General features: G+C 66.0%; 110 protein-coding genes, 1 tRNA gene and 1 riboswitch (2 of these 112 cut by a window edge). Of the genes, 52 read left to right on the top strand and 59 right to left on the bottom strand.

Annotation, left to right across the window (positions count from 1 at the left end; all coding sequences use genetic code 11):
- Positions 1-1,546, bottom strand: partial view of a hypothetical protein gene (locus tag EOJ32_RS02585; protein WP_127897592.1) — the 5' portion only. Its footprint begins 164 nt before the window's first position; the window shows 1,546 of its 1,710 coding nt (coding positions 1-1,546); its start codon is at positions 1,544-1,546; its stop codon lies beyond the left edge, outside the window.
- A 147-nt stretch (positions 1,547-1,693) separates the two neighbouring features.
- Positions 1,694-1,783, top strand: a riboswitch (glycine riboswitch).
- A 158-nt stretch (positions 1,784-1,941) separates the two neighbouring features.
- On the opposite strand from EOJ32_RS02585, the gene gcvT reads away from it, so the two are divergent.
- From gcvT to EOJ32_RS02555, 7 genes are all read left to right on the top strand, one after another.
- Positions 1,942-3,057: a glycine cleavage system aminomethyltransferase GcvT gene (gene gcvT, locus EOJ32_RS02580; RefSeq protein WP_127897591.1), complete on the top strand. Its 1,116-nt coding sequence runs from the start codon at positions 1,942-1,944 to the stop codon at positions 3,055-3,057.
- Between the two features lie 11 nt (positions 3,058-3,068).
- The gene (gcvH, locus tag EOJ32_RS02575; RefSeq protein WP_127897590.1) at positions 3,069-3,428 is read left to right on the top strand and encodes a glycine cleavage system protein GcvH; all 360 of its coding nucleotides are present in this window, start codon (positions 3,069-3,071) and stop codon (positions 3,426-3,428) included.
- A gap of 97 nt (positions 3,429-3,525) precedes the next feature.
- The gene (gcvP, locus tag EOJ32_RS02570) at positions 3,526-6,360 is read left to right on the top strand and encodes an aminomethyl-transferring glycine dehydrogenase (protein ID WP_127897589.1); all 2,835 of its coding nucleotides are present in this window, start codon (positions 3,526-3,528) and stop codon (positions 6,358-6,360) included.
- Positions 6,361-6,493: 133 nt separating this feature from the next.
- Positions 6,494-6,853, top strand: a complete 360-nt coding sequence (locus EOJ32_RS02565; RefSeq protein WP_046000590.1) for a hypothetical protein — start codon at positions 6,494-6,496, stop codon at positions 6,851-6,853.
- Between the two features lie 5 nt (positions 6,854-6,858).
- The gene (locus EOJ32_RS02560) at positions 6,859-8,232 is read left to right on the top strand and encodes a PQQ-binding-like beta-propeller repeat protein (RefSeq protein ID WP_240542480.1); all 1,374 of its coding nucleotides are present in this window, start codon (positions 6,859-6,861) and stop codon (positions 8,230-8,232) included.
- Positions 8,211-8,735, top strand: coding sequence for a PQQ-binding-like beta-propeller repeat protein (locus EOJ32_RS20315; RefSeq protein WP_240542479.1), 525 nt, complete (start codon positions 8,211-8,213; stop codon positions 8,733-8,735). The genes EOJ32_RS02560 and EOJ32_RS20315 overlap by 22 nt, the downstream gene beginning before the upstream one ends.
- Positions 8,736-8,795: 60 nt before the next feature.
- Positions 8,796-8,871 (top strand) — tRNA-Ala (locus EOJ32_RS02555).
- A 16-nt stretch (positions 8,872-8,887) separates the two neighbouring features.
- Here EOJ32_RS02555 and EOJ32_RS02550 read toward each other — a convergent pair.
- The 12 genes from EOJ32_RS02550 to EOJ32_RS02495 form a co-directional block, all read right to left on the bottom strand.
- Positions 8,888-10,117 carry a calcium-binding protein gene (locus tag EOJ32_RS02550; RefSeq protein WP_045982323.1) on the bottom strand — a complete coding sequence of 410 codons (1,230 nt, stop codon included), beginning with the start codon at positions 10,115-10,117 and terminating at the stop codon, positions 8,888-8,890.
- Positions 10,118-10,265: 148 nt separating this feature from the next.
- Positions 10,266-11,183 (bottom strand): N-acetyl-gamma-glutamyl-phosphate reductase, encoded by a 918-nt coding sequence (argC, locus tag EOJ32_RS02545; RefSeq protein WP_127897588.1) that lies wholly within the window; start codon positions 11,181-11,183, stop codon positions 10,266-10,268.
- Positions 11,184-11,252: 69 nt separating this feature from the next.
- A complete protein-coding gene (locus tag EOJ32_RS02540; protein ID WP_045982321.1) occupies positions 11,253-11,582 on the bottom strand; it encodes a DUF779 domain-containing protein in 330 nt (109 codons plus the stop codon).
- Positions 11,579-12,634, bottom strand: coding sequence for a DNA topoisomerase IB (locus EOJ32_RS02535; protein WP_127897587.1), 1,056 nt, complete (start codon positions 12,632-12,634; stop codon positions 11,579-11,581). The genes EOJ32_RS02540 and EOJ32_RS02535 overlap by 4 nt, the downstream gene beginning before the upstream one ends.
- Before the next feature lie 82 nt (positions 12,635-12,716).
- On the bottom strand, positions 12,717-14,243 hold the full coding sequence (adh, locus tag EOJ32_RS02530) for an aldehyde dehydrogenase (protein WP_046000587.1): 1,527 nt from the start codon (positions 14,241-14,243) through the stop codon (positions 12,717-12,719).
- 117 nt (positions 14,244-14,360) lie between these two features.
- The gene (locus EOJ32_RS02525) at positions 14,361-15,332 is read right to left on the bottom strand and encodes a GAF domain-containing protein (RefSeq protein ID WP_240542478.1); all 972 of its coding nucleotides are present in this window, start codon (positions 15,330-15,332) and stop codon (positions 14,361-14,363) included.
- A 76-nt stretch (positions 15,333-15,408) separates the two neighbouring features.
- The gene (locus EOJ32_RS02520) at positions 15,409-16,632 is read right to left on the bottom strand and encodes an ABC transporter ATP-binding protein (protein WP_127897586.1); all 1,224 of its coding nucleotides are present in this window, start codon (positions 16,630-16,632) and stop codon (positions 15,409-15,411) included.
- Positions 16,633-16,648: 16 nt separating this feature from the next.
- A complete protein-coding gene (locus tag EOJ32_RS02515; protein ID WP_127897585.1) occupies positions 16,649-18,190 on the bottom strand; it encodes an alpha-amylase family glycosyl hydrolase in 1,542 nt (513 codons plus the stop codon).
- Positions 18,187-19,320 carry a carbohydrate ABC transporter permease gene (locus tag EOJ32_RS02510; RefSeq protein ID WP_127897584.1) on the bottom strand — a complete coding sequence of 378 codons (1,134 nt, stop codon included), beginning with the start codon at positions 19,318-19,320 and terminating at the stop codon, positions 18,187-18,189. The genes EOJ32_RS02515 and EOJ32_RS02510 overlap by 4 nt, the downstream gene beginning before the upstream one ends.
- Positions 19,320-20,315: a carbohydrate ABC transporter permease gene (locus EOJ32_RS02505; protein WP_046000585.1), complete on the bottom strand. Its 996-nt coding sequence runs from the start codon at positions 20,313-20,315 to the stop codon at positions 19,320-19,322. Before EOJ32_RS02505 ends, EOJ32_RS02510 begins: the two co-directional genes overlap by 1 nt.
- Positions 20,316-20,376: 61 nt before the next feature.
- Positions 20,377-21,732: an ABC transporter substrate-binding protein gene (locus EOJ32_RS02500; RefSeq protein WP_127897583.1), complete on the bottom strand. Its 1,356-nt coding sequence runs from the start codon at positions 21,730-21,732 to the stop codon at positions 20,377-20,379.
- Positions 21,733-21,819: 87 nt separating this feature from the next.
- On the bottom strand, positions 21,820-22,878 hold the full coding sequence (locus EOJ32_RS02495; RefSeq protein ID WP_127897582.1) for a quinoprotein relay system zinc metallohydrolase 2: 1,059 nt from the start codon (positions 22,876-22,878) through the stop codon (positions 21,820-21,822).
- Between the two features lie 147 nt (positions 22,879-23,025).
- Here EOJ32_RS02495 and pqqA point away from each other — a divergent pair, with 147 nt between their 5' ends.
- From pqqA to EOJ32_RS02440, 11 genes are all read left to right on the top strand, one after another.
- On the top strand, positions 23,026-23,118 hold the full coding sequence (gene pqqA, locus EOJ32_RS02490) for a pyrroloquinoline quinone precursor peptide PqqA (RefSeq protein WP_042250260.1): 93 nt from the start codon (positions 23,026-23,028) through the stop codon (positions 23,116-23,118).
- A gap of 78 nt (positions 23,119-23,196) precedes the next feature.
- Positions 23,197-24,078 (top strand): pyrroloquinoline quinone biosynthesis protein PqqB, encoded by an 882-nt coding sequence (gene pqqB / locus EOJ32_RS02485; protein ID WP_127897581.1) that lies wholly within the window; start codon positions 23,197-23,199, stop codon positions 24,076-24,078.
- The gene (gene pqqC, locus EOJ32_RS02480) at positions 24,075-24,827 is read left to right on the top strand and encodes a pyrroloquinoline-quinone synthase PqqC (protein ID WP_045982314.1); all 753 of its coding nucleotides are present in this window, start codon (positions 24,075-24,077) and stop codon (positions 24,825-24,827) included. The genes pqqB and pqqC overlap by 4 nt, the downstream gene beginning before the upstream one ends.
- Complete coding sequence (pqqD, locus tag EOJ32_RS02475) at positions 24,824-25,117, top strand: pyrroloquinoline quinone biosynthesis peptide chaperone PqqD (protein ID WP_046000581.1); 294 nt, start codon at positions 24,824-24,826, stop codon at positions 25,115-25,117. The genes pqqC and pqqD overlap by 4 nt, the downstream gene beginning before the upstream one ends.
- On the top strand, positions 25,114-26,250 hold the full coding sequence (gene pqqE, locus EOJ32_RS02470) for a pyrroloquinoline quinone biosynthesis protein PqqE (protein WP_127897580.1): 1,137 nt from the start codon (positions 25,114-25,116) through the stop codon (positions 26,248-26,250). Before pqqD ends, pqqE begins: the two co-directional genes overlap by 4 nt.
- Before the next feature lie 4 nt (positions 26,251-26,254).
- Entirely contained in the window at positions 26,255-27,049 is a 795-nt protein-coding gene (locus EOJ32_RS02465; RefSeq protein ID WP_127897579.1) for a quinoprotein dehydrogenase-associated SoxYZ-like carrier, read from the top strand.
- A gap of 120 nt (positions 27,050-27,169) precedes the next feature.
- Positions 27,170-27,877 (top strand): response regulator transcription factor, encoded by a 708-nt coding sequence (locus tag EOJ32_RS02460; RefSeq protein WP_045982310.1) that lies wholly within the window; start codon positions 27,170-27,172, stop codon positions 27,875-27,877.
- A complete protein-coding gene (locus EOJ32_RS02455) occupies positions 27,877-29,028 on the top strand; it encodes an FIST N-terminal domain-containing protein (RefSeq protein ID WP_127897578.1) in 1,152 nt (383 codons plus the stop codon). Before EOJ32_RS02460 ends, EOJ32_RS02455 begins: the two co-directional genes overlap by 1 nt.
- Positions 29,015-30,337: a hybrid sensor histidine kinase/response regulator gene (locus tag EOJ32_RS02450; RefSeq protein WP_127897577.1), complete on the top strand. Its 1,323-nt coding sequence runs from the start codon at positions 29,015-29,017 to the stop codon at positions 30,335-30,337. The genes EOJ32_RS02455 and EOJ32_RS02450 overlap by 14 nt, the downstream gene beginning before the upstream one ends.
- A gap of 85 nt (positions 30,338-30,422) precedes the next feature.
- Entirely contained in the window at positions 30,423-31,028 is a 606-nt protein-coding gene (locus EOJ32_RS02445) for a hypothetical protein (protein WP_046000577.1), read from the top strand.
- Positions 31,025-31,366: a hypothetical protein gene (locus EOJ32_RS02440; RefSeq protein WP_127897576.1), complete on the top strand. Its 342-nt coding sequence runs from the start codon at positions 31,025-31,027 to the stop codon at positions 31,364-31,366. The genes EOJ32_RS02445 and EOJ32_RS02440 overlap by 4 nt, the downstream gene beginning before the upstream one ends.
- 10 nt (positions 31,367-31,376) lie before the next feature.
- On the opposite strand, the gene ubiB is transcribed toward EOJ32_RS02440, so the two are convergent.
- Both ubiB and ubiE read right to left on the bottom strand, forming a co-directional pair.
- Positions 31,377-32,909: a 2-polyprenylphenol 6-hydroxylase gene (gene ubiB, locus EOJ32_RS02435; protein WP_127897575.1), complete on the bottom strand. Its 1,533-nt coding sequence runs from the start codon at positions 32,907-32,909 to the stop codon at positions 31,377-31,379.
- Between the two features lie 4 nt (positions 32,910-32,913).
- Positions 32,914-33,660, bottom strand: a complete 747-nt coding sequence (gene ubiE / locus EOJ32_RS02430; protein WP_127897574.1) for a bifunctional demethylmenaquinone methyltransferase/2-methoxy-6-polyprenyl-1,4-benzoquinol methylase UbiE — start codon at positions 33,658-33,660, stop codon at positions 32,914-32,916.
- 75 nt (positions 33,661-33,735) lie between these two features.
- Here ubiE and mutM point away from each other — a divergent pair, with 75 nt between their 5' ends.
- The 9 genes from mutM (at position 33,736) to EOJ32_RS02385 (ending at position 44,114) form a co-directional block, all read left to right on the top strand.
- Positions 33,736-34,581: a bifunctional DNA-formamidopyrimidine glycosylase/DNA-(apurinic or apyrimidinic site) lyase gene (mutM, locus tag EOJ32_RS02425; protein WP_046000575.1), complete on the top strand. Its 846-nt coding sequence runs from the start codon at positions 33,736-33,738 to the stop codon at positions 34,579-34,581.
- 69 nt (positions 34,582-34,650) lie between these two features.
- The gene (locus tag EOJ32_RS02420; RefSeq protein WP_127897573.1) at positions 34,651-35,427 is read left to right on the top strand and encodes an enoyl-CoA hydratase; all 777 of its coding nucleotides are present in this window, start codon (positions 34,651-34,653) and stop codon (positions 35,425-35,427) included.
- Between the two features lie 158 nt (positions 35,428-35,585).
- Positions 35,586-35,855: a 30S ribosomal protein S20 gene (gene rpsT, locus EOJ32_RS02415; RefSeq protein ID WP_045982305.1), complete on the top strand. Its 270-nt coding sequence runs from the start codon at positions 35,586-35,588 to the stop codon at positions 35,853-35,855.
- A gap of 543 nt (positions 35,856-36,398) precedes the next feature.
- A complete protein-coding gene (dnaA, locus tag EOJ32_RS02410; RefSeq protein ID WP_127897572.1) occupies positions 36,399-37,760 on the top strand; it encodes a chromosomal replication initiator protein DnaA in 1,362 nt (453 codons plus the stop codon).
- Positions 37,761-37,844: 84 nt separating this feature from the next.
- Positions 37,845-38,963 carry a DNA polymerase III subunit beta gene (gene dnaN, locus EOJ32_RS02405; protein ID WP_127897571.1) on the top strand — a complete coding sequence of 373 codons (1,119 nt, stop codon included), beginning with the start codon at positions 37,845-37,847 and terminating at the stop codon, positions 38,961-38,963.
- Entirely contained in the window at positions 38,960-40,036 is a 1,077-nt protein-coding gene (gene recF, locus EOJ32_RS02400; protein WP_127897570.1) for a DNA replication/repair protein RecF, read from the top strand. The genes dnaN and recF overlap by 4 nt, the downstream gene beginning before the upstream one ends.
- Complete coding sequence (locus EOJ32_RS02395) at positions 40,033-40,674, top strand: LysE family translocator (protein WP_127897569.1); 642 nt, start codon at positions 40,033-40,035, stop codon at positions 40,672-40,674. Before recF ends, EOJ32_RS02395 begins: the two co-directional genes overlap by 4 nt.
- 93 nt (positions 40,675-40,767) lie before the next feature.
- Positions 40,768-43,203, top strand: coding sequence for a DNA topoisomerase (ATP-hydrolyzing) subunit B (gene gyrB, locus EOJ32_RS02390; protein ID WP_045982300.1), 2,436 nt, complete (start codon positions 40,768-40,770; stop codon positions 43,201-43,203).
- A gap of 173 nt (positions 43,204-43,376) precedes the next feature.
- Positions 43,377-44,114, top strand: a complete 738-nt coding sequence (locus tag EOJ32_RS02385; RefSeq protein ID WP_164871379.1) for an outer membrane protein — start codon at positions 43,377-43,379, stop codon at positions 44,112-44,114.
- 51 nt (positions 44,115-44,165) lie between these two features.
- Here the strand turns inward: EOJ32_RS02385 and pdeM are convergent, their stop codons facing one another.
- The 7 genes from pdeM to EOJ32_RS02350 form a co-directional block, all read right to left on the bottom strand.
- Positions 44,166-44,822: a ligase-associated DNA damage response endonuclease PdeM gene (gene pdeM, locus EOJ32_RS02380; protein ID WP_127897567.1), complete on the bottom strand. Its 657-nt coding sequence runs from the start codon at positions 44,820-44,822 to the stop codon at positions 44,166-44,168.
- Positions 44,819-47,194, bottom strand: coding sequence for a ligase-associated DNA damage response DEXH box helicase (locus EOJ32_RS02375; RefSeq protein ID WP_127897566.1), 2,376 nt, complete (start codon positions 47,192-47,194; stop codon positions 44,819-44,821). Before EOJ32_RS02375 ends, pdeM begins: the two co-directional genes overlap by 4 nt.
- Positions 47,191-48,741: a cisplatin damage response ATP-dependent DNA ligase gene (locus EOJ32_RS02370; RefSeq protein ID WP_127897565.1), complete on the bottom strand. Its 1,551-nt coding sequence runs from the start codon at positions 48,739-48,741 to the stop codon at positions 47,191-47,193. The genes EOJ32_RS02375 and EOJ32_RS02370 overlap by 4 nt, the downstream gene beginning before the upstream one ends.
- Positions 48,738-49,730 (bottom strand): ligase-associated DNA damage response exonuclease, encoded by a 993-nt coding sequence (locus tag EOJ32_RS02365; RefSeq protein WP_127897564.1) that lies wholly within the window; start codon positions 49,728-49,730, stop codon positions 48,738-48,740. Before EOJ32_RS02365 ends, EOJ32_RS02370 begins: the two co-directional genes overlap by 4 nt.
- A gap of 59 nt (positions 49,731-49,789) precedes the next feature.
- Entirely contained in the window at positions 49,790-50,680 is an 891-nt protein-coding gene (locus EOJ32_RS02360) for a DMT family transporter (protein WP_127897563.1), read from the bottom strand.
- Positions 50,681-50,804: 124 nt separating this feature from the next.
- A complete protein-coding gene (locus EOJ32_RS02355; protein WP_042246023.1) occupies positions 50,805-51,104 on the bottom strand; it encodes an HU family DNA-binding protein in 300 nt (99 codons plus the stop codon).
- Positions 51,105-51,251: 147 nt separating this feature from the next.
- A complete protein-coding gene (locus EOJ32_RS02350) occupies positions 51,252-52,736 on the bottom strand; it encodes an AMP nucleosidase (protein ID WP_045982293.1) in 1,485 nt (494 codons plus the stop codon).
- Positions 52,737-52,830: 94 nt separating this feature from the next.
- Here EOJ32_RS02350 and EOJ32_RS02345 point away from each other — a divergent pair, with 94 nt between their 5' ends.
- From EOJ32_RS02345 to EOJ32_RS02335, 3 genes are read left to right on the top strand one after another with little or no spacing between them, the layout of a single operon-like run.
- Positions 52,831-53,682, top strand: coding sequence for an SDR family oxidoreductase (locus tag EOJ32_RS02345; RefSeq protein WP_045982292.1), 852 nt, complete (start codon positions 52,831-52,833; stop codon positions 53,680-53,682).
- Between the two features lie 49 nt (positions 53,683-53,731).
- Complete coding sequence (locus tag EOJ32_RS02340) at positions 53,732-54,955, top strand: UbiH/UbiF/VisC/COQ6 family ubiquinone biosynthesis hydroxylase (protein ID WP_127897562.1); 1,224 nt, start codon at positions 53,732-53,734, stop codon at positions 54,953-54,955.
- A 55-nt stretch (positions 54,956-55,010) separates the two neighbouring features.
- A complete protein-coding gene (locus tag EOJ32_RS02335; RefSeq protein WP_127897561.1) occupies positions 55,011-55,922 on the top strand; it encodes a glutaminase in 912 nt (303 codons plus the stop codon).
- A 4-nt stretch (positions 55,923-55,926) separates the two neighbouring features.
- Here EOJ32_RS02335 and EOJ32_RS02330 read toward each other — a convergent pair whose 3' ends face one another.
- Positions 55,927-57,348, bottom strand: a complete 1,422-nt coding sequence (locus EOJ32_RS02330; protein ID WP_127897560.1) for a UdgX family uracil-DNA binding protein — start codon at positions 57,346-57,348, stop codon at positions 55,927-55,929.
- Complete coding sequence (locus EOJ32_RS02325; protein ID WP_127897559.1) at positions 57,345-58,580, bottom strand: putative DNA modification/repair radical SAM protein; 1,236 nt, start codon at positions 58,578-58,580, stop codon at positions 57,345-57,347. Before EOJ32_RS02325 ends, EOJ32_RS02330 begins: the two co-directional genes overlap by 4 nt.
- Positions 58,581-58,731: 151 nt before the next feature.
- Here EOJ32_RS02325 and EOJ32_RS02320 point away from each other — a divergent pair, with 151 nt between their 5' ends.
- The 3 genes from EOJ32_RS02320 to EOJ32_RS02310 all read left to right on the top strand — a co-directional run bounded on the left by EOJ32_RS02320 (position 58,732) and on the right by EOJ32_RS02310 (position 61,413).
- A complete protein-coding gene (locus tag EOJ32_RS02320) occupies positions 58,732-59,322 on the top strand; it encodes an outer-membrane lipoprotein carrier protein LolA (protein ID WP_127897558.1) in 591 nt (196 codons plus the stop codon).
- A gap of 90 nt (positions 59,323-59,412) precedes the next feature.
- Positions 59,413-60,654, top strand: a complete 1,242-nt coding sequence (locus EOJ32_RS02315) for an MFS transporter (RefSeq protein WP_127897557.1) — start codon at positions 59,413-59,415, stop codon at positions 60,652-60,654.
- A gap of 84 nt (positions 60,655-60,738) precedes the next feature.
- Entirely contained in the window at positions 60,739-61,413 is a 675-nt protein-coding gene (locus EOJ32_RS02310) for a 5'-nucleotidase, lipoprotein e(P4) family (protein ID WP_164871377.1), read from the top strand.
- Here the strand turns inward: EOJ32_RS02310 and EOJ32_RS02305 are convergent.
- The 4 genes from EOJ32_RS02305 to EOJ32_RS02290 form a co-directional block, all read right to left on the bottom strand.
- Complete coding sequence (locus tag EOJ32_RS02305) at positions 61,410-62,840, bottom strand: sulfotransferase family protein (RefSeq protein WP_127897555.1); 1,431 nt, start codon at positions 62,838-62,840, stop codon at positions 61,410-61,412. The genes EOJ32_RS02310 and EOJ32_RS02305 overlap by 4 nt on opposite strands.
- A 139-nt stretch (positions 62,841-62,979) precedes the next feature.
- The gene (locus EOJ32_RS02300; protein WP_127897554.1) at positions 62,980-64,029 is read right to left on the bottom strand and encodes a hypothetical protein; all 1,050 of its coding nucleotides are present in this window, start codon (positions 64,027-64,029) and stop codon (positions 62,980-62,982) included.
- Positions 64,030-64,111: 82 nt separating this feature from the next.
- Positions 64,112-66,685, bottom strand: coding sequence for a rhamnan synthesis F family protein (locus EOJ32_RS02295; RefSeq protein ID WP_240542477.1), 2,574 nt, complete (start codon positions 66,683-66,685; stop codon positions 64,112-64,114).
- Positions 66,686-67,297 carry a hypothetical protein gene (locus EOJ32_RS02290; protein ID WP_164871376.1) on the bottom strand — a complete coding sequence of 204 codons (612 nt, stop codon included), beginning with the start codon at positions 67,295-67,297 and terminating at the stop codon, positions 66,686-66,688.
- 79 nt (positions 67,298-67,376) lie between these two features.
- On the opposite strand from EOJ32_RS02290, the gene EOJ32_RS02285 reads away from it, so the two are divergent.
- The 3 genes from EOJ32_RS02285 to EOJ32_RS02275 all read left to right on the top strand — a co-directional run bounded on the left by EOJ32_RS02285 (position 67,377) and on the right by EOJ32_RS02275 (position 71,185).
- A complete protein-coding gene (locus EOJ32_RS02285) occupies positions 67,377-68,312 on the top strand; it encodes an NAD-dependent epimerase/dehydratase family protein (protein ID WP_127897552.1) in 936 nt (311 codons plus the stop codon).
- A 92-nt stretch (positions 68,313-68,404) separates the two neighbouring features.
- A complete protein-coding gene (gene glf / locus EOJ32_RS02280) occupies positions 68,405-69,541 on the top strand; it encodes a UDP-galactopyranose mutase (RefSeq protein ID WP_127897551.1) in 1,137 nt (378 codons plus the stop codon).
- Complete coding sequence (locus EOJ32_RS02275) at positions 69,542-71,185, top strand: sulfotransferase (protein WP_127897550.1); 1,644 nt, start codon at positions 69,542-69,544, stop codon at positions 71,183-71,185.
- A gap of 44 nt (positions 71,186-71,229) precedes the next feature.
- Here the strand turns inward: EOJ32_RS02275 and EOJ32_RS02270 are convergent, their stop codons facing one another.
- The 6 genes from EOJ32_RS02270 to rfbC are packed head-to-tail and all read right to left on the bottom strand — an operon-like array spanning position 71,230 to position 77,102.
- Positions 71,230-72,129: a glycosyltransferase family 2 protein gene (locus EOJ32_RS02270; protein ID WP_052714748.1), complete on the bottom strand. Its 900-nt coding sequence runs from the start codon at positions 72,127-72,129 to the stop codon at positions 71,230-71,232.
- Positions 72,126-73,745, bottom strand: coding sequence for a glycosyltransferase (locus tag EOJ32_RS02265; protein WP_127897549.1), 1,620 nt, complete (start codon positions 73,743-73,745; stop codon positions 72,126-72,128). The genes EOJ32_RS02270 and EOJ32_RS02265 overlap by 4 nt, the downstream gene beginning before the upstream one ends.
- A 33-nt stretch (positions 73,746-73,778) precedes the next feature.
- The gene (gene rfbA, locus EOJ32_RS02260) at positions 73,779-74,651 is read right to left on the bottom strand and encodes a glucose-1-phosphate thymidylyltransferase RfbA (RefSeq protein WP_127897548.1); all 873 of its coding nucleotides are present in this window, start codon (positions 74,649-74,651) and stop codon (positions 73,779-73,781) included.
- Positions 74,648-75,508: a dTDP-4-dehydrorhamnose reductase gene (rfbD, locus tag EOJ32_RS02255; RefSeq protein WP_127897547.1), complete on the bottom strand. Its 861-nt coding sequence runs from the start codon at positions 75,506-75,508 to the stop codon at positions 74,648-74,650. The genes rfbA and rfbD overlap by 4 nt, the downstream gene beginning before the upstream one ends.
- Complete coding sequence (rfbB, locus tag EOJ32_RS02250) at positions 75,508-76,545, bottom strand: dTDP-glucose 4,6-dehydratase (RefSeq protein ID WP_127897546.1); 1,038 nt, start codon at positions 76,543-76,545, stop codon at positions 75,508-75,510. Before rfbB ends, rfbD begins: the two co-directional genes overlap by 1 nt.
- Positions 76,542-77,102: a dTDP-4-dehydrorhamnose 3,5-epimerase gene (gene rfbC, locus EOJ32_RS02245; protein WP_127897545.1), complete on the bottom strand. Its 561-nt coding sequence runs from the start codon at positions 77,100-77,102 to the stop codon at positions 76,542-76,544. The genes rfbB and rfbC overlap by 4 nt, the downstream gene beginning before the upstream one ends.
- A 172-nt stretch (positions 77,103-77,274) precedes the next feature.
- On the opposite strand from rfbC, the gene EOJ32_RS02240 reads away from it, so the two are divergent.
- Positions 77,275-78,261, top strand: a complete 987-nt coding sequence (locus EOJ32_RS02240; RefSeq protein ID WP_127897544.1) for a glycosyltransferase — start codon at positions 77,275-77,277, stop codon at positions 78,259-78,261.
- On the opposite strand, the gene EOJ32_RS02235 is transcribed toward EOJ32_RS02240, so the two are convergent.
- From EOJ32_RS02235 to EOJ32_RS02210, 6 genes are read right to left on the bottom strand one after another with little or no spacing between them, the layout of a single operon-like run.
- A complete protein-coding gene (locus EOJ32_RS02235) occupies positions 78,258-78,848 on the bottom strand; it encodes a hypothetical protein (protein ID WP_045981878.1) in 591 nt (196 codons plus the stop codon). The two genes, EOJ32_RS02240 and EOJ32_RS02235, sit on opposite strands and share 4 nt — an antisense overlap.
- Positions 78,845-79,669 carry an ABC transporter permease gene (locus EOJ32_RS02230; protein ID WP_045981879.1) on the bottom strand — a complete coding sequence of 275 codons (825 nt, stop codon included), beginning with the start codon at positions 79,667-79,669 and terminating at the stop codon, positions 78,845-78,847. The genes EOJ32_RS02235 and EOJ32_RS02230 overlap by 4 nt, the downstream gene beginning before the upstream one ends.
- Positions 79,666-80,388, bottom strand: a complete 723-nt coding sequence (locus EOJ32_RS02225) for an ABC transporter ATP-binding protein (protein WP_045981880.1) — start codon at positions 80,386-80,388, stop codon at positions 79,666-79,668. The genes EOJ32_RS02230 and EOJ32_RS02225 overlap by 4 nt, the downstream gene beginning before the upstream one ends.
- A gap of 6 nt (positions 80,389-80,394) precedes the next feature.
- Positions 80,395-81,012 (bottom strand): hypothetical protein, encoded by a 618-nt coding sequence (locus EOJ32_RS02220; protein ID WP_239441292.1) that lies wholly within the window; start codon positions 81,010-81,012, stop codon positions 80,395-80,397.
- Positions 81,013-81,049: 37 nt separating this feature from the next.
- Positions 81,050-82,021 carry a YVTN family beta-propeller repeat protein gene (locus EOJ32_RS02215; protein ID WP_045981881.1) on the bottom strand — a complete coding sequence of 324 codons (972 nt, stop codon included), beginning with the start codon at positions 82,019-82,021 and terminating at the stop codon, positions 81,050-81,052.
- An 8-nt stretch (positions 82,022-82,029) separates the two neighbouring features.
- Positions 82,030-83,202 (bottom strand): ABC transporter substrate-binding protein, encoded by a 1,173-nt coding sequence (locus tag EOJ32_RS02210; RefSeq protein WP_127897543.1) that lies wholly within the window; start codon positions 83,200-83,202, stop codon positions 82,030-82,032.
- A 175-nt stretch (positions 83,203-83,377) separates the two neighbouring features.
- On the opposite strand from EOJ32_RS02210, the gene EOJ32_RS02205 reads away from it, so the two are divergent.
- Genes EOJ32_RS02205 through EOJ32_RS02195 form a run of 3 tightly spaced genes read left to right on the top strand, consistent with a single transcriptional unit; the run spans position 83,378 to position 85,368 of the window.
- Positions 83,378-83,884, top strand: a complete 507-nt coding sequence (locus EOJ32_RS02205; RefSeq protein WP_045981883.1) for a DUF3280 domain-containing protein — start codon at positions 83,378-83,380, stop codon at positions 83,882-83,884.
- On the top strand, positions 83,881-84,438 hold the full coding sequence (locus tag EOJ32_RS02200; protein WP_045981884.1) for an SRPBCC family protein: 558 nt from the start codon (positions 83,881-83,883) through the stop codon (positions 84,436-84,438). The genes EOJ32_RS02205 and EOJ32_RS02200 overlap by 4 nt, the downstream gene beginning before the upstream one ends.
- Before the next feature lie 45 nt (positions 84,439-84,483).
- Complete coding sequence (locus EOJ32_RS02195; RefSeq protein WP_127897542.1) at positions 84,484-85,368, top strand: YncE family protein; 885 nt, start codon at positions 84,484-84,486, stop codon at positions 85,366-85,368.
- On the opposite strand, the gene EOJ32_RS02190 is transcribed toward EOJ32_RS02195, so the two are convergent.
- The 11 genes from EOJ32_RS02190 to hrcA form a co-directional block, all read right to left on the bottom strand.
- Positions 85,343-85,873: a PQQ-dependent catabolism-associated CXXCW motif protein gene (locus EOJ32_RS02190; protein WP_046000539.1), complete on the bottom strand. Its 531-nt coding sequence runs from the start codon at positions 85,871-85,873 to the stop codon at positions 85,343-85,345. The two genes, EOJ32_RS02195 and EOJ32_RS02190, sit on opposite strands and share 26 nt — an antisense overlap.
- The gene (locus tag EOJ32_RS02185) at positions 85,870-86,691 is read right to left on the bottom strand and encodes a quinoprotein dehydrogenase-associated putative ABC transporter substrate-binding protein (RefSeq protein WP_164871375.1); all 822 of its coding nucleotides are present in this window, start codon (positions 86,689-86,691) and stop codon (positions 85,870-85,872) included. The genes EOJ32_RS02190 and EOJ32_RS02185 overlap by 4 nt, the downstream gene beginning before the upstream one ends.
- On the bottom strand, positions 86,688-87,350 hold the full coding sequence (locus EOJ32_RS02180) for a c-type cytochrome, methanol metabolism-related (RefSeq protein ID WP_045981887.1): 663 nt from the start codon (positions 87,348-87,350) through the stop codon (positions 86,688-86,690). Before EOJ32_RS02180 ends, EOJ32_RS02185 begins: the two co-directional genes overlap by 4 nt.
- 129 nt (positions 87,351-87,479) lie before the next feature.
- The gene (locus EOJ32_RS02175) at positions 87,480-89,282 is read right to left on the bottom strand and encodes a methanol/ethanol family PQQ-dependent dehydrogenase (protein ID WP_127897541.1); all 1,803 of its coding nucleotides are present in this window, start codon (positions 89,280-89,282) and stop codon (positions 87,480-87,482) included.
- 169 nt (positions 89,283-89,451) lie between these two features.
- Entirely contained in the window at positions 89,452-90,285 is an 834-nt protein-coding gene (fghA, locus tag EOJ32_RS02170) for an S-formylglutathione hydrolase (protein WP_045981889.1), read from the bottom strand.
- Entirely contained in the window at positions 90,275-90,778 is a 504-nt protein-coding gene (locus tag EOJ32_RS02165; RefSeq protein WP_341872746.1) for a GNAT family N-acetyltransferase, read from the bottom strand. Before EOJ32_RS02165 ends, fghA begins: the two co-directional genes overlap by 11 nt.
- Before the next feature lie 14 nt (positions 90,779-90,792).
- Positions 90,793-91,425: an ATP-dependent Clp protease proteolytic subunit gene (locus tag EOJ32_RS02160; protein WP_045981891.1), complete on the bottom strand. Its 633-nt coding sequence runs from the start codon at positions 91,423-91,425 to the stop codon at positions 90,793-90,795.
- 79 nt (positions 91,426-91,504) lie between these two features.
- Positions 91,505-92,635: an S-(hydroxymethyl)glutathione dehydrogenase/class III alcohol dehydrogenase gene (locus EOJ32_RS02155; RefSeq protein WP_046000533.1), complete on the bottom strand. Its 1,131-nt coding sequence runs from the start codon at positions 92,633-92,635 to the stop codon at positions 91,505-91,507.
- Between the two features lie 108 nt (positions 92,636-92,743).
- Positions 92,744-93,328: an S-(hydroxymethyl)glutathione synthase gene (gfa, locus tag EOJ32_RS02150; RefSeq protein WP_127899255.1), complete on the bottom strand. Its 585-nt coding sequence runs from the start codon at positions 93,326-93,328 to the stop codon at positions 92,744-92,746.
- A 107-nt stretch (positions 93,329-93,435) separates the two neighbouring features.
- Positions 93,436-93,966: a nucleotide exchange factor GrpE gene (locus EOJ32_RS02145; RefSeq protein WP_045981894.1), complete on the bottom strand. Its 531-nt coding sequence runs from the start codon at positions 93,964-93,966 to the stop codon at positions 93,436-93,438.
- A 6-nt stretch (positions 93,967-93,972) separates the two neighbouring features.
- Positions 93,973-95,028 (bottom strand): heat-inducible transcriptional repressor HrcA, encoded by a 1,056-nt coding sequence (hrcA, locus tag EOJ32_RS02140; RefSeq protein WP_045981895.1) that lies wholly within the window; start codon positions 95,026-95,028, stop codon positions 93,973-93,975.
- Between the two features lie 86 nt (positions 95,029-95,114).
- On the opposite strand from hrcA, the gene rph reads away from it, so the two are divergent.
- The 5 genes from rph to EOJ32_RS02115 are packed head-to-tail and all read left to right on the top strand — an operon-like array spanning position 95,115 to position 98,323.
- On the top strand, positions 95,115-95,828 hold the full coding sequence (gene rph, locus EOJ32_RS02135) for a ribonuclease PH (RefSeq protein WP_045981896.1): 714 nt from the start codon (positions 95,115-95,117) through the stop codon (positions 95,826-95,828).
- On the top strand, positions 95,825-96,433 hold the full coding sequence (locus EOJ32_RS02130) for a non-canonical purine NTP pyrophosphatase (protein WP_045981897.1): 609 nt from the start codon (positions 95,825-95,827) through the stop codon (positions 96,431-96,433). Before rph ends, EOJ32_RS02130 begins: the two co-directional genes overlap by 4 nt.
- Positions 96,426-96,800 carry a RidA family protein gene (locus tag EOJ32_RS02125; RefSeq protein ID WP_127897540.1) on the top strand — a complete coding sequence of 125 codons (375 nt, stop codon included), beginning with the start codon at positions 96,426-96,428 and terminating at the stop codon, positions 96,798-96,800. The genes EOJ32_RS02130 and EOJ32_RS02125 overlap by 8 nt, the downstream gene beginning before the upstream one ends.
- Positions 96,797-97,963: a radical SAM family heme chaperone HemW gene (hemW, locus tag EOJ32_RS02120; protein ID WP_127897539.1), complete on the top strand. Its 1,167-nt coding sequence runs from the start codon at positions 96,797-96,799 to the stop codon at positions 97,961-97,963. Before EOJ32_RS02125 ends, hemW begins: the two co-directional genes overlap by 4 nt.
- Before the next feature lie 15 nt (positions 97,964-97,978).
- A complete protein-coding gene (locus EOJ32_RS02115) occupies positions 97,979-98,323 on the top strand; it encodes a YbaN family protein (protein ID WP_127897538.1) in 345 nt (114 codons plus the stop codon).
- Between the two features lie 42 nt (positions 98,324-98,365).
- Here the strand turns inward: EOJ32_RS02115 and EOJ32_RS02110 are convergent, their stop codons facing one another.
- From EOJ32_RS02110 to EOJ32_RS02080, 7 genes are all read right to left on the bottom strand, one after another.
- Complete coding sequence (locus EOJ32_RS02110; RefSeq protein WP_045981901.1) at positions 98,366-99,259, bottom strand: ParB/RepB/Spo0J family partition protein; 894 nt, start codon at positions 99,257-99,259, stop codon at positions 98,366-98,368.
- Positions 99,259-100,044 (bottom strand): ParA family protein, encoded by a 786-nt coding sequence (locus EOJ32_RS02105; RefSeq protein WP_127897537.1) that lies wholly within the window; start codon positions 100,042-100,044, stop codon positions 99,259-99,261. The genes EOJ32_RS02110 and EOJ32_RS02105 overlap by 1 nt, the downstream gene beginning before the upstream one ends.
- Positions 100,037-100,627 carry a 16S rRNA (guanine(527)-N(7))-methyltransferase RsmG gene (gene rsmG / locus EOJ32_RS02100; RefSeq protein ID WP_127897536.1) on the bottom strand — a complete coding sequence of 197 codons (591 nt, stop codon included), beginning with the start codon at positions 100,625-100,627 and terminating at the stop codon, positions 100,037-100,039. Before rsmG ends, EOJ32_RS02105 begins: the two co-directional genes overlap by 8 nt.
- Positions 100,624-102,483: a tRNA uridine-5-carboxymethylaminomethyl(34) synthesis enzyme MnmG gene (gene mnmG / locus EOJ32_RS02095; protein ID WP_127897535.1), complete on the bottom strand. Its 1,860-nt coding sequence runs from the start codon at positions 102,481-102,483 to the stop codon at positions 100,624-100,626. The genes rsmG and mnmG overlap by 4 nt, the downstream gene beginning before the upstream one ends.
- A gap of 12 nt (positions 102,484-102,495) precedes the next feature.
- Entirely contained in the window at positions 102,496-103,761 is a 1,266-nt protein-coding gene (gene mnmE, locus EOJ32_RS02090; RefSeq protein ID WP_127897534.1) for a tRNA uridine-5-carboxymethylaminomethyl(34) synthesis GTPase MnmE, read from the bottom strand.
- Between the two features lie 10 nt (positions 103,762-103,771).
- Positions 103,772-105,043, bottom strand: coding sequence for a transcription termination factor Rho (rho, locus tag EOJ32_RS02085; RefSeq protein WP_045981904.1), 1,272 nt, complete (start codon positions 105,041-105,043; stop codon positions 103,772-103,774).
- 127 nt (positions 105,044-105,170) lie between these two features.
- Positions 105,171-105,617 carry a CopD family protein gene (locus EOJ32_RS02080; protein ID WP_127897533.1) on the bottom strand — a complete coding sequence of 149 codons (447 nt, stop codon included), beginning with the start codon at positions 105,615-105,617 and terminating at the stop codon, positions 105,171-105,173.
- Between the two features lie 493 nt (positions 105,618-106,110).
- On the opposite strand from EOJ32_RS02080, the gene EOJ32_RS02075 reads away from it, so the two are divergent.
- Genes EOJ32_RS02075 through EOJ32_RS02060 form a run of 4 tightly spaced genes read left to right on the top strand, consistent with a single transcriptional unit; the run spans position 106,111 to position 109,200 of the window.
- Complete coding sequence (locus EOJ32_RS02075; RefSeq protein WP_127899254.1) at positions 106,111-106,965, top strand: shikimate dehydrogenase; 855 nt, start codon at positions 106,111-106,113, stop codon at positions 106,963-106,965.
- Entirely contained in the window at positions 106,962-107,549 is a 588-nt protein-coding gene (gene coaE / locus EOJ32_RS02070; RefSeq protein ID WP_127897532.1) for a dephospho-CoA kinase, read from the top strand. The genes EOJ32_RS02075 and coaE overlap by 4 nt, the downstream gene beginning before the upstream one ends.
- Positions 107,542-108,249: a DNA polymerase III subunit epsilon gene (gene dnaQ / locus EOJ32_RS02065; protein WP_127897531.1), complete on the top strand. Its 708-nt coding sequence runs from the start codon at positions 107,542-107,544 to the stop codon at positions 108,247-108,249. The genes coaE and dnaQ overlap by 8 nt, the downstream gene beginning before the upstream one ends.
- Before the next feature lie 60 nt (positions 108,250-108,309).
- Positions 108,310-109,200, top strand: coding sequence for a YihY/virulence factor BrkB family protein (locus EOJ32_RS02060; protein ID WP_232303326.1), 891 nt, complete (start codon positions 108,310-108,312; stop codon positions 109,198-109,200).
- Between the two features lie 37 nt (positions 109,201-109,237).
- On the opposite strand, the gene EOJ32_RS02055 is transcribed toward EOJ32_RS02060, so the two are convergent.
- Entirely contained in the window at positions 109,238-110,041 is an 804-nt protein-coding gene (locus EOJ32_RS02055; protein WP_127897530.1) for a response regulator, read from the bottom strand.
- Positions 110,042-110,172: 131 nt separating this feature from the next.
- Here EOJ32_RS02055 and EOJ32_RS02050 point away from each other — a divergent pair, with 131 nt between their 5' ends.
- The 3 genes from EOJ32_RS02050 to EOJ32_RS02040 form a co-directional block, all read left to right on the top strand.
- Positions 110,173-110,283 carry a NepR family anti-sigma factor gene (locus EOJ32_RS02050; protein ID WP_231558891.1) on the top strand — a complete coding sequence of 37 codons (111 nt, stop codon included), beginning with the start codon at positions 110,173-110,175 and terminating at the stop codon, positions 110,281-110,283.
- Between the two features lie 55 nt (positions 110,284-110,338).
- Positions 110,339-110,905, top strand: a complete 567-nt coding sequence (locus EOJ32_RS02045; RefSeq protein WP_045981909.1) for an RNA polymerase sigma factor — start codon at positions 110,339-110,341, stop codon at positions 110,903-110,905.
- 76 nt (positions 110,906-110,981) lie between these two features.
- A protein-coding gene (locus EOJ32_RS02040; RefSeq protein ID WP_240542476.1) for a sensor histidine kinase crosses the window boundary here: on the top strand, positions 110,982-111,653 show its beginning. 1,053 nt of this gene lie beyond the right edge of the window; only the first 672 of its 1,725 coding nucleotides appear in the window; it begins with the start codon at positions 110,982-110,984; its stop codon lies off the right edge, out of view.

Here is a 111,653-nt window from a genome sequence, read left to right as displayed (position 1 = left end):
CGGACCCGTCCTGCGCCATCGGAATGACGTGAACCCAGGGCCGGAACAGCCGCCCCGCAAAGCTTTCCCAGCCGTCACCTTGGCGGATCACCACCGCATGGCTGTCGGCCAGGGGCAGGAGGTCGGCATCCCCCTCGGAGCCGGACAGGCACAGGGCGTGGCGCGGCGGCCGGGGCGGCGCCTGCGGCGCAGGCGGGCGCAGCCCGGCGCGGTCCAGCGCCCGCGCGACACGCGCATCGGGGATCAGCGCAAGATCGACGCCGTCGCGTCCTGCATGGTCGGTCAGGAACCGCCAGCGCGACATCCGCGGCAAGGCATCGACCGCCTGTGCGAAGGCGTCGGACCCCGGTGCGCTGGTCAGCAGGGCGGTGATCGCGCCCTCGGCCGTCAGGCGGTCGTGATGGTTGGACAACGTTCCGCGCCACCCCGCCACGTCGGCGCGGTCCTGCCATGCGGGGTCATCGCCCGCGGGTGCGCCTGGAAAGCCGTCATTGCCGATGCGATGCAGCCAGGGCGCGGGCCACAGGAACACGTTGCGCGCCCCCGTGCGGCGCAGACTGGCGATCAGCGGTCCGTCGGCGGGATCGTCCGGTCCACTGCCCGCGAAGGTCGCGGGGCGCATGTCCAGCCAGTACCGCCCCCGATCTGTCAACGCGGCGATGTCATTGGCCACCGCCGCCGCGCGCAGCAGGCCGGGGCGCTGTGCGGCCAGGTAGAACCGCCCGTCCGGCCCGCGATGCAGCGGCAGTTCGGCCCCGTCGGCCGTGCGCAGGCGGCCGTGATCCATGTCCAGGCACAGCGCCTGCGCATGGGGCGGGCGATCGACCGTACCCTTCTGCCGCAGGCGGGCGGGGGCTGCCAGCTTGGCCAACCGCGTGGCTAGCCGGGCGCGGCGGTCGGGGTCGATATCGGCGCCGGGAACCGCCGTCTGCATCATCGCCAGCACCCGCGGCAGGTTGGTACGCCGGGCCTGGCGCACCCCCGCGCCCGGCAGGGCGGGCAGATGCGGCAGGTCGTACCAGGGCGACAGGGCGCGGCGGTAATCCTCGGGGGCGGCCTGGTCGATGTCGATGTCGATGAAGGTGGGACGGCCCGCGAAATGCGCCCGCACGGCGGACAGGTGGTCGGCCCAGTCCCGCGCCCAGATGTCGCCCAGATCGCCGAGGGAAACGCCCAGATTGGCCGCGATGCTGCGGGCATACGCGCCGCCCCGGTGCAGATAGCGACTGGCGATCCAGTCCTCGACCCGGCGGGTGTTCAGCAGGAAGACCGAACCGGGATAGTGACGATCCAGCAGGGCGAAGTCGCGGAATCCCTCGATCACCGGCATGTTCAGGAAGCGCACCGATTCCATGTCGGTGAAGGCCGTGACGCTGTCCGCCCATCGCGCCAGCGGCCGGGCACCGGTCAGCCTGGCATAAGCGATGTCATCGGCCAGCGCGCCTTCCAGCCAGTGTGCAGCCGGGATGCGGTTCAGGTCGAACAGGCGCGCGATGAAGGTCGTGCCGCATTTGTTGAAGCCGATCTGGAAGAACTTGGGCGGCATGGGCGACCTGTCCGGGGGCAAGCCGCGACGATGCGCATGGGGGCGGGGCCTGTCAACGTCTGCCCGGCCCTTGGGCGGAAAGCGCCGCTTTGACGCACGGCTGCGACAAAGGTCTTGCCTTGCCGCAAGGGGGCGGCTAGCACCGAGAGCAGGAATTCGGGAGACACCGGCGCTGCGCCGGGGCCGAAGGAGAAGCCGCCCCGGCAAGCTCTCAGGCAAAAGGACCGTCTTCCCCAAGAACTCTGGAGAGTGGCCGAGAGGCCCGCCGAAGGGATAACGATCTCAGGCGCCCAAGTCCCGACAGGGGCACCGGCACGGACAGAGGGGGCATCGACGCACGGGGGCATTCCCCGTCCAACCGATGCCGGCTGCCCGGCAGACACGCAGGAGGCCAGATGGCCGAGACGAGCCGCCGGACCGGTCTTTACGACCTTCATGTCGAACAGGGCGCCCGCATGGTGCCCTTTGCGGGCTGGGACATGCCCGTGCAGTACCCGATGGGGGTGATGGCCGAACATCTGCACACCCGTGCGCAGGCCGGGCTGTTCGACGTCAGCCACATGGGACAGGTGGTGGTCACCCCTGACGATGGCGACATGGCCACCGCCGCCGCGGCGCTGGAGACGCTGATCCCCGCAGATGTCGCGGGCCTGGCGCCCGGGCGGCAGCGTTACGGCCTGTTCACCAACGATGCGGGCGGGGTCCTGGACGACCTGATGTTCGCCAACCGGGGCGATCATTACCTGCTGGTCGTGAATGCGGCCTGTGCGGAACAGGACATCGCGCATCTGCGCGGTCTGGCGGGCGTGACGGTGAGGCCGGTGACGGATCGAGGGCTGGTGGCGCTGCAGGGGCCGCAGGCCGAGGCGGCGCTGGCCCGGCTGGTGCCGGGGGTCGCGGCGATGCGGTTCATGGACAGCACCGCGCTGGACTGGGATGGGGCGACGCTTTGGGTGTCGCGGTCGGGCTATACCGGAGAGGACGGGTTCGAGATCTCGGTTCCCGAGACCCGGCTGGAGGATTTCGCGCGGACGCTGCTGGCAGAGCCCGAGGTGGCGCCCATCGGTCTGGGGGCGCGCGACAGCCTGCGGCTGGAGGCGGGGATGCCGCTTTACGGTCATGACATGGACGGGGGCGTGACGCCCGCGCAGGCGGCGCTTGGCTGGTCGATCCCCAAGGTGCGTCGCGCGGGTGGTGCGCGGGCGGGCGGGTTTCCCGGCGCCGACGCGGTGCTGGCCGAACTGGGATCGCCCGCCGTCACCCGCCGCGGGCTGCGCCCCGAGGGCCGCGCACCGATCCGCGAGGGGGTCGCGCTGTTCGCCGATGACGGGACGCCCATCGGGACGGTCGGTTCGGGCGGCTTCGGGCCGTCTGTGGGCGGCCCGATCGCCATGGCCCGCATTCCCGCCGACATCCCCAAGGGCGCCACGATCCGGGCGGAGGTGCGCGGCAAGCGCGTGCCCCTGACGGTCTGCGCCCTGCCCTTCGTCACCCCATCCTATAAACGCTGAAGGACCTGATCATGCTGAAATACACCGAAGACCACGAATGGCTGCGCGCCGAGGGCGACGAGATCGTCGTGGGCATCACCAAGCATGCCAGCGAACAGCTGGGCGACGTGGTGTTCATCGAGCTGCCCGAGGAGGGGCGCGAGGTGTCCGCCGGCGACGAGATCGTGGTGATCGAGAGCGTCAAGGCCGCGTCCGACATCACGGCCCCGGTGGCGGGCACGATCACCGCGGTGAACGAGGCGCTGTCGGACAGCCCCGGCGACGTGAACGGCGATCCGATGGCCGCCTGGTTCTTCCGGATCAAGCCCTCGGATGCCGGTGCGTTGGACGGGTTCATGGACGAGGCCGCCTACAAGGCGCTGGTCGACTGAAGATCGACCGCCGGCCGGGGGTTTCACCCCCGGACCCCCAGGGTATTTGAACAAAGAAGAAGGGCCGCCACCGCGCGTGCCCGGCAAGGAGGCCAGGATGAGCCGCTGGACGCCCACCGACTACAACCCCGACGATTTCGCGAACCGCCGGCATATCGGCCCGTCCCCGGTCGAGATGGCCGAAATGCTGAAGGCGGTTGGGGCCGACAGCCTGGACCAGCTGATCGAACAGACCGTGCCCGCGGCGATCCGCCAGTCGGATGCGCTGGACTGGCCGGCGCTGTCCGAGGCCGGGCTGCTGGCACGCATGCGTGAGGTGGCGGACAAGAACCGGGTGATGACCAGCCTGATCGGCCAAGGTTACTATGGCACCGTCACGCCCCCCGCGATCCAGCGCAACATCCTGGAGAACCCGGCCTGGTACACGGCCTATACGCCGTATCAGCCCGAGATCGCGCAGGGGCGGCTGGAGGCGCTGCTGAACTTCCAGACCATGGTTGCGGATCTGACCGGGCTGCCGGTGGCGAACGCATCGCTGCTGGATGAGGCGACCGCGGCGGCCGAGGCGATGGCCATGGCGCGGCGGCAGTCGAAGTCCAAGGCGGACGCATTCTTCGTGGCCCATGACCTGCATCCGCAGACCATCGCGGTGATCGAGACGCGGGCGGCGCCTTTGGGCATTCGCATCATCAAGGGCTCGGTTGACGATCTGGTGGCGGATCAGGTCTTTGCCGCGGTGTTCCAGTATCCCGGCACCTATGGCCATGTCCGCGACCTGACCCCCGAGATCGAGGCGCTGCATGCCGCAGGCGCGCTGGCCATTGTGGCGACCGACCTTCTGGCGCTGTGCGTTCTGAAGGAGCCGGGCGCGATGGGCGCCGACATCGCCGTTGGATCGTCGCAGCGCTTTGGCGTGCCGATGGGCTATGGCGGGCCGCATGCGGCCTTCATGTCCTGCCGGGACGCGCTGAAGCGGGCGATGCCGGGGCGCATCGTGGGCGTCAGCATCGACAGTTCGGGCAAGCAGGCGCTGCGCCTGTCGCTGCAGACGCGCGAGCAGCATATCCGCCGCGAGAAGGCCACCAGCAACGTCTGCACCGCGCAGGCGCTGCTGGCGGTGATGGCGGGATTCTATGCGGTGTTCCACGGGCCGGTGGGCCTGCGTGCCATCGCGCAGCGGGTGCATCTGCACGCGGTCACGGTGGCCGATGCCCTGCGTGCTGCGGGGGCCGAGGTCGCGCCGGAGGCGTTCTTTGACACGATCACCGTCAAGGTGGGCGTGGGCCAGCAGGGCATCATGGCCGCCGCGCGTCATCGCAGCATCAACCTGCGCAAGGTGGGCCGCGACCGCGTGGGCATCAGTGTGGACGAGACGACCGATGCGGGCGTGATCATTCGCCTGCTGGACGCGTTCGGGATCACCGATGCGGCACCGGCGGCGACCGCACCCGCGATCCCCGAAGCGCTGCTGCGCGAGAGCGAGTACCTGACCCATCCGGTCTTTCACATGAACCGCGCCGAATCCGAGATGATGCGCTATATGCGCCGCCTGTCGGACCGGGACCTGGCGCTGGACCGGGCGATGATTCCGCTTGGCAGCTGCACCATGAAGCTGAACGCCGCGGCAGAGATGATGCCGATCACCTGGCCGGAATTCGGTGCGCTGCATCCCTTTGCGCCGGCCGATCAGGCGGCGGGGTATCATGAGGCGATCGCGGACCTGACCCAGAAGCTGTGTGTGATCACCGGCTACGACGCCTTCTCCATGCAGCCGAACAGCGGCGCGCAGGGGGAATATGCCGGGCTGCTGACCATCCAGGCCTATCACAAGGCGCGGGGCGAGGAGCGTGACATCTGCCTGATCCCGGTGTCGGCGCATGGTACGAACCCGGCATCGGCGCAGATGTGCGGGATGCAGGTCGTGGTGGTGAAATCCGCCCCGAACGGCGACATCGACCTGGAGGACTTCGCCGACAAGGCGGCCAAGGCAGGCGACCGGCTGGCGGCGGTGATGATCACCTATCCCAGCACCCATGGCGTCTTCGAGGACACCGTGCGGCAGGTCTGCGACATCACGCATGAGCATGGCGGTCAGGTCTATATCGACGGCGCGAACATGAATGCGCTGGTCGGCCTGGTGAAACCCGGAGAGATCGGCGGCGATGTCAGCCACCTGAACCTGCACAAGACCTTTGCCATCCCGCATGGCGGCGGCGGCCCCGGCATGGGGCCGATCGGGGTCAAGGCGCATCTGGCGCCCTTCCTGCCCGGCAATCCGCAGGGCGGCGAAGGCGCGGTCAGTGCGGCGCCCTATGGATCGGCGTCGATCCTGCTGATCAGCTGGGCCTATTGCCTGATGATGGGCGGCGAAGGCCTGACCCAAGCCACCCGCGTAGCGATCCTAAACGCGAACTATATCGCGGCGCGGCTGGCCGGGGCCTATCCGATCCTGTTCATGGGCAATCGCGGCCGGGTGGCGCATGAATGCATCATCGACACGCGACCCTTTGCCGAACATGGCGTGACGGTGGACGACATCGCCAAGCGCCTGATCGACAACGGCTTCCACGCCCCCACGATGAGCTGGCCGGTCAGCGGCACGCTGATGGTCGAGCCGACCGAGAGCGAGACCAAGGCCGAGATCGACCGTTTCATCACCGCTCTGCTGGCGATCCGCGACGAGATCACCGACGTGGCCGAGGGTCGCATTGCCGCGGATCAGAGCCCGCTGCGCCACGCGCCGCATACGGTCGAGGATCTGGTCCGCGATTGGGACCGCCCCTATTCGCGCGAACAGGGCTGTTTCCCGGCAGGTGCGTTCCGCGTGGACAAGTACTGGCCGCCGGTCGGGCGCGTAGACAACGCCCACGGCGACCGCAACCTGATCTGCACCTGCCCGCCGCTGGAAGCCTATGCCGAGGCTGCCGAATAGGCGATGCCAGCCCCCAAGGCCCGAAATCCAGGCCTTGGGGGGAACCCTGCCCCGCCCCGGGCATTGCCCTTGCATGTCACGATCTGACACGGCCCCGTGATCGCGCCGGTCAGACCCCATGCCAGAGGTCCCGATGCCCGACACCCTGCCCCCCGCCCACCGCGCCCGAGAGGAGCTGGTCGCCAATCTGATGGCGGTCCCTGCCGTGATCGGCCTGGTCTTGGCCATCCTGGCCTTCTTCCAGCGCGGATCGGGCATCACCGGAACTGCCGGCGCCGGGCTGGCCATCCTTGGCATGGTCGCGCTGACCGTGGCTGCGCTGCTGGTCGGGCGTCTGTCGCCGGGCCGGTTCCGCACCTTCGTCGCGGTGATGATCCTGATCGGGGGGCTGCTGACGCTGATCTGCGCGTGGTTCCTGATGCAGGGCTGGCTGATGCTGGCCATCGCGCTGACGCTGGCCCTGTGGCTGATCTTCATCCTGGTCGCGAGGTAAAAGCCATGATCCGCATCCTTCCCGCCCTGATCCTGCTGGCCCCCGCCGCCCATGCGCAACAGACCGAATGGACCGGTTTCCACGGAAACGGCATGGCCCAGAAATACAGCGCCTCCACCCAGATCACCCCCGAGAACGTCGGCGATCTTGAGATGGCTTGGGAGATTCACACCGGGGATGTCTCCGACGGGTCGGGCGACATTCCGGGCACGGTCTGGTCTGCGACGCCGATTCTGGCCAACGACCTGTTGTATGTCGGCACGCCCTTCTATCGCATCCTGGCCGTTCATCCCGACACCGGAGAGATCGCCTGGACGTATGAGCCCGACGACACCACGCTGGAGCCCCTGTCCCAGCCCGAACTGAAGAACCGCGGCGTGACCTATTGGGAGGGAGAGGGAGACGGACCCTGCGCGCGGCGGGTCTATATCGGCACGATGGACGCCGAACTGCATGCGGTGGATGCCGATACCGGGGAACTGTGCGCCGATTTCGGCGAGGGCGGCATCCTGGACGTGAACCAGTGGAACAAGCCCGACGCAAACTTTCCGCTATCGCAGTTGCAGCCGCCCACCGTCTTTCGCGACAAGCTGTTGCTGGGTTGGGCGGGCAAGGACTGGCACGACGCAGCGAACCCCCTGGGGTCGGTCTTTGCCGTCGACGCGCGCACCGGCGAACTGGACTGGACCTTCCATTCGATCCCCGAGGATTACGACGGCGTGACCGGCACCTCGAACGTCTGGACCGCCATGTCGGTCGACGAGGAGAACGGTTTGGCCTTCCTCCCCGTCTCCAGCCCGAGTGCGGATTTCTACGGCGGGACGCGCACCGACCCGATCCCCCTGGCGACCTCGGTCACCGCGGTGAATGGCGACACCGGAGAGGTCGTGTGGTCGCGCCAGTTGGTGAACCACGACATCTGGGATTACGATACCGTAGCGGCACCAACCCTTGTGGATATCCCCGGCGAGGGGGGCAGCACCCCCGCCTTGGTCCAGCCGACCAAGATGGGCTATGCCTTCGTTCTGAACCGCCTGACCGGAGAGCCGATCTTTCCGATCGAAGACACCCCCGTCCCCCGACGGATGTCGAGGGAGAGGTCTCGTCGCCGACGCAGCCCATTCCGACCCTGCCGAAATCGCCCATCGGCGATGACTGGGGCGGCGTGTTCAGCTTGGCCGACATCGCGTCCTTCGGCTATTGCTCGCGCAAGTTCGACGAGCTGCGCTATGAGGGCCGTTACACCCCGCCCAGCCTGGAAGGGACGCTGGCCTATCCGGCCACCGCGGGCGGCTTTCAATGGGGCGGCGGCGCGGTCGATCCGGAAAGCGGCATCCTTTATATCAACAGCTCTCGCGTGGCGCAGATCTATCAACTGATCGAGCGCGAGGATTACGACACCATGACCAGCGGCGGCAGCGAGGCCGAGGGCGGCCTGTTCCCGATGACCGGCACGCCCTACGGTTTCAGCCTGACCAACTTCCTGAACCCGATCGGCATGCCCTGCTGGAAGCCGCCCTATGGTCTGATGTCCGCCATCGACCTGAAATCGGGTGAAACGCTGTGGGAGCGTCCCTTCGGACAGACGCAGCAATGGGGCTTCTACATGCCGGAAAGCTGGGGTTCGCCCACCATCGGCGGGCCGGTCGTGACGGCGTCCGGGCTGATCTTCATCGGCGCGTCGATGGACGCCCGGGTGCGCGCGCTGGACGCCGCCACCGGCGACGTGTTGTGGAAGGCCCAGGTTGACGCCCCGGCCGTGTCGATCCCCGCGGTCTATGATTATGATGGCCAGCAATACGTGGTCTTTACCGTCGGTGGCAATTCCATCATCAAGCCGCAGGTGGCCGATCAGCTGATCGCCTTCACCCTGCCCGAGTGATGAACAGGGCGGCGCGGCCCACTTGACAAACCGCGCCGCCCACGCGATCAAAACAGCGTTGGGGTCGTAGCTCAGTTGGTAGAGCGCGTCGTTCGCAATGACGAGGTCAGGGGTTCGATTCCCCTCGGCTCCACCATATCCGGATCATCCATCTACAGAATGAAATCCGCCTCGGTCAGCGACAGCTGGCCTGACAGGCGGATCATCCCGTCCACGCGGCCATCTCCGTTCGCATCCATCATCACACGCGTCACGTTGGTCTGCGGGACATACTGCACCATCAATTGTGCACCCTGCCCGGGCTCGAAGCTGTCGGTCATGTGGAACGCCTGGTTTCCGGGGGTCCGCCAGTCCGCATCAATGCCGGACAGGTCGATCCGATCGCTGCCGCGCCGGAAATCAAGGATCAGGTCGGTCTGGGCGCCCTGGCTGTCGGCCATCGACCCGAAGACAAACGTATCCGCACCGACGCCCCCGGTCAGCAGATCCGCCCCCTGTCCGCCGATCAGGGTGTCGTTGCCCGCTCCGCCCGCCAGCCGATCCGCCCCCTGCCCGCCATGCAGACGGTCATTGCCGAACCCGCCCTCCAGCGTGTCGTTGCCTGCGCGCCCTTCCAGCCGATCATTGCCCGCGTTGCCACGCATCAGGTTGCCCTGCGCGTTGCCCAGCAGCACGTCATGGCCGGCGCCGCCTTCGGCATTCTCGACCCCGCGGATGATGTCCAGGCCATGGCGGGTGTCCTGCCGCCCGGTCAGCGCCAGATCGATGCGGCCGCCCGTGGCGCCCTGCAGCACGACCGTGTCAACGCCTGAACCGCCGTCGATCACGTCATTGCCCGCATCCATCAGCACCCGGTCCAGGCCGGCGCCGCCATAAAGCGCGTCATGGCCGATCCCGCCGCCAAGGATGTCGTTGCCGCCATTGCCGTACAGCGTGTCGTCGCCTGCCATCCCGAAAGCGCGGTCGTCCTCGAAGCTGAGGGTGAAGACGTCGTTGCCCGATAACATCCGTTCGATGATCCGCTGATCATCGACACGCGAGAATGTCAGGGAGGCATTGTAGATATCCGCCAAGGGCACCCTCAGCTGATCGATCTGCCATTGATCGTAGTAATATCCGCCAATATCGGCGGCCCCGGCGATCAGAGTGACGGTTCCACCCGTGATGTCCTCACCAGTCTGACGAAAACCGCTGCCGCCGAAGATCGTCGCAAAATCGTAACCGCCGCTGTAATAATCGACCAGCAAGACGTCCTCAAACTGCTGTCCGTCATAATTGAAATAAAGATTGTCAAAGAATTCGACATTGAATGCATCGTAATACAATACGCTGAGATCAAAATTCGTGATGTCGAAACCGGAATACGCTTGTACGCGCGCCATCGTTAACCCCTTGCAAAAAAACCATGAAAAACGACTCTGTCCCGTTCATGTGCGGGGACAGAATGGCATTCATTAACGACGTCGCACGACCGGCGTCAAAACCTATCGCGCAACGTCGTTAACGTTTCCGCAAGGATGGCGTGGGGCGTCAGAGGCTGGTGCCCTCGGGCAGGCACAGCATGATGTTCATGTTCTGGACCGCGGCGCCCGATGCGCCCTTGCCCAGGTTGTCCAGCACCGCGACGATCGTGGCGCATCCGGTCTCATCGTCGCCATGCACACTGATGCGCAGCACGTTGCTGCCGTTCAGCGCGGTCGGGTCGATGCGGGCGCCGATCTGGTCGGCGGACACGACCTGCACGAAGGCCTCGTTCGCGTAATGATCGGCCAGCGCCTGGTGCAGGGCCGCGACGCTGCGGTCGTCATCCAGCTGCAGCGGCAGCTGGACCGCCATGCCTTGGGCAAAATTCCCGACCGAAGGCGCGAAGACCGGCTGCAGCAGCAGGCCGCCATGGGTCATGATCTCGGGGATGTGTTTGTGGCGCTGATCCAGGCCATAGATGAAATGCACGGGCGCGGTGCCTGCCTCGAAATCCGCGACCATTGCCTTGCCGCCGCCGGTATAGCCGCTGACGGCGTTGATCGACAGCGCCTCGGTCTCGTCGACCAGGCCGGCAGCGACCAGCGGGGCCACGATGGCGATCGCGCCGGTCGAATAGCAGCCCGGATTGCTGACCAGCCGCGCGGCGGCGATGCGCTCGCGCATTTCGGGGGCCAGTTCGGGAAAGCCGAAGACCCAGTCCGGATCGATCCGGTGCGCGGTCGAGGCGTCGATCAGGCGTACGTCCATGTCGGCCGTCAGGGTCACGGCCTCGCGCGCGGCGGCATCCGGCAGGCACAGGATCGCGACATCGGCCTGCGCAAAGCAGTCGGCGCGGGCCTGCGGGTCCTTGCGCATCGCGGGGTCCAGTTGGACCAGGCGGATGTCGTCGCGTCCCAGCAGGCGGTCGCGGATCTGCAGGCCGGTGGTGCCGGCCTCGCCATCGATGAAGACGCTGTGGGTCATGGGGCAAGCCTTTCGCAGGTGTCGCCCGTGTCTAGCGCAGCGCGGCCTTGGTCACAACGCTGCTTGGCGCTAGATGCTGCACATCTCGGATCGGGTCAGGAACCGCTTCTCGCGACCGTTGTCCAGACTGAACATGCCGCCCCGCCCCGGCACCACGTCGATGATCAGGTCGGTATGGGCCCACGCCTCGGCCTGGCTGGCCGAGATGTAGAAGGGCGCGCCGCCGATCTCTCCCAGCTGCACGTCGCGTTCGCCCACGCGGAAATCGCCTTGGGGATAGCACATCGGCGACGACCCGTCGCAGCAGCCGCCTGACTGGTGGAACAGGACCGGGCCGTGATCGGCCACGATCTCGGCGATCAGTTCCAGCGCGGCGGGGGTGGCGGTGACGGTGCTCATGTCTTCAGCCTCTTCTTGAGGAACCGCAGGACCTGCGTCTCTTCGGGGCGCAGGTCGGTCTGGGTCAGGGTGTCGTCGATCGTGTCGGCCAGCTCCAACCGCAACTCGTCGGCCAGATAGGCGTCGATGATCTGGGGGTGCACATAGCACTGGCGGCAGATGGTGGGCGTGTTGCCAAGCCGCGCGGCAACCGATTCGATGGCGTCGCGCACGTTGCGCTTGGCGGCTGCTTCGCTGTCGGCCTTCTCGTATTCGGCCAATGCCAGGGCGGCCAGGACCGTGCCGGTCCAGGTTCGGAAATCCTTGGCGGTGACCTGCCGCCCGGTGATCTGGCGCAGATAGTCGTTCACCTCGGTCGAGGTGACCTGGCGGCGGGTTCCGTCGTCATCGACATACTGGAACAGGTGCTGGCCGGGGATCTCCTGCACGGCACGGATGATGCGGGCAATGCGGCGGTCGCGCAGGCCTAGGTTCCATTCCTTGCCCGACTTGCCCTTGAACTTGAAGCGGACCTGATTGCCGTCCAGCGTGACATGCCGCATCCGCAGCGTGGTCAGCCCGTGCGACTTGTTCTCGCGCGCATAGCGGGTGTTGCCCACGCGGATCATGGTGTTCTCCAGCAGGAACACGATGGTCGCCAGCACCTTTTCCACCGGCAGGCCGCGGCGCGACATGTCGGCATCGACCTGCGCGCGCAGCTGCGGCAGGCCGCGCGCGAAATCCAGCATGCGGTCATACTTGCTGCTGTCGCGCAGCTCGCGGAATTCGGGGTGATACCGGTACTGCTTGCGGCCCTTGGCGTCGCGTCCGGTCGCCTGGATGTGGCCGCGCGGATCGGGGCAGATCCAGACGTCGACATAGGCGGGCGGAATGGCCAGCGACGCCAGCCGCTTGCGTTCCGCCTTGTCGGTGATGGTGCGCCCGTCCGGTCCCTTGTACGAAAACCCCTTGCCCGACCGCTGGCGCGTGATGCCCGGCATGTCGTCGTTCACATAGGTCAGGCCCGCGCTGATCGCGGCGTCCTCGGGGTCGATGATACTGTCCTTGGGCATGGCGCGCTCCGCAGGTGGCGTGTGGCCCAACGCCGCAGGATCGGTGCGGGTTGCGGGCGACCCGAAGGCCGCCCGCAAGGTCTTAGAAGAAGCCCAGCTTCTTGGGGCTGTAGCTGACCAGCATGTTCTTGGTCTGCTGATAGTGGTCCAGCATCATGCGGTGGTTTTCACGCCCGATGCCCGACTGCTTGTAGCCGCCGAAGGCCGCGTGGGCCGGATAGGCGTGATAGCAGTTGGTCCAGACCCGGCCCGCCTGGATCGCGCGACCGAAGCGGTAGCAGGTGTTCGCATCCCGCGACCACAGGCCCGCGCCCAGACCGTACAGCGTGTCATTGGCGATCGACAGCGCCTCGTCCTGGTCCTTGAAGGTGGTCACGGACACGACCGGGCCGAAGATCTCCTCCTGGAAGACCCGCATCTTGTTGTGGCCCTTGAACACCGTCGGCTTGATGTAGAACCCGCCCGACAGCTCTCCGCCGTGATCCGCGGCCTCGCCGCCGATCAGCACCTCGGCGCCTTCCTTGCGACCAATGTCGAAGTAGGAGAGGATCTTCTCCTTCTGCTCGCTCGAGGCCTGCGCGCCGATCATCGTCGCGCTGTCGCGCGGGTCGCCCTGCACGATGGCCTCGACGCGCTTCAGCGCGCGTTCCATGAACTGATCATAAATCTTCTCGTGGATCAGGGCGCGCGACGGGCAGGTGCAGACCTCGCCCTGGTTCAGCGCGAACATCACGAAACCCTCGATCGCCTTGTCGAAGAAGTCGTCGTCCTCGCGGCAGACATCCTCCATGAAGATGTTGGGCGACTTGCCACCCAGTTCCAGCGTGACCGGGATCAGGTTCTCGGACGCGTACTGCATGATCAGGCGGCCGGTGGTGGTTTCCCCGGTGAAGGCGATCTTGGAGATGCGCGGGTTCGACGCCAGCGGCTTGCCCGCCTCAAGGCCGAAACCGTTGACGATGTTCAGGACGCCCGGCGGCAGGATGTCTGCGATCAGTTCGGCAAAGACCATGATCGTGGCCGGGGTCTGTTCCGCGGGTTTCAGCACCACGCAGTTGCCGGCGGCCAGCGCGGGCGCCAGCTTCCAACAGGCCATCAGCAGCGGAAAGTTCCACGGGATGATCTGGCCCACCACGCCCAGGGGCTCGTGGAAGTGGTACGCGATCGTGTCGTTGTCGATTTCAGAAATGCCGCCCTCCTGCGCGCGCAGGACGCCCGCGAAGTAGCGGAAATGGTCGATGGCCAGCGGCAGGTCGGCGGCCATCGTCTCGCGGATGGGCTTGCCGTTGTCCCAGGTCTCGGCGGTGGCCAGCAGCTCCAGGTTCGCCTCCATCCGGTCGGCGATCTTCAGCAGCGCGTTGGACCGATCGGTGGTCGAGGTGCGGCCCCAAGCCCCCTTGGCCTTGTGCGCCGCGTCCAGCGCGGCCTCGATGTCGTCGGCATTGGACCGGGCGATCTCGCCGATCTCGGCCCCGGTGATGGGCGTGGTGTTGGTGAAGTAGCGGCCCGACTTGGGCGCCGTCCATTCGCCACCGATGAAGTTGTCATAGCGGCGGGCAAAGGGCATCACGCCCACGCCCTTGAATTCGTGCGTCTGGTCGTTCGGCATCGGTTCCTCCTCCTCAGGATGTCAGCCCCCGGATCTCCTGGTCCGGGTATGCGCAAAGCGTCGGACAGCACGTGATTCGTCGCAACCGCCGATCCACGCCGCAGCGCAGAAGCTGTCTCACATGTGAGACAGTCCCCCGTGATTTTCACCAAGCCCAAGGCGCGCCATGCGCCGGTACATCGTCGCCCGCCCGATCCCAAGCGCGCGTGCGGCTGCCGACACGTTGCCCTGCGCGCGGGCCAGGGCGCGCATCACGGCGGCGCGTTCGGCCCGGTCGAACCCGGTCAGGTCGTCCTGGCGGCCCAGCAGGTCGGCCGCCGGGCGCGGGCGGATCGTACCCTCGCGCTCCAGCCCCAGGACGCGGCGGGCGGCGCGGGTGGCGCCGATGGCCAGGTCATCCTTGTCCACCGCCAGCAGCACCGCCTGTTCGCCCTGATCGTCCGAGGCCACGACGATGCGCGCGTCGGGAAACGACATCCGGAAGAACAGCGATTCGATCGCCCGCGCGGTCTGCGCCACCTGCGCCGATATCAGCCGGTTGTAGCGTTCGGTCTGGTCCGCGCGCGCCGAACTGACGTCCAGCGCGGCCAGCAGCCGCCCGTCCGGTCCCCAGATCGGCGCGTCCATGCAGGACATCGCGGTGTTCAGTGTGCGGAAATGTTCGTCGCGGTGGATGGTGACCTGCCGGCCCTCGGCCAGGCAGGTGCCGATGCCGTTGGTGCCCTGCGCGGCCTCGGACCAGTCGGCGCCCTGCCACAGGCCCCAGTCGCGGAACTGCTGGGCGTCGGCATCCGACACCCGCTGGTCCAGCACGATGCCATGCGCATCGGTCAGCAGCACGTTGCAGCCCGACAGGCCGACCAGGTTGTACAGCTGGTCCAGCTGCGGTCCGGCGACGTTCAGGAAGGCCTGCATCGCCTGATGGCGGTCGGCCAGTTCGCTGTCGGACAGGCGATCCGGGCGGCGGCGGTCGGCGGGGTCCAGCCCGTGCTTCAGCATGGACCGCCGCCAGGATGCGGCCAGCGCCGAGGTGGCGCTGCGTGACTGCGACTGCGCGGCCACAAGCTCCGCGTGGTTGCGTTCGGTCATGGTCTCCCCCTCAGGATGGGGAAAGTATAGCACGGTTTGCGGGGCGCGATCTGCGACTTTGGTCGCGCCCCGGGGCTCAGCGTACCGGACCCTCGGGGATGACCATCCCCTCCATCGCCCGGTCCGGACCGCGATCCGACTGCGCGGGCGTGCCGCCCATGCTGCCCGAGGGCGCGGCCATGCGCGGCTGATAGGGCGGCAGACGGTCGGCGCCGTCCCGGTACAGCAGCGACTGTCCCTTGTGGAACAGGTGCAGCGCATGGGGGTCGGCGGTCAGCCGGACGCGCTTGCCCTTCAGGTCCGGGTGGATGCCCGGCAGCTTGGCGGTGATCGGCGCGGTCTCGGCCCCGGTGCCGAAGTACAGCAGCGTGACCTCCCCAAGGGCCTCGGTCAGATCGACGGTCCCCTCGAAGACCGGGGTGCCGTCGGTCTCGCGCATATCCTCGGGGCGGACGCCCAGGTTGACGACCATGCCCTCGTCGCCGGCACGGGTCGGGATGGCGACCTGCGCCTCCAGGCCCACGTCCAGCGCGACGGTGGTCATCGCGCCCACGGTCTTGACCCGCCCGGGCAGCAGGTTCATCGCCGGGCTGCCGATGAACTGGGCCACGAATTCGGTCATCGGACGCTCGTACAGCTCCAGCGGCGCGCCGACCTGCGCGATGCCGCCGCCGGCCAGCACCACGATGCGGTCGGCCAGGGTCATCGCCTCGGTCTGGTCGTGGGTGACATAGATCATCGTGCGGTCGGGCATCGAGGCCTTCAGCTGTGCGATCTCGATCCGGGTGGCGACGCGCAGGGCGGCGTCCAGGTTCGACAGCGGTTCGTCGAACAGATAGACCTTGGGGTCGCGCACGATGGCCCGCCCGATGGCCACGCGCTGGCGCTGGCCACCCGACAGCGCCTTGGGCAGGCGGTCCAGATAGGGCGTCAGCTGCAGCATCTTGCCGGCGCGGTCGGTCGCGGCCTGGATCTGCTCCTTGGACTGGCCCGCGATCTTCAGCGCGAAGGCCATGTTGTCGCGGACCGTCATGTGCGGGTAAAGCGCATAGGACTGGAACACCATCGCGATGCCGCGCTGGCTGGGCGGGATGTCGTTCATCACCTGCCCGCCGATCTTCAGCTCTCCCCCGGTGATCTGCTCCAGGCCCGCGATCATGCGCAAGAGCGTGGATTTCCCGCAGCCGGACGGCCCGACAAAGACGATGAACTCTCCGGAACGGATGTCCAGGTCGATGTCCCTCAGCACCTGCACGTCGCCATAGGACTTGGCGACGTCCGTCAGTTTCAGATCGGCCATTTGCGGTCTTCCTCCCCTACCCTTCGATGATCTGGACCTGCCACGGCATCAGCCCGCCCGCATCGTCGTCGGACAGGTTGGCGCGGATCAGCAGGGTCTGCTTGTCGTCACGGCGGCGGAAGGACAGCACCGGCCCCTCGGCCTTGATGTCAGTCATGTTTCCGCAGCGCAATGCGCTGTGCTTGCGGCGCAGGCCGACCGCCCAGCGATAATGGTGCAGCATGGACTGGGCGTCGGCCTCCTGGCTGACGACGGTGCGCTGCAGATGCGTGTGCGGCACCGGCAGCCAGGGCTGGCTGGTCGAGAAACCGCCGTTCACGCCCATGTCCCAGACCATCGGCGTCCGGCAACCGTCGCGGCCCTTGAACTCGGGCCAGAACTCGATGCCATACGGATCGCGCAGATCCTCGAAGCGCAGGTCGGCCTCGGGCAGGCCCAGTTCCTCTCCCTGGTACAGGCAGACCGACCCGCGCAGGCACAACAGCACCGTCGCATAGGCCTTGGCCGCCTGGTCTGGCAGGTTCCAGCGCGTGACGTGGCGCACCACGTCATGGTTCGACATGGCCCAGCAGGGCCAGGCGTTGGGCGCGATGTCGTGCAGCTTATCGAACACCTCGACCACGCGCGCGGCGGGCAGGTCGTCACCCGACAGGAAGTCGAAGACATAGGACATCTGCACCCGGCCCGGGACGCCGGTATACTCCTCCAGCAGTTCCAGCCCGCGCTCGCTGTCGCCGATCTCGCCCACGACGGCGGCGCCGTAAGGCACCAGCGCCTGGTGGAACCGTTCAAGGAAGGCCAGGTTCTCGGGCTGCGATTTGCTGAAGCGGTGGCTCTGGTGGTTGTAGGGGTTCACGGCGGGGGCCGTGTCCGACTTGCGCAATTCCGGCGCCAGGGGCGGGTTGTCGCGCAGCTGGGCGTCGTGGAAATAGAAGTTGATCGTGTCCAGCCGGAAGCCGTCGACGCCCTTGTCCAGCCAGAACCGCGCCATCTCGATCAGGGCATCCTGGACGGCAGGGTTGTGAAAATTCAGGTCCGGCTGCGACGACAGGAAGTTGTGCAGGAAATACTGTTCCCGCCGGGCATCCCATTGCCACGCGCTGCCGCCGAAGATCGACAACCAGTTGTTGGGCGGGGTGCCGTCCGGGCGCGGGTCGGACCAGACGTACCAGTCGGATTTCGGGTTGTCACGGCTGGTGCGGCTTTCCTTGAACCAGGGATGCTGGTCCGAGGTGTGCGACATCACCAGGTCGATCATGACCTTCAGCCCCAGCTCGTGCGCGCTTTGCACCAGCCAGTCGAAATCCTCCATCGTGCCGAAGATCGGGTCGATGCCGCAATAATCGCTGACGTCGTAGCCGAAATCCTTCATCGGAGAGGTGAAGAACGGAGAGATCCAGACCGCATCAACGCCCAGGGACGCCACATAGGGCAGGCGTTGGGCGATGCCCGCCAGATCGCCCGTGCCGCTGCCGGTCGTGTCCTGGAAACTGCGCGGGTAGATCTGATAGATGATCCCGCCCTTCCACCAATCCGTCGTCTGTTCAGTCAAGATCATCCACCTTTCACCGAGCCGGCCAGCAATCCGCGGACCAGATATTTCTGCATGGCAAAGAACACCAGCAGCGGCACGGCTATCGAGATAAAGGCAGAGGTTGCAAGGATCTCCCATTCACCTCCGCGCGATCCCATCAACTCGCGCAGCAGGCCGGTCATGACCAGCTGTTCGCGCGTATTGCCCAGAAACACGGTGGCAACCAGCAGGTCGTTCCAGACCCACAGGAACTGGAAGATCGCGAAACTGGCCAGGGCGGGGAAGGACAGCGGCAGGATGATCCGGCGGAAGATCTGGAATTCGGTCGCGCCGTCGACGCGGGCGCTCTCGATGACCTCTCGTGGCAGGCCGACCATGTAATTTCGCAGCAGATAGACCGCCAGCGGCAGGCCGAACCCGGTATGGGCCAGCCAGATGCCCAGGTATCCCTTGCCGATGCCCAGTTCGTTGTGCAGCCGCAGCAATGGGATCAGCGCCACCTGCAGCGGCACGACCAGAAGCCCCACCACGCAGGCCGTCAGCAGGGCCCGGCCCGGAAACTGCATCCAGGCCAGCGCATAGGCCGCAAAGGCCGCGATCAGGATCGGGATGACGGTGGCGGGGATCGTCACCGTCATGGTGTTCATGAAGGCGCGCCCCAGCCCGCCCGCGGTCAGAACCCGGGAATAGTTGTCGGTCGTGAAGGCCGGCGGCGACAGGGTTGTGGTGAAGATCCGTTCACCCCGCCGCATTTCGAATGGCTGGGCCGAGGTCATGCGATAGCTGCCGTCCTCGGCCACGGTCAGATCGATCCCCGGCTCCAGCTCGACGGTGTCGCCGGGGGCGTTGGCATCGGGCTGACGCGCGCTGGTGCCCCAAGCGGTCAACTCCTGCGTGCCCTCCAGGGCGCTGCCCTGGATCACATAGAGATCGCCCTCCTGCACCTGGTCCTCGGCCGTGCCCGAACGCACGAAACCGGTCTGCACCGAGCCCGAGAACGACTGCCACCACCCCGAGGTCGAGATCTGGTCGCGGTCGCGGAACGACGACACGAACAGGCCCAGCGTCGGGATCGTCCACACCAGCACCAGCAGGAAGGCCGCAATGTTGACCGCCCAGGCCAGCGACGACTTCTGTCCAGCCATCCCCTCCATCAGCGGACCTCCTTGCGTGCGTTGTAGATGTTCCAGACCATGATCGGGGTGACCAGGATCATCAGGACGATGGCGATGGCCGATCCGCGCCCGTAATCGGGCGTGCCGCGGAACATCCAGTCATACATCAGGTTCGCCAGCACCTGCGTGCCCCATTGCCCGTTGGTCATGACGAAGACGATGTCGAAGACCTTCAGCACGACGATGGTGATGGTGGTCCAGACCACCGCGATGGTGCCCATGATCTGCGGCACCTTGATCTTGAAGAAGACCTGCAGGGGGGATGCGCCGTCCAGAATGGCGGCCTCGATCGTCTCCTCGGGGATGCCGCGCAGGGCGGCCGACAGGATGACCATCGCGAAGCCAGTCTGGATCCAGACCAGCACGATCATCAGCAGAAGGTTGTTCCAAACCGGCAGGGTCAGCCAGATCTGCGGCTCTCCACCCAGCTGGGTCACGATCCAGTTCAGAAGGCCGATCTGCGTCTCGCCCGAGGCGCGGTATTCATAGATGAACTTCCAGATCACGCCCGCGCCGACAAAGCTGATGGCCATGGGCATGAAGATCAGCGACTTGCCGATGTTGCCCCATTTCAGCCGGTCGGTCAGCTGCGCGGCCAGCAGGCCGAACAGCGTGGACAGGGCCGGCACGACCAGCAGCCAGGCCATGTTGTTCAGCATGGATTCCCGGAACTTGCCGTCGTTCACCAGCCAGACATAGTTGTCCAGGCCGACGAACTGCGATCCGTTCGAATTGAACAGCGACCGCCAGAAGCTGTCCAGCACCGGATAGACCAGATAGGTCGTCAGGAACAGGATCGCGGGCCCCAGGAACAGCCAGGGGCGGATCTGGTTCGCCCGCCGGATGTTGTCGCCCGCCTGCGCCCCGCGCGGCGGATAGATGCGGTCCAGCAGCCAGTTCGACCCCCAGAACCAGGCCACGCAGCCAAAGACCCCGATCGCGATCGTGCTGACCGCCAACCACAGCAATTCCATTCCCGGTCTCCCCCCTGGATCATGGGGCGCGGCGGCGTCGCGGCCGCCGCGCCGGTCGTCGTCAGTTCAGCGAAGCCCAGCTGGCATGGATATTGTCCGCGACGTCCTGTGCCGAGGCGCCGCCGACGAAATCGATCATCCCGGTCCAGAACGCCCCCGCGCCGATCGCGCCGGGCATCAGGTCCGACCCGTCGAACCGGAAGACCGTCGCGTCCAGCAGGATCTGCCCCATGCGGCGGACGGTCGGATCGTCATAGGCCTCGACATTGGCGCCGGTATAGGGCGTGACGAAGCCCTGCTGCGCCATCCAGATCTCGTGCGCGACGGGGGTCTTCAGGAACTCGACGAAGGCCATCGCGGCGGGGTTGTCCGACAGGACCGCGAACATGGTGCCGCCGCCCAGGACGGGCTGGCCCAGGTCACCCGATGCGGGAGCGGGCATGTAGAAGAAGTCGGCATCCTCGCCCACGACCGTGCCCTCAGGGAAGAAGGTCGTGATGAAGCTGGCCTGACGGTGCAGGTAGCAGGCGGGCGGGCTGTCGAACAGGCCGGCGGGGCTTTCGCGGAAATCGGTCGCGCTGACCGATCCGACGCCGCCCGCGACGAAATCGGGGTTCTTGGCGAACCAACCGAACTCGTCGATCGCGGCCACGACCTTGGGGTCGTTGAACGGCATCGCATTGGTCGTCCAGGCGTCGTAATCCTCGGGCGTGGCGGTGCGCAGCATCAGGTCCTCGACCCAGTCGGTCGCGGGCCAGCCGGTCGCGCCGCCCGATCCCAGGCCGATGCACCAGGGGGTCTCTCCCTCCTCGGCGATCTGCTCGGTCAGGGCCTTCAGGTCCTCGTAGGTCTCGGGGATCTCATAGCCGGCATCCTCGAAGTTCTCGGGGACGTACCAGACCAGCGACTTGACGTCGGCCTTGTACGGGAAGGCGTACAGCGCCTCGGTCCCGTCGGGGCCCGCATAGGTGCCCAGCGCCGCCCAGCTTTCGCCCGCGGCATAGTTGTCGGTCAGCCATTGCGCCGTCTCCTCGCCCAGGGGGCGCAGGAAGCCCTTTTCGGCCAGATCCGAGGCCAGGCCCGGCTGCGGAAAGACCGCGACATCGGGGGGCGATCCGGCCTCGCTGTCGATGACGATCTGCTGCTCGAAGCTGTCGGAACCGGAATAGTTCGCCTGCGCGCCGGTCGCCTCGTTGAAATAGGCGATGACCGACTGGAACAGCTCCTGGTCGCCGCCCAGCCAGGGGCCCAGGATGTTGAAGCTCTGCCCCTCAAGGTCGGAATGCGCGGCCTTGAACTCGTCCAGGCTGGCCCAGTTGATGCGGTCGTCGCTGCCCGGTTCGATCACCAGCTGCGCCTGCGCGCTGCCCGCGGTCAGCGCGATGATCGCGGCGGTCGTGTACAATGCGGTTTTCAAGTCTTCCTCCCTGAAAGTCCCCGGACCTGTTTCGCCCGGCTGTTAACGCGAACATTTGCCAGTTCTGGCGAACCTGTCAAACGCTTCTCATTCCCATTCCAGTTCCTTGTAGGCCGCGGTTGCGTTCCGCGCCACCGTCTCTGGATAGGAATTCCACGAATTCTGCATCGGCTGCAGTGCATTGGCGATGCCGGGGACGGCTTGCGACAGCGGCAGCCCGTCCTGAATGGCCCGGCGCGTCGCGGTCGCAAGCGCTTTCAATAATGCGGTCTGGGGTGCCGATGCGTCAGCCCATGATTCGCTGGCCGGTCCGTGTCCCGGCACGATCAAGCCTGCGCCGCGTGCCGGGTCGCTGTCCAGCCATTCCAGCCATCCCAGCAGCGATCCGTCCACGACCGGCGTCAGGTCACGGAACAGCAGATCGCCGGTGAACAGCGTGTTCGTCCTGCGGTCCAGCACGGTCAGGTCGCTGTCGGTATGGGCCGCAGGCCATGCCCGCAGCAGCAGGGACCGATCGCCCAGGTCGATCTGGCGGCGGTCATCGACCAGATCGTCGGGCATGACCACCTGCGTGCCGATCCAGTCCGGGGCCGGGTAAAGACCAACCAGCGCGTCAAGATACCCCGCCGCCCGCGCCTGAAGCGCCTGCGGCAGGGCGTGATGCGCAGTGATGCGGGCCCCGGCCTCGGACAGCACCTGCGCGCCCAGCACGTGGTCGGGATGCATGTGCGTCAGGATCAGGTGCCGCACCGGAAGGTCGGTCATCCTCCGGATCGCCACATAGAGGTCCTGCGCCTGCGCCCGCGACACCCCCGCGTCGATCACCGCGACCGCATCGCGGCCGATGATCACCCCCAGGTTGGCGATGCGCCCGTCCGGGGTCTCCTCCATCTGGTGAGAATCGCCGAAATGGACATGAACGCCCGGCGCGACCTGCTGCAGGTCCAGCGCCGGAAGATCGGCATTGGCGCGGCATTCCGGCGCACTGCCGGTCAGATCGGGCCGCGCTGCCAGCCACGCATCCGCAACCTGCGCGGCCTGCGTCCGACACCCCTGGGCCGTCGCCGAATCGCCCTGGGGCAGCAGAACCTGGCCGCATTGATTGGCGGCCATCGCCAGACAGACGCCCAGAACCAGGTGAAACATCGTCCTTCCGTCCCCTTTTGCGGCCCGTCTTCACGAAATGGTCACGACCTTGCGACCTTTGTCGTGTTGATTCATCCTGTCTCTATACTAGATTTGAATCCAGTCGCCTTCTGTAGCGGCGCCACCGGCATGTAGGAGGAGCACAACATGGCCTGGACCAAACCTATCCTGACCGAGATCGCTTGCGGCATGGAAATCAACATGTACGCACCCGCCGAGGACGAGCCCGTCCTGTTCTGAGCCTGTACCGCAGGCAAGAATGCGGCCCCGTCCGAATTCGTTCGGGCGGGGCTTTCTTATCGTAAGGCACGACACCCGATGCGGATCATCATCCTTGGGGCGGCGGCGGGCGGTGGCCTGCCGCAATGGAACTGCGGCTGCGGCAATTGCGACGCGGCACGCGCGGGACGTATCCCGTCGATGACCCAAAGCTCGATCGCAGTCAGTGCCGATGGGCGCGACTGGGCCATCCTGAACGCATCGCCCGATATCCGGGCGCAACTGGCAGCGACGCCGGCGTTGCACCCGTCCGGCCCGCGGACCATGCCGCTGCGGTCGGTCCTGGTGACGAATGGCGACATCGATCACGTGGCCGGGCTGCTGACGCTGCGCGAAAGCCAGCCCTTCGATCTGTTCGCGACGCAGGCGATCCATGATGCGCTGGCGGCGAACCCGATGATGGCTGCGGTGAACCCAGATTTTGTCCCACGCCGGACCGTCGCGCTGGACCAGACGATTCCGCTGACACCTGGCCTGACCGCGACGCTGTTCGCCGTGCCGGGCAAGGTGCCACTGTATCAGGAGGGCGCCACGGTCGAGACGGGCCTGATCGGAGAGACCACCGTGGGCGTCGAGCTGCGCAGCGCGGACCGGCGCGCGTTCTACATCCCCGGATGCGCGGACATGCCCGACTGGCTGCGCGACCGCGTCGCGGGGGCGGATGCGCTGTTCTTCGACGGCACCCTTTGGGACGACGACGAGATGATCCGCATGGGCCTGGGCCGCAAGACCGGCCGCCGCATGGGGCACATGGCGGTGACCGACACGATCCCCGCCCTGGCCGACACGCCGATTGGCCGGCGCATCTTCGTGCACATGAACAATTCGAACCCGCTGACCGACCCGAACAGCCCGCAGGCGGCCCAGGCCGCGGCACAGGGCTGGCAGGTCGCCCGCGACGGAATGGAGATCACGCTGTGAAGGACGTCCAAGCCACCGCCCAGTCCCGTGAGGATTTCGAGGCCCGCCTGCGCGCCATCGGCGCCGCGCGCTATCACGACCGTCACCCGTTCCACGCCCGGCTGCATGGCGGCCAGTGCACCCCGGACGAGGTGCGGGCCTGGGTCATCAACCGCTGGATGTACCAGTCGCGCATCCCCATGAAGGACGCGGCCTTCATGAGCCGGGTCGAGGATCCCGACCTGCGCCGCGCCTGGCGCAAGCGGATCGAGGATCACGACGGCGGCCAGACCGAGGGCGGCGGCATCCGCCGCTGGCTGGCCTTGGCGCAGGCGGTGGGGCTGGACCCGGACTATGTCGCGTCGGGCGTGGGCATCATGCCGGCGACGCGCTTTGCGGTCGATGCCTATGTCCGCTTCGTGCGCGACATGCCCCTGCTGGACGCGGTGGCGGCCAGCCTGACCGAACTGTTCGCGCCCCGCATCCATGCGCAGCGGATCGAGGGTCTGCTGCAGCATTACGATTTCGCCGATGACAGCAGCCTGTCCTATTTCAAGAAACGCCTGACCGAGGCGCCCGAGGACGTCAAGTTCGGCCTGGACTATGTCCTGACCCATGCCGACACGCTGGAAAAGCAGGACGCCGCCGCCGCCGCGCTGACCTTCAAGACCGACGTGCTGTGGGCCCAGCTGGACGCGCTGTGGCACGGCTATGTCGAGGGGCGCACGCCCCCCGGGGCCTGGCGGCCCGGAGAGGGGATGCGCGCATGACCGCATTGATCGGACCCGACGACATCCCCTATCTGCCGCGCGGCGTGCGGCTGCAGGGCGACCGCGTGCGCGGCATCCGCGTGCTGCAGGCCCCGGAACGCGCGATGCAGCTGGACCAGATCGGAGAGGCGATCCTGTCCGAACTGGACGGCGCTCGCAGCCTGGACCGGATCGTGCGCGACCTGGCCGCGCGCTACGACGCGCCGGTGGACCAGATCGGCGGCGACGTGCGCGATTTCCTGACCGGGCTGATCGAACGGCGCATGGTCTTTGTCAGGGACAGCGCATGAAGGACCAGCAGCACCAGCCCCGCGACTTGGACGGCAACCCCGTCACCCCCGGCCTGCCCATGGCGATGCTGGCCGAGGTCACGCATCGCTGCCCGCTGGCCTGTCCCTATTGCTCGAACCCGGTCAATCTGGTCCGCGCGTCGCGTGAGATCGACGCCGACGACTGGGGCCGGGTGTTCCGGCAGGCTGCCGATCTGGGCGTGCTGCAGGTCCACATCTCGGGCGGTGAACCCGGTGCGCGGCGCGATCTGGCGCAGATCGTGGGCCATGCGCGCGACGCGGGGCTGTACGTGAACCTGATCACCTCTGGCATCGGCATCACCCGTGACCGGCTGATCGAACTGGACCGCGCGGGCGTCGATCATGTCCAGCTGTCGCTGCAGGGCATCCGCCCGGACATGGCCGACCGGATCAGCGGCCATCCGGGATCCTGGGACAAGAAGATGGCCTTCAGCGACTGGGTCACCGAGATCGGCTTTCCGCTGACCATCAATGCCGTCGTCCACCGCCAGAACATGGACCGCTTGCCCGACATGATCGATCTGGCCGAACGTCTTGGCGCCCGGCGGATCGAGGTGGCGACCGTCCAGTTCCACGGATGGGCCGACCGCAACCGCGGCGCGCTGATGCCCACGCGCGAACAGGCCGAATTCGCGCGACAGGTGGTAAACGCCGCCCGCGTCCGGCTGCGCGGACGGATGGTCATCGATTACGTCCCCGCCGATCACCATGCGGTCTATCCCAAGGCCTGCATGGGGGGCTGGGGCTCGACCGGGCTGAACGTCGGACCTGATGGGACCGTGCTGCCCTGCCACGCCGCCCAGACCATCGACTGGATGCGCTTCGAGAATGTGCAAGAGCGGTCGCTGTCCGACATCTGGCACCTGTCCGACAGCTTCAACGCCTTCCGCGGCACGGCGTGGATGCCGGAACCCTGCCGCGGCTGCGACCGCAAGTCCGTCGATTTCGGCGGCTGCCGCTGCCAGGCGATGGCGCTGGCCGGCGACGCGCGGGCGACGGACCCGGTCTGTTCGAAATCTCCGCTGCATGCAGGGGTCGTGGCACGCGCCGAGGAGGACGCCGCCGCCACGACCACCGAATTCGTCTATCGGAGGATGTCCAAGGGAGGATGAGGCAATGAGACTGTGGCTGACCCTGACGGCGGCGCTGCTGGCCGCGCCCGCGATGGCGCAGGACAATGCGCTGCAACCATCGCCGACCTGGGAGGATCTGCGCGGGGCGGTGATGGACCTGGACAGCGATCCGCCGCAGGACGCCACGGTGCTGGACCTGGACGCACCGACCCGCGCCCATGACGCGGCCATCGTGCCCATCCGGCTGACGCAGGCGGCCGACGCCCCCGCCATCGACGCCCTGACCCTGGTCATCGACGAGAACCCTGCCCCCGTCGCCGCCGAATACGCCTTTGGTCCCGCGCTGATGCCCCTGGATTTCGAGGTGCGCGTCCGGGTCGACAGCTATTCCGACGTCCGCGCCATCGCGACCCAGGCCGACGGCACGCAGGTCATGGCCGGGCGCTTCGTCAAGGCCGCGGGCGGCTGTTCGGCGCCGGCGGGCAAGGACATGGCCGCGACCAAGGCGACCATGGGCCAGATGCGCTGGCGCAGCGAGGTTCAGGACGGAGAGGAAATCGGCACGCTGATGATCCGGCATCCGAACTTTTCGGGCCTTCAGCGCGACCAAGTGACGCTGCTGAACATCCCGGCCCATTTCATCGACCGCCTGGATGTGCGCCAGGGTGACGCACTGCTGTTCTCGATGGCGGCGGGGATCTCGGTCAGCGAGGATCCGGTGTTCCGCTTTCGCTATCAACCGGATGGCCAGCCGATCAACGTCCGGGTCGAGGATACGGACGGCAATGTCTGGACCGAAAGCTTTCCGCCGGGCGAACGAACGGTCAACAAAAGCTAGATCGCCATCCGACTTTCGTCGCAGCATGGCGCTTGCTTTATGTGCACCCTGCCCTAGACTACGGTCACGGCGGCACCCTTGAGGAGGGGTTGCGGCCGGCAGAACCCAGGGAGGAATGCCATGACAGCAGCCGCCATGCAGGCGCGTCCCGTGCCGTCAGCGCGACCCACCGCCGACCAGGTCCGCGAGATCCTGATCGTCGACGACCACCCGCTGATGTGCGATGCGCTGGCACTGACGCTGAAGATCAGCTTTGGCCTGAAGAATGTCCGCACCGCGCGCAGCCTTGGCGCAGCGGTGGAACAGATTCGCGTGCAGGGTGCGCCCGACGCCGTGATCCTTGACTTGAACCTGCCCGACGCGCGCGGCGCCGAGGGCATCGTGACCCTGCGCCGCCAGCTTCCGGGCGTGCCGATCACCATGATTTCGGCCGATCTGGAGGGGGCGATGATCTCGACCGCGATGGCGGCCGGAGCACAGGGCTATATCAGCAAGTCGCTGTCGCGCGAGGCGCTGGTCGACAGCCTGCGCCGCATGTGGGAGGGCGAGCACGTCACCCCCGACGGATACCAACCCGATCAGGACAGCGCGGACGACGACGCGAAGGCCGAACTGGCGCGGCGCTTTTCGTCGCTGACGCCGCAGCAGATGAAGATCCTGCGGCTGATCTGCAAGGGCAAGGCCAACAAGGAGATCAGCTACGAGCTGTCGATCGCCGAGGCCACGGTCAAGACGCACATCACGGCGATCATGTCCAAGATCAACGCCCGCCGCCGCACGCAGGCCGTGCTGCTGGCCAACTCGATCCGGCTGTTCGAGGCCGGCTGATGAACACCGACCCGGCTGCGATGGAGGGCGCATCCGGGCCGGTCGCTGTGCAGGCCGACCGCGGCGGGACCGACATGGTCCCGACCCTGCTGGACGGCCTGCGCGGCACCAATCCCGCCTTGGTCCTGCTGTTCGGCGCGCAGGCGGACGACCTGGCCGCGCTGCAGTGCGGGCTGGCCCCCCACTTGCCGCCCGATTGCGTGATCGCCGGATGCTCGTCCGCCGGAGAGATCGGGCCGCAGGGCTATGCCAGCGACAGCGTGGTGGCGATCGGGTTTCCCGCGCGCCATTTCCGCGCCGCGTCCCTGCTGCTGCCGGACCTTGCCGCGCTGCCGGTGTCGGAATGGATGGCGCAGCTGCGCCAGACGGCGCGCGATTTCGGCCCCGACCCGGCGCGTCACCTGTTCGGCCTTCTGCTGACCGATGGCCTGGCCGGACAGGAGGACGCGCTGGTCGCCACGCTGGACGCGGCCCTGCCCTCGGTCCCGGTGCTGGGGGGGTCGGCGGGCGACGGTCTGGATTTCCGCCGCACCTCGCTGCTTGCGCAGGGCGCCGTGCGGTCGGGCGTCGCGGTCTTCCTGCTGGTCGAGACCGACCTGACCATCCGCGAGGTCACGTTCGCCCATTTCAGCCCCACCCCCACCCGCGCGGTGGTCACCGCCGCCATTCCCGAAAAACGCCGCATCCTGGAGCTGAACGCCGAACCCGCGGCCCAGGAATATGCCCGCCTGACCGGGTTGCGCCGCGCCGACCTGACGCCCAGCGAATTTGCCCGCCACCCCCTGCTGCTGCGCATGGGCGGGCGCCATCACGTGCGCGCCATCAGCGCCATCACAGACGACGACGGCCTGTCGCTGATGTCGTCCATCGACACCGGCACAGTCCTGACCCTCGGCCGGTCCGAGGATCTGATCCAGGGGTTTTCCGACCTGCTGGAGGCGCTGCCCACGCCGCCGCTGATGGTGCTGGCCTTCGACTGCATCCTGCGCCGGCTGGCGCTGGAACGCGCGGGGCTGACCGACCGCATGTCGGACCTGTACCGCCGTCACCGCGTCGCGGGGTTCAACACCTATGGCGAACAGCACAGCGGCATGCATGTGAACCAGACATTCGTGGGCCTGGCCTTCATGAGGTCCGATGATGTTGCGTGACGACGATCCGCCCGACCGGCAGATCGCCAAGCTGACCCGCATCAACGCCGTCCTGATCGACCGGATCGACCGGCTGGAAGAATCACGCGGGTCCGCATGGTCGATGTTCCAGGCCGCCGTCGCGCTGGAGCAGGAGGTGCTGGCCCGCACGCGTGACCTGGAACGCGCGATGGCCGACCTGTCGCAAAGAAACCGCGAACTGGCCGTGGCCCGTGCCCTGGCCGAGGAGGCGAACCGGTCCAAGACCCGTTTCCTGCGCGCGGCCAGCCACGACCTGCTGCAGCCCCTGTCGGCGGCGCGGCTGTTCCTGTCGGCGCTGACCGACACGCCGATGGACCCGCACCAGACCGAACTGACCGACCGGCTTGGCAGCGCCTTCGAATCGGTTGAACAGCTGATGCATGCGGTGCTGGACATCTCGCGGCTGGACAGCCAGCGGATCGAGTTCAACCGACAGCCCGTGCCGCTGGACGATCTGTTCCGCAGGCTGGCCGCAGAATTCGCGCCCGTGGCGCAGGCCAAGGGGTTGCGGCTGCGGTTCATGCCCACGACCGCGGTCGTGGACAGCGACCCGATCTTCCTGCGCCGCATCGCGCAGAACCTGGTGTCGAACGCGATCAAGTACACCCATCGCGGCGGCGTCGCGGTGGGTGCGCGTCGCAAGGGAGCGATGTGCTGGCTGTCGGTCTATGACACCGGGATGGGCATTCCGGCCGTGGACCGCAACCGCATCTTCGACGAGTTTCAGCGTCTGACCCACGACAGCGCGACGCCGGGCATGGGGCTGGGCCTGTCCATCGTGCGCCGGGCCTGCGCCAAGCTGGGCCATCCGATCAGCCTGTCGTCCGAGGCGATGCGCGGCACGGTGTTCCGCGTCGGCCTGCCCCTGGTGCAGGCGCTGTCGGACACACCGCGCCTTGCCGTCGCGCCGCTGCCCGCGCTGCGCGGCCGCGTGGCCCTGGTGGTCGAGAACGACCCCGAGATGCGCCGTGCCTATCAGATGATCCTGCGCGACCGGCTTGGCATGGTGCCCCGCATCGCCGGCGACACGGCCGAGGCGCTGGCCACGATGGGGGACGAACCCCCAGACGTGATCCTGGCCGATTACCACCTGGAGAACGGCGACACCGGGTTTGCCGCGATCGAGGCGCTGCGCGCCGCATCCGACCGGCCGGTGCCCGCGGTGATGGTGACGGCGCATCGCGATCCAGCGATTTCGCGGCGCTGCGCCGCCATGGGCATCCACCTGCTGGAAAAGCCCGTCAGCGCGCCAGACCTGGCCGAGATTCTGGGGCGTCTTCTGGCCTAAGACCAAGGGGGGATGCGGCCGCCGCCGGGGCTTGCGCCGCCGCCCGTCCCGCGCCCATCATGCCCCAACGTTTGGGAGGACGACCATGACCCGCGCCTTTGCACTTGCCCTGATGCTGGGGCTTGCCCCCCTGCCCCTGATCGCGGCCGAGGCCGGCGACGCGGTCTTTGCCGAGCGGGGGCCCTGGGATCTGGGCGACAGGACGCTGGAATGGCAGATGACCGTCACGGGCCCGATGGCCGAAGGGTTCCGCCCGACCGAGGACGGCCGCATCACCCTGTCCCAGGACATCGACCCCAGCGATCAGCAGCCGATCCTGGAACTGACCCAGAAGGCCGGGCCGATCGACCGCACGATCGGACCGTTCCCGATCTCTTCGGGTGATCCGGTCCTGACCTTCTTTCTGGAACAGACGACCCGCGACATGGCCGCGCTGACCGGCGGCAGCCCGTTCTACATCCGCAACCGCATGAAGGAGGCGCTGTTCCGGGGCGGAGAGGTCACGACCACCGACGGCGGCATCACGGCCAGCTTTCAGCCCTTCATCGCGGACAAGAATGCAGAACGCATGCACGGCTTCCAGACGCTGACGCTGACCTTCGTGATGGCCGCGCCGGACGAGCCCATCCGCGAGCTGCGCGCCGAAACCGATGCCGCGGCGGGTTATCGCAACGAACTGGTGCTGCAATGATCCGCGCGGGCGCCTGTGCACTGGCGCTGGCCCTGACGGCGGCCCCCGCATCGGCGCAGGCAGTGAACGATTATCCGACCAATGCGCGGGTCGAATACGCCTTTGCCTGCATGGCGACCAACGGGCAGACGCGCGACATGCTGGACCGCTGTTCCTGCGCGATCGACCGCATCGCCGAGGTGCTGCCCTATGCCGATTACGTCGGCGCGGAAACCATCCTGCGGATGCGCCAGACCACCGGAGAGCGGTCCGGCATGTTCCGCGGCATGGCCGCCCTGACCGAGACCGTGGCCACCCTGCGCCGCGCCGAGGCCGAGGCCGAGATCATCTGTTTCTGACCGCCGCGCCCTACAGCGACAGGCCGATCCCCGCCCCCGCCGCCAGCGCCAGGATCGCGACCAGCAGCAGCGTCCCGGAACTGCGCGGCTGAATCAGGGTCAGGCGCGCCTCCTCGGGGTGGGCGCGTTCCCACAGGGCCTGCTCGATCATCCGTGGCAGCAGCGGGCCGTACCGGCCCACGGTCTGCGCGATATGGGTCAGGTCGCTGATCGCGGCCTTGGGGCCGACGCTGGCCTTGATGTAATCGGACACCACCGGCTTGGCCGCGTCCCAGATGTTCAGCTGCGGGTCCAGCGACCGGGCCACGCCCTCGACCACGACCATGGTGCGTTGCAGCAGGATCAGTTCGGTCCGCGTGGGCATGCCGAACCGTTCCGTCACCTCGAACAGATAGGACAGCAGGTTGCCCATGCTGATCCGGCTGGCATCGGCGCCAAAGATCGGCTCTCCGACGGCGCGCAGGGCGCGGGCGAACGCGGCCTCGTCGCGGTCGCGGGGGACGTATCCGGCCTCGAAATGCACGCGGGCGACCAGGCGGTAATCGCGCTGGATGAAGCCGTACAGGATCTGGGCATAGACGCGACGGGTGTATTCGTCGATCTCTCCCATGATGCCGAAATCATAGGCGATGACATCGCCATTGGCCGCCACCTTGAGGTTGCCGTGATGCATGTCGGCATGGAAGAACCCGTCGCGCAGCGCATGCGACAGGAACAGCTGGATCACCCGGCGCGCCAGTTCGGTCGTGTCGTGACCGGCGGCGATCAGCGCGTCGCGGTCGCCCATCGGCAGCCCCTCGGCCCAGTCGGCGGTCAGCACGCGACGCGACGACAGCGCCCAATGCGGCATGGGGATCTGAAAGCCCGCGTCCCGCGCGGTGTTTTCCGCGAATTCCGACGCGGCCGCGGCCTCCAGGCGCAGGTCCTGTTCGCCGGTGACCGTCTGTTCGAAATGGCGCACCACGTCGCGCGGCCGCAGGCGGCGGGTGCCGGGGGACAGAAGCTGGATCAGGCGGGCTCCGAAATGGAACGCGTCGATGTCGCGCTTGAACGCGGCCCCGATGCCGGGGCGCACGACCTTGACCGCGACCTCGCGTCCCGTCTCGCGGACGCGGGCGCGGTGGACCTGCGCGATCGAGGCGGCGGCGACGGGTTCGGAAAATTCACTGAACAGCTGGTCGACCGGGGCGCGCAGCTCGGCCTCGATGGCCTTCTTGGCCAGGTCGGTGGGAAAGGGCGGCAGGCGGTCCTGCAGCATGCGCAGCTGCCCGGCCATTTCGGGGCCCACGACATCGGCGCGCGTCGACAGGATCTGCCCGAACTTGATGTAGGCCGGCCCCAGCGCGGTGATCGCCCGGGTGATCGGCGGCAAGGTCGGATCGCCCTTGTAGCCCAGCCAGCGGAAGGGCCAGCCCATGACCCGCGCGGCCAGGCGCAGGCGGATCGGCGCATCGACCGCGTTCAGGACGGCGGCCATCGCACCGGTCCGTTCAAAGGTCGCACCTGTCCTGATCAGACGCAAGATGTTGTGGGGACCGCGCATATGCCTACAATTTCCAGCCGGAATGCAGGGCGGCGATGCCCATCGACAGGTTGCGCCACTGCACCCTGTCAAAGCCCGCGTCGCGGATCAGAGCGGCAAAGCTGTCCTGGTCGGGAAACTTGCGGATCGATTCGACCAGGTATTGATAGCTGTCGCGATCGCCCGTCACTGCCTGCCCCATCGCCGGGATCACGTTGAAGCTGTAGCGGTCATAGGCCCATTGCATCGCCGGCACCGGGATCTGGCTGAACTCCAGCACCATCAGGCGGCCGCCGGGCTTCAGCACGCGGTACGCCTCGGCCAATGCATCGGGAATGCGCGTCACGTTGCGGATGCCGAAGCTGATCGTGTAGCGGTCGAAGCTGTTGTCGGCAAAGGGCAGCGCCATCGCGTCGCCCGTGACCCAGGCCAGCCGGTCCGCCTTGTCGACGGCATCGGCACGCTTGCCCCCCTCGACCAGCATGGATTCGGTCATGTCGCAGACGGTGACCCGCGCGCCCGGCGCCCGGTCCAGGAACCGGAACGCCACGTCGCCCGTGCCGCCCGCCACGTCCAGCAGGTGCTGTCCATCGCGCGGCGCCAGCCAGTCCATCATCGCGGTCTTCCAGACGCGGTGGATGCCGACGCTCATCAGGTCGTTCATCACGTCGTATTTCGATGCGACCGAGGAGAAGACCTGATGGACCATGCCGGCCTTCTGATCCTCGTCCACGGTCCGAAAGCCGAAATGGGTCGTCTTGCTGTCCGTCATGCGCTTGCCGTTTGCCTGTTCCATTGCCAGATAGGTCCGGCGTGCCGCGCACACAATGCGACGAAAGGAACCCGATTGCCAGAACTGCCGGAAGTCGAGACCGTCCGCCGCGGCCTGCTGCCCCATCTGGAAGGCGCGCGCATCGCCCGCGCCCAGATCAACCGCCCCGACCTGCGCTGGCCCCTGCCGGTGGACCTGATGCAGGTGCTGACGGGCGCCACCGTCACCGCGCTGCGGCGGCGGTCGAAATACCTGCTGGCCGACCTGGAAGGGCGCGGCACGGTCCTGTGGCACCTGGGCATGTCCGGCCGCATGCTGGTCGAAGGTGCGGGCCTGGCGGGGTTCCACCGCGATCCGGGCATCCATGCGCGCCACGACCATGTCGTGCTGACCACGGATGCGGGAACGACCGTCACATTCAACGACGCCCGACGGTTCGGCATGGTCGACCTGATCCGCGAGGGCGCGTCCCATCCCCTGCTGGACCATCTGGGCCCGGAACCCTTCGACCCGGTCTTCACGCCCGCCTATCTGCAGGCGGCCTTTGCCGGTCGGCGGGTGCCGGTGAAACAGGCGCTGCTGGATCAGCGCATCGTGGCGGGCCTGGGCAACATCTATGTCAGCGAATCGCTGTGGCGCGCAGGCATTGATCCGCGCCGGGCGGCGGGACGGATCGGGGCCGCACGCATCGCGGCGCTGGTGGGCCATGTCCGCGACGTGCTGACCGACGCGATCGCCGCGGGCGGTTCCAGCCTGCGCGATCACCGGCAGGCCAGCGGAGAGCTGGGCTATTTCCAGCACAGCTTCCGCGTCTATGACCGGGCGGGCCAGCCCTGCCTGCGGGACGGATGCGGCGGCACCATCGCGCGGATCGTGCAATCGGGGCGGTCGTCCTTCTACTGTCCCGCCTGCCAGAGGTGAACGATTGGACGACTGCGCGGGCCTCTGCTAGGACGGGGGCCACGCAATCTGCCAACGAGGTCCAAGCCTATGGCTTATGAAACCATCATCGTGGAGATCGAGGACGAGGTCGCCCTGATCCGGCTGAACCGCCCCGAGGCGCTGAACGCGCTGAACGCCACGCTTCTGGACGAGCTGTCGGCCGCACTGTCGGATGCCGACCGCAACGACAAGGTTCGCTGCATCGTCCTGACCGGCAGCGAAAAGGCCTTTGCCGCCGGTGCCGACATCAAGGAGATGTCGACCAAGACCTTCGTCGAGGTCTACGAATCCGACCTGTTCGGCGCCCAGATCGAGGCGATCACCCGGGTCCGCAAGCCGATCATCGCCGCCGTCAGCGGATACGCCCTGGGCGGTGGATGCGAACTGGCGATGGTCTGCGATTTCATCATCTGCGCCGAGAACGCCAAGTTCGGCCAGCCCGAGATCAACCTGGGCGTCGTCGCGGGCATCGGCGGCACGCAGCGCCTGACGCGGTTCGTGGGCAAGTCCAAGGCCATGGACATGAACCTGACCGGCCGCTTCATGGACGCCGCAGAGGCCGAGCGGTCCGGTCTGGTCAGCCGCGTCGTGCCCACCCCCAAGCTGATTCCCGACGCGATGGCCGCCGCGCGCAAGATTGCCGAAAAGTCCCAGATCGCCACCAAGACCGTCAAGGAGGCCGTGAACCGCGCTTATGAGACGACGCTGCGCGAGGGTCTGCTGTTCGAGCGCCGGTCCTTCCATGCGCTGTTCGCGACCGAGGACCAGAAGGAGGGCATGGCCGCCTTCCTGGAAAAGCGCGAGGCGCAGTTCCGCGACAGATAAGGGTTTTCTTTTCGGCGGGGCTGGCCTATACGCCCCGACTTACATGCGTGTGGGCCCGCTTTGGCAAGAATCATGTCCGTTCCGGATCAGGGACGGCGCCATGGGGCTTTTGCACGTTCGACATTGAGACATGCACCTGACCCGATAGGAAGACACCCATGGCTAACACGCCCCAGTCCAAGAAACGCGCCCGCCAGATCGAACGTCGCACCGACGTCAACAAGGCCCGCCGTTCGCGCATCCGCACCTATATCCGCAAGGTCGAAGAGGCCATCGCCTCGGGCAATGCCGATGCGGCCGCGCTGGCGCTGAAGACCGCGCAGCCCGAACTGATGCGCGGCGTGACCAAGGGCGTCGTGCACAAGAACACCGCGTCGCGCAAGATCTCGCGCCTGGCGGCCCGCGTGAAGGCGCTGTCGGCCAACTGATCCACAGGCTCCACGGGGCCCTGAGATACGCGTTCCACGCCCTTCGGGGCACCGGAATACAGCATCGGGTGCAGGCGAAAGCCCTGCGCCCGATTTGCGTTTCTGCACCTGCGACATTTTGAAAAATCGAACGAATTCAAGTAATTCAGAAAATTGTTAATCGAGTCAAAGGCATCGCAGATTCGCTTGGACCAAGTTGCTGTCAAGCGCAGAGTTCGGTTGCAGCTATCCACAAGCTGGGGCTAGTTTCCTCCTTGCGATTCACGTCGCTTGGGGACGGGCCGGGCCCTGTGGACAGATCTTCGGATCCGTCCGGGACGACGGCCGGGCCGCGAAGAACACCTCTTCCGCCTTCGGGTTCACGACATCCGGCTGCCACCGGGTGTCCGGGGACCTGTGTCCAGGACCGAAAACGGGCTGATGCCCCTTGATCGACCGCGTTCGCGGTCGCGGGGGCAGCGTTTTTGCGTGCCACCCGGATGACGTGAATTCTGTCCCGTCGGATCAACCGGCGGGGATTGGGGACAGACGGGAAACGGGACGATGATGGACAAGATCTGGGGTCAGGCATGCGCCGAGCTGGAACAGAGCGTGGGGCCGAACAACTACAACCACTGGATCAAGCCGCTGCGCCTGATGGCGATCGACGACGGGGCCGCGCGATTCGTTAGCCCGACGCGCTTCATCTCTGACTGGGTCGGGCGTCACTTTGCCAAGGACATCATGGCGGTGCTGACCCGACATGGCGCCCCGGTCGAGCGTCTGCGCTTTGACGTGGGCAGCGCCGCGGCGCGCCCCTCGGCCCAGGCCACGGCCCCCGCGGGCCAGCCGGCCGAGGCGCCGACCACCCGCGCCGCCCGCACCGATCTGGGCGCACCGCTGGACAGCCGCTTCACCTTCGGGAACTTCATCGTCGGCAAGCCGAACGAGCTGGCCCATGCCGCCGCCCGCCGCGTGGCCGAGGGGGGGCCCGTCGGTTTCAACCCGCTGTTCCTCTATGGCGGCGTGGGCCTGGGCAAGACGCACCTGATGCACGCGATCGCGCATGACTATCAGGCGCGCCACCCGTCGGCGCAGGTCCTGTACCTGTCGGCCGAACAGTTCATGTACCGCTTCGTGCAGGCGCTGCGCGAAAGCTCGATCATGGACTTCAAGAGCATGTTCCGGAACGTGAACATGCTGATGGTCGACGACGTGCAGTTCATCGCCGGCAAGGACAGCACTCAGGAGGAATTCTTCCACACGTTCAACGCGCTGGTCGACCAGGGCAAGCAGATCGTGATCTCGGCCGACCGCGCGCCCGCCGAGATCAAGGGCCTTGAGGAACGCATCAAGTCGCGCCTGTCCTGCGGCCTGATCGTGGACCTGCACCCGACGACGTATGAGCTGCGCCTGGGCATCCTGCAGTCCAAGACGCAGGCCTTCCGCGCCCAGCAGTCCGACCTGGAGATCGGCGCGGGCGTGCTGGAGTTCCTGGCGCATCGCATCACCACCAACGTCCGCGTCCTGGAAGGCGCGCTGCAGCGCCTGTTCGCGCATGCAAGCCTGCTGCGCCGCGAGATCACGCTGGAGGTGGCGCAGGAATGCCTGGCCGACATCCTGCGGACCAATGACCGCAAGATCAACATCGACGACATCCAGCGCAAGGTGGCCGAGCATTACAACATCCGCCTGGCCGACATGATGGGTCCGAAACGCGCGCGCAACGTCGCCCGGCCCCGCCAGATCGCGATGTACCTGTCCAAGCAGCTGACCAGCCGCTCCCTCCCCGAGATCGGCCGCCGCTTCGGCGGACGCGACCACACCACGATCATGCACGGCGTGCGCAAGATCGAGGAGCTGTTGGTCGAGGACAGCGCCATGGTCGAGGACATCGCCGTGCTGAAGCGGATGCTGGAAGCCTGATCACGAAAATCTTGTGACTGCCCGCGCGGGCGGCTACACATCAGGTCCGGCAGGGGCCGCAGAGCCATGGGACAGGGGAAACTGATGAAATTCTCGATCGAGCGCGCCGTTCTGGTCAAGGCCGTGTCGCAGGCCCAGTCGGTCGTGGAACGCCGCAACACCATCCCGATCCTGGCCAACGTGCTGATCGAGGCCACCCCCGAAGGCGTCAGCTTCCGGGCCACCGACCTGGACACCGAGGTCGTGGACCGCGCCGTGGCCCAGGTCGAACGCCCCGGCGCCACCACCGTCAGCGCCGTGATGCTGAACGAGATCGCGCGCAAGCTGCCCGACGGCGCCCTGGTCCAACTGGCCAGCGACGACGCTTCGGGGCGGCTGTCGGTCCAGGCCGGGCGCTCGTCCTTCAGCCTGGCGACCCTGCCGCGGGCCGATTTCCCGGTCATGGCCAGCAGCGAATACAGCGCGAACTTCAAGGCGCCCGCATCGGTGCTGCGCCGGCTGTTCGACAAGTCGAAATTCGCGATCTCGACCGAGGAGACGCGGTACTATCTGAATGGCGTCTACATGCACGTGGCCCAGTCCGAGGACGGCCCCGTCCTGCGCTGCGTGGCGACCGACGGGCACCGCCTGGCCCGGATCGACGCGCCCCTGCCCGCGAACGCGGATGCGATGCCCGGCGTGATCGTGCCCCGCAAGACCGTCGGAGAGCTGCGCAAGCTTCTGGACGACGACGAGGCCGAGATCGCCGTGTCGGTCAGCGAGACCAAGGTCCGCTTTGCCACGCCCACGATCACGCTGACCTCCAAGGTCATCGACGGGACCTTCCCCGATTACAGCCGCGTGATCCCGCAGGGCAACGCCCGCAAGCTTGAGGTGGACGCCGCCGACTTTGCCCGCGCCGTCGACCGCGTGGCGACCGTCAGCAGCGAACGTTCGCGCGCGGTCAAGCTGTCGCTGGACGCGGACCGGCTGGTCCTGTCGGTCAACGCCCCCGATGCCGGCGCCGCCGAGGAGGAGCTGATCGTGGCCTATGCCGACGAACCGCTGGAGATCGGCTTCAACGCCAAGTACCTGCAGGAGATCGCGGGCCAGGTCGATCGCGACAACGCGGTGTTCCTGTTCAACGGCTCGGGCGACGCCGCCCTGATCCGCGAGGGCAGCGATCTCAGCGCGGTCTATGTCGTCATGCCGATGCGCGTGTGACACTGACGGCGCTGCGGCTGTCCCAGTTCCGGTCCTGGCCGCGGCTGGACCTGTCGCTGGACGCCCGCCCCCTGGCGATCCATGGGCCGAACGGGTCCGGCAAGACGAACATCCTGGAAGCGCTGTCCATGCTGGCGCCGGGCCGCGGACTGCGCGCGGTGGCCGCCCTAGACCAGGCGCGGATGGGCCCCGATGCGGGCTGGCGCCTCCGCGCCACGCTTGGCGATCACGCGGTCGAGACCGCGGCGCCCCCCGGCCAACCCCGCCATGTCATCCTGGACGACAAGCCCGTGACCCAGACCGCGCTGGCCCGGCTGGTGCGGGTCATCTGGCTGGTGCCCGCGATGGACCGGTTGTGGTCGGACGCACCCGAAGGGCGGCGGCGGTTCCTGGACCGGGTGACCCTGTCGCTGATGCCCGACCACGCGGACCTGGCGCTGGCCTATGACAAGGCCATGCGTGAACGCAACCGCCTGCTGCGCGATCAGATCGGCGATCCCGGCTGGTACCGCGCACTGGAGACGCAGATGGCCGAGGCCGGCGCGGGCCTGACCCGCAACCGCCAGGCGGCCCTGTCCGCCATCATGGCCGCGCAGGACGGCGGCACGGATTTTCCGGCCGCACGCCTGACCTTGCTGGCCCAGGACGGCTTTGCCAACGATGCCGACCCCGCCAGCATCGCCGCGCGCCTGGCCGCGACGCGCCACCGCGACATGGCCGCCGGGCGGACGCTGACCGGCGCGCATCGGGCCGATCTGGGCGCCAGCTGGGGGCCGCAGGACATGCCCGCCGCCCAATCCTCGACCGGAGAGCAGAAGGCGTTGCTGCTGTCGCTGATCCTGGCCAATGCGCGTGCGCTGTCGGACCAGCCGGTCCTGCTGCTGCTGGACGAGGTCGCGGCGCATCTGGACGCCGACCGGCGCGCGGCCCTTTACGACCGCATCACCGACCTGCCCGCCCAGACCCTGCTGACCGGCACGGGGCCGGAACTGTTCGACGCCTTCGGCCCGCGCGCGCGCAGCCTGGCCGTGACCAAGACCGACGGCGCCTCTGCGGCATGCGAGGCCGCATGACGCTGAGCGTGCAGGCGATCTGGCTGTATGCGGGCGCGCTGGCGGCGATCTGGCTGACGCCCGGCCCGGTCTGGGTGGCGATCATGGCGCGGGGCCTGTCGTCCGGTTGGGCGGGGGTCTGGCCGCTGGCGCTTGGGGTGGCGATCGGGGACATGATCTGGCCGCTGATCGCGATCTTCGGCCTGACGCTGCTGGTGGGCGATCAGGCGGCTCTGCTGTCGGCCCTGCGCTGGATCGCGGTCGCGGTCTTTCTGGGCATGGGCATCGGGCTGCTGCGCCACGCCGGGCAGGCCGTGGACAGCGACAGCCGCCTGACCCGGCGTGGTGGGTGGGCGGGCTTCAGCGCGGGCCTGCTGGCCATTGCCGGCAACCCCAAGGCGGCGCTGTTCTATGTCGGCGTGCTGCCCGGTTTCTTCGACGTGGCGCGGCTGACCGGGCGCGATGTCGCGGTGATCGTGGGGATGTCGGGGGCCATTCCGTTCCTGCTGAACCTAGGCATGGGCGCCACGCTGGCCGCGCTGCGCGCCCGTCTGGCGACCCCCGCGGGGCTGCGGCGGATGAACCTGGCATCGGGCTGGCTACTGATTTTCGTGGGGCTGGTGCTGGGTGCGGGCCAGATCTGGGCAGGCCGGGCATAAAACCCGCCGACGGGGCCGAAAAACCCAGCCAAAGCCGTGACTTTGCCCCTGCGAAGGCCTATATCAAGACATGACGAACAGAAAGCCCGACGCATGACCGACACCGCCGCCCAACCCGCTTTGTACGACGCCGATTCCATCAAGGTTCTCAAGGGTTTGGACGCCGTGCGAAAGCGTCCCGGCATGTATATCGGCGATACCGACGACGGGTCCGGCCTGCACCACATGGTTTATGAGGTCGTGGACAACGGCATCGACGAGGTCCTGGCCGGCCATGCCGACTTCGTGCAGGTCAAGATCCATGCCGACAGCAGCGTCAGCGTGCGCGACAACGGGCGCGGCATCCCGGTCGACATGCATGCCGGAGAAGGCGTCAGCGCGGCCGAGGTCATTATGACCCAGCTGCATGCAGGCGGAAAGTTCGACCAGAACAGCTACAAGGTGTCGGGGGGCCTGCACGGCGTGGGCGTGTCGGTCGTGAACGCCCTGTCCGACTGGCTGGAGCTGCGCATCTGGCGCAACGACAAGGAGCACTTCGTCCGGTTCGAGCGCGGCGACACCGTCAAGTCGCTGGTCGTGGTGGGCGATGCGCCGGGTGAAAGCGGGACCGAGGTGCGCTTCATGGCCTCGGCCAAGACCGTGCATCCGGACGGGACCTTCAGCAACCTGGACTATAGCTTCAAGACGCTGGAGAACCGCCTGCGCGAGCTGGCCTTCTTGAACAGCGGCGTGCGCATCATCCTGGAGGACGAGCGTCATGCCGAGGTCCAGAAGACCGAGCTGTTCTACGAGGGCGGCGTCAAGGAATTCGTGAAATACTTGGACCGGTCCAAGACCGCCGTCATGCCCGAGCCGATCTTCATCACCGGAGAGAAGGGCGGCATCGGCGTCGAGGTCGCGATGTGGTGGAACGACAGCTATCACGAGACCGTCCTGCCCTTCACCAACAACATCCCGCAGCGGGACGGCGGCACGCACATGGCCGGTTTCCGCGGCGCCCTGACCCGCGTGATCGGCAAATACGCGCAGGACAGCGGCATCGCGAAGAAAGAAAAGGTCGACTTCACCGGCGATGACGCGCGCGAGGGGCTGACCTGCGTGCTGTCCGTCAAGGTGCCCGATCCGAAGTTCTCCAGCCAGACTAAGGACAAGCTTGTCTCCAGCGAGGTCCGTCCGGCGGTCGAGGGGCTGGTCGGCGAGAAGCTGGCAGAGTGGTTCGAGGAGAACCCGACCGAGGCCCGCCAGATCGTGGGCAAGATCATCGAGGCCGCCTTGGCCCGCGAGGCGGCGCGCAAGGCGCGCGAGCTGACGCGGCGCAAGACGGCGATGGACGTGGCATCCCTGCCCGGCAAGCTGGCCGATTGCCAGGAGAAGGACCCGGCGCTGTCCGAGCTGTTCATCGTCGAGGGGGATTCGGCCGGCGGTTCGGCAAAACAGGGCCGCTCGCGCCAGAACCAGGCCGTCCTGCCGCTGCGCGGCAAGATCCTGAACGTGGAACGCGCGCGGTTCGACCGGATGCTGGGCAGCGACCAGATCGGCACACTGATCACCGCGCTTGGCACCGGCATCGGGCGCGACGAGTTCAGCCTGAAGAAGCTGCGCTACCATAAGATCGTCATCATGACGGACGCCGACGTCGACGGCGCGCATATCCGCACGCTGCTGCTGACGTTCTTCTTCCGGCAGATGCCGGAGCTGATCGAGGGCGGGCATCTCTATATCGCGCAGCCGCCGCTCTACAAGGTCGGGCGCGGCCGGTCCGAGGTCTATCTGAAGAACGAGGCCGCGCTGGAGGATTACCTGATCCAGCAGGGCGTCGAAGGGGCATCCCTGCGCCTGGCCTCGGGCGAGGAGATCACCGGCAACGACCTGGCCCGCGTGGTCGAGGAGGCGCGGGTGGCACGCCGCGTTCTGCGCGCCTATCCGACCCACTACCCGCCCCACATCACCGAACAGGCCGCGATCGCCGGGGCGCTGGTGCCGGGCCGCATCGACCAAGACGCCCAGGGCGTGGCCACCGACATCGCCGCCCGCCTGGACCAGATCGCCGAGGAGTACGAGCGCGGCTGGCAGGGACGCCCGACCCAGGATGCCGGCATCCGCCTGTCGCGCACCCTGCGCGGGGTCGAGGAGAACCGCACCTTGGACGGCCAGATGCTGCGCAGCGGCGAGAGCCGCAGGCTGGGCGAGATGACCCAGGCCCTGCAGGACATCTATGCCAAGCCCGCGCGCCTGATCCGTAAGGATCGCGACCAGCCGATCCACGGCCCCCTGGGCCTGCTGCAGGCGGTGTTCCTGGAGGGCGAGAAGGGCCTGTCCCTGCAGCGCTACAAGGGACTGGGAGAGATGAACCCCGAGCAGCTGTGGGAAACCACGCTGGACCCCGTCGCACGCACCATGCTCCAGGTCCGCATCGAGGACGTGGCCGAGGCCGAGGACCTGTTCACCAAGCTGATGGGCGACGTCGTCGAACCGCGCCGCGAGTTCATCCAGCAGAACGCCCTGAACGTCGAGAACCTGGATACCTGAACGGCCCATGTTGCCCAAAGGTCACTGTCCATGCCCGTCACCGCGTGCAGGGACAGGGGCCAATGCGCGTTTTAATTGATCTTGGGCCGATTCTCTGCGCTGGATTGACCGGACATCATTTGCAGATCGGGCGCAGCCGGTGGGCGCGCCCCAGCTTTTCAGGAGTATCCCCCATGCGCCTCTTCGCTCTTTCCTCCGTCTCGGCCCTGGTTTTGGGGGCAGGCGCTGCCCTTGCCGGGGGCGTGGTGTCGCCCGTCGTTGACGTGGCACCGGTGACGGTGACACCCGTGGCGCCGATCGCCTCGGCATGGGGTGGCGCCTATGTGGGCGGATCGCTCGGCTATGTCTTCGACACCGAGGATCAGGTGGGTTTCTCCGAGGTCATCGACGGCGAGGACGTGGGCCTGATCGGCGGACTGGGTGATGTCGGCATCTCCGGCGCAACCGCAGGTCTGCAGCTGGGCTATCGCTGGCAGCGCGGCAACTGGGTCTTCGGTCCTGAACTGGGCGTCGAATTCGGCTCGGTCGACGAAAGCATCGACATCGGTGATCCGCTGCTGGGCCGCGTCGAGAGCGAGATGAAGAACATCGCCACCCTGGTCATCAAGACCGGCTATGCGGTCAACCCGCAGACGCTGGTCTATGGCACCCTGGGCGTCGCCCGCGGTGATTTCGACTATACGCTGAGCACGGGCGACTTCTCGCAGACGCGCGGCTTCACCGCGACGGGTGCCGCGGGCGGCTTGGGCGTGGAGCGCATGATCAACCCGCGCACGTCGATCTTCGCAGAATACCAGTACCGCGATTTCGGCAACGAGCGGGTGGAGTTCTCGGACGGGATCGACACCCTCTCGACCCGCGCCAGCATGACCATGAGCAGCGTCAAGATCGGCGCGAACTTCCGGTTCTGATCCGACCACTCAGGATGACGGGGGCCGGCCGCGATGCGTGCCGGCCCTTTTTCATGCGCGGCGACGCATGCCCACCGGCACCGGCAGGGCGCGCGCTCCGCAGGCGATTGCCAGCCCCTGCGGCACCAGCGCGGCCAGCGCCCTGTCCGTGACCTCCAGCCCCCCAGTATAGGCACCGAACGCGGGCAGGATCAGGTGGTCGCGGCCGACCAGGAAACACCGCCGCCGCTGGCCCGCCAGCCGGATGCAGGGGTGGTAATGGCCCGACACGTCCGGCCCCTGACCCGCCTCGTGGCGCAGGATCAGGCCGTCATGCAGCTCCGCCGCGGTATTGCCGGGCAGGCGGGGACAGATCGCCCCGGGGTCGTGGTTGCCGCGGACCCAGATCCAGCGCCGGCCCTGGGCCATCGTGCGCAGCCGGTCGCAGACATCGTCGGGCAGCGCGCGCCCCGCCGCGTCGTCGTCGAACCCGTCCCCCAGGCTGACGACCACCGCAGGATCGGTCGCTGCGATCTCCGCCTGAAGACGGTCCAGCGTCTCCAGCGTCTCATAGGGGGGCAGCAGGGCACCCCCACGCCGCGCCATGCGTTCGGATTTGCCCAGATGCAGGTCGGCCACGATCAGCCAGCGCCGTTCAGGCCAGAACAGTGCGCCGCTGGCCCGCGCCTGCAGCGTCTGGCCGTCAAAGTCGAAAGGGTGGAACGTCACGAAAGCCCTGCCTCTGCCATCATTGCCGCCGCCTCGGCCTCGGCCATGCGCTCGCGGCCCTGTCCCGCGATGGGCACGCGGCCCAGTTCCAGCATCAGCGGCGCGGCCAGGGGCGACACACGCTCCAGCATGCGGTGGTCCAGGCGGTCGGTGCGGTCCAGCATTTCCTCGATCCGGCCGAAATCCACAAGCCCCCGGCTGGCCTCGGCCGCGGTGATGCGCAGCATCAGGTGGTCCGGGTCGTACTTGCGCAGCGTGTCGTAAAGGATGTCGCTGGAGAACGTCGCCTGCCGCCCCGACTTGCGCGCGCCGGGCAGGTTGCGCTGGATCAGCCCGGCGATGGTCGCCACGTTGCGAAAGCTGCGCTTCATCACCGCATTGCTGGCCAGCCAGTCGCCCAGCCCCTCGCGCAGGCCGTCGCGATCCAGCAGGGGCGCGGGGTCGGTCACCGGGTCCAGCGACCAGATCAGCAGGGCGTAATCGGTGGCCAGGAACCCCAGGGGGGCCAGCCCAGCCTCCTCCATCAGCCGGGTCATCAGCAGGCCCAGGGTCTGCAGCGCGTTGCGCCCGGCAAAGCCGTAGACCGCCAGATGCCAGCGTCCTTGGTGGGGGAACGCCTCGGTCAGCAGGGTGCCGGGGCGCGGCAGGGTGCTGACGCGGGCCTGCAGCGCCAGCCAATCGCGGGTATCAGTGGGCAGGCCTGCATGGGCCGCCGGATCGCCGATCAGCGCCAGAACCCGATGGGATAGCTGCGTCGATGTGGCCAGCTTCATGCCCGAGAACGTGGCGATGCGGGGCTCCTTGGAGGGCTGTTTCGTGACCTCGACCACCATCTCGCGCAGCGCGTCGTATCGCACCGTCTGCCCGCCGATCAGAAAGGTGTCGCCCGGTGCCAGGGTCGCGGCGAACCCTTCCTCGACCTCGCCCAAGGGGGCGCCGCCGCGTCCGCGAAAGCGGACCTTCAGCATCTCGGCCTCAACGATGGTGCCGATGTTCATGCGCAGGTTTCGCGCCGCGCGCGGGTCGCGCAGGCGCCACAAACCGTCGCGCTGCATCAGCCGCTGCCAGCGGTCATAGGCCCGCAGTGCATAGCCGCCGGTGGCTGCGAACGCGACGCAGTCATCGAAATCGGCGCGGGAAAGGTCACGATAGGGCCCGGCAGTGCGGACCTCCGCAAACAGCGCATCGGCGTCAAAAGGCCCCGCGCAGGCGGTCAGCAGGATATGCTGGCACAGCACGTCCAACGGCCCCGGCCCCCGATCGTCGCCGTCCAGATCGCGTTCGCGCACGGCCTGCAGGGCGGCCACGCATTCGATCACCTCGAAGCGGTTGGCCGGCACGATCCGCGCGCGGGACGGCGCGTTGTAGCGGTGGTTCGCTCGCCCGATCCGCTGGACCAGCCGCTTGACGTTGCGCGGCGCGCCGACCTGGATCACCAGATCGACCGCGCCCCAGTCGATGCCCAGATCCAGGGACCCGGTCGCCACCACGGCGCGCAATTCGCCCGCGGCCATCGCGGCCTCGGTCCGGGCGCGGGCCTCGCGCGACAAGCTGCCGTGATGCAGGCCGATGGGCAGGTTCGCGTCATTCGCGGCCCAGAGCGCCTGAAAGAACAGCTCGGCCTGGGCGCGGGTGTTGATGAAGATGATCGTGGTCGTGGCCTGCGCCACGGCGGCCAGCACGTCGGGTACGGCATAATGCCCGCCCGCGCCGGCCCAGGGCGGGGCCTTGGCGGTGGGCAGCATGGCGATGTCGGGATCGGGGCCGGGGTCGGCGTGGATCACGGTTGCGCCGCCCATGAAGCGGGCCAGCCGCCACGGGTCTTCGACCGTGGCCGATAGGCCCGTGACCTGCAGGTCGGGCGCCAGCGCGCGCAGGCGCGACAAGGCCAGCATCAGTTGATCGCCGCGCTTGTTCTCGGCCAGCGCGTGCAGTTCGTCCAGCACCACCCGGCGCAGGCCCCCAAAGATCACGGGCGCCTGTTCATAGGACAGCATCAAAGCCAGCGATTCCGGCGTGGTCAGCAGGATGTCGGGCGGGTCCATGCGCTGGCGGGCGCGCTGGCTGGCACGGGTATCGCCGGTGCGATCCTCGATGCGGATGTCTAGGCCCAGATCGGCGACCGGGCGCGACAGGTTGCGCGCGATATCCGCCGTCAGCGCCTTCAAGGGCGAGACGTACAGCGTGTGCATCCCCAGATGCGGCGCGGTCAGATCGACCAGCGAGGGCAGGAACCCCGCCAGCGTCTTGCCGCCCCCGGTCGGCGCGATCAGCAGGCTGTCCTCCCTGGCCTCCAGCAGGGCCAGCTGATGCGGATGCGGCTGCCAGCCCTGCCGGGAGAACCAGTCCTGGAACGCGGGGGGCAGCGTCACGGGATCATGTCCTTCAGCGTCTGCAGCCGGTCGGCCTCGGCGGCGGGCTTGTCCCATCGGATGCGGCTGATGCGGGGAAAGCGCATCGCGACCCCGGACTTGTGGCGCGGAGAGGCGTTCAGCCCCTCGAACGCGACCTCCAGCACCAGCTTGGGCGCAACGGAGCGCACGGGGCCAAAGCGTTCGGTGGTGTTGTTCCGAACGAAACGGTCCAGCTCGCGCAGCTCTTCATCGGTGAAGCCGAAATAGGCCTTGCCGACGGGCACCAGCGCCTCCCCGTCCCACAGGCCGAAGGTGAAATCGCTGTAGAAGCCCGACCGCTTGCCATGCCCGCGCTGCGCATAGAGCATCACCGCATCCACCACCATCGGGTCGCGTTTCCACTTGAACCAGGGCCCGCGCGGGCGGCCGCCGACGTAAGGACTGTCGCGGCGCTTGATCATCACGCCTTCGATCACGATCGAGGGCGGGTCGGCGCGCAGGGCGGCAAGATCGTCCCAGGTCTGGAAGGGCAGCAATGGCGACAGGTCGATTCGGTCGCTGCCAAAATCGGCGCCCTCCAGCACCGCGCGCCGCTCCTGATGCGGCAGGTCGCGCAGGTCGCGCCCCTGCCAGATCATCGCATCATAGACCCGAAGGCCCGCCGGATGGCTGTCCAGCATCGCGCGGCCAACGACCTTGCGGCCCAAACGCTTCTGCAGATCGCCGAAGGGCGCCACGTCGGCGCCCCGCCGCACCAGCAGCTCGCCATCCAGCGCACCGTCGAAGTTCAGCGCCTCCAGCAGGTCGGGAAAGGCCGCGCCCACATCCTCTCCGGTCCGGGAATAGAGGCGCCGCGTGCCGCCGTCGTTGATCGCCTGAACGCGAATGCCGTCCCATTTCCATTCAGCGATGTAATCGGCGGGATCGAAGGCGCGCAGCTGATCCAGATCGACGGGCGTGGAGAGCATCACCGGCCGGAAGGGCGCGCGGGCCGCGTGTTCGGGGCGCGCGCCCCCCGCGATCCAGTCGAACAGCGGCTGATAGGGGGGCGTCAGGCCGTGCCAGATCTCCTCGATGTCCTTGACCTCGGGGGGCCCCATCTCGGCCAGGGCCATGCGCGCCATGCGGGCGGACAGGCCCACGCGCATGTTGCCGGTGGCGAGCTTCAGAAAGGCCAGCCGCTGCGACGGGCCAAGCCGGTCCAGCATCGCGGTGATCGCCGCAGGCAGGCCCGCGCGGCCCGTATCGCGCAGGAGCGCCACCGCATCCCGCAGGGGCACGTCCTGGTCCTGGTCGGTATCCCACAGCAGCGCGATGGTCTCGGCCAGATCGCCCACGAAATCATAGGACATGGCGAACAGCTGTTCGTCCACCCGCCCCGCCATCAGCCCCCGCAACAGGCCCGGCGTCACTGCCCTGAGCTTCAGATCACCGGTCAGCGCGGCCAGCGCATAGCCGCGGTCGGGGTCGGGCGTAGCCTCCAGGTAATGGCGCAGCAGGCGCAGCTTGGCGTTGCGCGCGGCGGTGAAGGCCAGCCGTTCCAGCAGATGGGCAAAAGCCTTCATTCCGGCTCGTCCTCATATCCGATCAGGCGCAGGGGGCGGGACGCGATGCCCTGCAGCTCGCACCAGCGCATCAGCCCGTCCTCGGTCCCGTGGGTGATCCAGACCTCCTGGGGGGCCAGTTCCGTGATGGTCTGTGTGACCTGCGGCCAGTCGACATGGTCGCTGATGACCAAGGGCAGCTCCACCCCCCGCTGCCGCGCCCGCGCGCGCACCGTCATCCAGCCCGAGGCAAAGCCGATGACCGGGTCGCGGAACCGCTGGACCCAGGCACTGGCAAAGGCGGATGGCGGCGCGATGACCAGCTGGGCATCGACCTGCTTTGCGGTGGCCGGGACCAGCGGGCCCAGGTCGATCCCTTGTTCCACGTGAAAATCGCAGAGTCGCTGCAGCGCGCCATGGATGGCGATGGGACCGTCGATCCCGGACTGTCGGGCCAGCGCGATGACCCGCTGCGCCTTGCCCAGGGCATAGGCGCCGATCAAGTGCTGGCGTTCGGGAAACTCGGCCATGCTGGCGATCAGCTTGGTCATCTCGGTCAGCGGGTCGGGATGGCGGAAGACCGGCAGGCCGAAGGTCGCCTCGGTCACGAAGATGTCGCAGGGCACCGGCTCATAGGGGGCGCAGACCGGGTTCGGGGCGCGGCAGTAGTCGCCGGACACGACGATCTTGGGGCCGCGGTCGGGCATCACGGCGATCTGGGCCGAGCCCAGGATATGGCCCGCGGGGTGAAAGCTGACCTGCACATCGCCAATGTGGGCCACCCCTTGGGCGGCCTGGCGGGTGCCGGTGAAATCCTCGCCATAGCGGATCGCCATGATGTCCAAGGTCTGCTGGGTCGCCATGACGGCCCCATGACCCGCACGGGCGTGGTCGCCATGCCCGTGCGTGATCAGCGCGCGGGGCACCGGGCGGACCGGGTCGATGTAGAAATCGCCGGGCGGGCAATAGAGCCCGGCCTCGGTCGGGTGCAGGATCTGGTCGGGACGCATGGCACCATCATCGCAGGGGTTGGCGCGGGTTCAACGCCGCCGATGGCCGCAGGGGTCCGTCAGCTGGGCGGCGGGCGCTTGACCGGGGGCGCCTTGGACAGCTGCACCGCCAGGATGCCGGCCATGATGACCGCGACGCCGATCACGTCGCCCGCGCCCAGATCCTCGCCCAGGAACAGGGCGGCGGTGGCCACGCCGAAGAAGGGCGTCAGAAAGTGGAACGTCGCCGCGCGCACCGCGCCGATGCGCCCGACCAGCATGAACCACACCCAGGTCGCGACCAGCCCCGGCACGATCACCGTATAGAGGAACGCCACGACCAGGCGCGGTGTATAGGTGACGTCCCAGGTCTCGAACCAGGGCGCGATCAGGCCCAGGGTCACGGCGCCGACCAGCATCTGCAGGCCCACGATCATCATCACGTTGCCGCCCGAACTGGCGCCCCGCACCGTCAGGGTCGCCACCGCCAGCGCCAGCGCCGCGACGAAGCACATGACGATGCCGGTCAGGTCGCTGCCGCCCTGCAGGCGCGCGCCCATGATGATCGCCACACCAACCACGCCCAGGATCAGGCCGCCCACGCCCATCGGGCGCAGGCGCTCGCCCATCAGGCTCCAGCCCAGGGCGGCCACCATCAGCGGCATGGTCGCGGCGATGATCGAGGCCAGGCCCGCCTCGATCCACTGCATCGCGGTCCAGTTGAGGCCCAGGTACAGCGCGTTCTGGCACAGCCCCAGGATCAGCACGGCGCGCCACTGCGCCCGCGTCAAGGTGCGCCAGGTCTGCCCCATGGCCAGCGCGATCAGCACGCCGATCACGCCCGACAGCGCAAAGCGCAGGGCCAGCGCCATCAGCGGCGGCGCCTCGGTCACGATCATCCGGGTCGAGGTGAAGGCCGAGGCCCACATCACCGCGAAGGCCAGACCCATCAGCAACGCGCGAAGATCCATGGACCAGGCCTTTCTTGCAGGTGATGCAAAACGGCTAGCAGAGCACCGCCGTGGGGTGAAGACATAAAGAAAAGGGGCCGTGCCCGATGGCACGACCCCGATCCGTCATCGCAGCATCTGCGGATCAGCTGTTGACGCTGTCCTTCAGGGCCTTGGCAATGGTGACCTTGACCTGCTTGTCGGCCGGCTTGGTCATCATTTCCTGGGTCTGCGGGTTGCGGACCTGACGCTCGGGACGGGCGCGGCAGGCGATCTTGCCGATGCCCGGCAGGGTCACCGCGCCGCCGCCGGCGACTTCGCGGGTCACGATCGCCACGATCGCGTCCAGAGCGGCCGAAGCGGATTTCTTGTCCGAGCCCATTTCTTCGGCGATCGTCGCCACCAGTTGGGTCTTGGTCATCGGTTTTGCAGCAGCCGTAGCCATGGTCCGTCTCCTCTTGCCCTGTTGCACCGGGCCCACAAATTGCGCCTTTTGCGGCATATCGCCTGCTACACACGGTTTTGACGGGCAGATCAAGCCTTTTTCGCCCCGCGCGCGAAAACCCGCGTTTGCTGGTGTTTTGCCGCCGCGCTACAGGAACGCCGTCTCGCTGAAGGACCGCAGCTTGCGCGAATGGATGCGCTCCAGCGGCATGTCGCGCAGCTTCTCCATCGCGCGGATGCCGATCAGCAGATGGTTGGCGACCTGAGTGCGATAGAAGTCCGTCGCCATGCCCGGCAGCTTCAGCTCTCCGTGCAGCGGCTTGTCGCTGACGCAGAGCAGCGTGCCGTATGGGACGCGGAACCGGAACCCGTTCGCGGCGATCGTGGCGCTTTCCATGTCCAGCGCGACCGCGCGCGACAGCGACAGGCGGTGGACCGGGCCGGACTGGTCGCGCAGCTCCCAGTTGCGGTTGTCGATGGTGGCGACGGTGCCCGTGCGCATGATGCGCTTCAACTCGTACCCGTCCAGTTGGGTGACCTCGGCCACCGCCTCCTGCAGGGCGACCTGGACCTCGGCCAGGGCCGGGATCGGCACCCAGACGGGCAGGTCGTCGTCCAGCACGTGATCCTCGCGCAGATAGGCGTGGGCCAGGACGAAATCGCCCAGGGACTGGCTGTTCCTCAGGCCCGCGCAATGGCCCACCATCAGCCAGACATGCGGGCGCAGCACCGCGATGTGGTCAGTCGCGGTCTTGGCGTTGGACGGGCCGACGCCGATATTGACCAGCGTGATCCCCTGCCCGTTCGCGCGTTTCAGGTGATAGGTCGGCATCTGCGGCAGCTTGGACAGCGGCACGATCGTGTCGTGGCCGTCGGTGATCTGCTGGTTTCCTGGGGCGACGAAGGCGGTATAGCCGCTGTCCGGATCCGACAGGACGCGGCGGGCAAAGGCCTCGAACTCGTCGACATAGAACTGATAGTTGGTGAACAGGACGAAATTCTGGAAATGCTCGGGCGCGGTCGCCGTGTAATGGGCAAGGCGCGCCAGCGAATAATCCACACGCTGCGCGGTGAACGCCGCCAGGTGCTGGCTGCCGTCGGGCATGGCGCCGGCCACGCCGTTCACGATGTCGTCGTTCATGGTGTTGAGGTCCGGCACGTCAAAGACGTCGCGCAGGCTGAAATCCAGAACGCCCTCCTGCGGGACGGCCAGGTCGCTCTGGGCGGCGACCGCGAAATGGACCGGCATGGGCGTGTCCGACAGGCCGATGGTCACGGGTACCCCGTGATTCTTGATCAGCAGGCCAAGCTGCTCGGTCAGATAATGCTGGAACAGGTCGGGGCGCGTCACCGTGGCCGCATAGACGCCGGGCGCGACCACATGGCCGAAGGACAGGCGGCTGTCGATCTTGCCATGCGTCGGGACGATCAGCCGCACCTCGGGGTAGAAGGCGCGATAGCGCGCGACGGGGGACGTGCCTTCCAGGATGGCGGTGAAATGGCCCAGCAGAAAGCCGGTCGCCTGGTCGTACAGCGCACGCAGATGGGCCACGGCCGCGGCCGCGTCGGTAAAGTCGCGGGGCGCCGCGGCGTCGGGGGTCTGGACCGGCAGAAAGCGGGCGTCTGTCGTCATCGGATCTGTCCTTCTTGCTGCGCCGACCCTGCCAGCGCGGCAGGCGGCAGGCAAGCGTCTGGCGCAGCCACGCGCGCGCCGTTACGGTGCCGTCATGAAGATGCTCGTTTTCGGTCACGGCTACAGCGCCGGCTTCCTGACACCCCTGTTGACCGCCCGCGGCTGGCAGGTCACCGGCACCACCCGCGACGACCCTGACCGCGTCGCGGCCGCAGGCGCCGTGCCCCTGCTGTGGCCCGGGTCGGAGGATGCGCTGCGCACGGCCATCGCCCGGGCCGACGCGATCCTGGTCAGCACCGCGCCCGGACCGGACGGCGACCCTGTTCTGGCCGCGTTCCGCGACGAACTGGCCCGCGCCCGGCCGCGCTGGCTGGGCTATCTGTCCACCACCGGCGTCTATGGCGACCGCGACGGGGGCTGGGTCGACGAGGATTCTGTCCTGGACGGGTCGGGTCCGCGCGGCCAGGCCCGCATCGCCGCCGAAGGCGCATGGCAGGACCTGGCCCGGGCGCATGACCTGCCGCTGCACATCTTTCGGCTGGCGGGAATCTATGGTCCCGGGCGCGGCCCGTTCCAGAAGGTCCGCGACGGCACCGCGCGGCGCATCATCAAGCCCGGTCAGGTCTTCTCGCGCATCCATGTCGAGGATATCGCCCAGGTCCTGCTGGCCTCGATCGACGCGCCCGACCCGATCGGCATCTACAACGTCTGCGACGACGACCCGGCCCCGCCTCAGGACGTGATCGCCCATGCGGCGACCCTGCTGGGCCTGCCCTTGCCGCCCGCGGTGCCCTTCGATCAGGCCGACATGACCCCGATGGCGCGGTCCTTCTATGGCGACAGCAAGCGGGTCCGGAACGACCGGATCAAGCGCGACCTGGGCGTGACACTGCACTATCCGGATTACCGGACCGGGCTGGCCGCCCTGCTGGCCCAGGGCGCGTGAGGCCGCGCGCCGCATTGCCTTTGCCCACGGCCCGTGCAAGCTGCGGGCCATGACACAGGATTTCGACATCGTGGTGGCCGGGGGCGGGCTGAACGGCCCGACCCTGGCCCTGGCCCTGGCCCAGGCCGGGCTGCGCGTGGCCGTGGTCGATCCGCGCCCCGCGCGCGCGCGGTCGGGGGCAGGTTTCGACGGGCGGGCCTATTCGCTGGCCATCGCCTCGGTCCGGGTGCTGCGGGCTCTTGGCCTCTGGGACCGGCTGGCCCCCGACGCCCAGCCCATCCACCAGATCAAGGCGTCCCAAGGCCAGCCCGGAGAGGGCGCGGGCCATTTCTTCCTGCATTTCGACAGCGCCGAGCTGGGCGAAGGCCCGGTGGGCCACATGCTGGAGGACCGCTTCCTGCACGCCGCCCTGACCGACGCGATGGAGGGCGCGGTCACCACCCTGCCCGGCCTGTCCGTCACCGGCCAGGAGGTCGGCCCGGCGGGCGTCACTGCGATCCTGTCTGACGGACAGCGGCTGACAGCCCGGCTGTTGGTCGGTGCGGACGGGCGCGGGTCGGGCGTGGCCACGCGCGCGGGCATCCGGCGCCAAGGCTGGGATTACGGCCAGACCGCGCTGGTCGCGGCCATCGACCATGCCCTGCCTCATCAGGGCATCGCGCATCAGTATTTCATGGCGACCGGGCCGCTGGCGATCCTGCCCCTGCCCGGAAACCGCAGCAACATCGTCTGGTCAGAAACCACCGCGAACGCCGCGGCCATCGCCACTCTGGACGACGCCGCCTTCCTGGCGGTCCTGCGACCGCGCTTTGGCGATTTCCTGGGCGATCTGTCGCTGGCGGGGCCGCGCTTCAGCTATCCACTGTCGCTGTCCCTGGCCGAACGCTATGCCGCCGACCGCGCGGCGCTGGTGGGGGACGCGGCGCATGGGGTCCATCCCATCGCGGGCCAGGGCCTGAACCTGGGCCTGCGCGACGTCGCCGCCCTGGCCGAGGTGCTGGTCGATGCCGCCCGACGCGGCGAGGATATCGGCAGCACGCTGGTGCTGGAGCGGTATCAGGCGTGGCGCAGACCGGATGCGACGACGCTGGCACTGGGCATGGACGGGGTGAACCGACTGTTCGCGACCGACAATCCGGCCGTGGCCGGGCTGCGCGGCGCGGGCATGGGCGTGGTCGATGCACTGCCGGGACTGCGGCGCGGCTTCATGCGGCAGGCGGCGGGGCTGTCCGTGTCGCCGATGCCGCGGATGCTGGCGGGTCAGGCGCTTTAACCTTCCCCGGGCGGCGGTTTCGCGCCATAGGCTCTGCGCAGCATCGGGGGACGCCATGACGCTTGAACGCTTTCTGCAGGACCTGGACCGCGACATCCGCAAGGCTGCCGATTGGGGCAAAGTCGCCGACTATATCCCCGAACTGGCCGGCGTCGCCCCCGATCAGTTCGGCATCGCCGTGGCCCTGGCGGACGGACAGGTGCTGACCGCCGGGCAGGCGGATCGGGGATTTTCCATCCAGTCGGTCAGCAAGGTGTTCGCGCTGGCCTGCGTGCTGGGCCGCATCGGCGAACAGTTGTGGCTGCGCGTGGGGCGCGAGCCGTCGGGCGACCGGTTCGATTCGATCCTGCTCTTGGAACAGGAGAAGGGCCGGCCCCGGAACCCGTTCATCAACGCGGGCGCCATCGTGGTCACCGACCAGCTGCTGACCGGACGCAGCCCCCAGCAGACCCTGGCCGAGATCCTGGGCTTCGTGCGCGCGGCGGCGGAGGATGACGACATCCACATCGACAAGGCCGTCGCCCGGTCCGAGGCCCGCACCGGATACCGCAACGCGGCGCTGGCGCATTACCTGCGCAGCTTCGGCAATCTGCGCAATCCGCCGGATCATGTCATCGGCACCTATGTCCACCAATGCGCGATCGAGATGTCCTGCATCCAGCTGGCCCGCGCGGGCCGGGTGATCGCCGTGCTGGACTGCGCGCCGCCCCTGCTGGCCCCGGTGAAACAGCGGCGCATCAACGCGCTGATGATGACCTGCGGGCAATATGACGGGTCGGGCAATTTCGCCTTCCGCGTGGGCATGCCTGCGAAATCGGGCGTGGGGGGTGGGCTGCTGGTCATCGCGCCGGGCAAGGCGTCGATCGCGATCTGGTCGCCGGGTCTGGACGGATGGGGCAATTCGCAGATGGGCACGCTGGCCGCCGAACGGCTGGCCGAATTCACCGGCTGGTCGGTCTTCGGCTGACGCCTCAGGCCACCATCTGCACGGCCTGCGCCAGATCGGCGCGCAGTTCGGCCAAGGCCGCAGGCGCGCGGTCAGGCGGCAGGCGCAGGATCAGGCTGGGATGCCAGGTGATCAGGACAGGGCCGCCGTCGCGTGCCGGTTCGACTAGACCGCGGCGCGGCGTCAGCGGCTTGCGGTTGCCGGTCAGCGCGAAGGCCGCCGTCGCCCCCATGGCCACGGTCAGGCGCGGCGCGACCATGCGGCGTTCCAGGTCCAACCACCAGCGGCACTGATCGACATGGTCGCGGTCGGGCGTCTGGTGCAGGCGGCGCTTGCCGCGCGGCGTGAAACGGAAATGCTTGACCGCATTGGTCAGCCAGGCCCGGTCGGGGGCCAGCCCGGCCTCGGCCATGGTCCGGTGCAGAAGCTGGCCCGCGGGGCCCACGAAGGGCAGGCCCGCCAGATCCTCCTGATCGCCCGGCGCCTCGCCCACCAGCATCAGGTGGGCGGCAGGATCACCCTGCCCCCAGACGGTTTGGGTGGCCGCATGACACAGCTCGCACCGGGTGCAGCGGGCGGCCTGGGACGCGGCCTGTTCCAGCGAGTCGGGGATGCTGTCGTCGGGCTGCTGGCGCAGGCGGGCGGTGATCTTGGGCGCGAAGGCCGGCGCATCGGTCGCACCCGCGTCGCGCATGGCCTGAACCCGGCGCGGCGCATCGGCCAGCATGTCGGGGATCAGCCGGGTTTCGGGCAGGTTCTTCCAGTATTTCTTGGGCATCTCGGACCGCATTGCATTGGTCTTGATGCGCGCGGGGTTGAAGATGTTGGCGAAATAGGTCTGCCACAGGTCATGGCTTGCATCGTCGGGCAGATCGGGGCGCGGGGCCGGGTCGTCATAGGCGATGGTGTCGCCGTCGAACCGGGCAGTGCCTTCGGGCGTGGCGATCAGCCAGTCCATGTCGGCGAACCGCTTGGCAAAGAACGGCGTCCCTGCCTCCAGGATCGGGTGTTCGGGTTCGAACCACGCACCAAAGGCCCGGCGCGGCCCGTCCGAGGGCAGTTCGTGAAACCGGACAAAGGCGTGCATCTTGTGGATGTCGCGGCGCACCGATTTCGCCATGCGCGACAGGCGGTCCATCATTGGATCGGCGGGATTGGACAGAAAGCGCCGATCGCCCTGCGCCCGCATCAGTGTCCCGTACAGCAGCGACCAGCGCTCCGGGTCCGAATGGCTGGCGACCTGACGGGCCAGCTGCAGGAACTCCTGCGTGGAGATCACCGGATGATCGCCCGGCGGCGGGGCCGGGTCGGCGCCGAACAGGTCGGGGGGCGTGTCAGGGTCGGCCCATGTCACGCCCTCCATCGGGACGCGTGCGCTGGCCAGATCGCGGGCGGCCTGACGCCAGGCGTCAAAGCGTCCGAACCGCGGCAGCGTGACCCGGATCATCCGAACAGGGACAGCTGTTCAGGCGGCGGCGCAAAGCGCGCACGCAGGCCGGCGCTGTCGGTCAGTGCGCCCGGCGTCCAGTCGGGCAGCGTGACGAAGGGCTGGGCCTTGGACATGATCGCGCCCATGCGCAGCAGGTCCGCGTATCGCAGCACGCCGTTCCGACGCGCGGTCAGGATGCGGCCCACGGTCTTGGTGCCGAAGCCCGGCACGCGCAGCAGCATCTCGCGCGGGGCGCGGGCGACATCGACGGGGAACTGTGCCCGATTGGCCAGCGCCCAGGCCAGCTTGGGGTCGATCGCCAGGTCTAGGTTGCCCGACGGATGCGCCGACCCGATCTCTGTCGCGTCAAAGCCGTAAAAGCGCATCAGCCAGTCGGCCTGATACAGGCGATGTTCGCGCATCAGGGGCGGCTTGATCAGCGGCAGCATGGCGGACGCGTCGGGGATCGGGCTGAAGGCCGAGTAATAGACACGCTTCAGCTGATACCCCGAATAGAGATTGGCCGAGGTGTTCAGGATGTCGACGTCGGTGGCCTGATCCGCGCCGACGATCATCTGCGTGGACTGCCCGGCGGGGGCGAAGCGCGGCGGGCGCTTGCCCGTATGGCTGCGGTCCTTGGCGGCCTCGCGGCCAAGGCGCACGTCGGCCATGGTCGCACGGATCGTCTCGGGGCGTTTTTCTGGAGCAAGGTGGCGCAGGCTGGCATCCTGGGGCAGTTCCACATTCACCGACAGGCGGTCCGCGAACAGCCCCGCCTGCGCCACCAGGTCGGGCGAGGCGTCGGGGATCGTCTTGAGGTGGATGTATCCCTTGAACCCGTGTTCGATCCGCAGCATCCGCGCGATGCGGACCATGTCGCCCATCGTCTGGTCCGGGCTGCGGATGATGCCCGACGACAGGAACAGCCCCTCGATCATGTTGCGGCGATAGAATTCCAGCGTCAGCCGGACCACCTCCTCCGGAGAGAACCGGGCACGTTCGACATTGCTGCTGACGCGGTTGATGCAATAGACGCAATCATAGATGCAGAAATTCGTCATCAGGATCTTCAGCAGGCTGATGCAGCGCCCGTCCGGCGTATAGGCATGACAGATCCCCGTGCCGCCGGCGGAGCCGATGCCCCCCGACCGCGAATCGCGTCGCGTCGTTCCGCTGGACGCACAGGAGGCGTCGTATTTCGCGGCGTCCGACAGGATCGCCAGCTTGTCCTGCAAGGTGCGCTGTGCCATGCCGGGAAAGATATGTTCCCCATGCGTTCTTCGCAAGGCATCGGGCATGAAACAAATGATGCGGAACCGTCACGGACGCGCGATGGTTGGCTGCGCGTTCATCCGCCAGACGTGATGTGCATCGCAACAGCGAAAGGATATGATCGGGACCATGAACATACGCACCCTCGCCCTTGCGCCCGCCCTTCTTTTCGCCATGGCCTTTCCGGCCTTGGCCGAACGTATCCCGCTGTCCGAGATCTCGCGCTATCTCAACAGCCTGACCACGGTCACGTCCGAGTTCACGCAGATCAACCCGGATGGCACGGTATCGACGGGGACCGTCTATATCCAGCGTCCCGGCCGGGTGCGGTTCGAATACGACAACGACCCGACGCTGGTTCTGGCATCGGGCGGCAACGTGGCGATCTTCGACGGCAAGTCGAACGGCGGCCCGCAGCAGTATCCCCTGTCCCAGACGCCGCTGTCGATCATCCTGGATGCCAACGTGAACCTGGGCCGCCAAGGCATGGTCACCGGTCACAGCGAACAGAACAACGGCACCGTCGTCACCGCGCAGGACCCGCAGCGGCCGCAGAACGGCACCATCCAGATGGTGTTCACCGCACCAACCGAGCTGCGCCAGTGGGTCGTGACAGACGATACCGGCCAGAAGACCACCGTGATCCTTGGAGAGATGTCAAAGGGCGGAACGATCCCCGCCTCGCGCTTCTCGATCCAGTCCGAGGTGCAGCGCCGCTGACCGGCGGCGATTGCATCCTGACAATTGCGTGATTGACGCGCCCCCATGCCGGGGGCAACGCTGCGGCCGACCCCATCCAAGGCCGCAGCCATGCCCCATTCCCGCATCCTGACACCCGTGCTGATCGGCGGATCGCTGATCTTGCTGATCAACTTTGCACTGCGCGCCAGCTTTGGCGTGTTCCAGATTCCCATCGCACAGGATTTCGGCTGGCCGCGGGCCGAGTTCTCGCTGGCCATCGCGATCCAGAACCTGGCTTGGGGCATCGGCCAGCCGATCTTCGGCGCGATGGCGGAACGATGGGGCGACCGGTGGGCGATCATCGTCGGTGCGATCCTCTACAGCTCCGGCCTGATTCTGACCGCCTTCGCCACGACCCCGGCCAGCATCCAGCTGCTGGAGATCATCGTGGGCTTTGGCATCGCGGGCACCGGGTTCGGGGTAATCCTGGCCGTGGTCGGCCGGGCCGCCAGCGACGACAACCGCAGCCTGGCCCTGGGCATCGCCACCGCCGCCGGATCGGCGGGACAGGTCTTCGGCGCACCCCTGGCCGAAGGGCTGCTGGCCTTCTATCCGTGGCAGTCGGTCTTCATCATCTTCGGCGTGATCGTCCTGTCGACGATGCTGTTCCTGCCGATGCTGGGCGACGGCAGGCCCGCGACCCCATCGCAGCTGGAGGACAGCATGGGCACCGTTCTGCGGCGCGCGTTCCGCGACCCGTCCTTCATGATGATCTTTGCGGGGTTCTTCTCTTGCGGCTATCAGCTGGGCTTCATTACCGCGCATTTCCCCGCGATGATCACCGAGATGTGCGGCCCCATCGACCCTGCCGGCATGCTGGCGGGCCTGGGCATCACCACCACGTCGGCGCTTGGGGCGATCGCCATCTCGTTGATCGGGCTGGCGAATATCGGCGGGGCGATCCTCGCGGGATATCTGGGCAAGCGCTATACCAAGAAATACCTGCTGGCGGGCATCTACACGCTGCGCACCATCGCCGCCGCGGCCTTCATCCTGACGCCGATGACGCCTGCCACGGTGGTCGTGTTCTCGCTGGTCATGGGGGGGCTGTGGCTGGCCACGGTGCCGCTGACCTCGGGTCTGGTCGCCTATATCTATGGGCTGCGCTACATGGGGACGCTCTACGGGTTCGTGTTCCTGTCCCACCAGCTTGGATCGTTCATGGGGGTCTGGCTGGGGGGCAAGCTGTACGACGCGTCGGGCGACTATTTCCTGGTCTGGTGGATCGGCGTGGGCATCGGGGCCTTCAGCGCCCTGATCCACCTGCCCGTCCGCGAGGCGCCCTATCGCATCCCCGCGCCCGCCATCTGACCACGCGGCGCGGACCACCGGACCGTCATTTGACCCGGCGGCGCGCGCGGCCTAGCTATGTTGCGCGCGACCAAAGGACAGATCATGCAGCCCACCCGCACGCCTCACGACCACGCCGTTGCCGTCCGCTATCAGCAGGCCTCGGCCGAGGTGCGCGCCCTGCAGCGGCAATGCTATGCGCTGGCGACCCTGCGCCTGCGTGCCGCCGTTGACCAGGCAGGCGGCGGCGCCGGACTGGCGATCCTCAGCGACATCGACGAGACGATCCTGGACAACAGCGCCGTCATGGCGGCCGCGATGCACAACAAGGGGATGTTCCAGAACATCGACACCTGGCTGCTGTGGGAGCGCGAGGGCAATCCCCACCTGATCCCCGGCGCGGCCGAGTTCTTTGCGCTGGCCGACGACCTGGGCGTCACGATCTTCTACGTCTCGGACCGGTTCGAGGAGAACAAGCTGGCCACCATCGCGACCCTGTCGCGTCTCGGCCTACCGCAGGTCTGCGCCGAACAGGTCCTGCTGTTCGGTCCGCCCAAGGCCGCCCGCCGCGCGCAGGTCGAGGACGGGCACCGTATCGTGCTGCAGCTGGGCGACACGCTGCACGATTTCCATGGCGCCTTCGCCGGCGCCGCGCTGGAGGATCAGCACCGCCTGACCGAAGACCACGCCGACCGCTTCGGCCAGGACTGGATCGTCTTTCCCAACGCCGCCCATGGCACCTGGATGGAGGCCGAGCTGCGCCCCTGGGAGCGCGACTAGGGCCGCAGCCGCCGCGCCACACGCGACACCGCCCGCAGCGGCGCCGTCACGCGCCACGAGGTGCTGGCCAGCAGCTCCGCCTCGCGGGTCGCACCCCAGCGCTGCGCGGCATCGCGTTCGGCACGGGCCGTGGCCAGGTCCTCGCGCAGCCGCGCGCCTTCGGCGGCCATCGCCTCGGCTTCGGCGTTCAGGCGGTCGCGCTCCCTGCGGCGTTCGGCCGTGACACGCTCCACGCGTTCGGCAAGGTCGTCCAGCCGGTCCGCCATGGCGTTCGGGTCGTCCAGTGCGATGGCCAGCCGCAGGCGCTCCTGCATCTCGCGTTCGCGCTGTTCGGTCAGCTGTCGCAACTGGACCGACGCGACGTGCTGGCGCCGCTCCATGACCTCAAGACGCTCTGCCTGTTCGGCGATCTGGGCGTCACGGCGGTCGGCCTCCTGCCCGGCACGGCTCAGCTCCCGGCGCGCCTGGGTCAGGTCCGCCGTCAGGCTTTCGACCCGGCCCGACAGATGTGCCACCTGACGGGCACGATGCACGGTCCGCAGGGCCAATCCGTCGAACAGCGGCCCGCTGGCATCCAGCGCCGACCGCAGGCGATCAAGGCGATCGTGATCCTGCGACGATTCTCCCTCATCGACCCATGCGCCCAGGACCTGCTGCAGCTCTGCCGCCACCGGCGGCAGGGGCTGGCCGTCGGGACCGGTCGCCGAGGCGCCGCGGAAATGCTGCAGGTCACGGCTGAGGAAATCGTCCACCGCGGCGCCGGCCTGATCCGGACCCCGCGGCCAGTCCAGGTCCAGCGCGTCGGCGATATGGCGGGCCACGGCGCGCCAGTCGTCCATCAGCGCCTCGAAGCTGGTGAAGCAGCGCGGCAGTGCGCGGCTGTCGGCCTCGGCGTCCAGGACGTGGCGCGACCACAGCACCAGCCCGAACTCGGGCTCGTACTCCGCCCACCGGGCCAGCGACGCGGCGACGTCCCACGCGGCACGGTGCGTGTGCACGATCCGGACCTGCGCACCGAAGCGGTCCAACGCGGCAGTCCAGAACGGCAGCAGGCGGCAGATCCGCGGGTCTTTCATGACGAACAGCGCCGCATCGCCGTAATCCGCCCGCAGCACCTCGACGGCCTCGTCCAGCAGGATGGCCGCCTCGGGGGTGTCGAACCATGCGGCGGGAAAGCGGCGCGGGTCCCACCAGGTGAAGCCAGCCTGCGCCAGCAGACGGTCGTTCAGCCCAGTGATGCGGTTCGATTCGAAGAACCCCTTGGCGTTCATGTCCGAGGGCGCCATCAGGTCCTGCGGCAGCGCCGCACCCAGATGCCCCAGCACACCCGCCAACGCCGAGGTTCCCGACCTGTGCATGCCCAGCACGATCAGGGCGGTTCTGACCGGCGGCACGGTCAGGTCGGTCTGCGGGCTGGTCGAGGTCATCTGATGCGTCTCCGGTCGGGGTCAGAGGCAGCGCGCCCCTCCTCCCAAAGGGGGTCGGTCTGCCTGGCGGGCAGGGACCGACTGTCTGCGTGACGGTCTCCTGCCCATCGCAAATGCCTGCAAAGCGTTCAAGAGAAAGTTACTTCCCCTTGGCCTTGTGTGAAGCCTCAAGCGTCGCAACCCGAGCGCGTAGCGCTATCAGTTCATCATTCAGGCCGAAGACAAGACGCAAAAGATATTGGTCCATTGCCCAAGGCGTGGGATGCTCAACTGGCCGGGGAGGCGTAGTGAAGTCCAGTTCTGGCTGCCCGTTTCGTGCGAGATGCTCGTTCAAGGTTGCGATATCATCTCTGCGATCATCCAAAAGCGTCTTCAATGCATCCTGACTGGGAAACAACTTGTCGATGGTCGACAAAGGTTGTTCAGTCCCAGCATCACGCCGAAGAAGATTAGCCACCTTGTCGTACTCTGAGGGGCGCATTGAAATGGGATGCTTGCTGTTGAAAACAGCCTGCGCCGCAATCTCTACTGCAGACGGAGATACGTTCTCATTAATAGGCCGTACCCCTGCGATTTGATTATTAACCAGAAAATGTTCGACAACATCGCCTATGGCGTCGAAGTTGAACACCTTCACCTTGTCGGAAAAAGCATCGTGCCACGGCTTTATGTCGTCAGCAAACCGTATCGATCGTCCTCCGAAAACCGGCATCCAGCTCTCGAAATCACGAACCCTGCCGTCGTATGACTTATGCTTTAGGCCCCACTGCGAATAGGCGCTGATCGCCCACTTGTCGTGACGGCGGACGTAGCATTGTATTTCGATCTCGTGCCCACTCTCGGCGATCTTCTGCAACGCCGGGAGCACCATCCCCGAGCGGGGTGCCAGCCATTCGTTGCTCCAAATCGCCTTGGTGACGCCGTCACGATCGCATTGTGACAGCGCCTCCGACAAAGCGGCGAACATCTCGCCGTTAGCGGTGAGAGGATCGCGGGCATTGGCGAAGAAGATGTCAGAGCCAGACCGCTTCTGCCAATCATGACGGTTCAACCCTCCACCATGCTCCAGCATAAGTCCAAGATAGGCTATTCCCTGATCAGCAAGAATATCGCGCCCTGAAAGAAGGGTCTCTTGGATGGAACTGGACCCAGTTTTGCCGTGACCAATATGAACGATCAGCTTGACCATGACGTCTCCTGCTTAAGTGTGGTCCAAGGCTTGTCCGCAGATCCCACACACATATTCGTTTGAACGAAGGCGCGGCGCCGGGTCAGACCCGATCCTCATCATCCTTATGCAGGAACACCGAATCCAGCCCCATCCGCGCGGCGATGGCGGGCCACAGGCGCTCGATCAGGTGGTACTCGGTGCCGTCGGTCGGGATCGGTTCATTGGGCCAGGGGTGGTCCTCTCCGAACAGGTCCAGCATCTGCCGGGCGACATCGGCTTTGGTCCAGAACATGTTGCCCACCGGGAACAGCAGCGGGTTCTGCGGCATCGGTCCCGGAAAGCGGTCCGCGATGCCCGCCAGCAGACGCCGCGAATCGTCCCAGGGCACGAAATGCGGCTCGAACGGCGCGACCAGGCCCACGTCGGGGTCGGCGATCCGGCGGACGGCCCAGGACAGCATGTTCTGGTCGCCCAGCAGGATGCGATGCAGGAAACGCCGCCAGACATCGCCGTGCGAGGTCGTCTGGACCGACTTCTTCTGATGCAGGTGGCACCAGATGCGATCGTCGCCCGCCAGGCCGTCGCGCCCGAACAGCCGCAGGAAGGGCAGGATGTCCCGGCCCTGGTTGGGCACCAGCTGCGTCTGGATGGTCAGGCCGCGGTCGGCGCCCATCTGGCGGATCCGGTCGGCCTTGGCCTCGGTATCGGTGGTCACGACGATGCGCGAGGCCCGTGCGAAGGCCGCCTGATCGCGCAGGTCGTCGTCCAGATCGTCGATGTAAAACGCATGGACGTGGATGGCAAAGTCCGTCACCCCGGCGTCGTCCGGCGCGATGGCCCGATACTCCTCCAGGCGCAGGCGGCGGTGCACCCAGTTGTCGGATGCGGCGACGGTCGTGCGCGCGTCGTCCACGTCGCGCCACAGCAACCGGCGGCCATAGCGGAACAGCTTCTCGCGTTCCTGCCGGCGCAGGGGGCGGTCGGCCTCGGACTTGGTGAACAGCAGCGGGATGTCGATCCGGCTTTCGCCGAGGACGAAGTTGCGCTGCTGCACCAGGCGGTCGTGCAGGGCGCTGCGCATGCGGTGGAACAGTCGCGGCCCATCGTCATCGGCGGCGGGCAGGTCCTGGTCCGGCGTTCCCGTCTTGCGGGGCAGCGCCAGCAGGGCCCGGACCGCGGCGGCCGGGTCGGCATAGGGGGTGCGCGTGATCCGGTCGGATCCGCGATACCGGTCGTCGGCAAAGCCCGTGGCTCCGTCGAAGCAGACCATCGTCTGGCCGCGCCGCAACGCGTCGAAGACCACGTTCGGCAGCGGGTCCAACCGCGAGGACAGGAACATCGAATCCGCGGCGTCCATCACGTCTAGATACAGCGGCCCCGCCGGCAGCATGAACAGGTTGCCGTCCGGCCGGTTCGCGCCGACCTGGCGGAGGTGATAGTCGAACCAGACGCCGAACCCCATGTCCTGGTGGTTCCGGCCGTCGCCGATCCAGACGAACACGGTGTCGGGGTCCGCATCGGCGCAGATCTGCGCCGCCTGCACGAAGATGTCGGTGCCCTTGCGCCACTGGACGTGGCCCGCGCCGCAGACGATGCGCGCATCTGCCAGATCACGGCCCAGGGCCGCGGAAATCCTGCGCCGCGCCTCGACCCGGCGCCGTTCGGTGACCTGCCCGTCGATCAGCGGGTGCTGGGGAATGATGGTGCTGTCAGTCGCGGTGTCGAAGTCGACATCCGCAAGGCGCCCCTGCCAGCTGTCGCGGACATGTTCGGAGGAGAAGATCAGCAGATCCGCAAAGGCCGCCATGTACAGGGACTTCCATGACGGGAACGTATAGTCCGAATATTCATGGATATAGGCTGCGAACGGCACCTGCTGTGCGACCAGCGGATGGATGAACGGCGCGCATTCGACGGAATTAAGTATCGCATGGTCGATCCGGCGGAACACGTCGGCGTTCAGGTAGGGCATCTCGCGCAGCGGGTTCTGGGTCACCAGCGCGCCGCAGCAGTGGGGCAGGAACTGGTCCAGCAGGTCCCCGCCGCGCAGGGCGGCCACCGCGACGTTGTGGGTCCGGCTTGCCTCGCGGACAAGATCGCGTCCGACGACGGGCGCGCCGGTGCGCGACATCTCGTGGACGCAGATCAGGACGGTGGGCAGTTCGGGCCGGAACACCTGCTGGCCCCGGTGCAGCCCCTTGCGCAGATCCGCAAGGGTGCGGCGCCCACCCTCGACCGATCCGAAGCGCAGATAATGCATCAACGGGTTCATCCCCGCCGCCTCGATGTCGGGATACCATTCCAGATAGGCCGACATCGAAAAGTCCGAGATGGCCGCATCGACCGGAGCGCCCAGCAGGATCGCCTCGAACGCCAAGTGCAGCGCCTCGGGATGCCCGGCGTCGATCGCCGCGCGAATGCCCGGGTCCGTGACCAGCCTGTCCAGGGCACCGTCGATATGGGGCGCCTGTCGGCGCAGGAGACTGTAATATGTACCGTTGCGGCCTTCGGCCTTTCCGCAGTCGACGAAATGGCGCAGCAGCGCGGCATCGTCACCGTCGATCTCGGGATAGGTGCGGGCGTAGAATGCCGGGTCGAAGCGAAAATCAGGGCGTCGGTCCGCGATCCCGGCGCGACTGGCAATGGCCATCCAGATGTCGTTCAGTTGTGGCATTCAGGCTCCTGCAAAGGCGGCGGCAAGAAAGGCAAAGCGCCGGTCGTCCGACATCGACCGGCCACAGAGATCGCGTGACAGCGACATCAGCAGCGGACTGCTGGCGATGATCGGCGCAAGGCGGAATGCGGTCACGGTTCCGTCCGCCTGCGCCGACCAGGCGACGGGGGCATCGCCGGAAAAGGCAGTCTGTTCGTCCTGCGGTTGACGATAGCGCAGGGCGCACAGATGTTCGGCAAGAAGCCGCTGACAGAGGCAGGCGCAGTCGGCCAACACCTGAAAGGCAGATGGCCGGGGGGTCAGGTGGGTAAAGCGCAGAACGGTCCCGCCGACCCGACCCGGCCCGGGGTGCAAGGCGGTGGCATCGAATGCCCCCACCGGCCCGGCAAGCACAAGGAAGTCGTTTTCTTTCAAAAGCTCGGCAGACAATGCCTGTGCCTGCTGGCTTGCCTTCGCGTGTAGGATCAACACTGTGCCTGCTCCCTCGGGGTGACCTGTTCCGCCGACGCGGTGCTGTCCAAAGACCCGGATTGCGGTGACCGTACAGGGCTTATGGCCAGCCCTGCAGTTGTTTGCAATGCAGCATGTTTCCGGTATGGGTGATCGTGCCAAGGCCACGTTGCGCCGCGCATGTCAGTCACGATCAGCCCGCGTTTCGACGGAATACCGCGACAATTACGGATTATCATTCATGAACCGAACCCTAGTGATCGGCGGCTGCGGCTTCATCGGATCTCATATCGTCGACGCGCTTGTCGCCCGCGGACACAACGTCCGCGTGCTGGACATGAAACCCGAAGCCTTCCGCCCCCCCCTGCCCGGGGTGGAATACGTCAAGGGCAGCTTCTCATCCGAGGATGTCCTGAAGGTTGCCCTGCGCGATGTCGATTCAGTGATCCACAGCGCCAGCACGACGGTGCCCGCGACTTCCAACCTGAACCCGTGCGCCGACATCGAGGGCAACCTGATTGCGACCGTCCGGCTGCTGCACGCGATGCGGGCCCGCAACATTCACAAGCTGGTGTTCCTGTCGTCGGGCGGCACCGTCTATGGCGTGCCCCAGTGCGAGGAGGTGCCCGAAAGCCACCCCCTGCAGCCGATCAGTTCCTACGGGATCGTCAAGGTCGCCATCGAGAACTATCTGCACATGGAGCGCAAGCTGCATGGGCTGGATTTCGTCGCCTTGCGGGCCTCGAATCCCTATGGCCCGCGCCAGGGTCATGCCGGCCTGCAGGGCATCATCGGCACCTATCTGTGGAAGATAGCCCGCGGCGAACAGATCGAGGTATGGGGCGACGGCAGCGTCATCCGCGACTTCATCGACGTCCGCGACATTGCGGCGCTGTCGGCGATCGCCCTGGAATCGCCGATCAACGGTTGCTTCAATGCCGGTTCGGGCGAAGGCGCGTCGGTCAAGCGCATCGTCGAGCTGACGGCACAGATCACCGGGCGGGATCTGTCGCCGCTCTATCGACCCGGCCGCGGCTTCGACGTGCCCAGGATCATCCTGGACATCGCGCGCATTCGAAAGGCGGTCGGATGGAACCCCACCATCCCGCTGGAGCAGGGCATGCGCGACAGCTGGGACTGGATCTGTCAGCAGCAGCAGGTTTCAGCCGTCGCCTAGGCGGCGGCCTGTTGGCCTGCCCTTCCCGGCACGCTATAGCATCGGCCAAAGCATGACGGACTGTCGACCATGCACAAAGGCGGGGCGGGGCAATGAGAATTCTTCTGGTGGGTGCGGGACTGTCCGGTGCCGTGATCGGGCGGGAGCTGGCCGAGGCCGGGCATGACTGCCGCATCATCGACGCGCGCCCCCATATCGCCGGCAATTGCCATACCGAACGCGATGCTGACACCGGCGTCATGATGCATGTCTATGGCCCGCACATCTTCCATACCGACGACGAGGGCGTGTGGGATTACGTCAACCGCTTCGCGCGCTTCATGCCGTTCCAGAACCGGGTCAAGACGACCGCGCAGGGCCGGGTCTATTCGCTGCCGGTGAACCTGCTGACGATCAACCAGTTCTTCGGCACCACCCTGCGCCCCGAGGAGGCGCGCGCCTTCATCGAATCCAAGGCCGACACGACCATCACCGATCCGCAGAGCTTCGAGGAGCAGGCCCTGCGGTTCGTGGGCCCGGAACTCTACGAGGCCTTCTTCAAGGGCTACACCGAAAAGCAGTGGGGCTGTTCGCCGACCGAACTGCCGGCGTCGATCCTCAAGCGGCTGCCGGTGCGGTTCAACTATGACGACAACTATTTCTTCCACCGTTTCCAGGGGATGCCGCAGGACGGCTACACCGCAATGGTCGCGGCCATCCTGGACCATCCGCGGATCACGGTCGAACTGGGCACCGAATACAGCGCCGAGATGGCGGCAGAGGCCGATCACGTCTTCTGGTCGGGGCCGCTGGACGGATACTTCGACTATCGCCTTGGCCGCCTTGGCTATCGGACGCTGGATTTCGAACGCTTCAGCCATGACGGCGACTATCAGGGCTGTGCGGTGATGAACTACGGCGACCGCGACGTGCCCTATACCCGCATCACCGAGCACAAGCACTTCAGTCCATGGGAGAGCCACCAGGGGTCCGTCTGTTATCGCGAATACTCCCGCGCGGCAGAGCCGGGCGACACGCCCTATTACCCGATCCGCCTGGTCGAGGAGAAATCCCTGCTGGAGCAGTATGTCGACCTGGCCCACGACACCCCCGGCGTGACCTTCGTGGGCCGCCTCGGCACGTATCGCTATCTGGACATGGACGTGACGATCAGAGAGGCGCTTGACACGGCAAAGAAGTTCACAAACCACGCCGCTGATATGCCGGCTTTTGCTGCAGAGCCCCTATAAATGTTTAGGCATCTTTTTCAACGCAAGGCAAAGAGCACGCCCAGACCACAAGAAGCCTTCGTTCGGGAGCTTGGCGATCATAGGCTTCAGTTTGAACCAGGAAATGAAACTCTAATCGTAAGTTTCGACAACGCCGCACGTCCAGCGCAAGAGCCGTATATTGGTCGACCGACATGGGGAGACAAGTTTTATCGCAGCGAAGGCTTTTCCATCCTTGGTGTTATAGCTCGTCGCGCTATTTGGTATAGAGATCTGAAGATAATAGAAGCGTTAGAGTCGCTCCGAGATGGCGGGTTTTTCGCATCATTTGACAGGGTGATCATGAGCGGAGGATCAATGGGTGGTTTTGCTGCAGCAGCATTTGCACCTCTTGCGCCTAATTCTCTTGTTATTGCGTTCAGTCCGCAGAGCACATTAGATGCAAAAAAAGTTCCGTGGGAGTGGCGATATTCCGAAGGGAAGGCCCAGGATTGGAGCTTGCCTTACAGTGAAGCCGCTGAAGGAGTTGCTTATGCTAGGCACTGTTACGTAGTGTATGATGGACTTGATCGACCGGATAGGCGGCACGCACGTCGATTTGGTAACCCGGCGAAAACAACGCACCTCAACCTTCCTGGTGGTGGTCATGGGGTTTCTCCTCTCCTCTCTCAAATGGGGCTGCTAAAGCTAACAACCCAGAAAATGATCGAAATGTCGCTCGATAAAAGCGAATTTCAGATTCTTGCACGAAACCGTAAAGCTGCCGTTCAATATCATCGTGTAATGGCAAATCACGCGATAAAAAGAAAAAAATTTGCATGTGCCCAACAGATATGTGACGCCGCCCTTCCAAAATTTCCTCTATCAGATCTCGCAAACATAAAAGCAAAAGCGATGGCGGCCAGATCAGACGCTGGCGGCAATGCGGCAACCGCTGCGATTTCTCAATCAAACACTGGGAATACAGGGATGACGATATCCAATACTCATAGGCTCAATGCGCGGTTTCCTGCGTTAAAACGCAATATCTTTATTGTCACCTATGGCCGAACCGGATCAACCCTTCTTCAAAGTCTTGTACAAACGCTGCCGGACTGCACAATCCGGGGTGAGAACCATAACGTTATTGAAACAATTTGGAATGCTGCCATGAGGGCGCGAATGACGCGAGGCACTTGGGGGAACGAAGAACGAAAGTCGAATCATCCGTGGTTTGGCGCAGAAAATATTCGTCCTGCGCTATTTGCTGCTGGCATGATCGATTCTATGATCGACAACGTAATCACCCCACCACGGAACGCAAAATATTTTGGATTCAAGGAAATCCGATACAACGCACTTGGCGATAGATTTCCCGACTTACTCGACTTTATGCGCTTTCATTTCAAAGATCCGATTTTCATATTCAATACGCGCAACATTGAAGATGTCGCAAAATCTGCTTGGTGGAAAGATTGGAAGTTACAAGATGTTGAGAAGCTTGTGCGCGACATGGATCAGAGGTTTTCGGAGTATCACGATCGACACAAAGAATGTTCTATCATGATGTCCTATGAAAGATTTTCACAGGATCCAAATGCAATCAAGCCGCTGTTCGACATGCTGCAAGAACCGTTCGATCAACAGAAGATTGCAGATGTGTTGACCACTCGGTTGACCCATTAAAAATCAGTGCTGACGCGCATGCCGCGTCAGCATCACCTTGTCCGTCAAACGCGCTCAATGGCCGGGCGAAACCCCAAGCCTTTGATGATCGCGCCATAGATCTGGCGGCGCAGGGATGAGGGCACGTCGCCGCGGCGCATCTGCCCCCGGACCCCATAGGCATAGGCCAGCACGCCCATCAGGCCCATCTCGCGCCGGCGCCATGAGGTTTCGTTGCGGGCTCCGTACTTGAACTTCCACAGGCTCTTGTCGTCGACCAGGCCGAAGTTGACGCCCCGGTTGTCGGGCGTGTCATGGACCACGACGCTTTCGGGCACGAAGATGCCCGGATAGCTGCGCGCGATGCGGCGGGTGTATTCGGCATCGTCGAACCAGATGAAGTAATCCGCGATCGGCAGTCCGTGTTCGCTGACGGCCCAGCGCGGGATCATCACAGACACGAAGGACGCGCTGTCCACCAGCGCCCAGGCACTGCCCGGCCGCACGAAGCGTGCCCAGTCCCACACCGTGCGAGGACAGTTCATCTCGCACAGCGATCCGTCGATCCACTCGACCCGCGAACAGGCAAAGCTGGGGCGCCAGCCGTTATCGGCCTGGAAACCCGTCAGGGCCCGATGCAGGGATTGCAGGGCGTCCGGTCGGGGATAGGCATCGTCGTCCGACACCCAGAAATACTGCGCGCCCATCTGGTAGGCGGCCTTGATCCCGGCATGAAACCCCCCCGCCCCGCCGACATTCGCCGGCAGCCGCAGGTGGCGGATGGTCGGGTCGGCGTCGGCCCGCGCCTGCACCAGCGCTGCGGTGTCGTCGGTCGAGGCATTGTCCACGACCAGCACGATGTCGGGGCGCATGGTCTGCGCCGCCAGCGCGTCCAGCACCGCCATCAGCTTGCCCGAGCGGTTGAAGGTGACGATGACCGCAGCCGTCTTGTTCAGGACGCTCATGCCGCGTCCCCTTGGGCCAGACGGCGATAGACGGGCATCAGCACCTCCTCGGCGGTCGGATCGGCGGTCAGACGCGTCCACGCAGCCTGCAGGGCGTCCTTGTGGCGCGCCAGGGTGCCTGCATCGCGCCACATCGCGTCGACTGCGGCCACGGTGCCCGCCACGGCCGCACGCGGCGCCAGCGGCACCAGCAGGCCGTCGGGCAGCACCTCGTCCTGGGATCCGACGCGGGTCGAGATGGGGATGCAGCCATGGGCCACGGCCTCGTAGCAGACCAGCGCCAGACCCTCGTTGTTCGAGGGAAGAAGCAGGATGTCGGACCGTTCCAGCAGGGCCGGAATGTCAGTATTGCCGGGCAGCAGGTCGACCTTGGACGACAGACCGTGCTTGCGCAGAAGACGCGTCAGCGTGCCGTCATAGGGACCTTCGCCGACGATGGTTGCGGTCAACGTGACGCCGTTCCGCCCGGCCCAGGCATTCAGCGCGCGCAGGGCCTCGACCACCACGACCGGACGCTTCTGATAGAACAGCCGCCCGATGAAGCAGGCATGCAGCGTTTTCTGTCCCGCCTGCAGGCGCAGCGGCGGCAGCGCATCGTTGTTCTCGCGGTCCAGCATGCGGCCCAGGACGACCTTGCCAGCAGGGGCATGGAATCGGTCGCGGAAATAGCGGACCAGTTCTCCGCTGATGACATGCTGCATGTCCAGATAGTTGGACCACACGCCCGAGATCCTCGGATAGCCGCCATTCGCGTGTTCGACGATATGCGTGCTGTCGATCGTCTGCACCCACGGCAGGTGCATGCGCAGCATGGTCAGGCTTTCGTACAGCGGCGTGCAATGGTGGATGTGCACGGCGCGGATGTTTTCCGCCATCGCCAGCCGCTGGACATAGCGCGGCCACAGGTGGTGCGGCAGATAGCGATCCAGCCGGATGAAGGTCAGGTCCGGATGGTCGGGCAGCTTGTCCGCCAGCCGCTGCACGGCCGGAACCGACGCCACGACGAACACACGCAGCCCGGCCGCCAGCGCCCAGCGCATGGTGTCGAAGCCCAGCTTCTCGGCGCCGCCCATCTCCAGCCAGTGCATGCCGATCAGGATGGCGGGACGTTTGTCGCTGTCGGGCGCCACGGGCACGGGCAACAGGGCCGAGCCGTCGCCCAGGGGCATGGCCGTCTGGTCCGTGCGTCGGTCGGCCTGCCGCTTGCGGGCCATCTCGGCACCATAGCGCACCTGTTCGTACCACAGCGGGCTGGCGCGGAACAGCGCGCCCAGGCCGCGCATGGGCCTCCAGGGCGCATCGATCTGCTTGATCTCTCCGGGCAGAGGCAGGCGCGGGATGGCCAGGCGGATGGTCACCTGCTGCGCGCCGTCATAGGCACCCGGCCGGGTAAGGGTGCCCAGATAATCCGCACCCAGGTCCTGGGGACGCGGATTGTGCGTACCCTCGACCACCTCGGGGGCGGCCCAGATCGGATTGTTGCCCTGCGACAGGACGAAGAACAGCTGCTGCGTGGGAAACAGCAGCTCATAGATCGCACGGGCCTCGGCGATGCCGGCGGTCAGATGGGCCACCAGCGCAGGATCTGCGGGCGTGTGCGAGGCAAGGTCGGACATGGGCGAGGTCAATCCGTCTGTCGGGAGGAAGGGTCAGTCGATCAGACGCAGCAGATAGGCCCCATAATCGTTCTTGGCAAACTTTGCCGCACGCGCGCGCAGCTGGTCAGGCGAGATCCAGCCGGCCTCGAAGGCGATCTCCTCGGGGCAGCCGGTCTGCAGACCCTGGCGGTTCTCCAACGTGCGCACGAAGTTGCCTGCATCCAGCAGGCTGGCATGGGTGCCGGTGTCCAGCCAGGCAAAGCCGCGGCCCATGCGTTCGACGGTCAGCGACCCGTCATGCAGATAGCTTTCCAGAAGGGTCGTGATCTCCAGCTCTCCGCGATCGGAGGGCTGGACGGCGCGGGCCCGTTCCGGCGCGGTGCCGTCCAGGAAATAGAGCCCCGTCACGGCATAATCCGACGGCGGCACGAGGGGCTTTTCGACGATGGCGCGGGCCCGCATCTGGTCGTCGAAATCGACGACGCCATAGCGTTCGGGGTCCGACACGCGATAGCCGAAGACCGTGCCGCCCCCGTCGCGCGCATCTGCGGATGCCAGCAGTTCCGGCAGACCGTGCCCGAAGAAGATGTTGTCGCCCAGCACCATCGCGGACGGTGCGCCCGCCAGGAAATCCTCGGCCAGGATATAGGCCTGCGCCAGGCCGTCGGGGCTGGGCTGCACGATATAGGTGAAGCTGATTCCCCACTGGCTGCCGTCGTCCAGCAGGCGGCGGAACTGGTCCTGATCCTCGGGGGTGGTGATGATCGCGATCTCGCGGATGCCGGCCAGCATCAGGACGCTGATCGGATAGAAGATCATCGGCTTGTCGTATAGCGGCAGCAGCTGCTTGGACACGCCCATGGTGATCGGATACAGCCGGGTGCCCGATCCGCCGGCCAGAATGATGCCCTTGCGCTGTGTCATGCCTTGTCCTTCAGTTGATCCAGAACGCGGGTCAGCCCGGCCCGCCAGTCGGGACGCGCGATCCCGAAATCCCGCGCGATGCGTCCGCAATCCAGCCGCGAGTTCAGCGGCCGCGCGGCAGGCGTCGGATAGTCGGATGACGGGATGTCCGCCACCTGCGCAGCCAAGCCCGCCTGCGCCATGATCTGGCGCGCGAAATCGGCCCAGGAGGCGTCGGGCGTGCCTGCGAAGTGATAGATCCCGCCCGTGGTGTCGGGCCTGTCGCGCATCACGCGGATCATCCGCAGGCAGGCGGCGGCGATGTCGGCGGCAGGCGTCGGCCCGCCGATCTGGTCGGCCACCACGGTCAGGCGGTCGCGTTCCGCGCCAAGGCGCAGCATCGTCTTGACGAAATTCGCGCCATGGGCGGAGAACACCCAGGAGGTCCGCATCACGGCCCAGGCTCCGCCCGCGGCGGACACGCCCTGCTCTCCGGCCAGCTTGGTCGCGCCATAGACGCCCAGGGGCGCGGTTGGTGCATCCTCGGCCCGCGGCTGGTCGCCCGATCCGTCAAAGACATAGTCGGTCGAGATGTGCAGGAACGGGATGCCCAGATCCGCGCAGGCTTGCCCCATCGCGGCAGGCGCGTCGGCATTGACCAGGCGGGCGGTGTCCGGGTCCGTCTCGGCCCGGTCCACGGCGGTGTAGGCGGCGGCGTTGATGACCGCACGCGGACGCGCCGCGCGGATCAGGGCGGCGCAGGCGGCGGGGTCGGTCAGATCGGCCCGGTCGCGGCCCAGGAATGTCGCCTCTGGCGCCAGCGCGGCCAGTTCCCGTGCGACCTGGCCGGTGCGGCCAAAGACCAGCAATCCCTGCATCACGCAGTTCCCAGGCGCTTGCCCACGCCGTCGCGGTCCAGCAGCGGCTGCCACCAGTCGCGATTGGCCAGATACCATTCGACGGTGCGGCGCAGCCCCTCCTCGACCGTCACGGACGGGCGCCAGCCCAGTTCGGTGCGGATGCGGGTCGGGTCGATTGCATAGCGGCGGTCATGGCCCGGACGGTCGGTCACGAAGGTGATCAGGTCCGCATGCGGCGCGCCCGTCGGGTGCAGCTTGTCCATATGGGCGCAGATGGTTCGGACCAGGTCGATGTTGGTGGCCTCGTTCTCTCCGCCGATATTGTAGCTGCGGTTCAACTGGCCCTTTTCCAGGACCAGCAGCAGCGCATCGGCGTGATCCTCGACATAGAGCCAGTCGCGGATGTTGCCACCGTCGCCATAGACCGGGATCGGCTGGCCCGACAGCGCCTTGAGGATCACCACAGGCACCAGTTTTTCGGGGAAATGATAGGGGCCGTAATTGTTCGAACAGTTCGTCAGCACGACGGGCAGGCCATAGGTTTCGGCCCACGCGCGGACCAGGTGGTCGGACCCCGCCTTGCTGGCCGAATAGGGGCTGCGCGGGTCATAGGGCGTGGTTTCGGTGAACTGCCCCGTCTCGCCCAAGGATCCAAAGACCTCGTCGGTCGAGATGTGGTGAAAGCGAAAGCTGTCGGGGCGCCCTTGGGCCGTCCAGTAGGCGCGGGCGGCCTCCAGCATGTTGAACGTGCCGATCACGTTCGTCTCCACGAAGGCCGCAGGGCCGTCGATGGACCGGTCCACATGGCTCTCCGCGGCCAGGTGCATGATCGCGTCGGGGCGGTGCTGCGCCAGGATGCGGTCCAGCGCCGCGCGGTCGCGGATGTCGGCCTGCTCGAACGCGTAGCGGTCGGACCGGGCGGCCTCGGCCACGTTCTCCAGGTTCGCGGCATAGGTCAGCGCGTCCAGGTTCACGACATGATGCCCACGTGCGATCGCCAGGCGAACGACGGCAGAGCCGATGAATCCGGCGCCGCCGGTGATCAGGATCTTCATGCCTGTTCCTCATAGGTGAAGGGCGATTTCAGGTCGGCCAGCCGTTGCGCGTCGCGGTCCTTGTCCGACAGCAACGGATCGGCGACGTCCCAGTCAATGCCGACGCTGTCCCAAGCCACCGCCCCGTCCGACGCGCGGTCGTAATGGGCCGTGCATTTGTAGACGATCTCGGTATCGGGTTCGCGGGTGACGAAGCCGTGAAGGAAGCCTGCAGGAATCCACAGCTGGCGGCCGTTCTCGAAGCTCAGCTCGGTCCCGAACCATTGGCCATAGGTCGGGCTGCCCACGCGGACGTCCACCGCCACGTCGAACAGCCGGCCACGCCCGCAGCGCACCAGCTTGCCCTGCGCGAAGGGGGGCGACTGATAATGCAGACCCCGCAGCGTGCCGGTCTGCGCGGACATTGAATGGTTGTCCTGCACGAACTCGGGCAGCACGACCCCGGAATCGGCCAGCGTCCTGCGATTCCAGCTTTCCGAGAAGAAGCCGCGCGCATCGCCATGACGGGCCGGCGTCAGCAGCAGCACTCCGGGCAGCGGGGTTGTTTCGATCTGCATCTTTGCCTCGGGCGGTTGTCCTGCACGATGTCTAGGGGCATCGACGCGCCTTGTCAGCCCCGTCCGGCACGGAAAACCAGCATGGGTGGCGGTTGCTGCACAAATGCCCTTCGTGGTATCGCGCGGTCGAACCCGGCCGCAGCCTGCCGGCAGATGACATGATCGGCACGCCATGGCCCATACCCGACCCTCGATCGCCGCCGTGGTGGTCACGCACAACCGGCTGGACAAGCTGACCGTCACGGTCGCGCGCCTGCTGGACCAGCCGGTCGATCACGTGATCGTGGTCGACAATGCCTCGACCGATGGGACCGCCGATTGGCTTTCGGCGCTGAACGACCCGCGCCTGCGCGTCCATCGCAGCGCCACGAACCAAGGCGGGGCGGGCGGGTTTTCCGTCGGCATGCAGCTTGCGCGAGACGAGGCGCAGGCCGACTGGACCTTGGTCACGGACGATGACGGTCGCCCCGCGCCCGGCGCCATCGACGCCTTCCGGGCAATGGATCTGTCGGAATGGGACGCGATCGGCGCCGCGGTGCATCACCCCGACGGCCGCATCTGCGAGATGAACCGCCCCTATCGCAACCCGTTCTGGAATCCGGGGGCCTTCCTGCGCACCCTGGCGCGGATGCCACTGGGCCGCGGCCGTGCCGGGTTCCATCTGGGCGACGGTGATTACCGGACCGGGTCACCGGTCTTGCCGGTGGACATGAGCAGCTTCGTCGGCCTGTTCCTGTCGCGCGCGGCGCTGCAGCGGGCCGGGCTGCCCGACCCGCGCCTGTTCATCTATGGCGACGACCAGCTGTACACGCTGCAGATGCGCCGTGCCGGACTGCGCATCGGGTTCGCGCCGCAGGTGCGGTTCGATCACGACACCACGGCCCTGCAGGCGCAGGGCGGTGTCGTGCTGCGCCCGATGTGGAAGGTGTTCTACATGTATCGCAATGCGCTGATGGCCTATCGGGTGGCGGCGGGTCCGTGGTTCTGGCCGCTGGTCCCGGTGCTGCTGCGCAAGTGGCGCCGCAAGGCCGGCGATTACGGACCGGACGCCGCCCTGTTCCGGACCATCCTGGATCAGGCAGTGCGCGACGGGCTGGCTGGACGGCTGGACCGCAGCCATGACGACATCCTGCGACTGTCGCGCAGCGAGGCGCCCTAGTCCAGCTGGCCGGCGATGGCGCGGCCCAGCGTGAAGATGCGCTGTTCCAGGATCACCGGCGTCTCGCACACATAGGTCAGCGACTGCTGGCGTTCGGTGAAGATACGCTGATCCCAGTCCAGGGCCTTTTCCTCGGCGTCGATGGCGTCGAAATCGGGGGCCTCGGCGGCCTCCATTTCGGCCATGCGGGCGCGGCGTTCCTCGATCCGTTCGGACAGGTCCACCTGCGACCGGCCATAGCGCGCGATGCCCGCGATCAGCGCGCTGCGGTCACTGTCGATCCGGTCGAAGATTGCCTGCATCAGTGCGACCAGATGCGTGTCTGGGGCCTCGGCTCCGAATTCGGCGATCTCCGTCTCGGCCTCCTCGATCGGCAGGCGGCGCTGTTCCAGGCGTTCGGCCAGGCGGGCGATGTCGGGATCGCGGGCAAGGGCCAGCGTCTCGTCGTCCGGGATGGGGCCGGTCCAGACCTGGCCCATCGACAGATGCGGCTGCTTGCGCTGGATGCAGGGCCAGTCGGGATCGGTCCCCGCCGCGCCGAAGGCGGGACCGGCCAGCAGCGCCAGGGCCAGGGTGATGCGGATCATGCGGGACCTCCTTTCCGCCGGGCCCACAGGCCCTTTTGCGGATCATACATGAAGACCGCCGCGCCGAAGAACCCCGCCAAACATCCTAGGACCACCGCCAGGGCGGTCCAGTTCACCTGCATGTACAGCGCAAACCGGATCAGCTCGACCGCGTGGGTGAAGGGATTGACGGCGCAGATGTCGTGCAACAGCGGGCTGCTTTCGCGCATGCGCCACAGCGGGTACAGCGCGGACGAGGCAAAGAACATCGGGAAGATCACGAAGTTCATGACACCCGCGAAATTCTCCAGCTGGCGGATCGCGCTGGACAGGAACAGACCCATCGCGCCCAGCATCAGCCCCGACAGGATCAGCGCCGGGATCACGGTGACATAGCCCCAGACGGGCGGGCGGATGCCCCACCAATACGCGATGGCCAGGAAGGTGAAGACCTGGATGATCGACACGATCACCCCCGCGATCAGCTTGGATCCCAGCAGGTACCAACGCGGAAACGGGCTGACCAGCAGCGTGCGCATGGCCCCGGTCTCTCGGTCGTAGACCATCGACAACGACGACTGCATGCCGTTGAACAGCTGGATCATCGCGACCAGGCCGGGGGTCACGTAGACCTCGTACAGGACATAGGTCTGATAGGGCGGCGTGATCGACAGACCCAGCACGGCGCGGAACCCGGCGGCAAAGATGAACAGCCAGACCAGCGGGCGCACCAGTGCCGCCAAGAACCGCCCGCGCTGGTTGACGAAGCGCAGCGTCTCGCGGCGCGCGATGCCCAGAAAGGCGGTCAGCCAGCCGCGGGGGCGGTCGGTGGGTGCGGTCATGGCGCGACTCCGGTCAGGTCCAGGAAGGCCCGCGTCAGCCCGTGCGGCCCGGCGATGTCGGCGGCGCGACCCTGCCGCAGCACCCGGCCGCGATGCAGGATCACCAGGTCGTCGGCGGGGTCGATCTCGTCCATGATATGGGTGGCCCACAGGGCGGACACGCCATCGCGGGCGATCAGGCGGCGGGTCAGGGCCAGCACCTCGGCCCGCGACTTCACGTCCAGGCCCACCGTCGCCTCGTCCAGCAGCAGCAGGTCGGGGCTGTGGATCAGGGCGCGCGCGATCTCGGCCCGGCGCGACTGGCCGCCGGACAGGGCGGTGACGCGGGTGTCGGCCTTGTCGGCCAGATCGACCTGGCCCAGCACCTGGTCGATGCGTGGCCGCGCCAGCCTGCCGGGTATCCCGTGCAGGCTGGCGTGATAGATCAGGTTCTGGCGGATCGTCAGGTCGGCATCCATCGCGCGGCTTTGAAAGACCACGCCCAGACGGGCCAGCGCCTGCGACGGTTCGCGCCGCAGGTCGTGGCCCGCCACGCGGATCATCCCCGACCGGTTGTTGTAGAGCCGCGTCACAAGCGAGAACAGCGTGGTCTTGCCCGCGCCATTCACCCCCAGAAGGGCGGTGAATCCGCCGCGCGGCACCGTCAGCGACACATCGTCCAGTGCCTGCACGGCACCGAAATTGTGGCTGACATGGTCGATCTGCAACGCGGCGGTCAATGAACCCTACTGGATGTTGAAGACGGCTTGCAGACTGTCGCCCGAAGAACCCGGCACTGACAAGGTGTATCGACCGGGCAGCACCGCGACAAAGCTGAGGACCGCCGTGCCGTCGGCATCGAATTCGATGCTGTGCACGCCCATCGGCCGGATCTCGGTGTCGCCGATGACGATCTCGTTGATCCAGATCGCGCGGAAGAAGTCGCCGCCCGACAGGGCCAGCTCCTGGCTGCCGTCGGCCACGATGTTGATGCGATAGTAACCGCCCGACTTGATCGTGTATTCGCCGCCCGCGACGGGCTGGCCGGATGCCAGCGTCAGGGGCGCCAGGTCGGTGCGGTTCTCTCGCGCCAGAAGGCCAGAAAAGCCGTAATCGAACATGCCGGTCGCGTCATAGGTCCCCTCGGACGGGGCCTCTTCCTCCTCCTCGTCGTCATCATCCTCGTCCGCCTCGACGGCCTCGCCCGATTGGGTGCCCGCCTCGGCGGGTTCGCCCACAACGGCATCGCCGCCGGGTGCCTGCTCAGCAGAGGCGTCGGGGACCGCGGCATCCTGGGCGGTAGCGGGCACCGCCAGGATCAGGGCCAAGGCGGCACCGGACATCAGTTTCGTCAGCGTGGTCATGGAATCTCTCCTCCTCAGGATATGCAGGGATGCCGGATCAGTCCGGGGCGACGACGACACCCCAGGGCTGCTGCCCCACGGGAACCGAGCGGACGACCTCGTTGGCGGCCACGTCGATGATCGACACGTCGTTGGAATTGCCGTTGGTGGTATAGAGGTATTTCTCGTCCGGGCTGAAGGCCAGCTGCCAGACCCGCTGCCCGACCAGCAGGTAATCGGTCACCTCGTCGGTGGCAGCGTCGATCACGGCGACCCGGTTGGCCGGCCCCAGGGCCACGAACAGCTTGGACCCGTCGGACGTCACACGCGCGCCGACCGGCTGGATCGCCTCCGGCAGGACGCCGGGGATGTCGAAACTGATCTTCTTGGTGATCGTCTGCGTGGCCGGGTCGATCACGCTGACCGTGCCGCCGATCTCGGACGTCACGTACAGCTTGGTTCCGTCGGCCGTGTACTGGGCAAAGCGCGGGCGGCTGTCGACCAGCACGTTGGCGGTGATCTGGAACGTCTCGGTGTCGATGAAATGCGCCATGTTCGTCGTTTCCGACGTGTTGATCACGACCTTGCCATCGGGGCTGACGCCCATGCCCTCGGGCTCGACGCCGACCGGCACCTCGGCCAGCATCTGGTGGGTCTTGGTGTCGACCACGGTGACGATGTTGTCGTCCTCGTTGGCGATGAACAGCGGGTTGCCCGACGGGTGCAGCACGAACAGTTCCGGGTCGGGACCGGACGGCAGGGTGTGCATCTCCTCCATCGTCTCGGGGTTGAAGACGCGCACCAGGTTGTCGTCCGACGCGCAGACATACAGCTCGGTCCCGTCGGGGCTGATGGTGATGCCGCGGGGGCGGTTGCCCACGGGATAGGTCCCGATGACCTCGAACGTCTCTCCGTCCAGGACGGTGACGTCGTTGCTGCGTTCGTTGGTGACGAAGACGCGGTTCGCCAGGGCGGGTCCGGCGGCAAGCATCAGCGCAAGCCCGGTGGTGGCACTCAGAAGATGTCGCATGCGGCCTCTCAGAATTGGCATTGGGTTTCGGGGCGGTCGACGCCCAGCGTGTCCAGCTGGCTGGTCTGATGCAGGTACTGGTCCTGCGGGCTGACCGAGGTGGTCAGCACGCCGGTGGTCAGCAGGATGGGTTGGCGCACCTGGTGGTCCCAGTCGCGCACCGTCAGGGCCTGGCCCTTGAATCCCGCGACGTCAAAATCGGGGGACAGGATGAACTCCTTCAGCGCGGCGGGGTCGCCGGAATTGGTGCGGGTCGCCGCCTCTCCGACGATGCGCAGCGACAGCCAGGTCTGGTAATCCTCCTCGCGGATCGGGCGGGCGGCCAGCTTCTCGAAGCGGTTCTGGAACTGGGTGCCGCCCCAGGCCTCCATCGCCGGGTGCCAGCTGCGCGGCACCAGCCCGGCGGATCCCGCCACCGGGCGCGCGTCCCAGGTCAGATAGGGCAGATAGGCGGCGAAGACGTCCGCCTCGTCCGCGGCGATGACCACGTCATGGTCCGCGGCGCGCTGCGTAAAGACGGGCATCTGCGCCTGGACCTGCACGTGACCGCTGTCGGTGCGGCGCGCGCCGCCGGTATCGGTGTATTCACGCTCCTCGACGATCTGGGCGCCGAACTTGGCGGCGCTGGTGCGCCAGGCCTGGGCCAGGGCCTGGTCCTCGGGATGGCTGCCGTGGATCAGGAACCAGCGGGGCCAGTTCTTCCACATCAGGAACTGCGTCATGGCGTCGGTCAGCATCGCGCGGCTTGGCGCGACGTGGATCGTGTTGAACCGGCAATCGGTCCCGCGCAGGTTGTCGCCGCGCGCCATCGCATTGAAGACCATCGCCCGGTCCCCCGCCTGATCGGCCAGGGCCAGGGTCGTCGCGTCATCGGCCAGAAGCACGATGAACTGCACCCCCTCGTCCAGCAGGCGTGCCATCTCGGCCTCGGCGGTCTCGGGGGTGGCAGCCACCTCCTCGGCCTCGAAGTCCTGGCCCATGAAGCGGCCGGTGGTGTCGTTGTCCTCGATCGCCAGGCGCGCGCCCACAAAACCCAGATCGGCGGGCATCAGGTCCAGCCGCGAGATCGGCGGCAGGCCAGGGTCGTCGACCCGCAGCACGGCCGTGCGGATCTGCACCGGGTCCGGGGTCTGGGCCGCGACGGGCTGGGCCAGTGCCACGGCACCAGCCAAAAGTCCCATGATTCCTTTGAACATTTCGTCTCTCCCTGCAGGCATGGTGGGGGGTGATCCGGGATGCGGCAAGCCGGTTATTGTTCCCGTTTCGTCCGGGAACTTTTCCCTCAACCCAAAGTCGGGGGCGGCTGCACCTTTTGTCTTAATGGACGCCTGCCCGACCCCGGCGCATGGTCGGGGAATGACCCGTTTCGGCCTGATATCGACCTTGCTGCTGGCCCCCATGGCCGCCCTTGCCCAGCCGGCACCGCCCCCGGGGACCGCGACCTGGTTCGGCCTGCATTACATCGACACCTCGACCGAGGGCGCCATCAACGGCGTCCGCGCGGACGAGACCGCGCGCATCGCCATGGTCGAGGATTTCATCGCCGAAGACCTGACCAGACGCGGCTTTGCCCTGACCCCGCCCCCGGCCGAGGCGGTGGCGGGCATCCTGAACCCGGTCCGGTCGAACGGCGCCGATACCAGGATCGCCCGCGGGATGGGATCGGACTATGCCATCGCCGGAGAGGTGCAGAAGGTCTCCAACCTGATCCAGTCGGTCAATCTGACCCTGCGCGATGCCGAAACCGGAGAGACCGTGCGCGCCGGATCGGTCGAGATCCGCGGCAACACCGATGACGCGTTTCGGCGCGGCTACAGCTATCTGCTGAGAAATGTGATCTTTCGGGAGGAACGGAAGGAATGAGGACGACGACAGTTCTGGCGGGCGCGCTTGGTGCGGTGCTGGCCCTGACGGGGATGGCGGGGGCGCATGGCCCGTCGCGCCTGAAGACGGAAAAGACCGTGACGCTGGATGCCACCCCCGCCGAGGTATGGGAGGTGATCGGCCGCTTCGACGACATGAGCTGGCATCCGGTGGTTGCCTCGACCGCGATGACGCCCGAGGGCGCGGCAGCGGACGTTCCCGACGAATCGACCCGCGTGCTGACACTGAACGGCGATGGGGCGCCCACCATCACCGAACAGCTGATGGCCATCGACAACGACAAGATGATGTACAAGTACATGATTACCGAGGTCGACACGGCGGTCCTGCCGGTGACCAACTACTCCTCGACGCTGCAGGTCAGCGACAAGGACGGCAAGGCCGAGGTCCTGTGGAAGGGCGGCTTCTATCGCGGTTTCCCGAACAACGAACCCCCGGCCGAACTGAACGACGATGCCGCCATCGCAGCGGTCGACGGCGTCTATCAGGCCGGGCTGGACGCCCTGGCGGAACGCTTTGGCCGCGTCGAATAGGTGCGGGGCGCGTTCTTGGCGCTGCTGCTGACAGGGTCCCCGGTCTTGGCCGGGGATCTTGCGTTCGTGACCTCGCAGAACGCCGATGCGTTGTCGGTGATCGACCTGGGGACGGGCGCGATCATTGCGACGGCCGACATTCCCGATGCCCCTGCGCCTGTGGCCTATGACCCGCAGGCCGGATGCGTGTATGTCATTGCCGCCGACAGCGGACGCCTGCACGTGCTGGACGAAGACGCCCGACCGCTGGCCCATCGGGACCTGGGCGCCGGGGCCTTCGGATTGGCCGCGGCGGGCGATGGCGGGGTCTTCGTCACCGACTGGTACGGTGCGCGGCTGACCCGGCTGGATGCCGACCTGCAGCCGGTCTGGAGCGCGCCCACCGGCGACGCGCCGGCAGGCGTGGCGACCGACGGTATGGGCCTGGTGGCGACGGCCGATCGTGATTCGGATCAGGTCAGCATATTCGACGCCGGAACCGGGGCGCTGCTGCATCGCGTGGCGACGGCCGGGGCGCATCCCTTCGGCGTGACCTTCCATGACGGACAGCTGTTTTCGGCCGATGTACAAGGGGATGTGGTGTCGGTCATCGATCCTGTCGCGGGGCTGCTGACGGGCCAGGTGCCAACCGGCAGCCATCCCTATGCCGTCGCCTTTGCCGGGGGGCGGGGTTTCGTCACCGATCAGTATGACGGCACCGTCACCGTGTTCGACGCGGCCACGCTGGACCCGGTGGCGACCGTCACCGTGGGCGATTATCCCGAAGGAATCGCGACCCTGCCCGACGGCAGCGGCGTCGCCGTCGCGAACTGGGATTCGGACACGCTTACGATTCTGGACGCCAAGACGCTGGTGGTGACGCACAGCATCGACATGCCATCAGGTCCCCGCGCCTTCGGCAGCTTTACGGGGCGACAGGCTCCACGGTGACCAGCGGCTGGCCGGCCTGTTCCCAGGCATCCGTACCGCCGGGGAACCAGATCACCGGGTCAAAGCCCCATTCGACCGCCCGCCGCGCGGCGTTCCAGCTCATCCAGCAGTCGGACCGGCAGAAGATCACCACGGGGCGATCGGGATCGCCGGCCTTGGCGCGGGTCAGGCCGTCGCGCAGGCGCGCCTCCTCGGCAGGGGACAGGGCTTCGTACCCGGTGTCCCACAACCATTCGGCGCCGGGAATCGAGCGGTGGGGCGGCTCGTTCCAGATCGTCCCTTCTGGAAGGCCCGCGGGCTTGGCCTTGGGCCGCGGCAGCACGTCCAGAAACGCCGCCTGCCCCTGCAGGGCGATGGCCTGACCCACATCGATGACCTGCGCCCCGGCCAGCGTCGCAGGAACCGGAGAGCGATAGGGTTCGCCGTGATAGGTGTCGGGCTCGGGCACGGTTTCGGCCCGCGCCGCGGGTGCCAGCAGCAGCGCCAGCACCAGCAGCCGGATCACGGCAGCACTTCCTTGCCATAGTCGTCGACCAGCGGCACTCCGGCATCGTGCAGGATCTGGTTGATGCCGTCCTGATTGCGACGGATCAAGCTGTTCAGCTCGCGCTTCCATTCCTGCTCCTCGGGGCGCACGCCCATGGTGATGCGGAAGAACAGGCGCGGCGACGCCTCCTCGTGCAGCAGGGGCGTGAACTGCAGGTCGGGGTCGTCCTTGACGCGCGGTCCGGCCAACGGGCCCCACAGCACGGCGGCGCCCGTCGCACCGCTGCGGACATCCTCCAGCAGATCGCCCATCGGATCCTCGACCCGGCGGTCAACGAACAGGTCCGCGCCGCGCATGTTGGGCGCCAGACCCGCCCGCGCCAGATGCGTGGCAGGCGGCGTTCCAGCCACGACGCCGATGCCGACCTCCTTCAGCGCCGGGTCGCTGAGGCGGTCAACCTTGGCCAGCGGACCGTCCTTGCGCGTCACGATGCCATAGACCGAGGTGTAGTAGTGGTTGGTGTTCTGGACCAGTTCGTCCCCCTGGGCATAGCCGATCACCACGTCGCAGTTGCCCTCCCGCAGGGTGCGTTGCACGAACCCCATGCCCGACGGGAACCAGAAATAGGTCACCGGCAGTCCAAGCTGCTGGCCGAAGAACTCGGCCAGCTTGTTCTCGAACCCACTACCGTCGCGGCTGGACATCGGCGCGTTCGCGGGGTCGGCGCAGACCCGGAACTGGGTGGTGGAGCGCAGGTCCGCCACCTGTGCCGCAGCCGGGGTGGACAGCACCCCCGCCGCCAGCACCAGCGCAGCAAGGCGTCCAAGGGCCGTCAACTGGACATGCAGGAATCTTCCTGCGCGGTATAGTCTTCGGACTTGTCGGCGCGTTCCGCCGGACGACCGCGACCGATCTCGCCGGTACCATGCGCCACCAGATAGACGTAGATGTCGTCGATATAGCACCAGACGTTCTTGTTGGTGCCAAAGGCGGGCATGACCGAGTTCGTGCCCTGCCGGCCTGACGCCACGACCTGCATGAAGTCGTAATAATCCATGCGCAGCACAGATTCCTTCAGCGCGGGGGCATAGGTCGACCCCTCACCGTCGGGACCGTGGCAGACATGGCATTCCGCGTGATAGCGGCGGAAACCATTGAAGGTAGCGAAATCGACGACGCCATCCTCGACCTTGAAGGTCGGAATGCCCTCGTCATTGCGCCAGCGGCCGTCCAGCTCCTCGACCGGGGTCATGTCCTGGCCGTTGGGCAGGACATGGGCGCCTGCCGCTGCGGTCTCGGTCCCTTCGGCGGCTGCGTCGGCTGCAGGTTCGGCGGCTGCGGCATCGGCGGGGGCCTCTGCCGCGGCATCACCCGACACGGCGGCGGCCGCACCAGCGCCCGCATCCGCCGGGGGCGTCGTTTCGGTCTGCGCCCAGGCCATGCCGGCCAAGGACGCGCCCAGGACCAGCGCCGTGAGGCTGGTGATGGCTTTCATGTCGGAAGTCCTCCCAAAGTCGTCTGTCTCCTCAGACGGTTCCGCCCCAGTCTAATGCTGGGGCGGCGCCGTCATAGGTCACGCTTGCGTATGCGGAACGAAAGTATGAGACGCCCCGCGGCCGGCAGATCAGTCCGGCAGTTCGAACACGGTCAGCTGACCGCCCAGTTCGGTATAGTCGCTGAGAGCCGCATAGCCGCCCACGGCACCCAGACCGTCATTGGGGTTGGTCAGACCGGCCGCCAGACCGATGCCGGCCCATCCGCCGACACCCGACAGAACCGCGATATACTGCTTGCCGTTGTTCTCGTAGGTCATGGTGTTGCCGATGATGCCCGACGGCGTCTTGAAGCTGTAGAGCTCCTCGCCCGTCTCGGCGTCGACAGCCTTCAGGTAACCTTCCAGCGTGCCGTAGAAGACCACGTCGCCCGCGGTCGCCAGGGCGCCCGACCAGACCGAGAACTGCTCCGGCAGCGACCACTTGATCTCGCCCGCGACGGCGTCCCAAGCGATGAAGTTGCCCATGCCGCCATGGCTTTCGGGGGCCGGATACATCGACAGCGTCGCGCCGACATAGGGCTGACCCGCGGTATAGGCGACGCGGAAGGGTTCATAGTCCATGCAGACGTGGTTGGTCGGCACATAGAACAGGCCGGTCTTCGGCGAATAGGACGCCGGCTGCTGGTCCTTGGAGCCCAGCGCCGCCGGGCAGACGCCGGTGGTGTTGGTGTCCTCGCCGTTCTGGGCGGTCGAGTATTCCGACACGACCAGCGGACGGCCGTAGGTCTCGGAGTCCTTGTTCATGTCGACTTCGGTCGCCCAGTTGACGGCCGGGTCGAACTTTTCGGCCACCAGCAGTTCGCCCGTCTCGCGGTCCAGCGTGTAGCCGAATCCGTTGCGGTCGAAGTTCACCAGCAGCTTGCGCATCTGGCCGTCGATTTCCTTGTCGACCAGGATGTTCTCGTTCACGCCGTCATAGTCCCATTCGTCATGGGGCGTCTTCTGGTAGAACCATTTGGCCATGCCGGTATCGGCGTCGCGGGCCATGATGGTCATGGACCAGCGGTTGTCGCCGGGACGCTGCGACGGGTTCCAGGTCGACGGGTTGCCGGTGCCGTAATAGATCAGGTTCAGGTCCGGGTCATAGGAATACCAGCCCCAGGTCGAACCGCCGCCGATCTTCCACTGATCGCCTTCCCAGCTGTTCAGCGAGCTGTCGGCACCGATGGGCTTGCCCAGGTGCATGGTGGTTTCCGGATCGACCAGCATCTCCTCGTCGGGGCCGGTCGAATAGGCCTTCCAGACCTCGGACCCGTCGGCCAGGCTGTAGGCGGTGACGCGGCCGCGCACGCCGTATTCGCCGCCCGACACGCCCACGATCACCTTGTCGCCCACGGGCAGCACGGTCGCGGTGTTCGTCTCGCCGATGGCCGGATCGCCGGTCTTGACCGACCACTTGACCTCGCCGGTCTTGGCGTCAAGCGCCACCAGCGTCGTGTCGGCCTGGTGCGACAGGATCAGTCCGTCTGCATAGGCCGGACCGCGATAGACGGTGTCGCAGCACATGACCGCGATGACCTCGGGGTCCTGCTGGGGCGTATAGCGCCACAGGATCTTGCCATTGTCGTTCAGGTCCAGCGCGAAGATGTTGTTCGGAAAGGGCGTGTGGACATACATCACGTTGTCCACGACCAGCGGTCCGCCCTCGTGTCCGCGCAGCACGCCGGTCGAGAAGGTCCAGGCGACGCGCAGATCGCCGACGTTCTCACGGGTGATCTGGTCCAGTTCGGAATACCGGGTGTTGGCATAGTCGCCGGTCTGGATGGCCCATTGTCCGGCCTCGGCGGTCTCGGTCAGGACGCTTTCATTCGCGTAAGCCGATGCGCCGGTCAAAAGCAGCGCGACAGCCGCGCTGTTCAAGAGATGTTTCATCGAGTGCTCCTCCGCTCCCTGGATAAGCGCCGCGGATTTCCTCCCCCCGCGGCATTCCATGTCCAAGTAGTTGGTCGGGCACCCCCTTGCGTCAATCGCGGCCCCTGCCCTTTGCCCCTAAAGTCTTATGGGAAAACGGCAGGGGCATCGGGAATGTTCGGCAATCGGTTCAGGTCAGCCGTTCGGCATGCCAGAAGACATGGTCGGCCATGAAGCTCTGGACGAAGAAGTAGCTGTGGTCATAGCCCGGATGCATGCGGAACTGACCGGGCTGGCGGCGTGCCATCATCGCATGAGCCAACGATTCGGGACGCAGCAGGTCCAGGAACTGGTCGTTGGCGCCCTGGTCGATCAGCACCTCTCCGGGATAGCCCTTCTCGGTCATCAGCAGCGTCGCGTCATGGGCCCGCCACGTGGCGCGATCCTCGCCCAGATAGGCCGTGAACTGCTTGCGACCCCAGTCCGATTCCGTCGGGTTCGCGATCGGAGAGAAGGCCGACACCGACTTGTAGCGGTCTGGATGGGTCATCGCGATGGTCAGCGCGCCGTGCCCGCCCATCGAATGGCCGGTGATGCCCATCGCATCGCGGTCGATGGCGAAATTGTCGGACACCAGTTCGGGCAGTTCATGAACGATGTAGTGCCACATCTGGAAATGTGGCTTCCACGGGTCCTGCGTGGCGTTCACGTAAAAGCCCGCGCCCTGGCCCAGGTCATAGGCCTCGTCGTTGGCCACACCCTCGCCGCGGGGCGAGGTGTCGGGAAAGATGATCGCGATGCCGGCCTCGTCGCACCACTGCTGGGCGGCGGCCTTGGTCATCGCGTTCTCGTGGTTGCAGGTCAGGCCGGACAGGTACCACAGAACCGGTACGCGCCCGTGCAGCGCCATCTCCGGCAGGTAGACGGCAAAGGTCATGTCGGTGCCGGTGGCCTGCGACTTGTGGCGATAGACGCCTTGGGTGCCGCCGAAGCTGCGGGTTTCGGACAGGGTCTCAAGGCTCATCGGGCTCTCCCTTCAGGGTGTGGAACATGACCAGCCCATCGACCGGTCCAAGCTGGGGATGACGAAACGCCTCCGGCAGCCGGCCGACAATGGAAAATCCGGCCTTCTGCCACAAATGGACGGCATCGGCATTGGTCGACACCACGAAATTGAACTGCATCGCGGCGAATCCCTGCGCGGCGGACCATGATTTCGCATGTTCGACCAGCCCGCGGGCGACGCCCCGGCCCCGCGCGTCCGGATGGGTCGCAAAGGACGCGTTGGCGACATGCGACCCGCCTGCGGGGCGGTTCGCGCCCACATGGCTGGTCCCCAGGATGCGGCCGTCCAGCACCGCGACGAAGGCCGTGAAGGGATGCGCGAACCAGTCGGCGATCGCCTCGGGGCGGGTGATGTCGCGGGGGATGCAATAGGTCTCACCGGCACGATAGACGGGCTCCAGGATGGCCCAGATCGCATCGTGATCGGCGGGGGTGGCCGGGCGGATGGTCAATCCGCCCCCTGCCGTCATTTCAGGTCGTCCGCGCTGCGGATCACCTGGCCCAGCAGGCCGTAATCCAGCGCCTCCTGCGTGTTCAGCCAGAAATCGCGCTGCGTGTCCTTTTCGATCCGCTCGACCTTCTGACCGGTCGCCTCGGCGAAGATCTGGTTCAGGCGATCGCGCATCAGGCGCACCTGTTCCGCCTGGATCATCATGTCCGAGGACGTGCCGCCGATCCCGCCCGAGGGCTGGTGGATCAGGAAGCGGGTGTTGGGCAGGCAGTAGCGGTTTTCCTTCTTCGCCGCGACGAAGATCAGCGCGCCGGCGCTGGCGACCCAGCCCGACCCGATGGTGCGCACGGTGGGACGGATGAACTTGACCACGTCGTGGATCATGTCGCCCGATTCCACATGCCCGCCGGGGGACGAGATCAGCATGTTGATCGGCTTGTCGCTTTCCTCGGCCAAGGCCAGAAGGTGGGCCACGGTGCGCTGCGCCAGCTTGTCGTTGATGGCGCCGGCGACGATCACCGTGCGCGACTTGAAGTACAGCTTGCCGATCTTGTCGCCTTCGGGCAGGCCCAGCCCGCCCTCTTCCTTGTGGCGGCGGTCGTCTTCTTGCGGTTCGTCGTCGTCATCGTCCAGCCACTGGTGACGCATCGGCCTGCTCCTTGTTCTCTCTCATGGCGACGGCGGGGCCGGGGCCCTGCCGTTCTTTTACCTAAGCAGCCATGAAGGATCAGTAAAGGACGACCGAGCGGATCGATTCACCGTGATGCATCAGATCGAAGCCCTTGTTGATATCGTCGAGCGGCATCGTGTGGGTGATCATCGGGTCGATCTCGATCTTGCCGTCCATGTACCAGTCGACGATCTTGGGCACGTCGGTCCGCCCGCGCGCGCCGCCGAAGGCCGTGCCCTTCCAGACCCGGCCGGTGACCAGCTGGAACGGGCGGGTGCTGATCTCGGCGCCCGCCGCGGCCACGCCGATGATCACCGACACGCCCCAGCCCCGATGGGTGCATTCCAGCGCGTCGCGCATCACCTTGGTGCTGCCGGTCGCGTCAAAGCTGTAATCGGCGCCGCCGATCTGGTCGAAGGGGGTCTTGGTCATCTCGACGATGTGCTGGACGATGCCGCCGTCGATTTCCTTGGGATTGACGAAATGCGTCATGCCGAAGCGTTCGGCCATCTCGCGGCGGTCGTTGTTCAGATCGACGCCGATGATCATGTCAGCGCCCGCCAGCCGCAGGCCCTGCACGACGTTCAGGCCGATGCCGCCCAGGCCAAAGACCACCGCCTTGGCGCCGATCTCGACCTTGGCAGTGTTGATGACCGCGCCGATGCCGGTGGTCACGCCGCAGCCGATATAGCAGATCTTGTCAAAGGGCGCGTCGTCGCGGACCTTGGCGACCGCGATCTCGGGCAGGACCGTGTGGTTGGCGAAGGTCGAGCAGCCCATGTAGTGATAGATCGGCGTGCCATCCAGCATGCTGAAGCGGGTCGTGCCGTCGGGCATCAGGCCCTTGCCCTGGGTCGCGCGGATCTTGGTGCACAGGTTCGTCTTGCCCGACAGGCAGGACGCGCATTCGCGGCATTCCGGCGTGTAGAGCGGGATGACGTGATCGCCGACCTTCAGCGAGGTGACGCCGGGGCCGACCTCGACCACGACGCCCGCGCCCTCATGGCCCAGGATGGCGGGGAAGATGCCTTCCGGGTCGTCGCCCGAACGGGTGAATTCGTCGGTATGGCAGATACCGGTGGCCTTGATTTCGATCATGACCTCGCCGGCCTTGGGGCCTTCCAGGTTGACCTCCATCACTTCCAGCGGTTTGCCGGCCTCTAGGGCCACGGCGGCACGGGTTCTCATGACTATTCTCCTGTTCCCTCACGGGCTTGTCGGTCGGGCGTTTCAGTCAGGTCTAAGGGGCCGACAAGCGGCCCCTTGGCTGTTCTTCCAGTCTAATGCGCATCCCCGTCAAGCGGGCAGCGCACCGGAGCGCTTGGCGATGCTGGTGGCGATCGCGTCCATCAACGGCGGGGACAGTGCGTCATAGGGCTCCAGCCCCAGTTCGCGCAGGCGCGAACGAATGCCGTCCATGCGGCTTGGTTCGACCCCCGATTCGATGACGGAGCTGACGAATGCCGCGAATTCCGGCGCCGACCAACCCTGCTCCCCCGACAGTTCGGTATGCACGAAGTCCAGCCCATAGAACGGATGGTCCTTGTTCTCGATCCGGCCGTACATGTGCACGCCGCACTCGCGGCAGCGGTGGCGCTGGATGGCGGCACCAGCGTCCACGACCTCCAGTTTGTCGGCGCCCTCCAGGACTTCGACGGAATCGCGGGACACCACGGCGATCTGGCTGAACACCGCATCGTCGGGTTTCCAGCACTTGGTGCAGCCGCAGACATGGTTGTGGGCGGTCTGCGCGCTGACCCGGACCTTGACCGGGTTGGTCGCGCAGTTACACGTCAGGACCCCGCCCGAGAAGCCCGGGCTGCCTTTCGCGATGCCGTGATCGACGGCAGGGTGGATATGCACCCCCTGAGTGCTGGTCATCATCCCCTCCTCTGGCTGACCGGTGTGACCAAGCGTCGCGCCATCGGGAACATTCGGCAAGTCAGCGGAAGGTAGCAGCCCGGCCCGCGGACCGGGCTGCGAATCGGTCAGCTGGCGGGGGTCGAGGACACGCCGACCTTGGCCGGGCGCAGCAGGCGATCGTGCAGCATGAAGCCGTTATCCATCACCTGGATAATGTGGCCCGCGACGGTGCCGGGGACCGCGGCCTCGAACATCGCCTCGTGGTGGGTGGGGTCGAACTTGTCGCCGGCCTCGGGGCGGATGATGGTCACGCCGTGCTTGGTGAACACGTTGGACAGCTCGCGCAGGGTCAGTTCGACCCCCTCGATCAGGGCGGCGGCGGCGGTGCGCTGCTCCTCTCCCGCGGCGTCCAGCGCGCGGGTCAGGGCGTCATGCACGGGCAGCAGATCGCGTGCCAGGCGCGATCCGCCGTAATTCTCGGCGTCGCGGCGGTCCTTGTCGGCCCGCTTGCGCGAGTTTTCGGCATCGGCCAACGCGCGCATCCACTTGTCGCGCAGCTCGTCGCGCTCGGCGGTCAGCTGGGCCAGCGCGTCATCGGGCTCTGCCAGGGGGTCATCCATGAATTCGTCCATGGGCTGTTCGTTCTGCTCGGTCATTTCACTTCATCCTTTCCGGCCGGACAGCACCCGCCCGACCAGCTGCGCGGTATAATCGACGATCGGCACGATCCGGCCGTAATTCAGCCGGGTCGGCCCGATGACACCCACCGCACCCACAATTTTCCGGTCGGCATTCATATAGGGTGAAACCACCAGAGCGGAACCCGAAAGTGAAAAAAGCTTATTCTCGGAGCCGATGAAAATGCGCACACCCTCGCCCCGTTCGGTCAGTTCCAGGAACTCGACGATGTCGCGCTTGCGTTCCAGGTCGTCGAACAGCACGCGGATGCGGTCCAGGTCGGCGGCCTCGCGGTCCAGCAGGTTCGCGCGTCCCCGCACGATCAGGCGCGGGTCGGTGGCCTCGGCGCCCCACAGCGCGATGCCCGATTCCACCAGCTCTGCGGCCAGCACGTCCAGTTCGCGCCTGCGGGCGTTGATCTGCTGGGACAGATGGCCGCGCAGTTCGGCCAATGTCTTGCCCTCGGCCATGGCGTTCAGGAAATTGCCGGCCTCGCGCATCGATGACGGGGTCTGGCCGGGCGGGGGGGTAAAGATGCGGTTCTCGACATGGCCGTCGGCAAAGACCAGAACCACCAGCGCCCGATCCGGACCCAGGCTGACGAATTCGATATGGCGGATCGGCGCTTCGTGCTTGGGCATCAGGACCAGCGACGCGCCGCGCGTGATCGAGGACAGCGCCGTGCTGACACGGTCCAGCAGCACCCCGGTCTCGGGGTCGTCATTGCCAAGCGTCTGGTCGATGGCGGCACGGTCGGTCGAATTGACGGCATCGATCTCCATCATGCCGTCGACGAACAGGCGCAGGCCCATCTGCGACGGCAGGCGCCCTGCGGATGCATGCGGGCTGTCTAGCAGGCCCATGAATTCCAGGTCCTGCATCACGTTTCGGATGGTCGCGGCGCTGACCTTTTCGGACAGCGCGCGGGTCAGGGTGCGAGAGCCCACCGGCTCTCCGGTCTCCAGATAGGATTCGACGACCCGGCGAAACACCTCGCGGGACCGGTCGTTCATCTCGTGCAGCAGCGATTCCTGGTTCATGCGCCCCGTCTTGTGACCCTCGGTGGGGTTGCGTGATGGTGCCCCCGGACGGTATGGGCATCCTAACCTCACGAAAAGGAACAGTCATGCGCCCGTCCGGCCGGAATCTAGCCCAAATGCGTCCGATTTCAATTGAAACCGGGGTGATGCGCCACGCCGAGGGGTCCTGTCTGATCCGGTGCGGCGACACGCATGTCCTGTGCACCGCCACCATCGAGGACAACCCGCCGCGTTTCCTGAAAGGCACCGGCCTGGGCTGGGTCACGGCCGAATACGGCATGCTGCCACGCGCCACGAACACGCGCAACCGCCGTGAGGCAGCCCAGGGCAAGCAGTCGGGCCGCACGCAGGAGATCCAGCGCCTGATCGGCCGCAGCCTGCGCGCGGGCATCGACCGCAGCGTCCTGGGCGAACGCCAGATCAGCATCGACTGCGACGTGATCCAAGCGGACGGCGGCACGCGCTGTGCGTCCATCACCGGGGGCTGGGTGGCGCTGCGGCTGGCGGTGAACAAGCTGCTGAAGGCCGGCGCGATCTCCAGCGACCCGATCCTGGACCACGTGGCGGCCGTCAGCTGCGGCATCTATGCGGGTCAGCCGCTTCTGGACCTGGACTATGCCGAGGACAGCGAGGCCGGGACCGACGGCAACTTCGTGCTGACCGGTGCGGGCCGCCTGATCGAGGTGCAGATGTCGGCCGAAGGCGCGACCTTCTCGCGCGACGAGATGGGACGTCTGCTGGACCTGGCCGAGGCCGGGATGGCCGATCTGGTCGCCGCGCAGAAGGCGGCCGTGGCATGAGGCAGTTCACCGACAAGCGGCTGCTGGTCGCGACGCACAACGCCGGCAAGCTCGACGAGATGCGCGCCCTGCTGGCGCCCTATGGCGTCGAGGTGGTCGGCGCGGCCCAGATGGGTCTGGCCGAACCCGCCGAAACCGAGGACAGCTTCGTCGGCAATGCCCGCATCAAGGCACGCGCCGCCATGCAGGCGACCGGCCTGCCCGTCCTGTCGGACGACAGCGGCATCTGCGTCGATGCCCTGGGCGGCGCGCCGGGCGTCCAGACCGCGGACTGGGCCGAAACGCCCCAGGGCCGCGATTTCGCCATGGCCATGGAGCGCACCTGGCGCGAATTGGAGGCCGTGGACGCCCCTGCCCCGCGTCGTGCGCAGTTCCGCTGCACGCTGGTGCTGATGTGGCCCGACGGCCACGAGGAGGTGTTCGAGGGCGTTCTGCCGGGCCAGGTCGTCTGGCCGCCGCGCGGGGCCGAGGGTCACGGCTATGACCCGATCTTCCAGCCCGACGGACACCCCGTCACCCTTGGAGAGATGCCCGCCAAGACCAAAAACAGCCTCAGCCATCGCGCCCGCGCCGTGTCGCGCATGATCGAGGCCTGCTTTGCATAGGCTGACCACCGGATCGCCCTTCGAAGCGCGGCTGGCCTACAGCCGCGCCGTGGTCAAGGGCGACTGGTGCTTCGTGTCGGGCGTCACCGGTTACGACTATGCCGACATGACCATGCCGGAGGATCCCTGCCAGCAGGCGCGCAACTGTTTCACGACGATCTTCTCGGTGCTGAAGCAGGCGGGTTTTGCGCCCGCCGACATCGTTCGGGTGCAGTACACGATCACCGATGCTGCGCTGGTCGACGTCATCGCCCCTGCCCTGTCCGATGCGCTTGGCGACATCCGGCCTGCGGCCACGATGGTGGTCGCGGGCCTGATCCGGCCCGAGATGCGCGTCGAGATCGAAGTCACGGCGTTCCGCGGATGACGGTCGCGGGCGAGGATTGGCGTGCCGGGGGGTTCGGCCTTTATGTGCATTGGCCCTTCTGCGCGGCCAAGTGCCCCTATTGCGATTTCAACAGCCATGTCGTGGCCCATGTCGATCAGCGCCGATGGGCAGACGCCCTGTCCGCCGAGATCGTGCGCCTTGCCGCCGAAACGCCGGACCGGCATCTGGGCAGCATCTTCTTTGGCGGCGGTACCCCATCGCTGATGCTGCCCGAGACGGTCGATGCGGTGATCCGCGCCGCCCAGGCCGGGTGGGGCTTTGCCAACGATATCGAGATATCGCTGGAAGCCAATCCGACCAGCGTCGAAAAGGGCCGCTTTCGCGGATTTGCCGATGCGGGTGTGAACCGCCTGTCGATGGGGATACAGGCACTGAACGACACCGACCTGCACCGGCTTGGCCGCATGCATTCCGTGGCCGAGGCGCGCACGGCATTCGACGTCGCGCGCAGCGTCTTCGACAGGGTCAGTTTCGACCTGATCTATGCCAGACAGGGCCAGGATAGCACCGCTTGGCGGGCGGAACTGCGCGAGGCGCTGTCCATGGCCGTAGATCATCTGTCGTTGTATCAGCTGACGATCGAGCCCGGCACGGCGTTTGGCGCACGGGCCGAGGCGGGCAAGCTGCGCGACCTGCCCGATGACGACCTGTCGGCCGACATGTATTTCGACACCCAGGACCTGTGCGAGGCTGCCGGCATGGGATGCTATGAGATTTCGAACCACGCCCGCCCCGGCGCGCAGAGCCGTCACAATCTGGTCTATTGGCGCCAGGGGGACTGGGCGGCCGTTGGGCCCGGTGCGCATGGTCGGCTGACCCTGCCCAACGGACGCATGGCGACCGAGGCGCATCGCATGCCCGGAGCCTGGATTCAGGCGGTGGAAACAACCGGAACCGGAGAGGTGCCGCGCGACGCCATTCCCGCGCATGAGCAGGCAACCGAGTACCTGTTGATGTCCCTGCGCCTGACCGAAGGCCTGGAGGAAGCGCGCTATGCAGCCCTGTCCGGCAAGCCCCTGGAGGAGCATGCGGTGACGTCATTGATCGATATGGGGATGATCGACCGCCGTGATGGGCGCATCCAGGCAACTGCGCAGGGCCGGCCGGTGCTGAACGCGATTCTGCGCGAACTGGCGGCCTGACCGGTGCGGCGGCGGATGTGGCTGGTCTTGGGGTGGCTGTTTGCCTTGTGCGGGATCATCGGTGTCGCCTTGCCGGTGGTGCCCACGGTCCCCTTCCTTCTGGTGGCCGCGTGGGCCTTTGCACGATCCTCTCCGACATTGGAGCGTCGGATCCTGGATCACCCCACCTACGGACCACCCGTGCGTGCGTGGCAGGAACGTGGTGTCGTCGGGCGATTGGCCAAGATCTGGGCCATCACCGCAATGAGCTCCGGGGTCGGCATTTCGTGGTGGATGGGGATGCCGCCTTGGGTTGTCGCGACTCAGGCGGCGATCTGTGGGCTGGTCGCGCTATTTCTTGTAACGCGGCCCAGCCAATAATCAGGATTTGGCAGTAATTTTCTTACCATAAACTATATATGGTCAGCGATTGCCTCCAAGAAGCTGGCACAGCTGATCCAGTTGGTCCAGATCACGATAGGTGATCGTCAACTGCCCCCCGTCTGCACCGCCATGTGAAATCTGCACGCGCATCTTCAGATGAGCACCCAGATCTGCCTCCAGCGCCTTGGTATCGGCATCCTTTGCAGCGCTTCGCGAGGCCTTGCGCGGCTTTTCACCGCCGTCCTGCGACAGCTTTCGCACCATCTCTTCGGTATCACGGACCGACAGGCCTTTTTCACTGACTCTACGGGCCAACTGCGCGGCGTTGGGAGCCGTGATCAAGGCGCGGGCGTGCCCCGCACTGAGCTTGCCGTCCTTGACCATATCCTGGACAGAATCGGGTAATGACAACAGCCTAAGAAGGTTTGCGATGTGACTGCGGCTCTTGTTCAGCGCTTCGGCCAATTTTTCCTGCGTATGACCGAAACGGTCCATCAGTTGCCGGAACGATGCCGCTTCTTCGATCGCATTCAGGTCGGCACGCTGAATGTTCTCGATAATGGCGACTTCAAGAACCTCGGTATCCGACATGTCGCGGATGATGACCGGCATCTCATGCAGTTGCGCCATTTGGCCCGCACGCCAGCGCCGTTCGCCCGCGACGATCTGATAGAGATCCTTGTCCTGTGGGTGGGGACGCACGATAAGGGGCTGAAGCACACCGCGCTGCCGCAAGGAGGCGGCAAGCTCCTGTAACGCGTCCGGATCGAAGGTCCGACGCGGCTGGTCAGGATTAGCGGTGATCTGCTCGATCGGGAGCATCATGCGGTCTCGCGATTGCGCGGGACCTGCGCTGTCGCCAAGGTCCATGTCGGCCATCAATGCGGACAGACCCCGGCCAAGGCCACGTTTCGCAATTTTGCTGTCCGACATCACGCAATCTCCGGGATCAGTTTCAGGCGCGCCGTGAATTCGGTCGCGAATTGACGATAGGCGTGGCTGCCCTTTGACGACGGATCATAGATCAACACCGGCTGCGCATGTGACGGGGCCTCGGACACGCGGACGTTTCTGGGAATGACCGTGGGATAGACAAGATCGCCAAGCGTCTCGCGCGCGTCTGCCTCCACCTGCTGCGATAAGTTGTTCCGATAATCGGACATCGTGAGAAGAATGCCATTGATGCGGAGCTTGGGATTGGCGCCTTGGCGGACCTGCTTCACCGTACCCAGCAATTGCGACAAACCCTCCAAGGCATAGAATTCCGCCTGAAGCGGAACAAGAACACTGGACGCCGCAACCATCGCATTAACCGTCAACAGACCCAAGGCCGGCGGACAGTCGATCAGCACGATCGTTCCATGTGGTGCATCAGATAGCTGGCGTTCCAAAAGACGCGTGCGATCAGCAACTTGGGACAGTTGTACATCGGCAGACGCAAGATCGGATGTCGATGGGACAACCCGCAGGTTCGGAACCGCAGTGTCGACGGCTGCAGTCATGAGATTCGCATCGCCGGTCAAAAGGTCATAGACCGTGAAATCACGGTCTTCGGTCCCAATCCCCAGTCCCGTTGACGCATTTCCTTGAGGGTCCAGGTCAACAAGTATCGTCGGATAGCCTGCTTGCGCCAAAGCAGCACCCAAATTAACAGCGGTCGTCGTCTTGCCAACGCCGCCCTTCTGGTTCGCGATTGCCACAATATGCTGTTCAGGCATGCGAGACTCCGGTAATTTTTAGGATGGCTGCGTCTGGATCTGTTTTACTTGGAAAGTTGGTAACGTCAAATCGCCATTCCTTCCTTGCTTCGTCGCATTCCGCTTTCCACGAACGGCCTTTCAGGAATATTGCGGTGCCGTCCTGGTGCATATGCCTTCGGACCATCGAAAGAAGGACCGACAATGGTGCAAGCGCGCGGGCAGAAACAAAGTTTGCGGCGAGTGGGGGTACATTTTCTATACGACCTGTCAGGATCGATACATTTTGCAACGATAACTCTCGAATGACGGTGCGCAAAAACGCCGACTTCCGCTGATCGCTTTCAACTAAGGACACTGTCAGCGGGGCCTTCTGAGCATATATAGAGACAACTATGCCAGGAAGCCCGGCGCCGCTTCCAAGGTCTACCCAATTCCCTTCCGGAAATTGTACGTGATCGAAGATCTGAATGCTGTCCTGAATATGCCTTGAGTTGAACTCCGGAAGTGTCGAAGGCGCAATCAAGTTTATTTTCGCATTCCATTTCCGTACGAGAGCTTCGTATGCGGTAAGCCTCTCATGTGTTTCACGTGAAACGATCATGCAGTACGACGCACGCTTGTCTTCGAAGCGACGATTAATAGCGTCAACGCTGCTGGCGTCATTCCTTCAATCTTTGAAGCCTCGAACACCGTCTTAGGTCGACGATCCGAAAGCTTTCCACGCAATTCAGACGAGAGACCACCCAAGCCGCTGTAGTCAATATCAGGGTCGAGAGATGTAGCCTCATTAGCTCTGATTAATTCAGCATCTTTGTTTTGCCGACCAGTATATTGCTCATACAAAGCATCGTTCCGCAGCTGCACCAATGTTTCACTGGAGACAGCAGCCAGTTCAGGAACAATATCTGCGAGTTTGTCCGGATTGATATCGCTATGACCGAGCAAGCTAAAGACAGTCCTTCTTTGGCCGTCCCTTGAGACGTGGAATCCGGCATTGTTCAGATCATTTGATGATAAGAAAACAGAACTAAGACGATCGCGTGCGTAAGTGTATTTCGATTGACGCGCCTGAAACGACACAGACCGTTCATTCGAAATGCACCCTATCTCTATTGCCATCGGGGTAAGACGTTGATCTGCATTGTCCGCCCGCAAGGTCAATCTGAACTCGGCGCGGGATGTAAACATGCGATAAGGTTCTGTCACGCCTCTAGTGACCAGATCATCGATCATCACACCGATATAGCTGTTTGTCCGGCTAAAGGTCACAGGTGCCTTGTCCGCCGCCTTAAGCGCGGCATTCAAGCCAGCAACGAGTCCTTGGGCAGCTGCTTCCTCGTATCCTGTCGTTCCGTTAATTTGACCTGCCAAGAACAGGCCACGAACTGATCTGACTGCGAGCGTCGTATCTAGGGACGTAGGGTCGATATAATCATACTCGACCGCATACCCTGGCTGAGTGATCTCCGCGTTCTCCATCCCCCGGATGGACCGAACATAAGCTAGCTGCACATCCTCAGGCAGAGAAGTTGAAATGCCGTTCGGGTAAACGATATCGCTATCCAATCCCTCCGGCTCCAGAAATACCTGGTGGGAATCTTTGTCGGCAAAGCGAATTATTTTATCCTCTATAGAGGGGCAATATCTGGGTCCGCGACCACTGATGTGACCGCCATACATCGCAGATTTCTGAATATTATCGTTGATGATTCGATGTGTCGTCGCATTTGTATGTGTGATCTTGCAATCGATCTGCTGAACTAACGACGCGGCAGGAAGATAAGAGAAGGTGACCGGCGTTTCGTCACCTGGTTGAGATTCAAGAATATCCCAATCGATTGACGATTTTCTGATCCGCGGCGGCGTTCCAGTTTTCAGCCGACCCAGTGGCAGGGCAAACTTGGCAAGGCTTTCACCAAGCCTGCTTGCCGCCCTATCCCCCCAACGACCGGCAGGACGGCTGACGTCGCCAATATGTATCATGCCATTGAGGAACGTGCCTGTTGTCAAGACAACCGATTTAGAACGCACGTCTCTTCCGTCGGATAGGCTTACACCTTCGACAACTTTTGCATCGCCAAGAAATTCAACAGCCTCGCCGAACACGATATCAACGCCAACGTAGCTGGAGATAAGCTCCCAAGCGGCGGCGCGATAAAGATCTCTATCCATCTGAGCCCTAGGCCCTTGAACTGCAGGCCCCTTTCGACGATTCAGAAGTCTAAACTGAATGCCGGCTTGATCAGCCAGCCGTCCCATCACACCGTCCATCGCGTCGACTTCGCGGACCAGATGACCTTTACCAAGTCCACCGATAGCAGGATTGCAGGATAACGTACCGATGTCCTCGCGGCGCATGGTGATCAGGGCTACGGTTGCACCGAGGCGCGCCGCAGCGGTAGCTGCTTCCAAGCCTGCGTGCCCCCCACCGATGACTGCGACGTCGTAATGTTTCACGTGAAACAACTCCTACTTGCCGATGCAAAACGACGAAAAGATAACATCAAGATAGTCGTCCGCACCGATTCTTCCAAGTAAACGATCTAACGATGCTGCAGATAGACGAAGCTTCTCCGCAATAAGTTCTGCGGGCACTCCCCCTACACCTTCAACTGCCTCAAGTGCGGTAATGATTTCTAAACGCTGCCGCTCATGACTGATCAGACCTGCAGATGAAACACGGTCTCTCAGTATTTCACCAATTATACCAAGCATTTTGTCAATACCATGCCCGGTCACTGCGGATAGTGTCAGATCAGCGTCACTTTCATGGATGTCCGCATGGCTGACCGCAATGACATCATCAGGGTGCCAAAGTTCCTGTACGATATCCCCGTCACGCGAAAGATGGATACGCAGATCAGCACTTTTCGCGCGATTCAATGCGCGGTCTATCCCAATCCTCTCAACAGCATCCTCGGATTCCCGCAAACCTGCCGTATCAAGAAACGTCACGGGCAACCCGTTCAGATCGAACTTGAGTTCAATCACATCTCTTGTCGTTCCCTCCCGATCAGATACGATCGCTACATCTCTCTGGGCCAACCTGTTCAGGAGACTCGATTTTCCGGCATTTGGCGGTCCGATGATAGCGACTTCGAACCCCATCCTGATCCGTTCGGCCGATGAGAATCCTGCCAACTCGCGCTGCAGCGCTTCGCGCAGTTCTGCAATTGCTTCGAAAACCCGATTGGGAACCTCATCAGGAACGTCTTCGTCCGCGAAATCAACACTGACCTCGACCAAGGCGCCAGCTTCGATCAGAAGTTGCCGCCAATCCAACGCCTTTTGGGCCAGTTCGCCGCTCGCAGTGCGCAAGGCCAACTTACGCTGAGCCTCGGTCTCTGCTGCAAGGAGATCACCCAGCCCCTCGATTTCGGCAAGATCCATCCGGCCGTTCAGAAAGGCTCGCCGTGTGAACTCGCCGGCTTCCGCTGGTCTGGCACCCATGGACAGCAGCGCTGACCCTACCCGTCGTGAAATCACAGGTGCACCATGCAGATGCAATTCTGCCACTTCGTCGCCGGTAAAACTCTGACCCTCTGGGAACCACATTGCCAGAACCTGGTCGATCGGCTCGTCGTCGTGCCTCAAGGTCCGAAAATACGCATGACGCGCGTCAGGCATTTGGCCGACAAGACGCTCGGCAGTCAGCCGAGCATTCGTGCCGCTCAGACGGATGACAGAAACTCCCCCCCGCCCGAGCGGGGTGGCTTCTGCAAAGATCAGGTCCATGGCTGCCTCGTCAGGCGTTCATCGAGTCGAAGAACTCGGCGTTGCTCTTGGTCTGTTTCATCTTGGAAATCAGGAACTCAACGGCGTCAGTCGTGCCCATCGGATTCAGGATGCGACGCAGCAGATAAGTCTTCTGAAGGTCCTTGCTGTCGACCAGCAGTTCCTCTTTCCGCGTACCGGATTTCAGGATGTCCATGGCCGGGAAGACGCGCTTGTCTGCAACCTTGCGGTCCAGGACGATCTCGCTGTTGCCCGTACCCTTGAACTCCTCGAAAATCACTTCGTCCATGCGCGATCCGGTGTCGATCAGCGCCGTGGCGATGATCGTCAGACTTCCGCCTTCCTCGATATTGCGTGCCGCGCCGAAGAACCGCTTGGGTCGCTGCAATGCATTCGCATCGACACCACCGGTCAGCACCTTGCCCGAGCTGGGGACAACGGTGTTGAACGCTCTACCAAGTCTTGTGATAGAGTCCAAAAGAATCACAACATCTCGCTTGTGCTCGACCAGACGCTTTGCCTTTTCGATGACCATCTCGGACACAGCAACGTGGCGGCTGGCCGGTTCGTCGAAGGTCGAGGACACGACCTCGCCGCGCACGCTGCGCTGCATGTCCGTCACTTCCTCGGGGCGCTCGTCGATCAGCAGGACGATCAGATAGCATTCCGGATGGTTCTTCTCGATCGAATGGGCGATGTTCTGCAGCAGAACCGTCTTGCCCGTCCGCGGCGGTGCCACGATCAGCGACCGCTGACCCTTGCCGATCGGCGCCACCAGATCGATGATCCGGGCACTGCGATCCTTCACAGTGGGATCCTCGATCTCCATGTTCAGGCGTTCGTCCGGGTAAAGCGGCGTCAGGTTGTCGAATGCGACCTTGTGGCGGGCCTTTTCCGGCTCTTCAAAGTTGATCTTTTCGACCTTCGTCAGCGCAAAATACCGTTCGTTGTCACCAGGCGCACGGATGACGCCGTCCACCGTGTCGCCCGTACGCAGCGAATGCTGACGGATCATGTCCGGGCTGACATAGATGTCGTCCGGTCCGGGCAGATAGTTCGCCTCGGTCGACCGCAAAAAGCCGAAGCCGTCCTGAACGACCTCCAGCACGCCTTCGCCGCCGATCTCCCAGCCCTCCTCGGCATGCTCCTTGAGGATCGAGAACATCATCTCGCCCTTGCGCATGGTCGAGGCGTTCTCGATCTCCCACTCCTCGGCCATCGACAGCAGGTCGGCGGGGCTCTTTGCCTTGAGGTCGGACAGATTCAGGCGTTCTTCGGTCATTCTGATGCAAACTTTCAGCCGCGCGACGTATCGGACGGAGCAGACAGGCGTTCAAGGGAATCCCGTACCGGACGGCCGGGGTTGGGGCGCAAATAAGGCCGCGCCGGTCACGAGTCAATCTTTTCGATCAGAACTTGACGATCACGGCGGTCACGATCCCCACCATCAGCAGGGTCGGCACCTCGTTCATCATCCGATAGGACCGCCCGGCAAGGGCCATTCCGGCCGACAGATGCCGCCGTTCGTGCGCGCACCACATGTGAAACACGCTCATCGCGATCACGCAGGCCGCCTTGACCCACGGCCAGGTCATGTCCCAGCTGACGATGCCCGGCGTCATCACCAGGGCCAACCCGCTGATCCACGTGGCGATCATCGCCGGGTTCATGATCAGCCGCAGCAGCTTCTGTTCCATGATCATGAAGCTTGCGACCGGTTCGGCCGATTCCCTACTGCGTTCGGCGTGATAGACGAACAGCCTGGGCAGGTAGAACAGGCCCGCCATCCACGAAATGACGGCCATGACGTGGAACGCCTTCACATAGGGATAAATCAGGGCCAGTCCGTCGATCATCGCGAAACCTCTCTTCGGTCTTCTCTTAAATAAGAAAGATAAAGAAAGGAATGTTGTTGAAGTAGGGCCTGTGGATAGCAGGAATTGGACTCTGTTCACCGGGATTTCCTCAGAATCGGGCGTTGTGGACAAGCATGTGCGAAAGCGGCAAGCCGACCTGAAAACTGTTTGTAAACAAAGCGATCATATGTGGATAACTTTGCGGATAATGATTTGGCCGCTGATTCCTCCACAGGCCGCCCGATCGGGCCGCCCGATTCGTCCCCCTGTGGAAAACGCCCTGCTGTTTCTGCTTTGTTCCAAGGGCAAATCAGGACAGGCAGGGGATTGACGCGGGTTGCCACCAACCCCGGCGCCGATTCCTCCGAAGATTTGTCCACAGCGTGCCTGCCCCGATCCGCCACGGATATGCCGCCAGATGCCGACAGGGGCTTTCGTCACGCCGTCCGTGTGCCTAGTCTGCACTGAAAGACGCCATGTGATGATCAAGCCGATGCAAGACGACCCGCCCGCCAGCCAGATCACCCACGCGCCCCTGGCCGGCGTGATCGGCATGCCCATCGCGCATTCGCGCTCTCCGCGCCTGCACGGACATTGGTTGGCCCGCTATGGCCTGCCCGGCCATTACGTGCCGATCCCGGTAATGCCCGAACATCTGGCCGAGGTTCTGCGCATCCTGCCGCGTGCCGGTTTCGTCGGTGCCAATGTCACCATTCCCCACAAGGAGGCGGTCCTGACGCTGGCTGACACGGTCACGGATCGCGCGGCCCTGATCGGTGCCGCCAACACGCTGATCTTTCGCCCCGACGGCAAGATCCATGCCGACAATACCGACGGCTATGGCTTCATCGCGAACCTGCGGCAGAACGAACCCGACTGGCAGCCCGATCTGGGCCCCGCCGCGGTGATCGGTGCGGGGGGTGCGGCACGGGCGGTGGTCGCCTCCCTGCTGGACAGCGGCGTCAAGGAGTTGCGCATCGCCAACCGGACGCGGCTGCGGGCGGAACAGATCAAGGCAGAGTTCGGGGCGCGCCTGGTCGTCTATGACTGGGCCCAGGTCGGCAACATGCTGGAAGGCGCATCCACCGTCGTCAACGCCACCTCGCTTGGGATGGATGGAAAGCAGCCGCTGCGGGTGCCGCTGGACGCGCTGTCGCCCGGTGCCTTGGTCACAGACCTGGTCTATACCCCGCTGATGACCCCCTTCCTGACCGAGGCGCAGGCCCGCGGATGCCGCGTGGTCGATGGTCTGGGAATGCTGCTGCACCAGGCGGCCCCAGGCTTTGAACGTTGGTTCGGCCAGCGCCCCGATGTCGACGACGAGGCGCGGCGGGTCGCGCTGGAATGACCTTTCGTCTTGGCCTGACCGGCAGCATCGGCATGGGCAAATCCACCACGGCACAGATGTTCCGCGATCTTGGTCACCCGGTCTGGGACGCGGATCAGGCCGTCCATCGCCTGTATGCCCCGGGCGGATTGGCCGTGGCGCCGGTCGCCGCCGCCTTTCCCGCAGCCCTAAGCCAAGACGGAATCGACCGGGGCGCGCTGAAGACCGCGCTTGCCACCGACCCTGCCGCACTGGCGCGGCTGGAGGGGATCGTCCACCCCCTGGTCGCACGGGACAGGCAGGATTTCCTGGCGCGACATGTGGGCGCACCCCTGGTCGTCCTGGACATCCCCCTGCTGTTCGAAAGCGCGCATCCCCCCGATCTGGACGGGGTCGCGGTGGTGTCCACCGATCCCGCCACTCAGGCGGCCCGCGTGCTTGCGCGTCCGGGCATGACGCGCGATACGCTGGCCATGATCCTGGCGCGCCAGATGCCCGACGTGGACAAGCGTGCGCGCGCCGACTGGATCATTCCGACCGACAGCCTGGATGGCGCCCGTGCCGCCGTCGCCCGCATCGTGAACGAGGTTGCCCCCCATGCGTGAGATCGTCCTGGACACCGAAACCACCGGCTTCGATGCCGAGGGTGCCGACCGCATCGTCGAGATCGGCGCGCTGGAGCTGATGAACCACCTGCCCACCGGGCGCACCTTCCACGTCTACATCAACCCCGAACGGTCGATGCCCAAGGAGGCGTTCGACGTCCACGGCCTAGGCGACGACTTTCTGCGCGACAAGCCGAAATTCGCGGCGATCGTCAGTGATTTCATGGACTTCATCGCCGACGACGCCAAGCTGGTGATCCACAATGCCAGCTTCGACATGAAGTTCCTGAACGCCGAACTGAAACGCGCGGGGCACAAGCCGCTGCCATGGTCGCGGGCGCTGGACACGCTGATGCTGGCACGCGAAAAGTTTCCCGGATCGCCCGCGACGCTGGATGCGCTGTGCCGCCGCTTCGGCGTGGACAATTCGGGTCGCGAGCTGCACGGCGCCTTGCTGGACAGCGAACTGCTGGCCGAGGTCTATCTGGAACTGATCGGTGGCCGCCAGCCTGACCTGGTCCTGGACAAGCCCGGTGCACAGGACGACGCTGCCCGTAGCCCCGATGGCCAGATGCGCCCGCGCGCCGCGCGTCCCCGCCCCCTGCCGCCCCGCCTGACCCCGGACGAGGCGCAGGCCCATGCCCAATTCGTGGCCAAGCTGGGCGAGGATTCGGTCTGGGCGCGCTTCGCCACGACCTGACGGCGGTCTTGCGCGGGCCGGTTTCGCGGACCATGCTGACGAAAAGGGATGCGGGGCGGGATGCTGGACTGGCTGCGGGATCTGGGATCATTCTGGGGTGCCATCTTCGAACGGATGGACAAGACCCACATGACGCTGATCGCGGCGGGCGTCGCGTTCTATGCGATGTTCGCGGTGTTTCCCGGACTGGCCGCGATCATCGCGCTGTGGAGCCTGTGGTTCGACCCGATGGTCGTCCTGACCTATCTGGACGTCGCGCATGAATTCCTGCCGGACGGCGCGTCCGACATCGTCGACGACCAGGTGACCACGCTGACGCAAAATGGCCAGACATCGGTCGGGTGGACGTCGTTCGTGTCGTTCATGATCGCCACCGTCGCGGCGCGGGCGGGGGTGGACGCCCTGATCCGCGGCTTGAACGCCGCCTATGGGGTGCGGGCGCATTCGACGATCTTCGGCTTCGTGCTGGCCTATGCGCTGACATTGGTGATCGTCGGGATCTCCCTTGCAGGGCTGGCGACGATCGTCGTGGTGCCGGTGCTGCTGAACTTCCTGGTCTTTGCGCCCGTGCGGGCATCGCTGCTGACGGTGCTGCCTTGGGCGGGGATGTTCCTGCTGGTGATCGTGACCATCGGGGTGCTGTATCGCTACGGTCCCAACGTCAAGACGCCGCGCACCCCGATCTTCACCTGGGGGGCGCTGTTCGCGGCCGTGCTATGGTCGGCGGGGTCGATCGCGTTTTCCGCCTATCTAGGCAGCTTCAACAGCTATAACCGCATCTACGGCTCGATCGGGACCGTGGTGGCGCTGCTGATGTGGTTCTATCTGGCGGGGTTCTCGGTGCTGCTAGGCGCGCTGATCAATGTCGAACTGGCGCGGCGTCGCCGGATGCGGGCGGCACGCGAGGCACGGCGCGGCTTTGACGAACTGCTGGCAGAGAAGGCAAAGTGAAAGGGGCGCCCGGTCCGGGGCGCCCCTGTCCTTATCCTCAGGCGTTCAGGCCCTCGGTCGAGGCGAAGAACATCGCCTGGCTGACCGCCGAACGCACCTGCTCCTCGCTGTAGGGCTTGGAGATCAGGAAGGCCGGCTCCGGTCGGTCGCCCGTCAGCAAGCGTTCCGGGAAGGCGGTGATGAAGATCACAGGGATGTCGCCCATGCTGCCCAGCAGCTCGTTGACGGCGTCGACGCCCGACGATCCGTCGGCCAGCTGGATGTCGGCCAGGATCAGGTCGGGACGGTACTTGCCGGCCAGTTCGATCGCGGCGGTGTGGGTACGGGCGACGCCGGTGACGTCGTGGCCCATCGCCTGGACGATGCCCTTCAGGTCCATCGCGATGATCATCTCATCCTCGATGACCATGACCTTGCCGCGCAGCGCCTGGCCCATCTCGTTCAGGGCGATCTGGACCAGTTCCTCCGCCTCGGCAGCCTCGATCTGCATCACACGGGCGATCTGGTCGGCGCGCAGCTCCTCGATCGTGCGCAGCAACAGGGCCTCGCGCGAGTTTGGCGTCAGGCCGCGCAGATGGCCTTGGGCCCGGCGTTCACGTTCGGACATCTCGGCATCGTCCACCGGCTGGCCCGAGCTTTGCCAGATCACGTGGAACGTCTTGAACAGCGCGATGCGCAGGTCGTCTTCGCCGTCCAGAACGCTGCGATCGGTCAGGATCGCCTCCAGCGTGGCGGCTGCATAATTGTCGCCGGCGCGCTGGCTGCCGGTCAGGGCGCGCGCGTAGCGACGCAGAAACGGAAGCTCGCGCCCGATGGATTGGGCCAGATCGGCAACAGTCATTACACAGTCCTCTTAAATCGCGTATTGCAGGGAACCAACTGAACCCCCTATCGGTTGCATGCTGTGCGCACAAGTTTGTCGGGACTGACACGAATATGACACCAAAGCGAGACGACCGCAGGAGAGCGGCTGTGGAAAAACAGATCGATGAGAACCTGAAACGCGTCTATGAGCAGGATGCAACTGACCAGATCCCCGATCGGTTTCTGGAACTGCTGAAGAAGTTGAAGGAACAGGAATGATCCGTTTCCCGGCCCGGCGTTCCTCGATCCCCAAGCTTTCCGGTGTTTCATTTCCATGACCAATTCCCCTTCGGTTCATCCGCGCGACCAGCTGGTCGATCACCTGCCCGCATTGCGGGCCTTTGCGCTGTCGCTGACCCGCGAGGGGGCGTCGGCCGATGATCTGGTGCAGGACACCATCGTCAAGGCGTGGACGAACATGGACAAGTTCCAGGCCGGAACGAACCTGCGCGCCTGGCTGTTCACCATCCTGCGCAACACGTTCTATTCGTCGCGCCGCAAGACCAAGCGTGAGGTCAGCGACAGCGACGGCATCCATGCCGCCCGCCAGGCGACGCGGCCCGACCATGACGGGCGCCTTGCCCTTCGCGACTTCCGCGCGGCCTTCGACAAGCTGCCCGACGAACAGCGCGAGGCACTGATCCTGGTCGGCGCATCGGGCTTTTCCTACGAGGAAGCGGCCGAGATGACCAAGGTCGCCGTCGGCACGGTCAAGTCGCGCGCCAATCGCGGGCGCCGGAAGCTGGCTGAACTGCTGCACCTGGAACAGGGTGAGGAGTTGAGCATGACCGACCAGGCGACCCTGGCCGTCATGGCGCAGAACAACTACAGTTCTCGCTGAGGCGGGCGGTGTGCTGAGGCGGATCACCCAACGGATGGAATTCACGCGGCGTCTCGGGTTTCGGCTCGGGGCGCTGTTGTCCATCGCGATCCTTCCGATCGGCCTGATCTCCCTTGTCCAGAACCTGCACCTGTCGCGCGAGGCGGAACGCAGCGCCGAAATCGCGTTGCTGGGCCGGACCGCATCGGCCGCCGCCGGAGAGCGGGCTTTGCTGCAAAGCGCATTGGGGGCCGCCGACGCCCTGGGCCCCGCGATCCTGGAAAGCGCGGGCCAGCCCGGCATGTGTTCGGATCTGCTGCGCAATTTCGTGCAGCGCAGCGGCACCTATCGCCATGCGGCCTTCGTGCCGGTGGACGGGCGCGTCGAATGCAGTTCCGCCGGGCCGGACGACCCGCAGCTGGACCTTTCGAACAGCGACATGGTCCGCGATTTCATGCGGAACCCGATGACCGCGGTGACCGCCATGGCCCAGGGGCCGGTCAGCCGGGAACCTGTCGTGGTGGTGCTGCAGCCCCTGTATCGCGACCGCGAATTCCTGGGCCTGACCGCCCTGTCCCTGACGCAGGAGCTGCTGCGTTCCACCCATGCGATGGATTTCGGGACCGAAGGTGCGCGTATCCTGACCTTCAACAATTCCGGCCGCGTGCTGATCGCGGATACCAGCCAAGGCGACGACCCGGCCCAGCTGCTGCCCCGCGACGTGCCCCTGGTCAGTTTGCCCGGACAGGGAGAAGCGACCTTTCGCACC

Origin of the sequence: Paracoccus sp. Arc7-R13 (genome assembly GCF_004010775.1) — a bacterium.
Classification (GTDB): Bacteria; Pseudomonadota; Alphaproteobacteria; order Rhodobacterales; family Rhodobacteraceae; genus Paracoccus; species Paracoccus marcusii.
The sequence above is the reverse complement of the archived record's forward strand: the minus strand, read 5'-3'. Positions and strand labels throughout refer to the sequence as shown.

What these genes read in the sequence shown, in the direction of transcription:
- EOJ32_RS02460 (WP_045982310.1), top strand. Translation starts at nt 27,170, where the DNA reads ATGACAGCAGCCGCCATGCAGGCGCGTCCCGTGCCGTCAGCGCGACCC.
- EOJ32_RS02310 (WP_164871377.1), top strand. Translation starts at nt 60,739, where the DNA reads ATGCAGCCCACCCGCACGCCTCACGACCACGCCGTTGCCGTCCGCTAT.
- EOJ32_RS02350 (WP_045982293.1), bottom strand. Translation starts at nt 52,736, where the DNA reads ATGACGACAGACGCCCGCTTTCTGCCGGTCCAGACCCCCGACGCCGCG.
- EOJ32_RS02180 (WP_045981887.1), bottom strand. Translation starts at nt 87,350, where the DNA reads ATGAAAGCCATCACCAGCCTCACGGCGCTGGTCCTGGGCGCGTCCTTG.
- EOJ32_RS02445 (WP_046000577.1), top strand. Translation starts at nt 30,423, where the DNA reads ATGACCCGCGCCTTTGCACTTGCCCTGATGCTGGGGCTTGCCCCCCTG.
- EOJ32_RS02550 (WP_045982323.1), bottom strand. Translation starts at nt 10,117, where the DNA reads ATGGCGCGCGTACAAGCGTATTCCGGTTTCGACATCACGAATTTTGAT.
- ubiE (WP_127897574.1), bottom strand. Translation starts at nt 33,660, where the DNA reads ATGACGGACAGCAAGACGACCCATTTCGGCTTTCGGACCGTGGACGAG.
- EOJ32_RS02335 (WP_127897561.1), top strand. Translation starts at nt 55,011, where the DNA reads ATGACGCTTGAACGCTTTCTGCAGGACCTGGACCGCGACATCCGCAAG.
- EOJ32_RS02385 (WP_164871379.1), top strand. Translation starts at nt 43,377, where the DNA reads ATGCGCCTCTTCGCTCTTTCCTCCGTCTCGGCCCTGGTTTTGGGGGCA.
- EOJ32_RS02055 (WP_127897530.1), bottom strand. Translation starts at nt 110,041, where the DNA reads ATGACTGTTGCCGATCTGGCCCAATCCATCGGGCGCGAGCTTCCGTTT.
- EOJ32_RS02330 (WP_127897560.1), bottom strand. Translation starts at nt 57,348, where the DNA reads ATGATCCGGGTCACGCTGCCGCGGTTCGGACGCTTTGACGCCTGGCGT.
- EOJ32_RS02455 (WP_127897578.1), top strand. Translation starts at nt 27,877, where the DNA reads ATGAACACCGACCCGGCTGCGATGGAGGGCGCATCCGGGCCGGTCGCT.
- EOJ32_RS02515 (WP_127897585.1), bottom strand. Translation starts at nt 18,190, where the DNA reads ATGATCTTGACTGAACAGACGACGGATTGGTGGAAGGGCGGGATCATC.
- adh (WP_046000587.1), bottom strand. Translation starts at nt 14,243, where the DNA reads ATGCCGAACGACCAGACGCACGAATTCAAGGGCGTGGGCGTGATGCCC.
- EOJ32_RS02525 (WP_240542478.1), bottom strand. Translation starts at nt 15,332, where the DNA reads ATGACCGAACGCAACCACGCGGAGCTTGTGGCCGCGCAGTCGCAGTCA.
- dnaA (WP_127897572.1), top strand. Translation starts at nt 36,399, where the DNA reads ATGATGGACAAGATCTGGGGTCAGGCATGCGCCGAGCTGGAACAGAGC.
- EOJ32_RS02240 (WP_127897544.1), top strand. Translation starts at nt 77,275, where the DNA reads ATGGCCCATACCCGACCCTCGATCGCCGCCGTGGTGGTCACGCACAAC.
- EOJ32_RS02395 (WP_127897569.1), top strand. Translation starts at nt 40,033, where the DNA reads ATGACGCTGAGCGTGCAGGCGATCTGGCTGTATGCGGGCGCGCTGGCG.
- EOJ32_RS02560 (WP_240542480.1), top strand. Translation starts at nt 6,859, where the DNA reads ATGATCCGCATCCTTCCCGCCCTGATCCTGCTGGCCCCCGCCGCCCAT.
- EOJ32_RS02315 (WP_127897557.1), top strand. Translation starts at nt 59,413, where the DNA reads ATGCCCCATTCCCGCATCCTGACACCCGTGCTGATCGGCGGATCGCTG.
- EOJ32_RS02520 (WP_127897586.1), bottom strand. Translation starts at nt 16,632, where the DNA reads ATGGCCGATCTGAAACTGACGGACGTCGCCAAGTCCTATGGCGACGTG.
- EOJ32_RS02160 (WP_045981891.1), bottom strand. Translation starts at nt 91,425, where the DNA reads ATGCGTCACCAGTGGCTGGACGATGACGACGACGAACCGCAAGAAGAC.
- EOJ32_RS02210 (WP_127897543.1), bottom strand. Translation starts at nt 83,202, where the DNA reads ATGGGACTTTTGGCTGGTGCCGTGGCACTGGCCCAGCCCGTCGCGGCC.
- EOJ32_RS02060 (WP_232303326.1), top strand. Translation starts at nt 108,310, where the DNA reads ATGCTGGACTGGCTGCGGGATCTGGGATCATTCTGGGGTGCCATCTTC.
- argC (WP_127897588.1), bottom strand. Translation starts at nt 11,183, where the DNA reads ATGACCCACAGCGTCTTCATCGATGGCGAGGCCGGCACCACCGGCCTG.
- coaE (WP_127897532.1), top strand. Translation starts at nt 106,962, where the DNA reads ATGACCTTTCGTCTTGGCCTGACCGGCAGCATCGGCATGGGCAAATCC.
- rfbB (WP_127897546.1), bottom strand. Translation starts at nt 76,545, where the DNA reads ATGAAGATCCTGATCACCGGCGGCGCCGGATTCATCGGCTCTGCCGTC.
- EOJ32_RS02365 (WP_127897564.1), bottom strand. Translation starts at nt 49,730, where the DNA reads ATGCGTCCCGACCAGATCCTGCACCCGACCGAGGCCGGGCTCTATTGC.
- ubiB (WP_127897575.1), bottom strand. Translation starts at nt 32,909, where the DNA reads ATGCGCGGTCCCCACAACATCTTGCGTCTGATCAGGACAGGTGCGACC.
- EOJ32_RS02420 (WP_127897573.1), top strand. Translation starts at nt 34,651, where the DNA reads ATGGCTTATGAAACCATCATCGTGGAGATCGAGGACGAGGTCGCCCTG.
- hemW (WP_127897539.1), top strand. Translation starts at nt 96,797, where the DNA reads ATGACGGTCGCGGGCGAGGATTGGCGTGCCGGGGGGTTCGGCCTTTAT.
- EOJ32_RS02540 (WP_045982321.1), bottom strand. Translation starts at nt 11,582, where the DNA reads ATGAGCACCGTCACCGCCACCCCCGCCGCGCTGGAACTGATCGCCGAG.
- EOJ32_RS02325 (WP_127897559.1), bottom strand. Translation starts at nt 58,580, where the DNA reads ATGGCACAGCGCACCTTGCAGGACAAGCTGGCGATCCTGTCGGACGCC.
- EOJ32_RS02495 (WP_127897582.1), bottom strand. Translation starts at nt 22,878, where the DNA reads ATGTTTCACCTGGTTCTGGGCGTCTGTCTGGCGATGGCCGCCAATCAA.
- EOJ32_RS02145 (WP_045981894.1), bottom strand. Translation starts at nt 93,966, where the DNA reads ATGACCGAGCAGAACGAACAGCCCATGGACGAATTCATGGATGACCCC.
- rfbC (WP_127897545.1), bottom strand. Translation starts at nt 77,102, where the DNA reads ATGCAGATCGAAACAACCCCGCTGCCCGGAGTGCTGCTGCTGACGCCG.
- EOJ32_RS02510 (WP_127897584.1), bottom strand. Translation starts at nt 19,320, where the DNA reads ATGGAGGGGATGGCTGGACAGAAGTCGTCGCTGGCCTGGGCGGTCAAC.
- EOJ32_RS02075 (WP_127899254.1), top strand. Translation starts at nt 106,111, where the DNA reads ATGCAAGACGACCCGCCCGCCAGCCAGATCACCCACGCGCCCCTGGCC.
- gfa (WP_127899255.1), bottom strand. Translation starts at nt 93,328, where the DNA reads ATGACCAGCACTCAGGGGGTGCATATCCACCCTGCCGTCGATCACGGC.
- rfbA (WP_127897548.1), bottom strand. Translation starts at nt 74,651, where the DNA reads ATGACACAGCGCAAGGGCATCATTCTGGCCGGCGGATCGGGCACCCGG.
- EOJ32_RS02265 (WP_127897549.1), bottom strand. Translation starts at nt 73,745, where the DNA reads ATGTCCGACCTTGCCTCGCACACGCCCGCAGATCCTGCGCTGGTGGCC.
- dnaQ (WP_127897531.1), top strand. Translation starts at nt 107,542, where the DNA reads ATGCGTGAGATCGTCCTGGACACCGAAACCACCGGCTTCGATGCCGAG.
- dnaN (WP_127897571.1), top strand. Translation starts at nt 37,845, where the DNA reads ATGAAATTCTCGATCGAGCGCGCCGTTCTGGTCAAGGCCGTGTCGCAG.
- EOJ32_RS02450 (WP_127897577.1), top strand. Translation starts at nt 29,015, where the DNA reads ATGATGTTGCGTGACGACGATCCGCCCGACCGGCAGATCGCCAAGCTG.
- rfbD (WP_127897547.1), bottom strand. Translation starts at nt 75,508, where the DNA reads ATGCAGGGATTGCTGGTCTTTGGCCGCACCGGCCAGGTCGCACGGGAA.
- gyrB (WP_045982300.1), top strand. Translation starts at nt 40,768, where the DNA reads ATGACCGACACCGCCGCCCAACCCGCTTTGTACGACGCCGATTCCATC.
- EOJ32_RS02175 (WP_127897541.1), bottom strand. Translation starts at nt 89,282, where the DNA reads ATGAAACATCTCTTGAACAGCGCGGCTGTCGCGCTGCTTTTGACCGGC.
- EOJ32_RS02565 (WP_046000590.1), top strand. Translation starts at nt 6,494, where the DNA reads ATGCCCGACACCCTGCCCCCCGCCCACCGCGCCCGAGAGGAGCTGGTC.
- EOJ32_RS02305 (WP_127897555.1), bottom strand. Translation starts at nt 62,840, where the DNA reads ATGACCTCGACCAGCCCGCAGACCGACCTGACCGTGCCGCCGGTCAGA.
- pqqA (WP_042250260.1), top strand. Translation starts at nt 23,026, where the DNA reads ATGGCCTGGACCAAACCTATCCTGACCGAGATCGCTTGCGGCATGGAA.
- EOJ32_RS02285 (WP_127897552.1), top strand. Translation starts at nt 67,377, where the DNA reads ATGAACCGAACCCTAGTGATCGGCGGCTGCGGCTTCATCGGATCTCAT.
- rpsT (WP_045982305.1), top strand. Translation starts at nt 35,586, where the DNA reads ATGGCTAACACGCCCCAGTCCAAGAAACGCGCCCGCCAGATCGAACGT.
- rho (WP_045981904.1), bottom strand. Translation starts at nt 105,043, where the DNA reads ATGACCGAAGAACGCCTGAATCTGTCCGACCTCAAGGCAAAGAGCCCC.
- EOJ32_RS02340 (WP_127897562.1), top strand. Translation starts at nt 53,732, where the DNA reads ATGACACAGGATTTCGACATCGTGGTGGCCGGGGGCGGGCTGAACGGC.
- EOJ32_RS02115 (WP_127897538.1), top strand. Translation starts at nt 97,979, where the DNA reads ATGTGGCTGGTCTTGGGGTGGCTGTTTGCCTTGTGCGGGATCATCGGT.
- EOJ32_RS02110 (WP_045981901.1), bottom strand. Translation starts at nt 99,259, where the DNA reads ATGTCGGACAGCAAAATTGCGAAACGTGGCCTTGGCCGGGGTCTGTCC.
- EOJ32_RS02130 (WP_045981897.1), top strand. Translation starts at nt 95,825, where the DNA reads ATGAGGCAGTTCACCGACAAGCGGCTGCTGGTCGCGACGCACAACGCC.
- pqqB (WP_127897581.1), top strand. Translation starts at nt 23,197, where the DNA reads ATGCGGATCATCATCCTTGGGGCGGCGGCGGGCGGTGGCCTGCCGCAA.
- hrcA (WP_045981895.1), bottom strand. Translation starts at nt 95,028, where the DNA reads ATGAACCAGGAATCGCTGCTGCACGAGATGAACGACCGGTCCCGCGAG.
- mnmE (WP_127897534.1), bottom strand. Translation starts at nt 103,761, where the DNA reads ATGGACCTGATCTTTGCAGAAGCCACCCCGCTCGGGCGGGGGGGAGTT.
- EOJ32_RS02215 (WP_045981881.1), bottom strand. Translation starts at nt 82,021, where the DNA reads ATGCGACATCTTCTGAGTGCCACCACCGGGCTTGCGCTGATGCTTGCC.
- pqqD (WP_046000581.1), top strand. Translation starts at nt 24,824, where the DNA reads ATGACCGCATTGATCGGACCCGACGACATCCCCTATCTGCCGCGCGGC.
- pqqE (WP_127897580.1), top strand. Translation starts at nt 25,114, where the DNA reads ATGAAGGACCAGCAGCACCAGCCCCGCGACTTGGACGGCAACCCCGTC.
- EOJ32_RS02295 (WP_240542477.1), bottom strand. Translation starts at nt 66,685, where the DNA reads ATGCCACAACTGAACGACATCTGGATGGCCATTGCCAGTCGCGCCGGG.
- EOJ32_RS02320 (WP_127897558.1), top strand. Translation starts at nt 58,732, where the DNA reads ATGAACATACGCACCCTCGCCCTTGCGCCCGCCCTTCTTTTCGCCATG.
- EOJ32_RS02355 (WP_042246023.1), bottom strand. Translation starts at nt 51,104, where the DNA reads ATGGCTACGGCTGCTGCAAAACCGATGACCAAGACCCAACTGGTGGCG.
- glf (WP_127897551.1), top strand. Translation starts at nt 68,405, where the DNA reads ATGAGAATTCTTCTGGTGGGTGCGGGACTGTCCGGTGCCGTGATCGGG.
- EOJ32_RS02465 (WP_127897579.1), top strand. Translation starts at nt 26,255, where the DNA reads ATGAGACTGTGGCTGACCCTGACGGCGGCGCTGCTGGCCGCGCCCGCG.
- EOJ32_RS02045 (WP_045981909.1), top strand. Translation starts at nt 110,339, where the DNA reads ATGACCAATTCCCCTTCGGTTCATCCGCGCGACCAGCTGGTCGATCAC.
- EOJ32_RS02155 (WP_046000533.1), bottom strand. Translation starts at nt 92,635, where the DNA reads ATGAGAACCCGTGCCGCCGTGGCCCTAGAGGCCGGCAAACCGCTGGAA.
- gcvH (WP_127897590.1), top strand. Translation starts at nt 3,069, where the DNA reads ATGCTGAAATACACCGAAGACCACGAATGGCTGCGCGCCGAGGGCGAC.
- EOJ32_RS02205 (WP_045981883.1), top strand. Translation starts at nt 83,378, where the DNA reads ATGACCCGTTTCGGCCTGATATCGACCTTGCTGCTGGCCCCCATGGCC.
- fghA (WP_045981889.1), bottom strand. Translation starts at nt 90,285, where the DNA reads ATGAGCCTTGAGACCCTGTCCGAAACCCGCAGCTTCGGCGGCACCCAA.
- EOJ32_RS02505 (WP_046000585.1), bottom strand. Translation starts at nt 20,315, where the DNA reads ATGGAATTGCTGTGGTTGGCGGTCAGCACGATCGCGATCGGGGTCTTT.
- EOJ32_RS02235 (WP_045981878.1), bottom strand. Translation starts at nt 78,848, where the DNA reads ATGATCCGCATCACCCTGGCCCTGGCGCTGCTGGCCGGTCCCGCCTTC.
- EOJ32_RS02270 (WP_052714748.1), bottom strand. Translation starts at nt 72,129, where the DNA reads ATGAGCGTCCTGAACAAGACGGCTGCGGTCATCGTCACCTTCAACCGC.
- EOJ32_RS02370 (WP_127897565.1), bottom strand. Translation starts at nt 48,741, where the DNA reads ATGAAGGCTTTTGCCCATCTGCTGGAACGGCTGGCCTTCACCGCCGCG.
- rph (WP_045981896.1), top strand. Translation starts at nt 95,115, where the DNA reads ATGCGCCCGTCCGGCCGGAATCTAGCCCAAATGCGTCCGATTTCAATT.
- gcvP (WP_127897589.1), top strand. Translation starts at nt 3,526, where the DNA reads ATGAGCCGCTGGACGCCCACCGACTACAACCCCGACGATTTCGCGAAC.
- EOJ32_RS02360 (WP_127897563.1), bottom strand. Translation starts at nt 50,680, where the DNA reads ATGGATCTTCGCGCGTTGCTGATGGGTCTGGCCTTCGCGGTGATGTGG.
- EOJ32_RS02200 (WP_045981884.1), top strand. Translation starts at nt 83,881, where the DNA reads ATGAGGACGACGACAGTTCTGGCGGGCGCGCTTGGTGCGGTGCTGGCC.
- EOJ32_RS02345 (WP_045982292.1), top strand. Translation starts at nt 52,831, where the DNA reads ATGAAGATGCTCGTTTTCGGTCACGGCTACAGCGCCGGCTTCCTGACA.
- EOJ32_RS02230 (WP_045981879.1), bottom strand. Translation starts at nt 79,669, where the DNA reads ATGACCGCACCCACCGACCGCCCCCGCGGCTGGCTGACCGCCTTTCTG.
- rsmG (WP_127897536.1), bottom strand. Translation starts at nt 100,627, where the DNA reads ATGATCGTTTCACGTGAAACACATGAGAGGCTTACCGCATACGAAGCT.
- EOJ32_RS02105 (WP_127897537.1), bottom strand. Translation starts at nt 100,044, where the DNA reads ATGCCTGAACAGCATATTGTGGCAATCGCGAACCAGAAGGGCGGCGTT.
- EOJ32_RS02220 (WP_239441292.1), bottom strand. Translation starts at nt 81,012, where the DNA reads ATGACCACGCTGACGAAACTGATGTCCGGTGCCGCCTTGGCCCTGATC.
- EOJ32_RS02300 (WP_127897554.1), bottom strand. Translation starts at nt 64,029, where the DNA reads ATGGTCAAGCTGATCGTTCATATTGGTCACGGCAAAACTGGGTCCAGT.
- EOJ32_RS02535 (WP_127897587.1), bottom strand. Translation starts at nt 12,634, where the DNA reads ATGCCCAAGGACAGTATCATCGACCCCGAGGACGCCGCGATCAGCGCG.
- EOJ32_RS02440 (WP_127897576.1), top strand. Translation starts at nt 31,025, where the DNA reads ATGATCCGCGCGGGCGCCTGTGCACTGGCGCTGGCCCTGACGGCGGCC.
- EOJ32_RS02080 (WP_127897533.1), bottom strand. Translation starts at nt 105,617, where the DNA reads ATGATCGACGGACTGGCCCTGATTTATCCCTATGTGAAGGCGTTCCAC.
- gcvT (WP_127897591.1), top strand. Translation starts at nt 1,942, where the DNA reads ATGGCCGAGACGAGCCGCCGGACCGGTCTTTACGACCTTCATGTCGAA.
- EOJ32_RS02275 (WP_127897550.1), top strand. Translation starts at nt 69,542, where the DNA reads ATGTTTAGGCATCTTTTTCAACGCAAGGCAAAGAGCACGCCCAGACCA.